This window comes from Mycobacterium europaeum, from assembly GCF_002102155.1.
Taxonomy (GTDB): Bacteria; Actinomycetota; Actinomycetes; order Mycobacteriales; family Mycobacteriaceae; genus Mycobacterium; species Mycobacterium europaeum.
The window spans coordinates 228004-340807 of the sequence record NZ_LQOU01000051.1; the positions used below are offsets into that span (position 1 = coordinate 228004).

The 112804-nt window shown below is 67.6% G+C and carries 112 protein-coding genes, 1 tRNA gene and 2 pseudogenes (2 of these 115 running past the window's edge); 58 read left to right on the forward strand and 57 right to left on the reverse strand.

Translation table 11 applies throughout. From position 1 onward, the window contains the following. Nucleotides 1-368: the end of a CAF17-like 4Fe-4S cluster assembly/insertion protein YgfZ gene (gene ygfZ, locus AWC03_RS23015; protein ID WP_085242992.1), read on the forward strand. Its footprint begins 715 nt before the window's first position; the window shows 368 of its 1083 coding nt (coding positions 716-1083); the start codon falls outside the window, past its left edge; its stop codon occupies nt 366-368. A 144-nt stretch (nt 369-512) separates the two neighbouring features. Then, nucleotides 513-692: a DUF3073 domain-containing protein gene (locus AWC03_RS23020; RefSeq protein ID WP_085242993.1), complete on the forward strand. Its 180-nt coding sequence runs from the start codon at nt 513-515 to the stop codon at nt 690-692. Nucleotides 693-754: 62 nt separating this feature from the next. Here the strand turns inward: AWC03_RS23020 and purM are convergent, their stop codons facing one another. The 3 genes from purM to AWC03_RS23035 all read right to left on the reverse strand — a co-directional run bounded on the left by purM (nt 755) and on the right by AWC03_RS23035 (nt 3975). Continuing rightward, on the reverse strand, nt 755-1849 hold the full coding sequence (purM, locus tag AWC03_RS23025) for a phosphoribosylformylglycinamidine cyclo-ligase (protein ID WP_085242994.1): 1095 nt from the start codon (nt 1847-1849) through the stop codon (nt 755-757). Nucleotides 1850-1920: 71 nt separating this feature from the next. After that, the gene (gene purF, locus AWC03_RS23030) at nt 1921-3447 is read right to left on the reverse strand and encodes an amidophosphoribosyltransferase (protein WP_085242995.1); all 1527 of its coding nucleotides are present in this window, start codon (nt 3445-3447) and stop codon (nt 1921-1923) included. A gap of 138 nt (nt 3448-3585) precedes the next feature. Continuing rightward, nucleotides 3586-3975: a sterol carrier family protein gene (locus tag AWC03_RS23035; RefSeq protein WP_085242996.1), complete on the reverse strand. Its 390-nt coding sequence runs from the start codon at nt 3973-3975 to the stop codon at nt 3586-3588. 19 nt (nt 3976-3994) lie between these two features. Between AWC03_RS23035 and AWC03_RS23040 the strand changes: the two genes are divergently transcribed. Further along, nucleotides 3995-5209, forward strand: a complete 1215-nt coding sequence (locus AWC03_RS23040) for an MCE family protein (protein ID WP_085242997.1) — start codon at nt 3995-3997, stop codon at nt 5207-5209. On the opposite strand, the gene AWC03_RS23045 is transcribed toward AWC03_RS23040, so the two are convergent. From AWC03_RS23045 to AWC03_RS23055, 3 genes are read right to left on the reverse strand one after another with little or no spacing between them, the layout of a single operon-like run. Continuing rightward, the gene (locus AWC03_RS23045; protein ID WP_142278488.1) at nt 5191-5829 is read right to left on the reverse strand and encodes an Rv0804 family intramembrane glutamic endopeptidase; all 639 of its coding nucleotides are present in this window, start codon (nt 5827-5829) and stop codon (nt 5191-5193) included. The two genes, AWC03_RS23040 and AWC03_RS23045, sit on opposite strands and share 19 nt — an antisense overlap. A 19-nt stretch (nt 5830-5848) precedes the next feature. Next, nucleotides 5849-8146, reverse strand: a complete 2298-nt coding sequence (gene purL, locus AWC03_RS23050) for a phosphoribosylformylglycinamidine synthase subunit PurL (RefSeq protein ID WP_085242998.1) — start codon at nt 8144-8146, stop codon at nt 5849-5851. 18 nt (nt 8147-8164) lie between these two features. Then, nucleotides 8165-8953: an MmyB family transcriptional regulator gene (locus AWC03_RS23055; protein ID WP_085242999.1), complete on the reverse strand. Its 789-nt coding sequence runs from the start codon at nt 8951-8953 to the stop codon at nt 8165-8167. A 125-nt stretch (nt 8954-9078) separates the two neighbouring features. On the opposite strand from AWC03_RS23055, the gene AWC03_RS23060 reads away from it, so the two are divergent. Continuing rightward, nucleotides 9079-9474, forward strand: a complete 396-nt coding sequence (locus tag AWC03_RS23060; protein WP_085243000.1) for a nuclear transport factor 2 family protein — start codon at nt 9079-9081, stop codon at nt 9472-9474. Between the two features lie 8 nt (nt 9475-9482). On the opposite strand, the gene AWC03_RS23065 is transcribed toward AWC03_RS23060, so the two are convergent. Both AWC03_RS23065 and AWC03_RS23070 read right to left on the reverse strand, forming a co-directional pair. After that, the gene (locus tag AWC03_RS23065; protein WP_085243001.1) at nt 9483-9830 is read right to left on the reverse strand and encodes a VOC family protein; all 348 of its coding nucleotides are present in this window, start codon (nt 9828-9830) and stop codon (nt 9483-9485) included. 14 nt (nt 9831-9844) lie between these two features. Further along, the gene (locus AWC03_RS23070) at nt 9845-11101 is read right to left on the reverse strand and encodes a M18 family aminopeptidase (protein ID WP_167542632.1); all 1257 of its coding nucleotides are present in this window, start codon (nt 11099-11101) and stop codon (nt 9845-9847) included. A gap of 109 nt (nt 11102-11210) precedes the next feature. On the opposite strand from AWC03_RS23070, the gene AWC03_RS23075 reads away from it, so the two are divergent. From AWC03_RS23075 to AWC03_RS23085, 3 genes are all read left to right on the forward strand, one after another. Next, a complete protein-coding gene (locus tag AWC03_RS23075) occupies nt 11211-12221 on the forward strand; it encodes a Dyp-type peroxidase (RefSeq protein ID WP_085243003.1) in 1011 nt (336 codons plus the stop codon). Continuing rightward, nucleotides 12218-13015, forward strand: a complete 798-nt coding sequence (locus tag AWC03_RS23080) for a family 1 encapsulin nanocompartment shell protein (protein ID WP_085243004.1) — start codon at nt 12218-12220, stop codon at nt 13013-13015. The genes AWC03_RS23075 and AWC03_RS23080 overlap by 4 nt, the downstream gene beginning before the upstream one ends. Before the next feature lie 67 nt (nt 13016-13082). Further along, nucleotides 13083-13823 (forward strand): SDR family NAD(P)-dependent oxidoreductase, encoded by a 741-nt coding sequence (locus AWC03_RS23085; RefSeq protein ID WP_085243005.1) that lies wholly within the window; start codon nt 13083-13085, stop codon nt 13821-13823. Between the two features lie 14 nt (nt 13824-13837). Here AWC03_RS23085 and AWC03_RS23090 read toward each other — a convergent pair whose 3' ends face one another. Continuing rightward, nucleotides 13838-15541, reverse strand: a complete 1704-nt coding sequence (locus AWC03_RS23090; protein ID WP_085243006.1) for an MOSC and FAD-binding oxidoreductase domain-containing protein — start codon at nt 15539-15541, stop codon at nt 13838-13840. Nucleotides 15542-15744: 203 nt separating this feature from the next. Here AWC03_RS23090 and AWC03_RS23095 point away from each other — a divergent pair, with 203 nt between their 5' ends. The 10 genes from AWC03_RS23095 to AWC03_RS23135 all read left to right on the forward strand — a co-directional run bounded on the left by AWC03_RS23095 (nt 15745) and on the right by AWC03_RS23135 (nt 24557). Continuing rightward, nucleotides 15745-16617, forward strand: coding sequence for an alpha/beta fold hydrolase (locus AWC03_RS23095; protein ID WP_085243007.1), 873 nt, complete (start codon nt 15745-15747; stop codon nt 16615-16617). A gap of 79 nt (nt 16618-16696) precedes the next feature. Then, nucleotides 16697-18058, forward strand: coding sequence for a TetR/AcrR family transcriptional regulator (locus tag AWC03_RS23100; RefSeq protein WP_085243008.1), 1362 nt, complete (start codon nt 16697-16699; stop codon nt 18056-18058). 213 nt (nt 18059-18271) lie between these two features. Then, nucleotides 18272-19246 (forward strand): zinc-binding dehydrogenase, encoded by a 975-nt coding sequence (locus AWC03_RS23105; protein WP_420845692.1) that lies wholly within the window; start codon nt 18272-18274, stop codon nt 19244-19246. 72 nt (nt 19247-19318) lie between these two features. Continuing rightward, on the forward strand, nt 19319-19519 hold the full coding sequence (locus AWC03_RS27150; RefSeq protein ID WP_142278490.1) for a hypothetical protein: 201 nt from the start codon (nt 19319-19321) through the stop codon (nt 19517-19519). A 2-nt stretch (nt 19520-19521) separates the two neighbouring features. Further along, entirely contained in the window at nt 19522-20214 is a 693-nt protein-coding gene (locus AWC03_RS23110) for a haloacid dehalogenase type II (protein WP_085243010.1), read from the forward strand. Between the two features lie 3 nt (nt 20215-20217). Next, nucleotides 20218-20673, forward strand: coding sequence for a cupin domain-containing protein (locus tag AWC03_RS23115; RefSeq protein ID WP_085243011.1), 456 nt, complete (start codon nt 20218-20220; stop codon nt 20671-20673). Nucleotides 20674-20678: 5 nt separating this feature from the next. Continuing rightward, the gene (locus AWC03_RS23120) at nt 20679-21512 is read left to right on the forward strand and encodes an Rv0792c family HTH-type transcriptional regulator (RefSeq protein WP_085243012.1); all 834 of its coding nucleotides are present in this window, start codon (nt 20679-20681) and stop codon (nt 21510-21512) included. A 110-nt stretch (nt 21513-21622) separates the two neighbouring features. Then, nucleotides 21623-22099 (forward strand): hypothetical protein, encoded by a 477-nt coding sequence (locus tag AWC03_RS23125; protein ID WP_085243013.1) that lies wholly within the window; start codon nt 21623-21625, stop codon nt 22097-22099. 134 nt (nt 22100-22233) lie between these two features. Then, entirely contained in the window at nt 22234-23049 is an 816-nt protein-coding gene (locus AWC03_RS23130) for a lysophospholipid acyltransferase family protein (protein ID WP_085243014.1), read from the forward strand. Between the two features lie 98 nt (nt 23050-23147). After that, the gene (locus AWC03_RS23135) at nt 23148-24557 is read left to right on the forward strand and encodes a WS/DGAT/MGAT family O-acyltransferase (protein ID WP_208859297.1); all 1410 of its coding nucleotides are present in this window, start codon (nt 23148-23150) and stop codon (nt 24555-24557) included. Here the strand turns inward: AWC03_RS23135 and purQ are convergent. From purQ to AWC03_RS23150, 3 genes are read right to left on the reverse strand one after another with little or no spacing between them, the layout of a single operon-like run. Next, complete coding sequence (purQ, locus tag AWC03_RS23140) at nt 24524-25198, reverse strand: phosphoribosylformylglycinamidine synthase subunit PurQ (protein ID WP_085243016.1); 675 nt, start codon at nt 25196-25198, stop codon at nt 24524-24526. The two genes, AWC03_RS23135 and purQ, sit on opposite strands and share 34 nt — an antisense overlap. Beyond that, the gene (purS, locus tag AWC03_RS23145; RefSeq protein WP_085243017.1) at nt 25195-25434 is read right to left on the reverse strand and encodes a phosphoribosylformylglycinamidine synthase subunit PurS; all 240 of its coding nucleotides are present in this window, start codon (nt 25432-25434) and stop codon (nt 25195-25197) included. Before purS ends, purQ begins: the two co-directional genes overlap by 4 nt. 60 nt (nt 25435-25494) lie before the next feature. Further along, complete coding sequence (locus AWC03_RS23150) at nt 25495-26229, reverse strand: ATPase (protein ID WP_090418511.1); 735 nt, start codon at nt 26227-26229, stop codon at nt 25495-25497. Between AWC03_RS23150 and AWC03_RS23155 the strand changes: the two genes are divergently transcribed. After that, on the forward strand, nt 26206-26844 hold the full coding sequence (locus tag AWC03_RS23155; protein WP_085243019.1) for an MBL fold metallo-hydrolase: 639 nt from the start codon (nt 26206-26208) through the stop codon (nt 26842-26844). The two genes, AWC03_RS23150 and AWC03_RS23155, sit on opposite strands and share 24 nt — an antisense overlap. A gap of 70 nt (nt 26845-26914) precedes the next feature. Here AWC03_RS23155 and AWC03_RS23160 read toward each other — a convergent pair whose 3' ends face one another. After that, nucleotides 26915-28582, reverse strand: a complete 1668-nt coding sequence (locus AWC03_RS23160) for an FAD-binding dehydrogenase (RefSeq protein ID WP_085243020.1) — start codon at nt 28580-28582, stop codon at nt 26915-26917. A 48-nt stretch (nt 28583-28630) separates the two neighbouring features. After that, nucleotides 28631-29335, reverse strand: coding sequence for a DUF2334 domain-containing protein (locus tag AWC03_RS23165; protein WP_085243021.1), 705 nt, complete (start codon nt 29333-29335; stop codon nt 28631-28633). Between the two features lie 146 nt (nt 29336-29481). Here AWC03_RS23165 and AWC03_RS23170 point away from each other — a divergent pair, with 146 nt between their 5' ends. Next, on the forward strand, nt 29482-31101 hold the full coding sequence (locus tag AWC03_RS23170; RefSeq protein WP_244275074.1) for a DHA2 family efflux MFS transporter permease subunit: 1620 nt from the start codon (nt 29482-29484) through the stop codon (nt 31099-31101). A 154-nt stretch (nt 31102-31255) separates the two neighbouring features. Next, nucleotides 31256-32875, forward strand: coding sequence for a DHA2 family efflux MFS transporter permease subunit (locus AWC03_RS23175; RefSeq protein WP_085243023.1), 1620 nt, complete (start codon nt 31256-31258; stop codon nt 32873-32875). A gap of 34 nt (nt 32876-32909) precedes the next feature. Here the strand turns inward: AWC03_RS23175 and AWC03_RS23180 are convergent, their stop codons facing one another. Continuing rightward, nucleotides 32910-35063 (reverse strand): S9 family peptidase, encoded by a 2154-nt coding sequence (locus AWC03_RS23180; protein WP_085243024.1) that lies wholly within the window; start codon nt 35061-35063, stop codon nt 32910-32912. After that, nucleotides 35060-35947, reverse strand: a complete 888-nt coding sequence (locus tag AWC03_RS23185; protein ID WP_085243025.1) for a phosphoribosylaminoimidazolesuccinocarboxamide synthase — start codon at nt 35945-35947, stop codon at nt 35060-35062. The genes AWC03_RS23180 and AWC03_RS23185 overlap by 4 nt, the downstream gene beginning before the upstream one ends. A 64-nt stretch (nt 35948-36011) precedes the next feature. On the opposite strand from AWC03_RS23185, the gene AWC03_RS23190 reads away from it, so the two are divergent. Then, complete coding sequence (locus AWC03_RS23190) at nt 36012-36632, forward strand: hypothetical protein (RefSeq protein ID WP_085243026.1); 621 nt, start codon at nt 36012-36014, stop codon at nt 36630-36632. Here AWC03_RS23190 and AWC03_RS23195 read toward each other — a convergent pair. The 3 genes from AWC03_RS23195 to purB are packed head-to-tail and all read right to left on the reverse strand — an operon-like array spanning nt 36597 to nt 40275. Then, nucleotides 36597-37616 (reverse strand): tellurite resistance/C4-dicarboxylate transporter family protein, encoded by a 1020-nt coding sequence (locus AWC03_RS23195; protein WP_085243027.1) that lies wholly within the window; start codon nt 37614-37616, stop codon nt 36597-36599. The two genes, AWC03_RS23190 and AWC03_RS23195, sit on opposite strands and share 36 nt — an antisense overlap. Next, nucleotides 37613-38860: a cytochrome P450 gene (locus AWC03_RS23200; RefSeq protein WP_085243028.1), complete on the reverse strand. Its 1248-nt coding sequence runs from the start codon at nt 38858-38860 to the stop codon at nt 37613-37615. The genes AWC03_RS23195 and AWC03_RS23200 overlap by 4 nt, the downstream gene beginning before the upstream one ends. Next, nucleotides 38857-40275 (reverse strand): adenylosuccinate lyase, encoded by a 1419-nt coding sequence (gene purB, locus AWC03_RS23205; RefSeq protein WP_085243029.1) that lies wholly within the window; start codon nt 40273-40275, stop codon nt 38857-38859. The genes AWC03_RS23200 and purB overlap by 4 nt, the downstream gene beginning before the upstream one ends. A 40-nt stretch (nt 40276-40315) precedes the next feature. Between purB and AWC03_RS23210 the strand changes: the two are divergent. After that, nucleotides 40316-41064 (forward strand): annotated as a pseudogene (locus tag AWC03_RS23210) (DUF429 domain-containing protein). On the opposite strand, the gene AWC03_RS23215 reads toward AWC03_RS23210, so the two are convergent. Beyond that, nucleotides 40998-41660: a TetR/AcrR family transcriptional regulator gene (locus AWC03_RS23215; RefSeq protein WP_085243030.1), complete on the reverse strand. Its 663-nt coding sequence runs from the start codon at nt 41658-41660 to the stop codon at nt 40998-41000. The pseudogene AWC03_RS23210 and the gene AWC03_RS23215 overlap by 67 nt on opposite strands. A gap of 73 nt (nt 41661-41733) precedes the next feature. Here AWC03_RS23215 and AWC03_RS23220 point away from each other — a divergent pair, with 73 nt between their 5' ends. Together AWC03_RS23220 and AWC03_RS23225 are read left to right on the forward strand one after the other, a co-directional pair. Then, entirely contained in the window at nt 41734-42651 is a 918-nt protein-coding gene (locus tag AWC03_RS23220; RefSeq protein ID WP_085243031.1) for an alpha/beta hydrolase-fold protein, read from the forward strand. 171 nt (nt 42652-42822) lie between these two features. Continuing rightward, nucleotides 42823-44406 (forward strand): gamma-glutamyltransferase family protein, encoded by a 1584-nt coding sequence (locus AWC03_RS23225; protein ID WP_085243032.1) that lies wholly within the window; start codon nt 42823-42825, stop codon nt 44404-44406. On the opposite strand, the gene purD is transcribed toward AWC03_RS23225, so the two are convergent. From purD to AWC03_RS23250, 5 genes are read right to left on the reverse strand one after another with little or no spacing between them, the layout of a single operon-like run. Beyond that, complete coding sequence (gene purD, locus AWC03_RS23230; protein ID WP_085243033.1) at nt 44403-45671, reverse strand: phosphoribosylamine--glycine ligase; 1269 nt, start codon at nt 45669-45671, stop codon at nt 44403-44405. The genes AWC03_RS23225 and purD overlap by 4 nt on opposite strands. A 55-nt stretch (nt 45672-45726) precedes the next feature. Next, nucleotides 45727-46161 carry a carboxymuconolactone decarboxylase family protein gene (locus tag AWC03_RS23235; RefSeq protein WP_085243034.1) on the reverse strand — a complete coding sequence of 145 codons (435 nt, stop codon included), beginning with the start codon at nt 46159-46161 and terminating at the stop codon, nt 45727-45729. Next, complete coding sequence (locus tag AWC03_RS23240) at nt 46161-47018, reverse strand: NAD(P)-dependent oxidoreductase (protein ID WP_085243035.1); 858 nt, start codon at nt 47016-47018, stop codon at nt 46161-46163. Before AWC03_RS23240 ends, AWC03_RS23235 begins: the two co-directional genes overlap by 1 nt. Next, a complete protein-coding gene (locus AWC03_RS23245; RefSeq protein ID WP_085243036.1) occupies nt 47015-47764 on the reverse strand; it encodes an SDR family oxidoreductase in 750 nt (249 codons plus the stop codon). Before AWC03_RS23245 ends, AWC03_RS23240 begins: the two co-directional genes overlap by 4 nt. 13 nt (nt 47765-47777) lie before the next feature. Beyond that, complete coding sequence (locus tag AWC03_RS23250) at nt 47778-49247, reverse strand: aldehyde dehydrogenase (protein ID WP_085243037.1); 1470 nt, start codon at nt 49245-49247, stop codon at nt 47778-47780. A 223-nt stretch (nt 49248-49470) separates the two neighbouring features. On the opposite strand from AWC03_RS23250, the gene AWC03_RS23255 reads away from it, so the two are divergent. The 10 genes from AWC03_RS23255 (at nt 49471) to AWC03_RS23300 (ending at nt 58594) form a co-directional block, all read left to right on the forward strand. Continuing rightward, entirely contained in the window at nt 49471-50109 is a 639-nt protein-coding gene (locus tag AWC03_RS23255) for a TetR/AcrR family transcriptional regulator (RefSeq protein WP_085243038.1), read from the forward strand. Beyond that, nucleotides 50106-51323 carry a cytochrome P450 gene (locus AWC03_RS23260; RefSeq protein ID WP_085243039.1) on the forward strand — a complete coding sequence of 406 codons (1218 nt, stop codon included), beginning with the start codon at nt 50106-50108 and terminating at the stop codon, nt 51321-51323. The genes AWC03_RS23255 and AWC03_RS23260 overlap by 4 nt, the downstream gene beginning before the upstream one ends. Continuing rightward, a complete protein-coding gene (locus tag AWC03_RS23265) occupies nt 51324-52148 on the forward strand; it encodes an SDR family oxidoreductase (protein WP_085243040.1) in 825 nt (274 codons plus the stop codon). A gap of 80 nt (nt 52149-52228) precedes the next feature. Beyond that, entirely contained in the window at nt 52229-53584 is a 1356-nt protein-coding gene (locus tag AWC03_RS23270) for a cytochrome P450 (protein WP_085243041.1), read from the forward strand. Nucleotides 53585-53587: 3 nt separating this feature from the next. Further along, the gene (locus AWC03_RS23275; protein ID WP_085243042.1) at nt 53588-53797 is read left to right on the forward strand and encodes a ferredoxin; all 210 of its coding nucleotides are present in this window, start codon (nt 53588-53590) and stop codon (nt 53795-53797) included. Next, complete coding sequence (locus AWC03_RS23280; protein WP_085243043.1) at nt 53797-54336, forward strand: nuclear transport factor 2-like protein; 540 nt, start codon at nt 53797-53799, stop codon at nt 54334-54336. Before AWC03_RS23275 ends, AWC03_RS23280 begins: the two co-directional genes overlap by 1 nt. A gap of 157 nt (nt 54337-54493) precedes the next feature. Beyond that, the gene (locus tag AWC03_RS23285; RefSeq protein WP_085243044.1) at nt 54494-55621 is read left to right on the forward strand and encodes an NDMA-dependent alcohol dehydrogenase; all 1128 of its coding nucleotides are present in this window, start codon (nt 54494-54496) and stop codon (nt 55619-55621) included. Between the two features lie 19 nt (nt 55622-55640). After that, nucleotides 55641-57695 (forward strand): oxidoreductase, encoded by a 2055-nt coding sequence (locus tag AWC03_RS23290; RefSeq protein ID WP_085243045.1) that lies wholly within the window; start codon nt 55641-55643, stop codon nt 57693-57695. A 16-nt stretch (nt 57696-57711) separates the two neighbouring features. Continuing rightward, nucleotides 57712-58140 carry a ketosteroid isomerase family protein gene (locus AWC03_RS23295; protein WP_085243046.1) on the forward strand — a complete coding sequence of 143 codons (429 nt, stop codon included), beginning with the start codon at nt 57712-57714 and terminating at the stop codon, nt 58138-58140. A 49-nt stretch (nt 58141-58189) separates the two neighbouring features. Next, nucleotides 58190-58594 (forward strand): HIT family protein, encoded by a 405-nt coding sequence (locus tag AWC03_RS23300; RefSeq protein ID WP_085243047.1) that lies wholly within the window; start codon nt 58190-58192, stop codon nt 58592-58594. Here the strand turns inward: AWC03_RS23300 and AWC03_RS23305 are convergent. Beyond that, complete coding sequence (locus AWC03_RS23305) at nt 58582-60024, reverse strand: sensor histidine kinase (RefSeq protein WP_085243048.1); 1443 nt, start codon at nt 60022-60024, stop codon at nt 58582-58584. The genes AWC03_RS23300 and AWC03_RS23305 overlap by 13 nt on opposite strands. A 38-nt stretch (nt 60025-60062) precedes the next feature. Further along, entirely contained in the window at nt 60063-60782 is a 720-nt protein-coding gene (phoP, locus tag AWC03_RS23310) for a two-component system response regulator PhoP (RefSeq protein WP_067947794.1), read from the reverse strand. Nucleotides 60783-60938: 156 nt separating this feature from the next. On the opposite strand from phoP, the gene AWC03_RS23315 reads away from it, so the two are divergent. Further along, complete coding sequence (locus AWC03_RS23315) at nt 60939-61655, forward strand: hypothetical protein (protein ID WP_085243049.1); 717 nt, start codon at nt 60939-60941, stop codon at nt 61653-61655. Nucleotides 61656-61683: 28 nt separating this feature from the next. Continuing rightward, nucleotides 61684-61755: transfer RNA gene (locus AWC03_RS23320), tRNA-Thr, on the forward strand. Between the two features lie 44 nt (nt 61756-61799). Here the strand turns inward: AWC03_RS23320 and AWC03_RS23325 are convergent. After that, a complete protein-coding gene (locus AWC03_RS23325; RefSeq protein WP_085243050.1) occupies nt 61800-62600 on the reverse strand; it encodes a DUF732 domain-containing protein in 801 nt (266 codons plus the stop codon). A 343-nt stretch (nt 62601-62943) separates the two neighbouring features. On the opposite strand from AWC03_RS23325, the gene AWC03_RS23330 reads away from it, so the two are divergent. Continuing rightward, nucleotides 62944-63147: a cold-shock protein gene (locus AWC03_RS23330; RefSeq protein ID WP_007166408.1), complete on the forward strand. Its 204-nt coding sequence runs from the start codon at nt 62944-62946 to the stop codon at nt 63145-63147. 965 nt (nt 63148-64112) lie between these two features. Next, nucleotides 64113-65039 (forward strand): lytic transglycosylase domain-containing protein, encoded by a 927-nt coding sequence (locus AWC03_RS23335; protein WP_085243134.1) that lies wholly within the window; start codon nt 64113-64115, stop codon nt 65037-65039. A 69-nt stretch (nt 65040-65108) separates the two neighbouring features. Here AWC03_RS23335 and AWC03_RS23340 read toward each other — a convergent pair whose 3' ends face one another. The 6 genes from AWC03_RS23340 to AWC03_RS23365 form a co-directional block, all read right to left on the reverse strand. Continuing rightward, on the reverse strand, nt 65109-65885 hold the full coding sequence (locus AWC03_RS23340) for an enoyl-CoA hydratase (RefSeq protein WP_085243051.1): 777 nt from the start codon (nt 65883-65885) through the stop codon (nt 65109-65111). A 7-nt stretch (nt 65886-65892) separates the two neighbouring features. After that, nucleotides 65893-66132: a hypothetical protein gene (locus tag AWC03_RS23345; protein WP_085243052.1), complete on the reverse strand. Its 240-nt coding sequence runs from the start codon at nt 66130-66132 to the stop codon at nt 65893-65895. A 63-nt stretch (nt 66133-66195) separates the two neighbouring features. Beyond that, the gene (locus AWC03_RS23350) at nt 66196-66990 is read right to left on the reverse strand and encodes an MAP_0585 family protein (protein ID WP_211279279.1); all 795 of its coding nucleotides are present in this window, start codon (nt 66988-66990) and stop codon (nt 66196-66198) included. A gap of 40 nt (nt 66991-67030) precedes the next feature. Continuing rightward, nucleotides 67031-67495 carry a lipoprotein LpqH gene (locus AWC03_RS23355; RefSeq protein WP_085243054.1) on the reverse strand — a complete coding sequence of 155 codons (465 nt, stop codon included), beginning with the start codon at nt 67493-67495 and terminating at the stop codon, nt 67031-67033. A gap of 142 nt (nt 67496-67637) precedes the next feature. Next, entirely contained in the window at nt 67638-68285 is a 648-nt protein-coding gene (locus tag AWC03_RS23360) for a chymotrypsin family serine protease (RefSeq protein ID WP_085243055.1), read from the reverse strand. 171 nt (nt 68286-68456) lie between these two features. After that, the gene (locus AWC03_RS23365) at nt 68457-69323 is read right to left on the reverse strand and encodes an alpha/beta fold hydrolase (RefSeq protein ID WP_208859374.1); all 867 of its coding nucleotides are present in this window, start codon (nt 69321-69323) and stop codon (nt 68457-68459) included. A gap of 62 nt (nt 69324-69385) precedes the next feature. On the opposite strand from AWC03_RS23365, the gene AWC03_RS23370 reads away from it, so the two are divergent. After that, nucleotides 69386-70870 carry an amidase gene (locus AWC03_RS23370; protein ID WP_085243056.1) on the forward strand — a complete coding sequence of 495 codons (1485 nt, stop codon included), beginning with the start codon at nt 69386-69388 and terminating at the stop codon, nt 70868-70870. Here AWC03_RS23370 and AWC03_RS28245 read toward each other — a convergent pair whose 3' ends face one another. After that, on the reverse strand, nt 70871-71050 hold the full coding sequence (locus tag AWC03_RS28245) for a hypothetical protein (RefSeq protein ID WP_085243057.1): 180 nt from the start codon (nt 71048-71050) through the stop codon (nt 70871-70873). Nucleotides 71051-71247: 197 nt separating this feature from the next. After that, nucleotides 71248-72396 (reverse strand): TDT family transporter, encoded by a 1149-nt coding sequence (locus AWC03_RS23380; protein ID WP_085243058.1) that lies wholly within the window; start codon nt 72394-72396, stop codon nt 71248-71250. 62 nt (nt 72397-72458) lie between these two features. On the opposite strand from AWC03_RS23380, the gene AWC03_RS23385 reads away from it, so the two are divergent. Together AWC03_RS23385 and AWC03_RS23390 are read left to right on the forward strand one after the other, a co-directional pair. Beyond that, a complete protein-coding gene (locus tag AWC03_RS23385; protein ID WP_085243059.1) occupies nt 72459-72731 on the forward strand; it encodes a hypothetical protein in 273 nt (90 codons plus the stop codon). 277 nt (nt 72732-73008) lie between these two features. Then, nucleotides 73009-74562: an LCP family protein gene (locus tag AWC03_RS23390; protein WP_142278491.1), complete on the forward strand. Its 1554-nt coding sequence runs from the start codon at nt 73009-73011 to the stop codon at nt 74560-74562. A 90-nt stretch (nt 74563-74652) separates the two neighbouring features. Here AWC03_RS23390 and AWC03_RS23395 read toward each other — a convergent pair whose 3' ends face one another. Further along, entirely contained in the window at nt 74653-75444 is a 792-nt protein-coding gene (locus AWC03_RS23395) for an SDR family NAD(P)-dependent oxidoreductase (RefSeq protein WP_085243061.1), read from the reverse strand. A 992-nt stretch (nt 75445-76436) separates the two neighbouring features. On the opposite strand from AWC03_RS23395, the gene AWC03_RS23400 reads away from it, so the two are divergent. From AWC03_RS23400 to AWC03_RS23430, 7 genes and pseudogenes are all read left to right on the forward strand, one after another. Next, a complete protein-coding gene (locus AWC03_RS23400) occupies nt 76437-77753 on the forward strand; it encodes a multidrug effflux MFS transporter (protein WP_249025959.1) in 1317 nt (438 codons plus the stop codon). A gap of 378 nt (nt 77754-78131) precedes the next feature. Next, nucleotides 78132-79265 carry a 2-deoxy-scyllo-inosose synthase gene (locus AWC03_RS23405; RefSeq protein ID WP_158089998.1) on the forward strand — a complete coding sequence of 378 codons (1134 nt, stop codon included), beginning with the start codon at nt 78132-78134 and terminating at the stop codon, nt 79263-79265. A 44-nt stretch (nt 79266-79309) separates the two neighbouring features. Beyond that, nucleotides 79310-80062, forward strand: coding sequence for a cupin domain-containing protein (locus AWC03_RS23410; protein WP_085243063.1), 753 nt, complete (start codon nt 79310-79312; stop codon nt 80060-80062). Continuing rightward, a complete protein-coding gene (locus tag AWC03_RS23415; RefSeq protein WP_085243064.1) occupies nt 80059-80862 on the forward strand; it encodes an SDR family NAD(P)-dependent oxidoreductase in 804 nt (267 codons plus the stop codon). The genes AWC03_RS23410 and AWC03_RS23415 overlap by 4 nt, the downstream gene beginning before the upstream one ends. Beyond that, nucleotides 80862-81455, forward strand: coding sequence for a cupin domain-containing protein (locus AWC03_RS23420; protein WP_085243065.1), 594 nt, complete (start codon nt 80862-80864; stop codon nt 81453-81455). The genes AWC03_RS23415 and AWC03_RS23420 overlap by 1 nt, the downstream gene beginning before the upstream one ends. A gap of 105 nt (nt 81456-81560) precedes the next feature. Next, nucleotides 81561-82595, forward strand: a complete 1035-nt coding sequence (locus AWC03_RS23425; protein ID WP_085243137.1) for a quinone oxidoreductase family protein — start codon at nt 81561-81563, stop codon at nt 82593-82595. A 135-nt stretch (nt 82596-82730) separates the two neighbouring features. After that, a pseudogene (locus tag AWC03_RS23430) lies at nt 82731-82886 on the forward strand (NAD(P)-dependent oxidoreductase); the annotation flags it as partial. Here AWC03_RS23430 and AWC03_RS23435 read toward each other — a convergent pair. The 3 genes from AWC03_RS23435 to AWC03_RS27665 form a co-directional block, all read right to left on the reverse strand. Next, the gene (locus AWC03_RS23435; RefSeq protein WP_085243067.1) at nt 82869-83699 is read right to left on the reverse strand and encodes an SDR family oxidoreductase; all 831 of its coding nucleotides are present in this window, start codon (nt 83697-83699) and stop codon (nt 82869-82871) included. The pseudogene AWC03_RS23430 and the gene AWC03_RS23435 overlap by 18 nt on opposite strands. Before the next feature lie 204 nt (nt 83700-83903). Continuing rightward, on the reverse strand, nt 83904-84827 hold the full coding sequence (locus AWC03_RS23440) for an enoyl-CoA hydratase (protein WP_085243068.1): 924 nt from the start codon (nt 84825-84827) through the stop codon (nt 83904-83906). 82 nt (nt 84828-84909) lie between these two features. Beyond that, nucleotides 84910-85755 carry a DivIVA domain-containing protein gene (locus tag AWC03_RS27665; RefSeq protein WP_208859375.1) on the reverse strand — a complete coding sequence of 282 codons (846 nt, stop codon included), beginning with the start codon at nt 85753-85755 and terminating at the stop codon, nt 84910-84912. A gap of 248 nt (nt 85756-86003) precedes the next feature. Here AWC03_RS27665 and AWC03_RS27155 point away from each other — a divergent pair, with 248 nt between their 5' ends. From AWC03_RS27155 to AWC03_RS23455, 3 genes are all read left to right on the forward strand, one after another. Next, complete coding sequence (locus AWC03_RS27155) at nt 86004-86168, forward strand: hypothetical protein (RefSeq protein ID WP_007166428.1); 165 nt, start codon at nt 86004-86006, stop codon at nt 86166-86168. Then, on the forward strand, nt 86169-87650 hold the full coding sequence (locus AWC03_RS23450) for an alpha,alpha-trehalose-phosphate synthase (UDP-forming) (RefSeq protein WP_085243069.1): 1482 nt from the start codon (nt 86169-86171) through the stop codon (nt 87648-87650). Nucleotides 87651-87720: 70 nt separating this feature from the next. Beyond that, nucleotides 87721-88299 (forward strand): hypothetical protein, encoded by a 579-nt coding sequence (locus tag AWC03_RS23455; RefSeq protein ID WP_085243070.1) that lies wholly within the window; start codon nt 87721-87723, stop codon nt 88297-88299. A 6-nt stretch (nt 88300-88305) separates the two neighbouring features. On the opposite strand, the gene AWC03_RS23460 is transcribed toward AWC03_RS23455, so the two are convergent. The 12 genes from AWC03_RS23460 to AWC03_RS23515 form a co-directional block, all read right to left on the reverse strand. Then, complete coding sequence (locus tag AWC03_RS23460) at nt 88306-88797, reverse strand: mammalian cell entry protein (RefSeq protein ID WP_085243071.1); 492 nt, start codon at nt 88795-88797, stop codon at nt 88306-88308. Beyond that, nucleotides 88797-89486 carry a mammalian cell entry protein gene (locus tag AWC03_RS23465; RefSeq protein ID WP_085243072.1) on the reverse strand — a complete coding sequence of 230 codons (690 nt, stop codon included), beginning with the start codon at nt 89484-89486 and terminating at the stop codon, nt 88797-88799. Before AWC03_RS23465 ends, AWC03_RS23460 begins: the two co-directional genes overlap by 1 nt. Then, complete coding sequence (locus tag AWC03_RS23470; RefSeq protein ID WP_085243073.1) at nt 89486-91210, reverse strand: virulence factor Mce family protein; 1725 nt, start codon at nt 91208-91210, stop codon at nt 89486-89488. Before AWC03_RS23470 ends, AWC03_RS23465 begins: the two co-directional genes overlap by 1 nt. Before the next feature lie 13 nt (nt 91211-91223). After that, on the reverse strand, nt 91224-92378 hold the full coding sequence (locus tag AWC03_RS23475) for an MCE family protein (RefSeq protein ID WP_085243074.1): 1155 nt from the start codon (nt 92376-92378) through the stop codon (nt 91224-91226). Then, complete coding sequence (locus AWC03_RS23480; protein ID WP_085243075.1) at nt 92378-93808, reverse strand: virulence factor Mce family protein; 1431 nt, start codon at nt 93806-93808, stop codon at nt 92378-92380. The genes AWC03_RS23475 and AWC03_RS23480 overlap by 1 nt, the downstream gene beginning before the upstream one ends. Next, on the reverse strand, nt 93805-94869 hold the full coding sequence (locus tag AWC03_RS23485) for a virulence factor Mce family protein (protein WP_085243076.1): 1065 nt from the start codon (nt 94867-94869) through the stop codon (nt 93805-93807). The genes AWC03_RS23480 and AWC03_RS23485 overlap by 4 nt, the downstream gene beginning before the upstream one ends. Continuing rightward, nucleotides 94859-95911, reverse strand: coding sequence for a virulence factor Mce family protein (locus tag AWC03_RS23490; protein WP_085243077.1), 1053 nt, complete (start codon nt 95909-95911; stop codon nt 94859-94861). The genes AWC03_RS23485 and AWC03_RS23490 overlap by 11 nt, the downstream gene beginning before the upstream one ends. Beyond that, the gene (locus AWC03_RS23495) at nt 95911-97113 is read right to left on the reverse strand and encodes an MCE family protein (RefSeq protein WP_085243078.1); all 1203 of its coding nucleotides are present in this window, start codon (nt 97111-97113) and stop codon (nt 95911-95913) included. The genes AWC03_RS23490 and AWC03_RS23495 overlap by 1 nt, the downstream gene beginning before the upstream one ends. A gap of 18 nt (nt 97114-97131) precedes the next feature. Then, nucleotides 97132-97974, reverse strand: coding sequence for an MlaE family ABC transporter permease (locus AWC03_RS23500; protein ID WP_085243079.1), 843 nt, complete (start codon nt 97972-97974; stop codon nt 97132-97134). A 7-nt stretch (nt 97975-97981) separates the two neighbouring features. Continuing rightward, a complete protein-coding gene (locus AWC03_RS23505; RefSeq protein WP_085243080.1) occupies nt 97982-98746 on the reverse strand; it encodes an MlaE family ABC transporter permease in 765 nt (254 codons plus the stop codon). A 236-nt stretch (nt 98747-98982) separates the two neighbouring features. After that, nucleotides 98983-99897 (reverse strand): 3-oxoacyl-ACP reductase, encoded by a 915-nt coding sequence (locus tag AWC03_RS23510; RefSeq protein WP_085243081.1) that lies wholly within the window; start codon nt 99895-99897, stop codon nt 98983-98985. 44 nt (nt 99898-99941) lie between these two features. Next, nucleotides 99942-100133 carry a ferredoxin gene (locus AWC03_RS23515; RefSeq protein WP_007166442.1) on the reverse strand — a complete coding sequence of 64 codons (192 nt, stop codon included), beginning with the start codon at nt 100131-100133 and terminating at the stop codon, nt 99942-99944. A gap of 202 nt (nt 100134-100335) precedes the next feature. Here AWC03_RS23515 and AWC03_RS23520 point away from each other — a divergent pair, with 202 nt between their 5' ends. The 5 genes from AWC03_RS23520 (at nt 100336) to AWC03_RS23540 (ending at nt 105255) form a co-directional block, all read left to right on the forward strand. After that, entirely contained in the window at nt 100336-101517 is a 1182-nt protein-coding gene (locus tag AWC03_RS23520) for an acyl-CoA dehydrogenase (RefSeq protein WP_085243082.1), read from the forward strand. Nucleotides 101518-101546: 29 nt separating this feature from the next. After that, nucleotides 101547-102644: an acyl-CoA dehydrogenase family protein gene (locus AWC03_RS23525; RefSeq protein WP_085243083.1), complete on the forward strand. Its 1098-nt coding sequence runs from the start codon at nt 101547-101549 to the stop codon at nt 102642-102644. A gap of 14 nt (nt 102645-102658) precedes the next feature. Next, complete coding sequence (fadD17, locus tag AWC03_RS23530; protein ID WP_142278498.1) at nt 102659-104164, forward strand: long-chain-fatty-acid--CoA ligase FadD17; 1506 nt, start codon at nt 102659-102661, stop codon at nt 104162-104164. Nucleotides 104165-104218: 54 nt separating this feature from the next. Next, entirely contained in the window at nt 104219-104431 is a 213-nt protein-coding gene (locus AWC03_RS23535) for a hypothetical protein (protein ID WP_085243085.1), read from the forward strand. Between the two features lie 110 nt (nt 104432-104541). Next, nucleotides 104542-105255, forward strand: coding sequence for a serine hydrolase (locus AWC03_RS23540; protein ID WP_085243086.1), 714 nt, complete (start codon nt 104542-104544; stop codon nt 105253-105255). Here the strand turns inward: AWC03_RS23540 and AWC03_RS23545 are convergent. From AWC03_RS23545 to AWC03_RS23560, 4 genes are read right to left on the reverse strand one after another with little or no spacing between them, the layout of a single operon-like run. Continuing rightward, nucleotides 105241-106791, reverse strand: coding sequence for an acetolactate synthase large subunit (locus AWC03_RS23545; RefSeq protein ID WP_085243087.1), 1551 nt, complete (start codon nt 106789-106791; stop codon nt 105241-105243). The genes AWC03_RS23540 and AWC03_RS23545 overlap by 15 nt on opposite strands. Further along, nucleotides 106788-107612: an amidohydrolase family protein gene (locus AWC03_RS23550; RefSeq protein WP_085243088.1), complete on the reverse strand. Its 825-nt coding sequence runs from the start codon at nt 107610-107612 to the stop codon at nt 106788-106790. Before AWC03_RS23550 ends, AWC03_RS23545 begins: the two co-directional genes overlap by 4 nt. Nucleotides 107613-107635: 23 nt before the next feature. Next, nucleotides 107636-108403 (reverse strand): fructosamine kinase family protein, encoded by a 768-nt coding sequence (locus AWC03_RS23555; RefSeq protein WP_085243089.1) that lies wholly within the window; start codon nt 108401-108403, stop codon nt 107636-107638. Beyond that, a complete protein-coding gene (locus AWC03_RS23560; protein WP_085243090.1) occupies nt 108400-110040 on the reverse strand; it encodes an acyl-CoA synthetase in 1641 nt (546 codons plus the stop codon). Before AWC03_RS23560 ends, AWC03_RS23555 begins: the two co-directional genes overlap by 4 nt. Before the next feature lie 34 nt (nt 110041-110074). Between AWC03_RS23560 and AWC03_RS23565 the strand changes: the two genes are divergently transcribed. Continuing rightward, nucleotides 110075-110917, forward strand: a complete 843-nt coding sequence (locus AWC03_RS23565) for a crotonase/enoyl-CoA hydratase family protein (RefSeq protein WP_090418608.1) — start codon at nt 110075-110077, stop codon at nt 110915-110917. A gap of 101 nt (nt 110918-111018) precedes the next feature. Continuing rightward, nucleotides 111019-111858, forward strand: a complete 840-nt coding sequence (locus AWC03_RS23570) for a hypothetical protein (RefSeq protein ID WP_085243092.1) — start codon at nt 111019-111021, stop codon at nt 111856-111858. Nucleotides 111859-111921: 63 nt separating this feature from the next. Here AWC03_RS23570 and AWC03_RS23575 read toward each other — a convergent pair whose 3' ends face one another. Beyond that, nucleotides 111922-112804: the 3' portion of a cytochrome P450 gene (locus tag AWC03_RS23575; protein WP_169716547.1), read on the reverse strand. It continues 308 nt past the right edge of the window; the window shows 883 of its 1191 coding nt (coding positions 309-1191); its start codon lies off the right edge, out of view — the gene reads right to left on this strand; its stop codon occupies nt 111922-111924.

Genomic DNA, 112804 nt, shown 5'->3' on the forward strand with positions numbered 1-112804 from the left:
CCGCGGTTCACCTGGACAAGGGCTGTTACCGGGGGCAGGAGACGGTCGCCCGCGTGCACAACCTCGGTAAACCGCCCCGGATGCTTGTGCTGTTGCACCTCGACGGCTCAGTGGAGCGGCCGTCGACGGGTGACCCGGTGCTCGCCGGCGGTCGCGCCATCGGCCGCCTCGGCACCGTGGTGGATCACGTGGACCTCGGGCCCGTGGCCCTGGCGCTGGTGAAGCGCGGGGTGCCGGCCGGCACCGAGCTGGCGACCGGTCCGCAGGGCGCGGTGGCTGCGGTGATCGACGCCGATTCGTTGCCGCCGACGGAACAGATCGGTGCGGGACGGCTGGCCGTTGAACGGCTGCGGGGCGGTGCGAGATAATCGTCGATGACGTCCGCCACAGCGGCAGGGGGCACCGACGCCCGACCGCAAGGCACGGTAAACTGTCGGCAGGACAATAACGACACCAGGAGATCGGAGCCGCCTGATTCGGGCCGCTCCGTTATTGCGCGAGGGGGTTCCCCCATGGGCCGCGGCCGGGCTAAGGCAAAGCAGACCAAGGTTGCTCGAGAACTCAAATACAGTTCTCCGCAGACCGACTTTCAGCGGCTTCAGCGCGAACTGTCGGGCGGTGAGGAAACCGCCGAGCTGGAGGACGATGGCGCCGGCGACTCCTGGGAAGACAGCGACGACTGGCGCCGCTGACACTCACCGCGCCAATGCCGGCGCAATCCGCCTTGCGCCGGGGCTGACCCGGCTTCGGCCGTTTAAAACCTCGGGTGCTGTCCGACGAGCTTTGCCAGCGGGCCTTCTTTACCGCCCTTGCACACAGTCCCCAACACCCAGCAGTCCAAGTGGCGGGCCGTCAAGATGGCCAGGGCACGGTCGGTGTCCTCGGGCGCGACCACGGCGACCATGCCCACGCCCATGTTGAACGTCTTCTCCATCTCCTCCCGCGTCACCCGACCACGCTGGGCGATCATGGCGAACACGGGTGCGGGCGTCCAGGTCCCCCGGTCGATCTCGGCGACCAGGCCGTGCGGGATGACGCGTTGCAGGTTGCCGGCCAGCCCACCTCCGGTGACATGGCAGAACGTGCGGACATGGGTCTCGGCGGCCAGCGCCAGGCAGTCTTTGGCGTAGATCCGCGTCGGCTCCAACAGCTCTTCGCCCAGAGTCCGACCGAACTCCTCGACGTAGCCGGCCAGGTTCATCCGGTCGATCTCGAGTAGCACCGCGCGGGCCAGCGAGTAGCCATTGGAATGCAGGCCGGAGGATCCCATCGCGATGATCGTGTCGCCGGGTTTGACGCGATCGGGTCCCAGCACGTCGTCGGCCTCGACGACGCCGACGCCCGTAGCCGAGATGTCGTAGTGGTCGGGTTCCATCAGACCCGGGTGCTCGGCGGTTTCGCCGCCGAGCAGCGCGCAGCCGGCACGCACGCATCCCTCGGCGATGCCCGCCACGATCGCGCTGAGGCGTTCCGGTACCGTCCGGCCCACCGCGATGTAGTCCTGCAGAAACAGCGGCTCGGCGCCGCAGACCACGAGGTCGTCGACCACCATCGCGACCAGGTCCAGCCCGACGGTGTCGTGCTTGTCCATCGCCTGGGCCACCGCCAGCTTGGTTCCCACGCCGTCGGTGGACGCCGCCAGCAGGGGTTCGCGGTAGTCGTTGCGCAAAGCGAACAACCCGGCGAACCCGCCCAGGCCGCCCCGCACCTCGGGTCTGGTGGCCTTCGTCGCCAGCGGCTTGAACATCTCCACGGCGCGGTCGCCGGCCTCGATGTCCACCCCGGCCGATGCGTAGGTGATGCCGTGGCTGCCCGGGTTGCGTCCGGGGCTTTTTCCGGGATCCGTCATCGCGATAAAGGCTACCGGGCGCCGCCGACCGCCGTGATCAAACGTGGTGGAAGCGGCGCACCGGACGTCCGTCAGTGGACGATCGGGACTTCGTCGGGAGCCAGATCGTCGAGCCCGGCTCCGCGCGCGGCGTTGACGAGCATGTGCTCGATGACGTTCTTGCCCAGGGCCGTCTCCTCGGGCAGCTCGATCGGATACCGGCCGTCGAAGCAGGCGGTGCACAGCCGCGACGCGGGTTGTTCGGACGCCGCGACCAGGCCCCGCAACGAGATGTAGCCAAGGGAGTCGGCGCCGATGGCGTGCCGCACCGCTTCGAGCATTTCCTCTTTGTCCTGCACGGCATTTGCGATCAGCTCGGCCGGCGACGGGAAGTCGATGCCGTAGAAGCACGGCCATTTCACGGGCGGCGACGCGATCCGCACGTGGACTTCGACGGCCCCGGCCTCGCGCAGCATGCGCAGCAGCGCACGCTGGGTGTTCCCGCGCACGATCGAGTCGTCGACGACGATGAGCCGCTTGCCGCGGATCACCTCGCGAAGTGGGTTGAGCTTCAGCCGGATACCGAGCTGGCGGATGGTCTGGGACGGCTGGATGAAGGTCCGCCCGACGTAGGCGTTCTTCATCAGACCCTGCCCGTACGGAATGCCGGACTCCTGCGCGTATCCGACCGCGGCGGGGGTGCCCGACTCCGGGACGCCGATCACCAGGTCGGCTTCGACCGGACATTCGCGGGCCAGCCGGCGGCCGATCTCGACCCGGGTGGCGTGCACGGACCGGCCGGCCAGTGTGCTGTCCGGGCGCGCCAGGTAGACGTACTCGAAGACGCAGCCCTTGGGGGTGGGGCTGGCGAAGCGCGTGGAGCGCACCCCGTCGGCGTCGATCGCCAGCAGTTCGCCGGGCTCGATGTCGCGGACGAACGACGCGCCGACGATGTCGAGGGCCGCCGTCTCGGAGGCCACCACCCAGCCGCGGTCCAGCCGGCCGAGTGAAAGGGGCCGCACGCCGTGCGGATCGCGGCACGCATACAGCGTGTTCTCGTCCATGAAGGTCAGGCAGAACGCGCCCCGCACCGTGGGCAGCAGGTCCAGCGCGGCCTGCTCGAGGGTGGAATCCGCCGCGCCGTGCGCGAGCAGCGCGCCCAGGATGTCCGAGTCCGTCGTCGCGGGGGCGGGGCAGCGCCGGGCGATCAGACCCGCGTCGCGGGCACGGGCGGCCAGCTCGGCGGTGTTGACCAGATTTCCGTTGTGCCCCAGGGCGACGCCGGTGCCGGCGGCGGTGTTGCGGAACACCGGCTGTGCGTTCTCCCAGGTGGTGTCGCCGGTGGTGGAGTAGCGGCAATGGCCGATGGCCACGTGGCCCGGCATCGCCGCCAGCGTCTGCTCGTCGAACACCTGGCTGACCAAGCCCAGGTCTTTGAAGACGAGCACCTGTGACCCATCGGCGACGGCGATGCCCGCGGCTTCCTGCCCGCGATGCTGCAGCGCGTACAGGCCGTAATAGGTGAGCTTTGCGACGTCCTCGCCCGGGGCCCAGACCCCAAATACGCCACACTCTTCACGTGGGGAGTTCAGGTCCTGCTCGGGTTCCTGGATGGTCACAATTGGGGGGCTCCCTGGGGAACGGTTGGTGACGTAACGGAGTCTACGGGTCCGACGCCCGCGACCGCGAATTAACAGCGCGTGTTGAGCGGCGAAAATTCCCGCCTCCGACTGTAAAGCTGCAGCTCACGGTTATATTCAGCTGAGGTCGGACAGGGGCAGACAGTGTTGGATCTCACCGGCCCGAGAGCCGGAGAGGCTCAGCGCGCCGGTGTCCTTCGCCCGCTGGAAGGACAACTGCCCGGTCGCCAGCAGCAACCACGTCCGCGGATCGGTCTCCACCACGTTGGGCGGCGTGCCACGGGTGTGCCTGGGCCCGGCGATGCACTGCACCGCGACGAAGGGCGGAATCCGCACCTCGACGCTGGCACCGGGTGCAACAGCGGCCAGGGTGCGGGCGGTGAGCCGGACGGCGGTGCCGAGGCTCTCGCGGTCGGGGGCCGGCCGGGATTCGTCGCGAAGCCAGTCCGCGACGTCCAACACGGCCTGCCGAGTCTTCGCCGGATCGGCCTTTTGGCGGGCGGCCATACCCTAGGGTCTCAAACTCATGGAGCGTCGGCGCGTGCGGCGCGGGCCACCGTACAAGTCCGTCGGGCTCGTGACGGTGGTCATCATGGGGCTGGTCGGGTCGCTGCTGTACCTGCAGTTCCGGGGTGACCTCACGCCGACGACGAAGCTCACCATGGTGGCCGACCGGGCCGGCTTGATCCTGGACCCCGGCTCGAAGGTCACCTACAACGGGGTCCAGATCGGCCGGGTGGCCGGCATTTCCGAGATCACCCGTGGCGGCAAGCCGGCCGCCAAGCTGGTGCTCGACATCACCCCCAGGTATCTCAACCGGATCCCGGCCAACGTGGCGGCCAGCATCAAGGCGACCACGGTGTTCGGCAATAAGTACGTCGCGCTGAGCCCGCCGCCCCGCCCCGCGCCGCAACCGATCACACCGGCGACGGTGATCGAGGCGACGTCGGTGACCACCGAGTTCAACACCGTGTTCGAGACGCTCGTCTCGATCGCGGAGAAGGTGGACCCGGTCAAGTTGAACCTGACGCTCGGCGCGGCCGCGCAAGCCCTGACCGGATTGGGCGCGAGGTTCGGCGCCTCTGTGGTCAACGGCAACACGATCCTCGACGACGTGAACCCGCGGATGGGCGAAATCCGCAGCGACGTCGCGCGGTTGGCCGCCCTCGGCGAGGCCTACGCCAACGCCTCACCGGACCTGTGGGCCGCGCTCGACGACGCGGTGACCGCGGCACGCACGCTCGACCGTCAGCACGTCGATCTGGATGCGGCGTTGCTCGCCGCGGCCGGGCTCGGCGGCACGGGCGCGGACGTCTTCGGCCGCGGCGGACCCTACCTCGCGCGGGGGGCCGACGATTTGCTCACCTCCAGCCGGCTGCTCGACGAGTACAGCCCGGAGATCTTCTGCACCATACGCAATTTCGCCGAGGTCGGTCCCAGGATCCACAACGCCCTCGGCGACAACGGCTACTCCCTGGGCGCGCACGCCGCGGGCGCGATCGCCGGGGCGCCGAATCCGTATATCTGGCCGGAGAACCTGCCCCGCACCAACGCCAGGGGCGGTCCCGGCGGCCGGCCGGGCTGCTGGCAGACGATCACCCGGCAGCTGTGGCCGGCGCCGTTTCTGGTCATGGATACCGGCGCAAGCATGGCTCCCTACAACCACTTCGAGCTCGGCTCGCCACTTTTCCTCGAGCACGTGTGGGGCCGCCAGGTGGGCGACTACACCATCAATCCCTGACGCCACCGCACGCTCAGTGCGGCGATCGCGCCGGCCTCGTTGATGGCCAGGTGCACCAGCATGGGCGCGGCGAGGCTGCCGGAGCGGTCGGCCAGCCAAGCGAACAGCCACCCCGCGGCGCCCGTCACCAGCACGGTGCCCAGCACCGGGTCCCCCGTCACCCGCGCGTCGGCGATATGGGAGAGCCCAAAGGTCGCCGCCTGCATCAGTTTTCCACCCGCTGCGCCGCAGGCGCCGGAAGCGGCGGTGGCCAGCGCCGCACGGAACGCGGCCTCCTCGGCCCAGACGGTCCCGACGGGGATCTGCAGCAGCAGCCAGCCGGGCGTTGAGCCGGGTGCCGCACGGCCGGCCATGGACGACCGCACCATCGGCACCGTCGTCGTCGCGGCGATCACCGTCGCCGCCGCCGCGCCGGTCGCCGATCCCAGCCGCAGCCCCGACCACAGCCGCGGCGGAGATAGCCCCAGCGGTGCGCGCGTCACAAGCACCAGCAACCCGGCAGCACCGGCCTGTAGCGTCGTCCGCCAAGCCGTGGGCAGTCGCGGGCCGACGAAGCTCCAGCCGACCAGGGCGGCGGCCAACAAGAAGGCACGGGCCCAACGAAAGCCGCTGTCACTCATCAGGATTGTTCGCTACTGCTCATCCGAACAGGCGAGGCAGCACCGCCTCGGACGTCTCACGCAGTTCGGCCAGCGACACGGTGAACAGGCCCTGAACTTCGATGGCGTCGGAGGCCTCATCGACGACGCCGATGCGCACCGCGGGCAGTCCGCGCGCCTCGCACATCGCCCTGAACCGGCTCTCCTCGGTGCGCGGCACCGCCACCAAGACTCGGCCGGCCGACTCGGAGAACAACGCCACGAACGGGTCGGTGCCCTCGGGAAGTACGATGCGGCAACCGGTTTCGCCCGCCAGCGCCGCCTCCACGATGGCCTGCGCGAGGCCGCCCTCCGACAGGTCGTGCGCCGCGGACACCAGCCCGTCGCGAGACGCCGCGCTCAACACCTCGGCGAGCAGCTTTTCGCGTGCCAGATCGACCGCGGGCGGCAACCCACCCAGATGGTCGGCCGTCACCTGCGCCCAGATGGAACCGTCGAAGTCGTCGCGGGTCTCCCCCAACAGCATCAGGGTCTCGCCGGGTTCGCCGCCCAGGCCGGTGGGGATGCGCCGGGCGACGTCATCGAGCACGCCGAGGACGCCGACCACCGGCGTGGGCAGGATTGCCGCAGAGCCGGTCTGGTTGTAGAAGCTGACGTTGCCTCCGGTCACCGGAATACCAAGCGCCGCACACCCATCGGCCAATCCCCGCACCGCCTGCGAGAATTGCCACATCACCCCGGGATCTTCCGGGGAGCCGAAATTGAGGCAATTGGTGACCGCGACCGGGGTGGCGCCGGTGACGGCGACATTGCGGTAGGCCTCGGCCAGCGCGAGTTGCGCCCCGGCGTAGGGATCGAGCAGTGTGTAGCGCCCCGACGCGTCTGTCGACAGCGCGATGCCGCGGCCGGTGGTCTCGTCGACCCGGAGCACCCCGCCGTCGGCGTGCTCGGCGAGCACGGTGTTGCCGCGCACGTACCGGTCGTATTGTTCGGTGATGAAGGCACGGCTGCACAGGTGCGGGCTACCCACCAGCGCAAGCAAAGTCGCACGCAACTCGTCCCCGGTCGCCGGCCGCGGGAGGCGTGTTGAGCGGTCGGCGTTGAGCGCGTCCTGCGATTCGGGTCGCGCGACCGGCCGCTGGTAGACCGGGCCCTCGTGCGCCACGGTGCGCGGCGGCACGTCGACGACCGTCTCGCCGCGCCAGGTGATCCGCAACCGGTCACCGTCGGTGACCTCGCCGATAACCGTGGCCAGCACCTCCCATTTGCGGCACACCGCCAAGAAGGCTTCGACGTTCTCCGGGGCGACTACGGCGCACATGCGCTCCTGCGACTCGCTGCAGAGCACCTCGGCGGGCGTCATGTCCTTGGCGCGCAGCGGGACGGTGTCCAGCTCGATCGCCATACCCCCGTCGCCCGCCGACGCTAGTTCCGATGTGGCGCAGGACAATCCGGCCCCACCCAGATCCTGAATGCCGATTACCAGGCCGGCGGCGTAGAGCTCGAGGCAGCATTCGATGAGCACCTTCTCCATGAAGGGGTCGCCCACTTGCACCGACGGCAGCTTCTTGCGGGATCCCTCGCTGTCGAACGTGTCCGACGCCAGCACCGACACCCCGCCGATGCCGTCCAGTCCGGTGCGCGCGCCGAAGAGGATGATCTTGTTTCCGGCGCCCGAGGCGAACGCCAGATGCAGGTCCTCCTGGCGTAACACGCCCACGCACAACGCGTTCACCAACGGGTTGCCGGCGTAGCACGCATCGAAGACCGTCTCGCCGCCGATGTTGGGCAGCCCCAGCGAGTTGCCGTAGCCGCCGATGCCGCGGACCACCCCGTCGACCACCCGGCGGGTGTCGGGGGCGTCGGCGGCGCCGAACCGAAGCTGGTCCATCACCGCGACCGGCCGGGCCCCCATGGCCATGATGTCGCGGACGATCCCGCCGACGCCGGTCGCCGCGCCCTGGTAGGGCTCGACGTAGGACGGGTGATTGTGGGACTCGACTTTGAAGGTGACGGCCCAGCCGTCGCCGATGTCCACCACGCCGGCGTTTTCGCCGATGCCGGCCAGCATGCCCGCACGCATGTCGTCGGTGGTGGTTTCACCGAAGTAGCGCAGGTGAACCTTCGACGACTTGTACGAACAGTGTTCGCTCCACATCACCGAGTACATCGCCAGCTCGGTGTCGGTGGGCCTGCGGCCCAGGATGTCGCGGATCCGCTGGTACTCGTCGTCTTTGAGCCCCAGCTCGGCGAACGGCTGCGGCTCGTCGGGGCTGGCGGCGGCGTGCTCGACGGTGTCGATGGTGTGGGTATGCGAGCTCGTCCCGGAGACAGTCACCTGAACAGTGTAAGAGCGCTACCGGCCGCGCAGCAGGCTGGCGCTGGCGGCGTCGGCCGGATAGAACAGCTCGACCGCGAGCTCGGCGAGCGTGACGTCGAGCGGGGTCCCAAACGTCGTCAGCGTGGTGAACATCGACAGCCGTTGCCCGCCGCCGGCATCGAGCTCGAACGGAACGAGCAGTGCGGCGTTGTCGTGCGGCGAGCTCCATGCCTTGGCGGCCGCTTCAACTCCCGGATAGCCGCGCACCTCGTCGTCGAGCGCCTGCAATCCCGGGTCGCCGGTGAGCGCGATCGTGCGCCGCAACTGTTGCAGCAGGTAGCCCGCCCATTCGGGAAAATTCAGGGTCCGCCCGGCGAGGCCGTCGGGGTGCAGCGACAACCGGTAGACGTTGGTCGGCGGGCCGAGCAGATCGTCGGGCAGGCCGGCGGTAAGCGCCGACGCCGCGGCGTTGGCGCCCACGATGTTCCAGCAGCGGTCGATCACGATGCCCGGATAGGGATCGTGGGCATCGAGGAGGCGCTGCACCGCGTCACGGGCCGGGGACAGCGCGGCATCCTCCAGCGAACGCGACGGGTAGCGCGGCGCGAACCCGGCCGCGAGCAGCAGCGTGTTGCGCTCCCGCAGCGGAACGTCGAGACCCTCGGCGAGGGCGAGCACCATCTCCGGGCTGGGGCGCGAGCGGCCCGTCTCGACAAAGCTCAGATGACGCGCCGACACGCCCACACTCAGCGACAGGTCGAGCTGACTCACCCGTCGACGCTCGCGCCATTCGCGCAACAGGACACCTACCGCCGCGTGGTTCACGAAGCCACGTTAACCACGGCCGCGGACCCGTAGCGATGACCTCGGAGGTAATTGTGCCGCCGCACACCGCCGCGACACGCTTGGCGCAACGCGCTCGATCGGAGCGCCCGACCCAAGGAGAACCGATGACCGACGTCCAATCCGCCCCGAAATTCAGCGCCGAGGTATTCGCCGCGTATTGGGCCGCGCCCAGCATGTCGCGCGGCTTCGAGATCCTGGCCAACGACATCGTGGGCTATTGGCCGGGCGACCCCGAGCCGGTCCGCGGTATCGAACCCTACACGGCGAAGATCGCCGAGATACTGGACGCCGCACCGGATTTGAAGCTCGAGGTGGTGGACAGCGCCACCGTGCCCGGCGCCGCCGAGGGCGAGGAGCTGGTGTTCGTGCACTATGTGGGTCGGGGCACCGGTCCCGACGGGCCGTTCCAGATCCGGGGGCTCGACCGGGTTCGCACCCGCGGCGGGATCGTCGTGGAGAACGTCATCCGCTACGACCCGCTCTTCCTCGCCCGCGGCTGAGCGGCGAGCTACTGCCCCACGACGCAGAAGACGTTGCCCTCGGGGTCGGCCAGCACCACCCAGCGGAAGTTGTCGCCGAATCTGTGCCGGCCGACCTCGCTGGCCCCGGCAGCCGTCAGCCGCGCCGCCTCGCCATCGACGTCGGTGGCGCTGAAGTCGAGGTGCACGCGGTTCTTCCCGGGGGTGGGGTCGGACACCTTCTGGAATCCGAGCTTGGGTCCCTCCGGCAGGGTCACCGCGGTGAACTCGTCGGCGAGCAACTCCTGCGTCGTACCGCCGAACTGCTCGGCCCACCAGCCAGCCAGCCCCGCGGGAGCGCTGCAGTCGAAGGTGACCATTTCTACGTTGAGCGTCATGGCCGGATCGTAAGTCAGCGGGGCGACAGAAAAGCTTGCAGCGCCGCCGAATAGGCGGCCACATCGTGCGCGCCCATCAATTCCCGCGCGGAGTGCATCGCCAGTTGCGCGGCACCGACGTCGACGGTGGGAATCCCGGTCCGGGCCGAGGCCAGCGGCCCGATCGTCGACCCGCACGGCAGGTCGGCGCGATGCTCGTAGCGCTGCAGGGCGACGCCGGCCTGCTCACAGGCCAGGGCGAAGGCCGCGGCCGTGCGTCCGTCGGTGGCGTACCGCAGATTGGGGTGCACCTTGAGCACCGGGCCGGCGTTGACCTCGATGAGGTGGCCGGGCTCGTGGCGCTCTGGATAGTTGGGGTGGGTGGCGTGCGCCATGTCGGCCGAGGCCAGCAACGAGTCGGGCAGTCGGCGCAGGAAGTCTTCCCGAGTGCCGCCGGCCGCCAGCACGATCCGCTCCAAGAGGGTGCCCAGCAGGTCGGACTGGGCCCCGTGATCGGAGGACGAACCGACCTCTTCGTGGTCGAAGAGCACCAGCACGGGCAGGAAACCCCGCGGCTCGGCGGTCAACAGCGCTTCCATGCCGGCATAGCAGCTGGTCAGGTTGTCCAGCCGAGGCGCGCTGAGCAGGTCGGCGTCGGCGCCCACCACCGTCGACGGGGTCAGATCGTGGGTCATCAGGTCGGCGCCCAGCACGGCGGCGGGCGACACCCCGGCGCGTTCGGCGACGAAGTCGACGAACGACCTCGTTTCCGCGCCGGCGCCCCACACCGCGTTGAGGTGTCGCTGCGGATCCAGCGTCAGCGATTTACGGTCCTCGGCCAGGTGGATGGCCAGTTGCGGTACGCGCAGGATCGGCTCGTCGATCCGGACCAGCCGGTGCTCGATCCCGCCGCCGTCATGCACCGACAGCCGTCCACTCAGGCCGAGGTCGCGGTCCAGCCACGAGTTGAGCCATGCTCCCCCGTACGGCTCGAGGGCCACCACTCGCCATCCGGCCACCAGCCGATCCGGATGCTGCTTGACCCGCAGGTTCGGGCTGTCGGTGTGTGCGCCGACGATCCGGAACGGGCCGTCGGCCCCAGCGGAGTGCCAGGCGACCAACGAGGCTGCCCGCACGGTGAAGTAGCGACCCGGTTCGTCCGGCCAGCGCTCGGCCTCGCGCAGCTCGGTGTAACCCGCGGCGGCCAGCCGCGCGGCCACCGTCGCGCAGGCGTGAAACGGCGATGGAGAACCGTCGATGAAATCGCAGAGGCCTGCGGCGCTGGCCGGCATGTTCAACATCATGGCTGTCGGCGACAGCCGTCGCCACGCTGGGCCCGATTGCGCGGCTCCTCACTCGCGCACTTCCTGCGCTCGCCGTCGCCACGCTAGGGTCGGCAGAGTGCCCGCCGTCCAGCCGCAGCCGATCCTCGAGCCGTTGACACCCGCGGCGGTCTTTCTGGTCGTGACCATCGACGACGGCGGAGAAGCCACGGTTCATGACGCGCTGCCCGACATCTCCGGTCTGGTGCGCGCGATCGGCTTTCGCGAGCCGCCGAAGCGGTTGTCGGCGATCACCTCCATCGGCTCGCGGGCCTGGGATCGGCTGTTCTCCGGGCCGCGTCCCGCCGAGCTGCACCCGTTCGTCGAACTCAACGGCCCGCGGCACACCGCCCCGGCGACGCCCGGGGATCTGTTGTTCCACATCCGGGCCGAAAGCTTGGACGTGTGTTTCGAACTGGCCGACCGCATCCTGAGGTCGATGTCCGGTGCCGTCACCGTGGTCGACGAAGTGCACGGATTCCGCTACTTCGACAACCGCGACCTGTTGGGCTTCGTCGACGGCACCGAGAACCCCGGCGGCCAGCTCGCCGTCAGCGCGACCGCCATCGGGCCAGAGGATCCCGAATTCGAGGGCTCGTGCTACGTGCACGTGCAGAAGTACCTGCACGAAATGGATTCGTGGAATTCGCTTTCCGTCAGCGAGCAGGAGCTGGTGATCGGCCGTACCAAGCTGGAGAACCTGGAACTCGGCGAGGACGAAAAGCCGGCCAACTCCCACATCGCCCTCAACGTCATCACCGACGACGACGGCACCGAGCTGAAGATCGTGCGGCACAACATGCCGTTCGGCGAACTCGGCAAGGGCGAGTACGGCACCTATTTCATCGGCTATTCCCGCACGCCGCAGGTCACCGAACAGATGCTGCGCAACATGTTCCTCGGGGATCCGCCCGGCAACACCGACCACATCCTCGAATTCTCCACCGCGATCACCGGTGGCCTGTTCTTCTCGCCCACTGTCGATTTCCTCGACGATCCACCGCCATTGCCCGCACCGCCCGTGGCGGAAACATCCGCCGCCCAGGACGGCTCACTCTCGATCGGCAGCCTGAAAGGAACCACTTCATGAACAACCTCTACCGCGACCTGGCACCGGTCACCGAAGCCGCCTGGGAAGAAATCGAATTGGAGGCGACCCGAACGTTCAAACGCCATGTCGCCGGACGCCGCGTGGTCGATGTCAGCGGGCCCGGCGGCCCGGCCACGGCGGCGGTCAGCACCGGTCGGCTGCTCGACGTGGCGTCACCCTCCGACGGCGTGGAGGCCCATCTGCGGGCGAGTAAACCCCTTGTCCGGCTTCGGGTTCCGTTCACCCTGTCGCGCTACGAGATCGACAACGTCGAACGCGGCGCGCAAGACTCCGACTGGGATCCGGTCAAGGCCGCCGCCAAGAAGCTGGCATTCGTCGAAGATCGCGCCATCTTCGAGGGCTACCCCGCCGCGTCGATCGAGGGCATCCGCGCCGCCAGCTCGAACAAGCCGCTGACCTTGCCGGCGGACCCGCGCGAGATTCCGGATGTCATCACCCAGGCGATCTCCGAACTGCGGTTGGCCGGAGTCGACGGCCCCTACTCGGTGCTGCTGTCCGCGGACGTCTACACGAAGGTCAGCGAGACCACCGAACACGGATATCCGATCCTCGAACACATCGACCGGCTGGTTCCCGGGGACATCATCTGGGCGCCGGCGATCGACGGTGCTTTCGTGCTGACCACCCGCGGTGGTGACTTCGATCTGCAGCTGGGAACCGACGTGTCGATCGGCTACACCAGCCACGACGCGGACACCGTGCGGCTGTATCTGCAGGAGACGCTGACCTTCCTGTGCTACACCGCGGAGGCCGCCGTCCCGCTGGGCTCCTAGGAATAAACGGCCGCGGCCCGCTGCTGACGGGAAGGCAAATGAACTTCTTTCCCGGAGGCAGGGTGCGATGGCAACGACAATGGCCGGCTCCACCGCGTTGGTGACCGGAGCCACATCAGGGATCGGCCGAGCGATCGCGCTGCAACTCGCCGAACGTGGCGTCGAGGTGGTCGTACACGGCCGTAGCGCCGAACGCGGCGAGAAGACGGTTCGGGAGATCGAAAGCGCCGGCGGCAGAGCGCGATTCGTTGCCGCCGACCTCACCGACAGCCAAGACGTGCGCCGGTTGGCGGCCGAGGCGGGACCGGTTGACATACTGGTCAACAACGCCGGTATCTACCAATTCGGAGCCACCGTGGACACCGATGACGCAACGTTCGACGACCACGTGAACGTGAACTTGCGCGCCCCGTACATCTTGGTCCAGCAACTGGTGCCGGCAATGATCGAGCGCGGCGGTGGCACCGTGGTCAACGTGAGCACCGTCGCAGCATCGGCACCGGCGAGCGGCGCGGGCATCTACGGCGCGACCAAGGCCGGCCTGGAGCTATTGACCCGCGTGTGGGCAGATGAGTTCGGTCGGTCGGGGGTACGGGTGAACGCGATCGCGCCGGGGCCAACCGACACTCCCGGCGTAGCGGTTACACCTGGTGTGTTGGACGCCGTGGCGGCCGGCACCGCGATCGGCCGACCCGCCGAGCCGAGCGAAATCGCCGGCGTGGTCGTGTTCCTCAGCTCCCCCGACGCCAGCTATGTCAACGGCGCCGTCGTGCCGGTGAGCGGCGGTCAACGCGCGATCGCCGCCTGAAGCAACGGTTTCCGCTACAGGTCGAGCACCAGCTCGGTCTCTGGGGCCGCCGAGCAGATAAGCACAGTCCCCGGCTCGGGAGCCTCCAAGGGCTGCTGCACATATGTGGCGTTGCCGGCAACGATGCCGGTCACGCACACGTGACAGACTCCGCTTCGGCAGGAGTATCGGGTGGGCACGTCGCATGCTTCTGCCAAGTCGAGAATGCTTCCGCAGACGGACGACCAGCCGACCGTCAGGCCGCTGCGTGCGAACGTGATTGCCGGCCCCGCCCCCGGAGGGCCCGCCGGGGGATGCGGTGGCTGACGAGGGGTACCGTCGACGATCCCGGGGTTGATCGGCGGCAGGGCGCCGAATAGTTCGCTATGGATCCGCGCAGGGTCCAGCCCGCCAGCGGCCAGCGCGTCGCGCATGTCGCTCATGAATTGGGTTGGGCCGCAAAGGTACGCCGTCGCGTCGACCGGGATACCCAGTGCCGCGATGGACTGCCGGTCCAGCCGTCCCTGGGTCTGCGTGTAGAACACCAACTGCCGCGCATGCGGCAGCGACCCGATCAAGCTGGCGACCTCGGCTGCGAACGCGTGTGTTTCAGGACTGCGGGCGGTGTGCAGCCACCAGACTTCGCGGGCGCTCTGGGCCGCTGACAGCACGTGCAGCATCGCCAAAACGGGTGTGATGCCGATTCCCGCCGACATCAACAGCACCGGACCGTCGTCGTCGGCCAGGTAGAAATCACCCCGTGGGGCCGCGGCCTCAACGACCGAGCCCGGCTCGAGGTGCTCGTGCAACCATCGGCTCACCAGGCCGTGCTCTTCGCGTTTGACGCTGATGCGGAAATACCCTGCCGCGGGGTCGCCCGAGAGGGAGTAACTGCGCAGCGGCGCCGGCATGCCCGCGCCGGGGATCCGCACCGGCAGGTATTGCCCGGGAAGCGGCGACGGCAGGACGGCGTGGTCGTCAGCCTCCAGCCAGATGGACATCACCTGTGAACTCTCCTGGCGTATTTCGCTGACGCGCAAGGAGCGGAATCCATCCCACGCCGGTTGCGCGGCCGTGATCTCTGCCGCGGGTTCCCGCTGCGCCTCCAACATGTCCCGGAAGGACTGCCGCCAGCCGGGGCTGAGCGCGGCGACATCGACGACCTTACGGAGTTGGTCGCGGTCACGGTCCGGCAGATACAACAGCGCGTCGACGTCGGCGACGCTCAGTTCGTGGCGACCACGGCGGGTACGCACGATCTCGTCACCGGCGCTGACCTGCCCCTCGACGATGACGCGAAAGTAGAATCCCGGGCGGTGTTGGGAGACAAGCAGCTTCGGCATCTTTGGCTCGTTCAGCCGCATTCCGACTCGGAAGCAGGTAACACGGGGCTGGGTAACTTCGAATTCGGCTTCACCGATCCGATAGCGGTCACCGATGCACACATCGTCGTCGGGCAAGCCGGCGATCGTGAAGTTCTCCCCGAAGTGGCCAGGCACTAGGTCGTCGCGACGCAGGTATTTCTTCCAAAAGTCGTATGACTCTGTCTGGTACACCATGACCGCACGATGCTCACCCCCGTGACCGGCGAGATCACCCTGGCCGTCGCCATCGACATTGAGGCGGCGCACCATGACCGGCCCCTGAACCGGAGCTTTCCAGACACCGGTGTAGACCGTCTTGCCCCGCCATTCCACGTTTGTGGGCAGACCGACGTTTACCGAAACCAGCTTGCCCACCGTGTCACCTCCGGGCCCCCGTAACTGGGCTGGCTGACCCAGAATATGCCGCGCCGGGCCATTGGGCAACCCAGACGGGCTGTTGCGCCAAGCTCGTGTTGATGCATACTGGGCTAAGCATCCCAAAAATCAAAACCGTGGATGCGGTAGCGTCCGCCAACCGCCACCTTGAGTTGCGGGCCGGAGCCATGAGGAGGAATGTCATGCCGGCTGTCCATCATCGATACGCCACCGTCGACGGTCACCAGCTCTTCTTCCGGGAATCGGGTGACCCCAGCGCTCCCGCGCTCGTGCTGTTGCACGGCTTTCCGACCAGCTCCTACATGTTCCGGCATCTGCTGCCGGCGCTCGCGGACCGCTATCACGTCATCGCACCGGACCACCTGGGCTTCGGGCTTTCCGACGCGCCGTCCGTGCAACAGTTCGACTACACCTTCGATGCGCTGACCGACCTGACCGGCGGCCTGCTCCGCACGCTCGGCATCGACAGATACGCCATGTACGTCCAGGATTACGGCGCACCGATCGGATGGCGACTTGCTCTGCGCGACCCCTCGGCGATCACGGCCATCATCAGCCAGAACGGTAATGGCTACGACGCGGGATTCGTCGACGACTTCTGGAAGGTCGTGCGCGCTTACCAACGCGAACGGACGCCCGAGACCGAGGCCGCGGTACGGCAGTTCCTCACACTGGACGCCACCCGGTGGCAGTACGTCACCGGCGTTCCCGACGAGACCCTGCTCGACCCCGAATCCTGGCATCACGACTACGCGCTCATATCGCGTCCGGGCAACGACCTGGTGCAACTGAAGCTGTTGCGGGACTACGCGACCAACGCGCCGCTGTATCCGCGGCTGCACGAGTACTTTCGCGCCAGCCAGGTGCCCCTGCTCGCGGTGTGGGGTCGCGGCGACGAGATATTCGGCCCGGCCGGCGCCGAGGCGTTCGCCGACGACCTCCCGGATGCCGAGATCCGACTGCTCGACGGCGGGCACTTCCTGCTGGAGTCCGCGCTGGACGAGGTCGCCGAATTGATCCGCCGCTTCCTGGCCAGGGTTGACATGACCGCTTGACCGGGACCGCCGGCGCCTCCGGCGCTTCATTGGGTTGGATATCCCATAGTTTGGGGCGCCCGCGAGTTAGCCTGACGCGATGGCCCATCCCGATGTTCAGGACGAACAACGGTTGACCGCCAAGGGGCGTGCCACCCGGGATCGCATCGTGGACGCGGCCGCCCAACTGATCGTCACCGAGGGCCTGTCCGCTTTGAACATGGAGAATGTACGCAGGGCGGCGTCGGTCAGCGGTTCGCAGCTCACCCATTATTTCGCCGACAAGAACGCCCTCATTCGCGCGGTCATCCGGCGGCAGATCGGCGTGGTTCTCGACTTTCACCGGCAGCCCAAGCTCGGTGGTCTGGCTTCGTTCGCCGACTTCGAGCGGTGGATCGACCTCAATATGCGGTACCTCAGGCGCATCGGATATTTCGGCACGCCCACCTACCACGCCCTCGCCGCCCAGCTGGCGAAGTCCGACGATGCGATACGACAGGCGTTGGCGGCCGGCTATTGGCAGTGGGTCGACCTGCTCGACGCGACGATCCAGCGAATGAAAGATGACGGCGTCGTGGTCGCTGAGGCCGACTCGCGCGCGCTGGCGATCGTGATCGTCGCCGCCCATCAGGGCGGTGGCACCTTGGCCTTCACCTACCGCGCGGAATGGCCGCACGCCGACGCGGTCCGCTTCGCAATCAACCACCTGCGCCGCTTCGCCACCGATCCCGGCGAGCGGGTCGCCCGGCCCGCCCGGCGTCCTCGGCGCATAAGCAAGGTGCACGACCAAAGTGACGACAGCCCAACGCGTTTCACCCGCAAGGGACAGGCGACACGCGCGCGCATCGTCGAGGTCGCCGCGCGCCTGATGTTCGAGCGCGGCGTCGCCGGCACCAGCATCGAGCAGGTGCGCCAAGCGGCCGGGGTCGGCGGCTCGCAGATCGCGCATTACTTCCAGGACAAGCGCGAGCTGACTCGTCAGGTGATCGCCGCCCGCCGCGAAGACGTACGGGCCTTCCACACTCGGCCACCGCTGGGCGACCTGGACACCCTCGACGCCCTGCAGAAGTGGGCCGACGCCTGCATCGCCGACATCGACGCCGTATACCGCTTAGGAGGTTGCGTCTACGGCTCATTGGCGGGGGAATTGATCGACGCCGACGACGAATTACACCAGGAGCTCTCCGCCGGCTATGACCAGTGGATCGAGCTCTTTGAGACGGGCCTTGCGGCCATGCGTCGGCGCGGCGAGCTGCGCCCCGACACCGATCCGCGCCACCTGGCGGTATCGCTGGTCGTCGCGCACCAGGGCGGTGCGATGTTGACATATGCCACCGGGAATCCGGAACCGTTGCGGGCCGCAGTCAACGCCGCCGTCGACTACGTGCACGCCTTCACGACACCCGCCCGCAAAGGACGATCCACTCCGGCGCGACGCCGCGGCCGGTCCCGAGCCAAGTGACGTCACACCATCCCACTGGACAGATTGGGATAGGTAGCCCATAATAAATGGGTTAGCTAGCCCATTATGGACGAAGCCCCTCTGGCGTCGTTCCGCACATCCAGATATGGATGCCCACTGGGCATTTGGGAGGAGCGGCAAGTGTCGACCATCGAAGCGCCCCAGCTACCCACCGCGCCTGCGGTCGTGCGCGAGCACCCCGGCGGCGAAACCATGCGGGCCATCATCCTCGAGGGATTCGGCGGCCTGGACAGGCTCGTCTACGCAGACATTCCGAAGCCGCTACCCAGGCACGGCGAAGTGGTTATCGAAGTCAAGGCGTTCGGCCTCAATCACGCCGAGCTGCACATGCGTCGGGGGGAATGGGCCGAAGCCGCGGAAGTCAGCGGCATCGAATGCGTCGGCGTCGTCGACTCGTGTCCGGGCGGTGAATTCCCGGTGGGCGCCAGGGTGGCGGCGTTGATGGGCGGTCTGGGCCGCACCATCAACGGCAGCTATGCGCAGTACACGCGTGTGCGCGCCTCCAACGTCGCCCTCATCGAATCCGAGCTGTCCTGGTCGGATTTGGCGGCGCTGCCCGAAACCTACGCGGTCGCTTGGACGTGCCTCTTCCGCAACCTCGACCTGACGGCCGGGCAAACCCTGGTACTGCGCGGCGCGACCTCATCACTCGGGCAGGCCGCGCTCAAGCTGGCCGTCGCCGCCGGCGCGCGCGTCATCGCCACCACACGAAGCCATGGCCGGTTCTCCAAGCTGGAAGAGCTCGGCGCCTCCCGCGCCGAATTGGAACGGCGCGACCTGGCGGACCATCTCCCCGAGTCGAAGCGGGTGGACGCCGTCCTGGACCTGGTCGGCAACAGCACCATCTTGGACTCCCTGGACATGCTGCGCCGCGGCGGGACGGCCTGCCTGGCCGGATGGCTGGGCGGACTCGATCCCATCGGGGATTTCAACCCGCTGTTACGCATGGCAAGCGGTGTCAACTGGAACTTCTTCGGCAGCTTCGTCTTTGGGGCTCCTGGCTTTCCGCTGTCGGACGTGCCGCTGCAAGCCATCGCGCGGCAGGTCGCGGAGGGCACGCTGGAGGCCAAACCGTCTCGCGTCTTCTCTTTCGATCAGGTACGTGAGGCACACCGCGTGATGGAAGCGGGAGAGGCCGGAGGGAAGATGGTCGTCGTGATGCAGTGAGCAGTACCGTCGGGTTGACACAAGGGGTCCGCCGAAGGCGCAATCCTGCGGGCTGGGATCTGAGGGGGCGTAGTGGCCGTGCGGGAAACGGGCCCGGAGCGGGTAGCAGCGTTCTCCGACGGCGTGTTCGCGGTGATCATCACGGTCGGCGTCTTCACGATGGCCGGGGTCGCCGCGCTGTGGTGGCCGTTGCTCGGGATGGCGTTGATTTGCCGGTGTTTGATCGGGTACTTACGGCCCGAAGTTCCCACACTGAAGAAAATTGAGGCCTAGCCGTGCATCCGCCGTCCGTCCTGGTGTTCGACGTCAATGAGACGCTGGTCGACATCGATTCACTCGCACCGGTTTTCATCGAATTATTCGGTGACGAGCGGGTGCTTCGCGAGTGGTTCGCCCAGCTGGTCATGTACTCGATGTCCGCGACATTGGCGGACCGTTACATGAAGTTCTCCACACTCGCGCAGGGCGTGCTGCGCATGGTCGGCGACATTCACCACGTTCACGTCTCCGACGATGACCTGCACCGGCTGACGGTGGGCCTGCTCACCATGCCGGCGCACCCGGATGTGACGGAAGGGCTGGCCAGGCTGCGTGACAACGGTTTTCGGCTGGTTACCCTCACCAATTCACCGCCCAACCCGGACGGGCCGACGGCGCTGCAGAGTGCTGGGCTGGCCGATTTCTTCGAACACCAACTGAGCGTCGACGCCTGCCGCGCCTTCAAGCCGGCACCCGCCGTGTACCGATACGTGTGCGAAACGCTCGGGGTGGCACCGGCCGACTGCATGATGGTTGCCGCGCACGTGTGGGACACGCTCGGCGCCCAAAACGTCGGCTTCAGCGCGGCGCTCATCGCGCGCCCAGGCAATCCACCGCTGCCGGTCGAGGGGCTGCCCCAGCCGGACCTGGTGGTGGCTGACATGCATGAGCTCACCCAGGAACTCCTCAAGAAACGGCGCCATAATTGACGGATGGCGACCACCGACGGATTCCACCCGGACTTCGACGAGACAACAACCGAAGCCACCGGCAACCGGGTGCACCACATCAAGGCGTCCGACCTCAGCTCCGACACCGCGCAATCGGAGGGGCTTCGTCGCTTCGCCGCGCTCAGCGGCACGTCCGTCGGCGCCGAAAAGCTCTGGATGGGTGAGACACACGCGATGCCGTCGGCCGTTTCCTCCAACCACCATCACGGCGACTCGGAAACCGCCATCTACGTGCGCAGCGGCCACCCGGAATTCGTCTTTCACGACGGCGCCCAAGAGGTGCGGATCTCGACCTCACCCGGTGACTACGTCTTCATCCCGCCGTATCTGCCGCACCGCGAGGAGAACCCCGACCCGAACGCGCCGGCGGAGGTCGTCATCGCGCGCAGCACGCAGGAGGCGGTCGTGGTGAACCTGCCGGCGCTCTACCCGCTCTGACCCCGATGACCAGCCGGTCGCTCGACCTCGAGTCCGCCGATCTCCGAGTCCGGCGTGGCAGCGTACCCGCGAGCACCCAACTCGCCGAAGCGCTCAAGGCCGCGATCATCAAGCAGCGCCTGCCCCGCGGCGGACGCCTGCCGAGCGAGCGTGAGCTGATCGAGCGCTCCGGCCTGAGCCGGGTGACCGTGCGCGCGGCGGTCGGACTGCTCGAGCGGCAGGGCTGGCTGCTGAGGCGCCAGGGTCTGGGGACCTTCGTGACCAACCCGGTGAGACAGGAATTGGGTTCCGGCGTGCGCACGATCACCGAAGTCTTGGCGAGTTCGGGGATCACCCCGCACGTCGACGTTCTGTCGCATCGCGTCGAGGAACCCCCACAACGGGTCGCCGACACGCTGGGTTTGCCCAAAGTTCTATGCATCCAGCGACGTTTCCGGGACGGAGACGCACCTCTGGCGCTGATGATCGCCTATCTGCCGCCGGGGCTGGGACGGGCCGTTGAGCCACTGCTGGCGAGCGTGTCGGACGCGCAACCCGAGCGGGCGATGGAAAGCACGTACACGGTGTGGGAGCGGCGACTGGGCACCCCCATCGCCCGGGCCACCTATGAGATCCATGCGGCGGGGGCCTCGGTCGAGGTAGCCGCCGCGTTGAACCTGCCGTTGGGCTCGCCCGTGCTCGTGCTCGAACGGATCAGCTATGGCAATGACGACAAGCCGCTCGAAGTCGTGGAGTTTCACTACCGCCCGGAGCGCTACCGGTTCTCGGTGACGCTGCCGCGGACCATGCCCGGGTCCGGCGCCGGGATCGTGCAGCGGCGACCGAACACCCGATCTTGATCGCGGGGCCGACCGGCTCCGGCCGCGCTCAGCAAATTCTCAACAGTTTCTTCGGGGGCTCATGGCTTGCCCCCCAGCATTCGCAAAGCCACTGGGCGCAACATGATTTCATGGCGACCGAGCTCATGTGCGCGAACCTGATCGAACGCTACCTGCGCACCCGGGGGCGGCGATACTTCCGCGGCCACCACGACGGCGACTACTTCTTCGTCACCAACGCGCGCATGTGCACCTCAGGGCGCCTGCACGTCCATCTCGAGATCTCGCCCGCGCATGGGGATGTGCTGATCGTTCGCGTGACTCCCGCCTGCTTCTTTCCCGCCACCGAGCGCCCCTGGCTGGTGCACTTCTCGGACACGTGGAACCGCGACGAGCACGAAGTCACCGCCATCGTGCACGGCTCGTGCGACCCGCAGCGGATCGGCGTGGTGGCGCGCAGGTCGCACTGGATCCGGCGGAATACGTCGTTCGAGGAATTCGCGGCCTTCGTCGACCGCACCATCGCCGACGCGACCGACCTGTTCGACGCCCTGAGCCCGGCCGCCCAGCCGTCGACGGCGCACCCGCTGCTGCGCGACGCCGGCTGACCTGGGCCGAACTCCCCATCGACGGATATGGCATTCTCTTCTCAGAAGAAGGGGATATGCCGCGCGGGGAGGTTTGAGAGCTGAGTCACACCGGCAATCAATAGCCAGCGGCAGGAACACGACGGCGGGGAGCCATGACGAGCAGCGGTGTCGGGGTAGCGGACGACCACGAGACGACCAAGTGGGACCCGGCTTTCACCGAACAGGTCAGTAAGACACTCGGACCGGTCATCAAGCGGTGGTACCGGGCCGAGGTGCGCAGCATCAGCAACATCCCGTCGTCCGGTGGAGCCCTGGTGGTGTCCAACCATTCGGGCGGCATGCTGACACCGGACGTGTTGATCTTCTCCCCGGCGTTCTACGAACAGTTCGGCTACGACCGCCCCGTTTACACGTTGGGCCATTACGGCCTGTTCATCGGGCCCCTGGACGGCTGGCTGCGCCGCCTCGGGGTCATCGAGGCCAGCCGTGAGAATGCCGCGGCGGCCCTGCATTCGGGAGCCGTGGTACTGGTCTTCCCCGGCGGCGACTACGACTCGTACCGGCCCACCTTCAGCGCCAACACCATCGACTTCAACGGCCGCACCGGCTACGTGCGGACCGCCATCGAAGCCGGGGTGCCGATCGTGCCCGCCGTGTCGATCGGCGGCCAGGAGACCCAGCTCTTCTTGACCCGCGGCAACTGGCTGGCACGCAAGCTCGGGCTGACCAAGGCGCGCATGGATATCTTGCCGGTGAGCTTCGGGTTCCCCTTCGGCCTCAGCGTGATCTTCCCGCCGAACCTGCCGCTACCCGCCAAGATCGTGACCGAGGTGCTCGAACCGATCGACGTCGCCGCCCGGTTCGGCGCGGACCCCGACATCGACGAGGTCGACAGGCATGTGCGCGGGGTCATGGAGTCAGCGCTCAAGCGACTGGCCAGTGAGCGCCGGCTGCCCGTCCTCGGCTGACCGACGGCGACCGATGACTTGGGTACCGATGCCATGGGAATACCGCTGCAGCACGACCTGATTCGTCATCTTGTGGCTTCGGCACAGCGAGGTGGCGGGTGAAAAGACTCAATGGCATGGACGCGATGCTGCTCTACAGCGAGACACCCAACCTGCACACGCACACCTTGAAAGTGGCGGTCATCGAGCCCTCCGACCCCGAGTTCGGTTTCGAGGCGTTCCGCGGCCATGTGCGCCGCCGCCTGCACCTGCTGGAGCCGTTGCGCTACAAGCTCGTCGACATTCCCTGGCAGCTCCATCACCCGATGTGGCAGGAGGACTGCGAGGTCGACCTCGACGATCACCTGCGCCGGGTGCGAGTGCCCGCGCCGGGCGGCCGGCGAGAACTCGACGCCGTCATCGGCGAGGTGGCCTCCACTCCGCTGGACCGCAGCCGCCCGCTGTGGGAGTTCCACTTCGCCGAGGGCCTGGCCGGCGGCCGGTTCGCGTTGATCGGCAAGATCCACCACGCGCTGGCCGACGGCGTCGCCTCGGTCAACCTGCTGGCCCGCGCGATGGATCTGAAAGACGCACCGACCGGCGAGCGTGACAACGACGAGGCGGGCGCCACCGCCTCGACCGCTGACCTACTGCGCGCCGCCGCGCGCGATCACGCCCGGCAGATCGCCGAACTGCCGGGATTGGTCAGGGACGCCGCTGTGGGGCTCACGCGGGTTCGCCGCCGGTCCAAACAACGCGGTGACCATCCGGATCTGGCCGATGCCTTCGATGCACCAACGACCTTTTTGAACCACGTCGTGTCGCCCCGGCGGCGGTTCGCCAGCGCGAGGCTGCCGCTGGCCGACGCCAAGGCGGCGGCCGCGGCGCTGGGCATCACCGTCAACGACCTCATACTGGCGACGACCGCCGGCGCCCTGCGCACGCTGCTGTTGGCCTATGACGGCGCGGCCGACCGGCCCCTCATCGCGTCGGTGCCGACGGCCACCGACAGGTCGGACCGCATCACGGGCAACGAGATCAGCGGTCTGATGATCTCGCTGCCGGTACACGTCGCCGCTCCCGCCGAGCGGGCGCGGCTGGTGGCCTTGGCGACGCGAATCGCCAAGGAAGACCACGAAATTCTCGGACCGCAGCTGTACGGCCGGCTGATGGCGTACCTCCCGACGGCCGTTGCCCCGGCCGCGTTCCGGTGGCTGGGGCGGCGCGACGCCCCGAACAAGCTGATGAACGTAGCGGTCTCCAGCGTGGTGGGCCCGCGCGAACGCGGCCACTTCGGCGGCGCGGCGGTCAGCGAGATCTACTCGACCGGCGTGTTGTCGCCGGGCGCCCCGGTCAACATCACCGTGTGGAGCTACGTCGACCAGCTCGGCGTCGCCGTCCTCACCGATGACCGCACGTTCAACGACCCGCACGAAGCGACGGACGCGATCAGCGCATCATTCGCCGAATTACGCTCGGTCGCAGGGACTTCCGTTCAGACCGCAAGCACCGCGTCCAGCACCGAATAGAACAGGCCCAAGCCGTCGTCGGAGGGGCCCGTCAGCGCTTCGATGGCGTGCTCGGGATGCGGCATCAGCCCGACGACGCGGCCGTTGGCAGAGCTGACCCCGGCGATGTCATGCAGCGAGCCGTTGGGGTTGTCGAGGTAGCGGAACACCACCCGGCCCTCCCCTTCCAGTTCGTCGAGCACATCGTCGGGGGCCACGTAGCGGCCCTCGCCGGACTTCAGCGGCACCAGCAGCTCAGCGGCCCACTCGAAACGCGACGTCCAGGCCGTCGAGATCGAGGCCACCCGCAGCCACACGTCGCGGCAGACGAAGTGCAGTCCGACGTTGCGGGTCAGCGCCCCGGGCAGCAGCCCGGCCTCGCAAAGCACCTGAAAGCCGTTGCAAATCCCCAACACTGGCATGCCGCGCTGCGCGGCGGCCACCACCTCGCCCATCACCGGTGCGAACCTGGCGATCGCCCCGGCACGCAGGTAGTCGCCGTACGAGAAGCCGCCGGGCACCACCACGGCGTCGACGCCTTTGAGGTCGGCGTCGGCGTGCCAGAGGCTGACCGCTTCGGCGCCGACATGGCGCGCGGCCCGGGCGGCGTCGACATCATCGAGGGTCCCGGGGAAGGTGATGATGCCGATTCGCGCGGTCACGGGGTCTCCCGGCTGATCGTCCAGTCTTCGATCACGGTGTTGGCCAACAACGTCTCCGCTATGTCGGCGAGCACAGAATCGTCGACCGTGTCGTCGACTTCGAGCTCGAACCTCTTGCCCTGCCTGACATCTGAGATCCCGGGATGACCGAGCCGGGCCAGCGCGCCGACGATCGCCTGACCCTGCGGGTCGAGAATCTCCGCTTTGGGCATCACATGAACGACTACCCGGCCCACCGGCGCTCCTCCTCAGGTTTGTTTCCGCGCCAACTCTACCGGCGAAAGCGCAGCTCGCCGCTACGGGCACGAGGCAATGTAGGCCTCGCACAGCGGGGCGGTCATGGCGTTCAGCACCGGGTCGTCGGCCATTGACGGCCACGGGACCTGCGGCGGCCCCGACGACCAGAGGGTGAGTTCGCTGATCGTGCTGCTGGCCGGGTGGGCGATCAGATAGGTGTGCATGACAACCGGTCCGCTGATCACCGCGGCCATCCGGTTGGTTTCGTCGCTGGTGATCGACGGTGATTGCGCCGGCACCCGCTGCTGGCAGGAGCGCAGCGCGGCGACGGCGTTGCTGAACACCGACGCCGCGATAGCGCCGCCGCTGGCCGTGTCGCCGCGCCAGTGCAGGATCTGAGCCTGCAGCTGCCACTGCCCGTCCGGGTGGGTCACTGTGGCGCGTGCCGCGACCGCCGAGTCACGCGGATCCCGGGATACCGGGGGCGTGGCACACAGCTCCTCGAACCGGAATCGGGGGCCGGGCGTCGCCCCGGTCACCTGCGCCGCGACCCCCGCCAGCGCGGGCCAGCCGTAGACGGGGTCCAGCGGCACGGCGCGCCGCTGGACCCACGCGGAATCGGGAATCTGGTCACACACGGGCGGGCACGCCTGGGGCTCGGCATGGGCGGGCACTACGACAATGAAAGCCACCGCGAGGCCGCCGACCACGATCATGGTCGCCAGGATTACCCGCATCGGCATCACCCCCGTCAGGGCACAATCGTAGTCATGCAACTGACGCATTTCGGTCATTCCTGTCTACTTGCGGAATTCGACCACACTCGCGTGCTCTTCGATCCTGGAACCTTCGCGCACGGTTTCGAGGGCATAACGGGGTTATCGGCCATTCTCATCACCCACCAGCACCCCGACCACGTCGACGGCACCCGCCTGCCGGCGCTGCTCGAGGGCAACCCGGACGCCGCGCTGTACGCCGACCCGCAAACCACCGCCCAGCTGGGCACGCCGTGCCAGGCGGTGCACGTCGGCGACGAGCTACGGATCGGTGAGTTGACAGTGCGGGCCGTCGGCGGTAAGCACGCCGTCATTCACCCGGAAATCCCTGTGATAGAGAATATTTCATTTCTCGTCGGCGACGGCGATCACCGCGCCCGGCTGATGCACCCGGGTGACGCGCTGTTCGTTCCCGATGAGCCGGTGGACGTATTGGCGACACCCGCGGCCGCCCCGTGGATGAAGATCTCCGAAGCCGTCGACTACCTACGCGCGGTGGCGCCGGCGCGCGCGGTGCCCATCCACCAAGGCATCATCGCCCCGGATGCGCGGGGCATCTACTACGGCCGGCTGACCGAGATGACCACCACCGACTTCCAGGTGTTGCCCGAGGAAAACGCGGTCGTCTTCTAGCGCGAGCAGACGCAAAATTGCACGATCTCTGCCCGATCAGTGCGATTTTGCGTCTGCTCGCCCAGTCAAGTTAGGCGATGTCGTCGGCGACGCCGCGGCCGGCGGCGCGTCCCGAGAAGATGCAGCCACCGAGAAACGTGCCTTCCAGGGCGCGGTAACCGTGGACGCCGCCCCCACCGAAACCGGCCACCTCTCCGGCGGCGTACAGCCCATTCAGGGGTGTGCCGTCAGCCGTCAGCACGCGGGCGTCCAGATCGGTCTCTATGCCGCCCAACGTCTTTCGCGTCAGAATGTGCAACTTGACCGCGATCATCGGCCCGGCCTTCGGATCGGTCAGCCGGTGCGGGGCCACCACCCGTCCCAAGCGGTCGCCCAGGTAGCTGCGCGCGGCGCGGATCGCGGTGATCTGGCCGTCCTTGCTGAACTTGTTGGCCACCTCGCGGTCGCGGGCGGTGACCTCGGCCTCGACCGTCGCATAGTCCAGCGGTGCGACGCCGGGCAGCTTGTTCATCGCGGTCACCAACTCCCGCAACGTGGTTGCGCTGACGAAGTCCGCCCCCCGGTCGACGAATGCCTGCACCGGCCCGGGCGGCCCGGAACGCGCCCGGTTACGCAGTAGCTCGAGCAGGCTCTGCCCCGTCAGATCGGGATTCTGCTCCTGCCCCGAAAGGGCGAATTCCTTCTCGATGATCTTGGCGTTCAATACAAACCAAGTGTAGTCATACCCGGACTTGGTGATGTATTCCAGCGTGCCGAGGGTGTCGAATCCGGGGTAAAGCGGTACCGGCAACCGCTTGCCGGCCGCGTCGAGCCACAGCGACGACGGCCCCGGGATGATCCGGATCCCGTGCAGCGGCCAGATCGGGTCGTAGTTGGTGATGCCCTCGGTGTAATGCCACATCCGGTCAGGGTTGATCACCCGCGCACCGGCCCGTTCGGAAATGCCGATCATCCTGCCGTCCACGTGAGCCGGCACCCCGCTGAGCAACTGCTCGGGTATCCGGCCCATCCGCTTCGGCCAGTTCTGGCGTACCAACTCGTGGTTCCCGCCGATGCCGCCGCTGGTGACGATCACCGCGGCCGCACGGAACTCGAATTGCCCCAAGACTTTTCGCGACGACGCCACGCCCCGCGGCGCAGCAGAAGGCTCCAGTACCGTGCCCCGAACGCCGGTCACCGCGCCGCCTTCGACGATCAACTCGTCGACTTGGTGACGGTGCGCGAAGCGCACGGTCGACCGGTCCCGCAGCTGGCGGGCGAACGCCTCGACCAGAGCAGGCCCGGTCCCCCAGGTGATGTGGAAGCGGGGCACCGAATTGCCATGGCCCTGAGCGTCGTAGCCGCCGCGTTCGGCCCAGCCCACCAGCGGAAAAATCTTGACGCCGCGGTCACGTAGCCACCGGCGTTTCTCACCCGCTGCGAAATCGACGTAGGCGTGCGCCCATTGGCGTGGCCAGTAATCCTCGGGGCGGTCGAACGCCGCCGTGCCGAGCCAGTCCTGCAGGGCGAGTTCGTGGCTGTCGCGAATCCCCAGCCGGCGCTGCTCGGGGCTGTCGACGAAGAACAGGCCACCGAACGACCAGAAGGCCTGCCCACCGAGGTTGGCACTGCTCTCCTGGTCGACGATCAACACTCGCAGGCCCCGGTCCATCATCTCGCACGCGGCCACCAGGCCTGCGAGTCCCGCGCCGACGACGATGGCGTCGGCACCAAACGCGCCGGCCGAAGAATCGCTCATGTCGGACCAGGGTAGTGCCCGCGGCGGGCCAGCCGAGGGGACGCTTGCTCAGGCCGCGTCGAGAATCGCTTTGTCGCGCCGCCAGCGGTAGACCGTCGGTTCGCAGCCGTGCATCAACGACAGGTCGACCGCGTCCACCATCGCCTGCAGCGGGCCCGGTTTGCGCAGGTGACGAGCGGCGACGGCAACCCGTACCACGCCGCCGCGGCGGGCGATCCGCTCCGCGGACAGCACCACCATCCGGCACCACCACGGTTCGGTGAGGAAGCCTTCGCCGATGCCGAGCACGCGGGAGCGCACGGTGGCGTGCCGAACCAGGTCCGTGATGCCGTGCAGGTCCGCCAGCATCCGAAAACCGTTGTCCGGTAACGCCTTGACGACTCCCGGGGACACCACCCAGCCGGGCGCGGCGAACAGACGGGTGCGTAAACCGAGATGCTCGAGCACCCGGTCGGCGGCCATCAGCCGCAGGTTGGCCTCGTGGGCCCGAAGAATGGCGAATTCACCGCGGCGCTTCTTGGTCGCCGCATCGTCATAGCCGTGCAGCACGATGGCGTCGCCGCCGGACCGCCGGGTATTCAGCCATTCGACGGTGTCGGGGTCGCGGTCGAGTCGATAGTCACCACTGAGCCGGGGCGCCACCAACAGCGACACCGGCACGTTGCGGGCATCCATTTGCGCGCAGAACGCCTCGACGTCGGGCAGGGTGCGTTCCCCAATCCCCGAGACCGAGACGATCAATTTTCCAGCCACACCCGCAGTTTGACGAGCTCAGGTGTCGGAATGGTGAAGGACACGCAGACGGCAGACGTATATCGAGACCGCGCTTCCGCAGGTGCCGCCCCATCCGCGGCTGGTGGCCAGGGCCAGCGGGGGGCGGTGGGGTCAATCGGTTCGATATGCTAAGCAACGCCATGGATCAGGCCCCGTACGCAGCGGCCGACACCCCGCTACCTTACGTCCCCGCCCCACAACCGGGCGCGGGCGAGCGGGACTACCCGGACAAGCTGGACGCCGGCCTGTTGCGGATTTCCGCCGTCTGCATCCTGGCCACCGTGATGGCGATCGTGGACGTCACCGTCGTCAGCGTCGCGCAGCGCACCTTCATCGACCAATTCGCGTCCTCACAGGCCGTTGTCGCCTGGACGATGGCCGGCTACACGCTGGCGTTGGCGACCGTAATCCCGATCACCGGGTGGGCGGCCGACCGGTTCGGCACCAAGCGGCTTTTCATCGGCTCCGTGCTGGCCTTCACGCTGGGCTCGCTGCTGTGCGCGGTAGCCGCAAATATCCTGCAGCTCATCGTCTTTCGGGTGGCTCAAGGCGTCGGTGGCGGCATGCTGCTGCCCCTGAGTTTCATGATCTTGACCCGCGAAGCGGGGCCACGACGGCTCGGGCGCCTGATGTCGATCCTGAGCATCCCGATGTTGCTCGCCCCGATCGGTGGCCCGATTCTGGGCGGCTGGCTGATCGACACCTCCAGCTGGCGATGGATCTTCCTGATCAACCTGCCGATCGGGCTCCTGACCATCGTGCTCGCGGCGATCATCTTTCCCAGGGACCACGCGGCGCGCTCGGAAACCTTCGACCTCGTCGGTGTGCTGCTGCTCTCACCCGGCCTGGCCATATTCCTGTTCGCGGTCTCATCGATCCCGCATTGCGGCACCGTAGCCGACCGCCACGTGGCGATACCGGCGGCCATCGGCCTGGCGCTGGTCGCCGCGTTCGTCGTGCATGCGTGGCGCCGCGCCGATCACCCCCTCATCGATCTGCGGTTGTTTCGCAACCCGGTGCTCACCCACGCCAACGTGACGATGCTGGTATTCGCCACCGCGTTCTTCGGTGCCGGCCTCCTGCTGCCCAGCTACTTCCAGCAGGTGCTGCACCAAACCCCGATGCAGGCGGGTCTGCGCATGATTCCTCAGGGACTCGGCGCCATGCTGACCATGCGGCTGACCGGGCCGTTGGTGGACCGGCAGGGGCCCGGCAAGATCGTGCTGGTCGGCATCGCGCTGATCACGGCCGGCCTGGGCACCTTCGCCGTCGGCGTCGCCAGGCAGGCCGACTACCTGCCCACTTTGCTCATCGGCCTGGCAATCATGGGCCTCGGCATGGGGTGCACCATGATGCCGCTGTCCGTCGCGTCCGTGCAGGCGCTGGCCCCGCATCAGATCGCCCGGGGCACGACGCTGATGAGCGTCAGTCACCAGGTCGGCGGATCGATGGGCACCGCGCTGATGTCGATGATCCTGACCAATGAGTTCAACCGAAGTGAAAACATCGCCGCCTCGAACAAGCTGGCGGCGTTGCGGCAGCAGGCAGCGGTCAGCGGGGTCCCGGTTGACCAGTCGGCAATACCGCGGCAGGCGCTGAGCACCGGTTTTTGGCCCAACGTGGTGCATGACCTGTCCCATGCCTATTCGGCGGTATTTGTGATCGCGGTGGTTTTGGTGGTGTCGACGATCATTCCGGCGTCGTTTCTGCCGAAAAAGCCGGCGAGCCAAACAGTGGGTGAATAGCCGCATCCGCTCGAGCGGTGTCGAGGCGCGCACAGCGCTGGATCTGCAGCGACATCGTTGACGGTCCGACCACCGGTCACCCGCCTGGCCAGCAAAAAAAGCGCCGGTGGGGCCAAACGTCTGAAAGCCTCCGCGGGCGGGTATGGGAGTCGATATGCTCGGGGACACGATGCAGAAGGCCTATTCCGCCCCTTCCGACGCCGCGGGCGAGCCCGCTTCAACCGCGCGACCGGACACGGACCGACACGAGTCTCCAGACAAACTGGACGCTGCGCTGCTCCGCATCGCCGGCGTGTGCGGGCTGGCCTGCATCATGGCGATCCTGGACAACACCGTCGTACTCGTCGCACAGCCCACCTTCCTCGCGCAATTCGGCTCCACCCAGGCCATCGTCTCCTGGACGATCGCCGGCTACATGCTCGCCTTTGCGACGGTGATCCCGATAACGGGTTGGGCGGCCGACCGCTTCGGCACCAAACGGCTTTTCATGGGTTCGGTCCTGCTGTTCACGCTGGGCTCGCTGCTATGCGCGTTATCACCAAATATCTTGACGCTCATCATCTTTCGGGTGTTGCAGGGTGTCGGTGGGGGCATGCTTTTGCCGCTGAGTTTTGTGATCTTGACTCGCGAGGCCGGGCCGAAGCGCGTCGGCCGGCTCATGGCGATCGGTGGCCTCCCGATTCTGCTCGGCCCCATCGGTGGCCCGATTCTGGGCGGCTGGCTGATCGACACTTACGGCTGGAAATGGATCTTTTTGGTCAACCTGCCGGTCGGCCTCGCGGCGTTCGCGCTCGCAGCAATCATGTTCGCCAAAGATCGCTCGGCCCCCTCGGAGGCATTCGACTTCGTCGGCGTTCTCCTGCTGTCGCCCGGCGTGGCCGCCTTCCTGATCGGCGTGTCGTCCATCCCGGGGCGGGGCACGGTGGCCGACCGCTACGTTTTGGTACCGGCGCTCCTCGGGCTCGCCTTGATCACCGCGTTCGTCTGGCATGCCTGGTACCGCGCGGATCATCCGCTGATCGACCTGAGGCTTTTCCGAAACAGCGTGGTCACCGAGGTCAACGTGACGTTGCTGGTGTTCGCCGTCGCCTTCGTCGGTGCCGGGCTATTGGTCCCCAGCTATTTCCAGGTCGTGCACCACGAAACCCCGATGCAGGCCGGCCTGCACATGGTGCCGGTAGGGGTCGGTGCCCTGGTGACGATGCCGCTCGGCGGGGCCTACGTAGACCGACGGGGGCCGGGCAAGATCGTGGTGGTCGGCTTGGCGCTGATGGCCGCGGGCCTCGGCGTATTCACCTTCGGAGTGGCCAAGCAGACCGCATACCAACCGACCCTGCTGGCCGGGTTGACGATCATGGGCCTGGGCATAGGCTTCACCACGACGCCGCTCAACGCGGTGCTCATGCAGTCGCTGGCGCCGCATCAGATCGCCCGCGGGACGACGCTGATGAGCGTCAACCAACAGATCGGCGGCTCGGTCGGGGCGGCGCTGATGGCGGTGATCCTGACCAATCAGTTCAACCACAACGCATACATCGCCAGCGCAAACACGCTGGCGGCTCTGCAAGGCGACGCCGCCAGGCGCGGGCAGGCGGTCGACCCGTCCGCCATTCCGAGGCAAACGGCCAGCCCGGATTTCGCGAGCAACCTCATGACCAGCCTGTCGCACGCTTACACGGTGGTGTTCGTGCTGGCTGTGGTGCTGGTCGCGTTGACGATCATTCCGGCGTGGTTCTTGCCGAAGAAGGTGCCGAGCCACGTAGCCGGCGAGTGACCTTGCCGTCGCCGTCGAAGCAAGATCGTCGCTTTCAGCCGCCGCCGTCGCGCTGGCCGGAGGCGACAGCTAGCAGCCAGGCGTACTGGAATGCGGTTTCCTGCCACGCCTTGTAGCGACCGCTGACTCCGCCGTGCCCGGCATTCATCTGGGTCTTGAGCAGGACCGGGCTGCCGCTGCCGTTGGCGTGGCGCAACGCCGCCACCCACTTGGCGGGCTCGACGTAGTAGACCCGGGTGTCGTTCAGCGAAGTCATCGCCAGAATGGCCGGATACCGCTTGCTCTCGACATTCTCGTAGGGCGAATAGGACTTCATGTAGAAGTAGACGTCCTTGTCCTGCAACGGGTTTCCCCATTCGTCCCACTCGGTGACCGTCAGCGGCAACGAGGGATCCAGGATGGTCGTCAGTGGGTCGACGAACGGGACTTGCGCGAGGATCCCGGCGAAGAGCTCCGGCGCCAGGTTGGCGATCGCCCCCATCAGCAGGCCGCCCGCGCTGCCGCCCAACGCCACCAGTTGCCGGGGCCGCGTGACTCCCGTGTCGACCAAGTGCCTTGCCACCGCGACGAAGTCGGTGAAGGTGTTCTTCTTCTCCAGTAGCTTGCCGTGCTCGTACCACGGCCGGCCCATCTCACCGCCGCCGCGGACATGGGCGATGGCGAACACCATGCCGCGGTCCAGCAGCGACAACCGGGCGATGGAAAAGCTGGGATCGGTGCATATCTCGTAGGCGCCGTATCCGTAAAGCAAGGCCGGCGCCGGGGATTCGATACCGGCGCGGTGCACGATGGACACCGGGATTCGGGTGCCGTCTTCGGCAAGTGCCCAGTCCCGCCGCTCCACGTAGTCCTCGGTGCGGTAACCACCGAGGACCGGTTGCTCGCGGAGCAACGTGCGTTCACCGGTGGCGAAGTCGATGTCGTACACCCGCGCCGGGACGACCAGCGACCCCGCCCTGATCCGCAGCTTGGGCGCATCCCAGCTCGGGTTGCCGGCGGCACCGGCGCACATCAACTCGGAGTCGAAGGCGATCTCCTCGGGCCGACCGTACTGCCCCTCGGGTTCGATGCCCCACACCTGGAGCCGGGGCAACGCCTCCCGCCGGTAGCTGACGACCAGATGGCCGGCGAAAGCATCCACCCCGTCGAGCCGCACGTCGTCGCGGTGCGGGATCAGCGTTCGCTGCCGGGTCGGGTCACTGACCGGCGCCTCGGCCAGCGTGAAGTTCACCGCGTCGTGGTTGTGCAGGATCAGAAACGTGTCCTGCCCGCCGACCACCGCATGTTCGACTGCGTACTCGACGCCGTCGCGCCGCGGCAGCACCACGGTGAACTGTGCATGCGGGTCGGCGGCATCGGCGTACCGGTACTCGGAGGTGATCGACGAGCCCGATGCGATGAAGATGTAGGCCTCGCTGCGGGTGAGCCCCACGCCAAGCCAGAACCGTTCGTCGGCCTCGTGGTACACCAGCTCCGACGGCTCGCCGGAGCCCACGCGGTAGCGCCAGACCTTGTCGGGGCGGTGGGCCGCATCCAGAGTCAGGTAATAAACGGTGCGGTTGTCGGCCGCCCAGGTCGCCCCCGCCCCGATGTCGGGGATCTCGTCGCGGTACAGCTCGCCGGTGCGCAGGTCCTTGAACCGCAGCGTATAGCGTTCGTCGCCGACGACGTCGACCGAATACGCCAGCAGGTTCCCGTCCAGGCTGACGGTGGCGGCGCCGAGCGCGAAGAACTCGTGGCCCTGCGCCTCGGCGTTCGAGTCGAGCAGGATCTGCTCGCCGGGAATCTCGGTGTCCTCATCGAGGATCGGCGGATCCCAGTCGTCGGGATCGCTTATCGGGCAACGACACTGGACCCGGTACTGCTTTCCTTCGAAGGTTCGGGCGTAATACCACCAGTCGCGCTGCCGCGTCGGCACCGACAGGTCGGTCTCCTTGGTACGCGCCTTGATCTCGTCGAAGATCTTCTGCCGCAACGGTTCGAGATCGGCCGTCATCTGGTCGACGTAGTCGTTTTCCGCCTCCAGGTAGGCGATGACTTCGGGGTTGGACTTGTCCCGCAGCCATTCGTAGGGGTCGATGAAGACGTCTCCGTGATGCTCGCGTCTGGTGTCCTGCCGCTTGGCGGCCGGTGGTACGGGGGGAACGTCCCGCTCGCTGGTCGCTGCGTCGGCGCGCGTTTCCGTCATGCGCCGATCCAGTCAGCGAAACTCAGCCCGGAAATACGTTCGTAGGCATCGATATAGCGGCCCCGGGTGGCATTGATGATGTGGTCGGGCAGCGGTGGCGGCGGCTGTGAGCCGTGGCGGTCCCAGCCGGACTCGGGACTCGTGAGCCAGTTACGGACGAACTGTTTGTCGAAACTCGTCTGCACCACCCCCACCCGGTAATCCTCGGCCGGCCAGTACCGCGAGGAGTCGGGCGTGAAGATCTCGTCGGCGAGCAGCAGGTTGCCGTCGCGATCGGTGCCGAATTCGAACTTGGTGTCTGCGATGATGATTCCCTTCGTCAGGGCGTGGTCGGCGGCCTGAACGTAGGTCTGCAGCGTGCGGTCGCGCAGTTGGTTGGCGCGCACCCCGCCCACCAACTCGATCACCCTGTCGAACGAGATGTTCTCGTCGTGGTCCCCCAGCGCGGCTTTCGTGGCCGGGGTGAACAGAGGTTCGGAGAACTTGCTGGCTTCCACCAGGCCCGGCGGCAGGTCGATGCCGCACACCTTTCCGGTCGCCTGGTAGTCGAGCAATCCCGACCCGGTGAGGTAACCCCGCGCGACACACTCCACCGGAAGCATGTCCAGCCGCCGCACCACCAGCCCACGGCCCAGCACCTCGTCAGGGATGCGTGGGTCGTCCGGCGGACCGGCCAGATGGTTGGGTGCGTCGACCAGACCGAAGAAGAAGACGCTCATCGCGGTCAGGATGCGGCCTTTGTCCGGGATGGTGCTGTCGAGAATGTAGTCGTACGCCGAGATCCGGTCGGTCGCGACCAGCAGCAGATGTTCGTCGTCGACGCGATAGATCTCGCGCACCTTGCCGCTGGCCAGGTGCTGGTAATCGGACAGTGCAGGGCGCATCGGGTCAGCCTATCGGGCGCCTCGGGCGGGCACATGCGTCGGGAGCTGTGCTGGGATCGGGACTATGACACCGCGGTTTCTGCCCTATTCCACCCGCCCCGGTCGACTGATGGCCCAGCTGCTCAGCGACGTCGCCGTCATCATGTGGACGGCGTTGTGGCTGCTCGTCGGGCTGGCGGTGTACGACGCCGTGTCGACGATCGCCGAGGCCGGCCGACAGGTCGAGAGTGGGGCGCACGGCATCGCCGGGAACCTGGCGTCGGCGGGCCACGGCGCCCAGCAGATCCCGGTCGTCGGGGACGCGGTCAGCAAGCCGTTGAACTCCGCGAGCCAGGCAGCGCTGGACCTCGCCGGCGCGGGCCACGACCTGGACTCCACCGCAAGCTGGCTGGCGATCCTGCTCGCGATGGCCGTCGTCGCGGTCCCGATCCTCATGGCGGATGTGCCGTGGCTCTTGCTGCGGCTGCGGTTCTTTCGACGCAAGTTGACGGTGAGCGCCCTGGCAGCGTCCCCGGCCGGGGAGCAGCTGCTGGCCCTGCGGGCGTTGACCAACCGGCCGCCGGGGCAGCTCGCCGCGGTCAGCGCGGACCCGGTCGGCGGGTGGCGCCGCGAAGACCCACTCACCATCCGCGCCCTGGCGGCGCTCGAATTACGGGCGGCCGGCATCTCGATTCGCGGAATGTAGCTGCGCGCGGCCGAAGACCAGCAGACCGGCCACGACGACGACCAGCCAGGCCGCCAACGCATCCCAGAAGAACACCAGCGAAACCGTCAGCAACGACCGGTGGCCGAGCTCGGCCGCCATGGCATAACTGGCCGCGGAATACATGCCGAGCGGAAAGACGAAAGCCCACCACACGCCGGCGAACCGCAGCATGTTGGGACGGCGGCTGATGCGGCGCAGGCCGAGGTAGATCAGCGGCGGTATCCACAGGGTCGCCGCCAACCACGTCACGACGGTGCCAGTGCGCACCGGCCCGGCCAGCCACGCCGGAGCCAGCGCATGAATGCTGTCCCCGGCCAGCGTCGCAATCGCCATGCCGCCCATCAGGATCCAGCTGTCCGGCTCCAACCCCTCCCGGTACCGCCGCTCGCTGACGACCCGCCAGAGGATCAGCCAGGTCGTCAGCGCGTAGATGAGGAGGGCCGAAACCCACACCGCCACGGCCGGGGCCAGCCACCAGCGATGGCCGGTGTGATACGCCGCCCGGGCGATCACGATCGCCAGCCCGGAGGTCCCCACGCTGCCCAGTTCCCACGCCCCGTGGGCGTGAGAACGCAGCGTGGCCCACCGGCGCGACACCACGTTCCGCGAACTCAGCCCGATCAGCACCAGCCACGAGCACAGCGCAACCGCGCCGAGCGCCCGCAACGCCCACACGTTGGACTGCAGCCGGGTGTCGATCACCGCGCAGGCGGCGACGAAGGTGAACAACCGAAGGGTGACATCGGGATCCGTCAGATCCCAGCGCGACCTGCGACGGCCGCCCAGGGTCGTCGCGACCACCAGAACCACCAGGAAGACCAGGCCGGCGGTCGCGACGACGCCCAGCGTGTCACTGATGCGGCCGTAGCCGTGGTCGCGGGCGGCGATCGACAGGATCCCGGTTGCCATCACAGCGGCGAAGACGTCCGGTGCCGGCTCGACATCGGCGCGCCCGACCCTCACGGGTCCTCGAAGAGTTCCACCACCAGGTGCCGGATGCCGGTATGCCGGTTACTGCGAGCCCATTCGACCGGCCGCACCACCCGCACGGCCCCGAACCGCGAAAACAGCTCCTCGTAGAGCACCCGCAGTTCCAGCCGGGCCAGGTTGGCGCCCAGGCAATAGTGCACGCCTTGGCCAAATCCCAGGTGCGGGTTCGGCTTTCGGGTGATGTCGAATTCACCGGCGCGCTCGAATACGGCGGCGTCGCGATTCGCCGAGCCCTCCCAGATCTGAACCTTCTGCCCCGCCTCGACGCACTGACCGCCGAGCGTCACCTCGCGGGTGGCGGTGCGGCGCTTGGACGGTGACGGCGACGTCCACCGCACGATCTCCTCGACGGCGGTCGGCAGCGCGTCGAGATCCGCACGCAGCGCCCGCAGTTGATCTGGACGCTGGGCCAGCGCCAGCAGACCACCGGCAACCGCGTTGCGCGTCGTCTCGGCGCCGGCGCTGAAGAGCAGGCTGAAGAACAGGTACAGCTCGAGATCCGACAGCGACGGCGCATCCGCATCGTCGACCATCGCGTTCGCGACAACCGACAGCATGTCCTCGGTCGGCTCCGCCCGCTTCGATGCGATCAACTGCCGGCCGTAGTCGTACATCCGCGACCCGGCCTCTTCGACCGACAACTGAGAAAGCGCTGCCTTGCGCGAACCGCCGAAGTCGAACTGCGGCTCGATGGCTTCGAACAGCCAATGCCGTTCGGACTCGGGCACTCCCAGCAGGATGCAGATCATCTGCATCGGCAGCTCCGCGGCGATGTCGACCAGAAAGTCGAACGGTTCACCGGGCACCACGGCATCCAACAGCCGGCGAGCCCGCACCCGCAGGTCGTCTTCGACCAGCCGGATCATTCGCGGCGTCAGCCCCGAGCTGACGAGTCGCCGGATCTGTGAGTGGCGCGGGTCGTCCATCATGTTGAGCACCTGGCCGGCAATGGCCAGGTCCTGCAACAGCGTGCCGCCGTACGGCCGCCCGCCGCCGGTGACCGACGAGAAGGTCGCCGGATCCTTCAGCACCTCAAGCGTTTCCGCATAGGTGGCGACCGACCAAAAGCCTTCGCCGTCGGGCGTGTTCTCCGTTGGCTCGTGCCAGTAGACGGGGGCCTCGCGCCGGTGGATGGCGAACAGCTCATGCGGGAAACCGTTGGCGAAATTGTCGAGATCGGTGAAGTCGATCCCCGCGAGCGCGCCGGCGAGAGTCACAGGATCGCGCCCGGCGCGTACTTGGCGGCGTCCGGATAGCGGCTCACCAATGCGTCCACCAACGCGGCCACCTCGTCCACCTGGTCACCGGCGGCACCGATGAACGCCTCCTTGTCGGCGAGCGCCGCATCCAACGCCGCCCGGTCCAGTGGCAGCCGCTCGTCGGCGGCCAACCGCTCCAGCAGGTCGGGCTCGGCGCCGCGCTCGCGCATGGCCAGGGCCGCGGCGACCGCGTGTTCGCGGATCACATGGTGCGCGGCCTCGCGCCCCATGCCGGCGCGGACCGCGGCGATGAGCACCTTGGTGGTGGCCAGGAACGGCAGGTAGCGATCCAGTTCGCGGGCGATCACCGCGGGGTAGGCGCCGAACTCGTCGAGGACGGTCAGGAACGTCTCGATCTGACCGTCGATGGCAAAGAAGCTGTCCGGCAACGCAACCCGGCGCACCACAGAACAGAACACATCACCCTCGTTCCACTGCGCGCCCGCCAGCTCGGCGGCCATCGAGGCGTAACCGCGCAGCACCACCTGCAACCCGTTCACCCGTTCGCAGCTGCGGGTGTTCATCTTGTGCGGCATCGCCGAGGAGCCGACCTGGCCCGGGGCGAATCCCTCGGTGACGAGCTCGTGCCCGGCCATCAGCCGAATGGTGTGGGCCATCGACGACGGGCCGGCACCGAGCTGCACCAGAGCGGAGAGCACGTCGTGGTCGAGCGAACGCGGATACACCTGTCCGACGCTGGTCAAAACGGTTGCGAAGCCGAGGAATTCGGCCACGCGAGACTCGAGTTCGGCCAGCTTGGCCGGGTTGCCGTCCAGCAGGTCCAGCATGTCTTGGGCGGTGCCCATCGGGCCCTTGATGCCGCGCAGGGGGTAGCGGTCGATCAGCTCGCGCAGCCGGGTCAGCGCGATCAGCGTCTCTTGCGCGGCGGACGCGAACCGCTTGCCCAACGTGGTGGCCTGCGCGGCGACGTTGTGGCTGCGCCCGGCCATCACCAGGTCGCGGTAGGCCACCGCACGCTCGGCGAGCCGCGCCGCCACCGCGATCCCATGGGAGAAGACCACTTCCAGGGATCGCCGGATCTGCAGCTGCTCCACGTTTTCGGTCAGGTCGCGGCTGGTCATGCCCTTGTGCACGTGCTCGTGACCGGCCAGCGCGTTGAACTCTTCGATGCGGGCCTTGACGTCGTGGCGCAGCGCCCGCTCCCGCTCCGCGATCGAGGACAAATCGACGTCCTCGAGTACCCGCTCGTAGTCGGCGATGGCGCCCTGCGGAACGTCCACCCCGAGTTCCGCCTGCGCCCGCAGCACCGCGACCCACAGCCGGCGCTCCGCGACGACCTTGGCCTCCGGCGACCAGATCGCGACCATCTCCGCGCTGGCGTACCGGGCGGCCAGGACATTCGGAATGCTCACAGACATAGAGCTTACGATCCGCCGCCCTACCCTAGGCAGGATGTACTTCGCCGGCGTCGATCTGGCCTGGGCCGGGCGCAACCCCACCGGGGTCGCGGTCGTCGACTCGCGGGGACTCCTCGTGCACGTCGGCGCGGCCGGCGACGACGCCGAGGTGCTCGCCGCGTTGTCCCCCTATGTGCTGCGGGGGGATTGCCTGGTCGCCTTCGACGCGCCGCTGGTGGTGACCAACCCGACGGGCCAGCGTCCCGCCGAGGCGGCGCTCAACCGCGACTTTCGCAGGTTCGAGGCGGCGCACACCCGGCCAACACGGCGAAACCGGAGTTCGCCGACGGGCCGCGTGCGGCGCGCCTGGCACACGCGATGGGGCTCGACCTGGACCCGCGGTCATCGGCCCCGCGCCGTGCCATCGAGGTCTACCCCCATCCGGCGACCGTGGTGTTCTTCCGGCTGGCGCGAACGCTCAAGTACAAGGCCAAGCCCGGCCGGGGAATCGACCAGCTCAAAGCGGAGCTGCTCGTGTTGATGGACGGCATCGAAAAGCTCGCGCACGCTGCGGTGCCCTTGCACGTGGCGGGCCACGAAGATTGGGTTCGGCTCCGCCACCGCGTGACCACCGCCCAGCGCAAATCCGAGCTGCGCCGCGCCGAGGATCCGGTCGATGCCGTCGTCTGTGCCTACGTGGCGTTGTTCGCGCAACGCTGCCCGGCGGACGTGACCATCTACGGCGACTTCGCCACCGGATGCATCGTGACGCCGTCGTTGCCGGCCGACCGCACCGGCCGCTGATCGATGGGCGCGAGCACCTCGATCAGATCGATCACCGTGCCCAACGCCACCGCGCGCGGATCGCGGCCCTCCACCAATGCCGACACCACGCAACCGTCAATCGCACAGATCAGCGTGCACACCAACTCGATGTGCACCGTGCGGCCCGATCGCTCGATGGCCTCGGCCACCGCCTCGGCGCGCTGGCGCAGGCTGCGACGCATGGTCTCGCGCAACGCGGGCAGCCGGGTGCATGCGATGTGTCGCTCGTAGCGTGAGATCAACTGGTCGCTGAGGCCCGGGCTGGACACGTCTCCGACGAGCAGGTCGACCAACACCTCGGCGATGGTTTCGGGTCCGCGACGACGCCGGGACAGGGCAGACACCCGTGACCGCAGCTGCGCCACCTCGATCATCGCGATGTGTTCGACGGCGCGCGCGATCAAATCGTCAAGGGACGAGAAGTAATACGTGGTCGACGCCAGCGGCAGGCCGGCCCGCCGAGCGACCGCGCGGTGACCCACCGCCTCGAATCCGCCTTCGGCGAGCAACTCGGCCGCGGCGCTCACCAGCGCATACCGCCGACGCTCTCCCTTGGGAGTGACTGCTGACGTCACGAGTAGCCATCGTGCCAGTCAAAGTGGTACTGCATTGCCATTTCCGCCAAACGGCCAGCCAGACCACCGTGGCATGATGGCCGGCATGCCCGACTTGAGCCGCCGCGCCCTGCTGGGCCTCGGTGCCGGCGCCGCCGCCGGCGCAGTGGGCACGTATGGGCTGGACATCCTGTTCAAGCCCCGGCCATCTCAAGCACTGCCGCTGTCACCGGCCGGCACCGAGGCGCCGCTCGCGCCGCCGCCGAGCGCGCCTCGCGAGCCCGCTCCGCCGGGACAACCCGCGCCCACCATGGTGACCGGTTCCTTCGTCTCGGCGGCGCGCGGCGGGATCAACACCAACTGGGCCATCGCACGCCCGCCCGGCCAGACCAAGGCGCTGCGGCCGGTGATCGCGCTGCACGGCAAGGGCAGTGACGCCGCCACGGTGATGGCCGGCGGCGTGGAACAGGGTCTGGCGCAGGCCGTCAGCGCGGGGCTGCCGCCGTTTGCGGTGGTCGCCGTCGACGGCGGCGGCAGCTATTGGCACAAGCGGGCTTCCGGCGAGGACAGCGGGGCCATGGTGCTCGACGAGCTCATTCCGATGCTCGGCGGCCAGAACCTGGACACCTCGCGGGTGGCGTTTCTGGGTTGGTCGATGGGCGGGTACGGCGCGTTGCTGCTCGGCGGCCGGCTGGGTCCGGCACGCACCGCGGCGATCTGCGCGGTCAGTCCCGCACTGTGGCTCTCCCCCGGCGCGGCGGCGCCGGGCGCGTTCGACGGGCCCGACGACTTCGCCGCGAACTCGGTGTTCGGCATGCCCGCGCTGGCGTCGATCCCGATCCGGGTGGACTGTGGCGACAGCGACCCGTTCTACGCCGCGACCAAGCAGTTCATCGCGCAACTGCCCCATCCGCCCGCGGGCGGGTTCTCGCCCGGAGGACACAACGGAGAGTTCTGGAGCTCGCAGCTGCCGGCCGAGCTGACCTGGATGGCGCCGCTACTGACGGCCTAGGAGCGTGTTGCGTCGAGCCCGCGTCACACGAGTCACTCCAACACCATGACCCTGGCACCGTGCGGCGCTCGGATTTGATAGCGCGGGCGATATCAGATCCGGCGGCAACACAATGCCTTTCGCCGGGCTTCCGCCTTGGGTGCAGTCGAAGGCTCGTGCGACGATCGCAGGGTGACCGCACCATTCGACTGGAACTTCCCCTACGCCTGGCCGCGGACGCCGATCTTGGCGGAAAACGTTGTGTGCACGTCACAACCGCTGGCCGCCCAAGCGGGCCTTCGAATGCTCGCCGACGGTGGCAGCGCGGTCGATGCGGCCATCGCCACCGCCATCGCCCTGACGGTCGTCGAGCCGGTGTCCAACGGCATCGGCTCGGACGCCTTCGCCATCGTCTGGGATGGTCGGCAACTGCACGGGCTGAACGCTTCTGGCCGCTCGCCCGCCGCCTGGACACCGGAATACTTCGGCGGCAGAGCCGTTCCCGCGCTCGGCTGGAACGCGGTGACCGTGCCCGGCGCGGTGTCGGCATGGACCGAACTGCACGCCAAGTTCGGCAAGCTCCCGTTCGACGCACTCTTCGAGCCCGCAATCCGCTACGCCCGCAACGGCTTCCTGGTATCGCCGACCGTCGCGGACCAATGGAAGGCACAGGTACCGCTGTTCGAGAAGCAACCCGGATTCGCAGCGGCGTTCATGCCCGACGGGCGGGCACCGAAACCCGGTGAGCGGTTCCGCTTCTCCGACCAGGGCGCCACGCTCGAGAAGATCGCCGCGACCAATGGGGAGGCGTTCTACCGCGGGGAGCTGGCCGCCCAACTGGAGGCGCACGCAGCGGCCAACGACGGCGCGATGCGGGCCGGCGACCTCGCCGCTCACCGCGCCGACTGGGTGGGCACCATCAGCGGCACCTACCGCGGCTACACCGTGCACGAGATCCCGCCCAACGGCCACGGGATCGTGGCCCTGATCGCCCTGGGTATCCTGGAGCACTTCGACATGGCTTCGCTGGCAGCCGATTCCGCCGACAGCGTGCACCTTCAGATCGAGGCGGTGAAGCTGGCCTTCGCCGACGCGCAGGCCTACGTCGCCGACATCGAGCACATGCCGCTGGACCCACAACGCCTGCTCGACGCCGACTACCTGAGGCAGCGCGCGGCCCTGATCGATCGGGCGCGGGCGAAGCCGGCGTCGGCGGGCACGCCGAGCGGGGGAACCGTGTACCTGACCGCCGCCGACGCCGCAGGGATGATGGTGTCGATGATCCAGTCGAACTACATGGGGTTCGGATCGGGCGTCGTGGTGCCCGGCACCGGCATATCACTGCAGAACCGCGGCACGAATTTCGTTGCGGCCGAAGGACACCCGAACCGGGTGGGGCCCGCCAAGCGCCCCTACCACACCATCATCCCCGGCTTCGTCACCAAAGACGGCGCCCCGGTGATGAGCTTCGGCGTGATGGGCGGAACGATGCAACCTCAGGGCCACACCCAGGTGATGGTGCGCATCGCCGACCACGGGCAGAACCCCCAGGCCGCTTGTGACGGCCCGCGCTTCCGCTGGGTGCAGGGCCTGCAGGTCGCCTGCGAGAAAGGCTTCCCACCCGCGACGCTCGACGAGCTTCGCCGCCGCGGGCACGACCTGGTTGCGGTGGACGACTACAACCAGTTCGGCAGCTGCCAGGCGATCTGGCGGCTCGATGCCGGCTACTGTGCGGCGAGCGATCCGCGTCGCGACGGCCAGGCCGCGGGGTGCTAAACGCTGATCTTGCCCTCGGCGGCCAGGAGCGCGATGTCACCGCGAAAGTGGCCGCCGGGCAATCGGATCGACCTCATCAGGTCATACGCCTGTGCCCGGGCCGCGGCGAGGTCGGCGCCGGTGCCCACCACCGAGAGCACCCGGCCGCCCGATGACACCACCTCGCCGTCCTCGCGCCGCGCCGTACCGGCGTGCAACACCCCCTCGGCTTCCGAGCCGGCGATCACGTCCCCGACCCGGGGGCGGCCGGGATAATTCTCCGCGGCCAACACCACCGTGACGGCCGCGCCCGCGCGCCAACGCAGGTCTTCGAAGTCGGCGAGCCTGCCGGTACCCGCCGCGTGCAGCAGCTGCCCGAGCGGCGATTCCAGCAGGGCCAGCACCGCCTGGGTCTCCGGATCGCCGAACCGGCAGTTGAATTCGACGACGGCCGGCCCGTCGGGGGTGATCGCCAGTCCGACGTACAACAAGCCGCAGAACGGGCTGCCCCGCCGAACCATCTCGGCCGCAACGGGTTCGACGATGTTGCCGACGATGTCCCGGTACACGTCGTCGGGAAGCCAGGGAACCGGCGCGTAGGCACCCATGCCCCCGGTGTTGGGCCCGGTGTCGCCCTCGCCGACTCGTTTGAAGTCCTGCGCGGGCAACAACGGCACCACGGTCTCGCCGTCGACCACGCAGAACAGTGATACCTCGGGACCGTCCAGGTACGACTCCAGCAGCACCGGGTGGCCCGCCTCGAGCAGTGCGGCGGCATGCGCGCGGGCGACGCCGCGATCCGCGGTCACCACCACGCCCTTGCCGGCGGCCAGCCGGTCGTCCTTCACCACCCAGGCCGGGTCGCCCGCCGGAGGCCCGAACCGGTCCAGGGCCGCATCCAAATTGGCGGGATTGTCGACGGTTTCGCTGGCCGCGGTACGCACGCCCGCCGCGGCCATCACCTCCTTGGCGAACGCCTTCGACCCCTCGATCCGGGCGGCATCCTTGCTCGGCCCGAAGCAGACGATGCCGGCGGCGCGCAACGCGTCGGCCACACCCAGCACCAGCGGCACTTCGGGACCGATGACCACCAGGTCCGCCCGGACGTCACGGGCCAGGGCGACGACGTCGTCGCCCGAACTGATGTCGACGTCGTGCTGCTCGGCCACCCGGGCGGTGCCCGCATTGCCGGGAGCGACGAATAGTCCCGTGACCTGCGGGTCTTTCCGAAGCGCCAGCAGCAGCGCATGTTCACGGGCGCCCGAACCGATTACCAGGACTCGCACGACACGTCAGACTAGCCCGGGAAAACGCCGCGCGCCCACGGCACCCGTATTCGGATCAGTCCTTGTCGCCGGAATGCATCTTCAGGGCGGCGTCCACGTTGGCCTTCTTGTCCTCGGCGGCGCCCTTGGCCGCGGCCTTCCTGCGCTTGGCGACGACGGCGTCGACGGCGCCGTTGAGCGCCGAACCCAGCGGGAACCCGAGATAGTGGGTGAGGAAGACGGCCATCTCCTTCAGCTCGGTCTCGGTGAGCTCCCCGTTGAGCAGCGCGGCGTTGATCTGGATCTCGGCCAGGTCGCGGTTCCCGACCGCGGTCACCGCCGTCAGCGTCATGATGCGCTTGTCGCGCATCGACAAACCCGGCCGCGTCCAGATGCTGCCGAACAGGTGGTCGACGGTCAGGTCGAAGTACGCGTCGCCCTCGATGTTGGGCATCTCCCAGCCGTACACCTCGTTCATCTTCTCGAGGCCCTTGCGGCGAATTTCGTCCATCACGCCTCTTTCTCTTTGTGCGGAACCCCGAGGCCGGCCGCCAGCCCCTCGTAGGCCAACCGGGCCAACGGCAGGTCCACCGACACGGCCTCACCCAGCGCCAGCGCCAGACTCAGGTCCTTCTCCCCCAGACCGCGGGTGTGCATGAAGGGCTGGTACAGGAAGTGTTCTGGCGGAAGGTCGTTCATGTCGTCGCGGACCATGATGGCTCCCGGCCCGCCGGTGAGGGCGTCGGTGTGACGCACCACCCGGCCCAGCGCCTGCAGATCCAGTCCCGCCGCCTCGGCCAGTTTCATGGCCTCGCACGCTGCCACATAGGACGTGAAAGTCAACATGTTGCGGGCCAACTTCATTCGGGTGCCGGCACCGGGCTCACCGGCGTGGATGACGACGGCCGCCCAGTGTTTGAACGCCGGCTTGATCCGCTCGTACACCTCGCGATCGGCCCCCACCATGGTGGCGAGCTCACCCTTGGCGGCGGCGGCCGCGCCGCCGCTGACCGGTGCGTCCACGATATGGATGCCCCGTGGTTTCAGATGGCCGGCCAGCTCCGCGGCCGTGGTGTCGCTGATGGTCGAGTGGATCGCGATGACCGTGCCGGGCTTGGCGTGGGCCGCCAATTCGCCGACGACCTCGCGCACCTGGGCGTCGTCCAAGACGGTGACGTGGATGATGTCCGCGGCGGCGACGTCGGCGACGCTGTCTGCCAAGCCGGCGCCCTTCTCGGCCAGGGGGGTCATCGCCTCTGGCCGGATGTCGTAAACCGTTACCCCGCCTGGCCATTCGGTCATCCTCGTGGCCATCGGCGCCCCCATGTTGCCCAGGCCGATGTAGCCGAGCTTCGCGTGCTCAGTCATGACCGGATGATCTGCCCGCCGTCGACGTTGAAAATCTGCCCGGTGATCCACGACGCCTCGTCGGACAGCAAGAACAGGCACATGCCCACCAGGTCCTCGGGAGTTCCCATGCGCGACAGGGGCAAACCCTTGACGATGTCGGCGACCATCTCCTGCGGCGTGGTGGTCCGGTTGGCCTCGGTGTCGATGGGCCCGGGCGCGATCGCGTTGATCCGAATGTTCTGGCCACCCAGCTCGCGGGAGAGCTGTTGGGTCAGCCCGTTGATGCCGACCTTGGCCAGGCCGTAGTAGTTCGAGTACAACCACGCGGCCGTGGACGACTGGTTGACGATCGCCCCGCCGCCGCGCTTGGCCATCTTCTTGTAGACCGCCCGCGTGCACCACAGCGCACCGTCGAGGTTCACGCTCATGAACTTCTTGTAGTACTCGGGGTCGATGGTGAGCAGGAAGTCCAGCTTCATGCCCCCGAAGATCGCCGCGTTGTTGACCAGATAGTCGATGCCGCCGAATTCGGCCAGCGTGCGGTCGGCCATCGCCTTGGCCGACGCCGGGTCGGACACGTCGACCGGAACGGCCAGGGCGGTGCCACCGTCGGCGACGATCTGCTTGGCCACTCCCTCGGCCGCCTCGACCTTGATGTCGGCCACGACGACCGCGGCGCCCTCCCGGGCCAGCGCCTCCGCGTAGGCCTGGCCGATGCCGCCGCCGGAGCCGGTGACGATGGCGACTTTGTTCTCGAATCGCATGCTTCAAACCCCTCTAGTTGACCGCTGTCGCAATCGTCTTGATTTCCAGGTACTCCTCGAAACCGGCCAGGCCCATCTCCCGGCCGTTTCCGGACTGCTTGTAACCGCCGAACGGGGCGTCGGCCGAATACCACACGCCGCCATTGACGTTGATCGTGCCCGCGCGGACCCGCGCGGCGACGCTCGCCGCCCTGTCCGGGTCCGCCCCGAACACCGTGCCCGACAGCCCGTACGGCGAGTCGTTGGCGATGCGCACGGCGTCGTCGTCGCCGTCGTGCGGGATCACCGTCAGGACCGGGCCGAAGATCTCCTCGCGCGCGCAGCGGGCATCGTTGCCAAGGCCGGCGATCACGGTCGGCTCGATGAAGAAGCCGACGTCACGGTCGGCCGGCCGCCCGCCTCCGCACGCGAATGTCCCGCCATCGGCGCGGGCCGAGTCCAGATAGCCCTGAATCCGATCGCGCTGGCGCGCCGAAATCACCGGCCCGCAGATGGTTCCGGGGTCGGTGGGGTCCCCGGCCTTGATGCCCCCCACGGTGGCGGCCGCGATGGCGACGGCCTCGTCGTAGCGTGCCCGCGGTACCACCAGCCGGGTGGTGATCGCGCAGCCCTGCCCGGCATGCATGCAGACCGAGAATCCGGCCACGCCCACGGCACCGCTCAAGTCGGCGTCGTCGAGGACGATGAACGCCGACTTGCCGCCCAGTTCGAGGAAGACCTTTTTGATGGTCGCCGCGCCGTCGGCCATCACGCTGCGGCCGGTGGCCGTCGACCCGGTGAACGAAATCATGTCCACTCGTGGATCTTTGGCCAACAGCGCACCCACGCTGTGATCGCTGGAGGTGACGATGTTGACGACGCCGGGCGGAAAATCGGTGTGCTCGGCGATGAGTTCCCCCAGCACGGCGGCACACCAGGGGGTGTCGGGGGCGGGCTTGAGGACGACGGTGTTACCGGCGGCCAGTGCGGGCCCGATCTTGGCGAGGTTGATCTGGTGGGGGAAGTTCCACGGCGTGATGGCGCCGACGACGCCCACGGCCTCACGGGCGATGGTGCGGCGGGTGGGGATCCCCATCGGTGACGCCAGGCCGAGATCCTGGCTGTAAACGTAGGATTCGGCGGTGTCCGCCGCGAACGCCAGATCGCTGACCGGGATTTCGAGCTGGGCGATGCTGGTGAGCATCCGGGGCGCACCGACTTCGGCGATGGTCAGGTCGCGAAGCTCTTCGAGGTGCTGCTGCATCGCCTGCTGCAGCTGGCGCACGCATCGCACCCGCAGCTCGGTGTTGCGTGACCAGTCCGTCTCGTCGAAAGCGCGGCGCGCGGCGTCGATGGCGCGGCCCATGTCGTCGGCGTCGGCGTCGGCCGCGACCCCGAGCACTTCCTCGGTCGCCGGGTTGATCGTCGGGAAGGTGCCGGCGCTGCCGGGCGACATCTTGCCGTCGATGAAGAGTGCGCTCACGCCGTCGGCCAGCAAGGCCATCTCCCGCTCCCGTCTGTGCGGACCAAATCGAATACCCGAATTCCAACGGACATTTCAGTGGACAGTTGTCCGATATTCTCCGGTGGAACCATAGCCGCCGGGCCGTCGGCGGTGCAAGGGCCGATCTCGCCGACTGCGGTATGGACTCGCAAAACACGACATTAACCGGCATGTTTACTGATCGGGCTTGCTTCGGTCCGAGTCAGTCCGATAGCTTGGACATGTGTCCAGCGATGCACTGGTGGCGATCACGTCGCAGGCCGAGCTCCAGACCGGTCGCCCAGCGCGCAACCGCCGCCAGGAGGAGACCTTCCGCAAGGTGCTCGCCGCCGGCATCGAGACGCTGCGCGAGAAGTCTTACGCCGACCTGACGGTGCGCGCGGTGGCGGCCCGCGCGAAAGTCGCCCCGGCCACCGCCTACACCTACTTCTCGTCGAAGAACCACCTGATCGCCGAGGTCTACCTGGACCTGGTACGGCAGGTCCCCTACTTCACCGACGTCAACGACCCGATGCCCAACCGGGTGGAACAGGTGTTGCGGCACCTGGCCCTGGTGGTCGCCGACGAGCCCGAGGTCAGCGCCGCGTGTACGACGGCGTTGCTCAGCGGCGGCGCCGAGCCCGCGGTGGCCGCCGCGCGGGACCGGATCGGCGCGGAGATCCACCGCCGCATCACCTCGGCCATGGGCCCCGACGCCGACCCCACGGCCGTATCCGCGCTGGAGATGTCCTTCTTCGGCGCGCTGGTGCAGGCCGGCAGCGGCGAATTCACCTACCGCGAGATCGCCGATCGGCTGGCCTACGTGGTGCGGCTGATCCTCACCGGCGCGGGCGAGACAAGCCAGGAGAAAAGCACCGAATGACCGTTCACGTTGGCGACCACGAGTTGGTCCTCGATCCCTACGACTACGACTTCCACGAAGATCCGTACCCGTACTACAAGCGGCTGCGCGACGAGGCCCCGCTGTATCGCAACGAGGACCTCAAGTTCTGGGCGCTGTCGCGGCACCAAGACGTGCTGCAGGGGTTCCGCAACAGCACGACGCTGTCCAACAAGTACGGCGTCTCGCTGGATCCGGCATCGCGCGGGCCGCACGCGTCCAAAACCATGTCGTTTCTGGCGATGGACGATCCCGCGCATCTGCGGCTGCGGACCCTGGTGTCAAAAGGATTCACCCCCAGGCGGATTCGCGAGCTCGAGCCGCGCGTGACGGAGATCGCCACGCAGCACCTGGACACCATGCTGGAGCAGGCCAAGGGTGGCACCGTCGACTACGTCGACGAGTTCGCCGGGAAGCTGCCCATGGACGTCATCAGCGAGTTGATGGGCGTCCCCGAGCCGGACCGCGCCCAGGTCCGGGCCTGGGCCGACGGGGTGATGCACCGCGAGGAGGGCGTCACCGACGTGCCGCCGGAGGCTGTCGAGGCCTCCATCAACCTGATCGTCTACTACCAGGGGATGGTGGCCGAACGGCGCAAGCAGCTGACCGACGATCTGACCTCGGCCCTGCTGGAGGCCGAGATCGACGGCGACCGGCTCACCGACGAGGAAGTCCTCGGGTTCATGTTCCTGATGGTGATCGCCGGTAACGAGACCACCACCAAACTCCTTGCCAATGCCGCGTTTTGGGGTCACAGGAATCCCGGCCAACTGACGCCGGTCTACTCGGACCTGTCGCGGGTGCCGCTGTGGGTCGAAGAGACCCTGCGCTACGACACGTCCAGCCAGATCCTCGCCCGCACCGTGTCCGGGGAGCTCACCCTCTACGACACCACGATTCCCGAGGGCGACGTCCTGCTGCTGTTGCCCGGTTCGGGCCACCGCGACGAGCGGGTGTTCGACAACCCCGACGACTTTGTGATCGGTCGCGAAATCGGCCCCAAGCTCTTGAGTTTCGGTAGTGGCGCACACTTCTGCCTGGGCGCACATCTGGCCCGGATGGAAGCCCGGGTGGCGCTCACCGAGTTGTTCAAGCGAATCCGCGGATATGAGGTGGACGAGGCCAACGCCGTCCGCGTCCACTCGAGCAATGTCCGCGGATTCGCTCACCTACCCATGACCGTGGAGGTCCGCTGAATGCCCCGCTTTGACCCCCTGCCCGAACGCCGGCCGGTGATCGTGGCCGGCGCCTCCTCCGGCATCGGAGAGGCCACGGCCATCGAACTCGCGGCGCACGGCTTCCCGGTCGCCCTCGGCGCCCGCCGGGTCGAGAAACTCAACGACATCGTCGGCAAGATCAACGCCGAAGGCGGCGAGGCGGTCGGGTTCCACCTGGACGTCACCGACCCTAATTCGGTGAAATCCTTTGTCGCGCAATCGGTCGACGCGCTCGGCGATATCGAGGTCCTGGTCGCCGGCGCGGGCGACACCTACTTCGGCAAGCTCGCCGAGATCACCACCGACGAGTTCGAGTCGCAGCTGCAGATCCACCTGGTCGGCGCCAACCGGCTGGCCGCCGCGGTGCTGCCCGGCATGCTGGAGCGTCAGCGTGGTGATTTGATCTTCGTCGGCTCCGATGTCGCCCTGCGTCAGCGGCCACACATGGGGGCCTACGGCGCGGCCAAGGCCGCTCTGGTTGCGATGGTCACCAACTTCCAGATGGAGCTCGAGGGCACCGGTGTGCGGGCCTCGATCGTGCATCCCGGCCCGACGAAGACGTCGATGGGCTGGAGCCTGCCGGCCGAGAAGATCGGCCCCGCGCTCGAGGACTGGGCCAAGTGGGGCCAGGCCCGCCACGACTACTTCCTGCGCGCGGCGGATCTGGCGCGCGCCATCACGTTCGTCGCGGAGACCCCGCGCGGTGGCTTCATCGCAAACATGGAGCTTCAGCCCGAAGCGCCGTTGGCCGACAAGAAAGATCGCCAGAAGCTCGCACTCGGCGAAGAGGAAATGCCTTCATGACTTCGCGATACGACGATGCGGCGCACGGTTACGCGCGGCGAGGCGGGGGCACCTCCCGCTCGGCGGGGGAGAGTGAGCACATGACCACAGCGATCGTGCCGCGGGTTTCCGGCGGCGAGGAAGAGCACGGCCACCTGGAGGAGTTCCGCACCGACCCAATCGGTTTGATGCAGCGCGTCCGGGACGAGTGCGGAGATGTCGGCTGGTTCCAGCTGGTCGACAAGCACGTCATCCTGCTGTCGGGGGCGCAGGCCAACGAGTTCTTCTTCCGGTCCGCCGACGAGGATCTGGACCAGGCCGAGGCGTACCCGTTCATGACGCCGATCTTCGGCAAGGGCGTGGTGTTCGACGCCAGCCCCGAGCGTCGCAAGGAGATGCTGCACAACTCGGCGCTGCGGGGCGAACAGATGAAGGGCCACGCCGCCACCATCGAGGGCGAAGTCAAGAAGATGATCGCCAACTGGGGCGACGAGGGCGAGATCGAGCTCCTCGACTTCTTCGCCGAGCTGACCATTTACACCTCGACGGCCTGCCTGATCGGGCTGAAGTTCCGCGAGCAGCTCGACCACCGGTTCGCCGAGTACTACCACATGCTGGAGCGGGGCACCGACCCGTTGTGCTACGTCGATCCCTACCTGCCGATCGAGAGCTTCCGGCTGCGGGACGAGGCGCGTGTCAAGCTCGTCGCGCTGGTGCAGGAGATCATGGACCAGCGGCTGGCCAACCCGCCGAAGGACAAGGCCGATCGCGACATGCTCGACGTGCTGGTCTCGATCAAGGACGAGGACGGCAATCCGCGTTTCTCCGCCGACGAGGTCACCGGGATGTTCATCTCGCTGATGTTCGCCGGGCACCACACCAGCTCCGGGACGTCGGCGTGGACGCTGATCGAGTTGATTCGCCATCCCGATGTCTACGCCGAGGTGCTGGCCGAGCTCGAGGAGCTGTACGCCGACGGTCAGGAGGTGAGTTTCCATGCGCTGCGGTCGATTCCGAAGCTGGACAACGTGGTCAAGGAGACGCTGCGGCTGCACCCCCCGCTGATCATCTTGATGCGGGTCGCCAAGGGCGAGTTCGAGGTCGAGGGCTTCCCGATTCACGCCGGCGACTTCGTCGCGGCCTCCCCGGCGATCTCGAATCGGATTCCCGAGGACTTCCCCGACCCGGATGCCTTCAAGCCGGATCGCTACAACAAGCCCGAGCAGGCCGACATCGTCAACCGGTGGACCTGGATTCCGTTCGGCGCGGGACGGCATCGCTGCGTCGGCGCTGCGTTCGCCCAGATGCAGATCAAGGCCATCTTCTCGGTTTTATTGCGCGAGTACGACTTCGAAATGGCCCAGCCGGCAGACAGCTATCACAACGACCACTCCAAGATGGTCGTCCAGCTCGCGCGGCCGGCGCGGGTGCGCTACCGCAAGCGGAAGGCCGGATAGGCCATGGGGTTTCGAATCGAAGTGGATCTGGATTTGTGCCAGGGCCACGCCATGTGCGAACTGGAGGCGCCCGACTACTTCCGGGTGCCCAAGCGGGGCAAGGTCGAGATCCTCGACCCCGAACCGTCCGGAGACGCCCGCGACGAAGTCGAGCGCGCGGTCGATGTGTGCCCAACGCATGCACTGTTCATCAAAGAGAAAGAAGACCAATGATGGCGTCACGGGAAGAACTCGAGGCATGGGTCGACCGCTGGCTGCAGGCCAACAGGGACTGCGAGAAGGCCGGTGACTGGCGGCCGTTGGCCGACTTCTACGCCCCCGACGCCACCTACGGCTGGAACATCGGCCCCAAGGAAGACGTGATGTGCGTCGGCGTCGACGAAATCCGCGACATCGCGCTCGGGCTGGAGATGGAGGGCCTGGAGAACTGGGTGTACGAGTACCAGAAGGTGCTCATCGACGAGAAGCAGGGCGAGATCGTCGGCTTCTGGAAGCAGATCGTCAACAAGTCCGACGGCACCCAGGATGAGATCTACGGCATCGGCGGCAGCTGGTTCCGCCTCAACGCCGACAACCTCATCGAGTGGCAACGGGACTTCTTCGACTTCGGTCACGTCGCGAAGATGTTCGCGAACCTCATCGAGTCGGGCGACCTGAGTGCCGGCATGCAGAAGCGGATCGAGCGCAGCATCGCCGGCGAGAAGCTACCCGGCTACTACCCGCTCGGCCAGGCACCGGTGCCGATTTGGTAGCGGCGCCCGAGGGCCGGGGACCAACCAAGCATTTGATTCGTTCCACGCGCTATGCTGACGCGACAAGGGTGCCTGTGGCGCCCGTCACCAAGTTGTCCGGCGTGAAGGGGCCGGGCAGCTCTGATCGATTCAAAGGCGAAATGGGGTCAGGACCATCGTGAAGACAAAAGGCGCACTGATCTGGGAGTTCAACCAGCCGTGGTCCATCGAGGAAATCGAGATCGGCGACCCGCAAGCACACGAGGTCAAGATCCAGATGGAAGCGGCGGGCATGTGCCACTCCGATCATCACCTCGTCACCGGCGGAATCCCGATGGCAGGATTCCCGGTGCTCGGCGGGCATGAGGGCGCCGGCATCGTCACCGAGGTCGGTCCGGGCGTCGAGGACATCGCCCCGGGCGATCACGTGGTGCTGTCCTTCATTCCGTCCTGCGGGCAGTGCCCGACGTGTCAGGCCGGCATGCGCAACCTGTGCGACCTGGGGGCCGGCCTGCTCGGCGGTGCCGCGGTCTCCGACGGCACGTTCCGCATCCAGGCCCGCGGACAGAACGTCTTCCCCATGACGCTGCTGGGCACCTTCTCGCCGTACATGGTGGTGCACCGCAGCTCGGTGGTGAAGATCGATCCGTCGGTCCCGTTCGAGGTAGCCGCCCTGGTCGGCTGCGGCGTGACCACCGGCTACGGCTCGGCGGTCCGCACCGCCGACATCCGGCCGGGCCAGGACGTCGCCATCGTCGGCGTCGGCGGGGTCGGAATGGCAGCGCTGCAGGGCGCCGTCACCGCCGGCGCGCGCTACATCTTCGCGATCGACCCGGTCGAATGGAAGCGGGATCAGGCGCTGAAATTCGGTGCCACCCACGTCTACCCGGACATCGACGCGGCGCTGATGGGCATCATGGAGGTCACCTACGGCCTGATGGCGCACAAGGTCGTGGTCACGGTCGGCGAACTGCACGGCGCCGACGTCGACAACTACCTCAACATCACCCAAAAGGGCGGCACCTGCGTGCTGACCGCCATCGGTAGCCTGCTGGACACCAACGTCAATCTCAACCTGGCGATGCTCACCCTGATGCAGAAGAACCTGCAGGGCACCATCTTCGGCGGCGGCAACCCGCAGTACGACATCCCGCAGCTGCTGTCGATGTACAAGGCCGGCAAGCTGAACCTGGACGACATGGTCACCACCCAGTACCGCCTGGAGCAGATCAACGAGGGCTACCAGGACATGCTGGACGGCAAGAACATTCGCGGCGTCATCCGGTACACGGACGCCGACCGGTAAGCCACCCGCTGGGTCCCGAATGACGGGGTTCGGGCACCTGCTGGCGCCGGGACGGATCGGCGCCATGAGGGTGCGCAACCGCGTGGTCATGTCTCCGATGGAGACGATGTACGGCACGCCGGACGGCCTGCCGTCGCAACGCACCCGCGACTACTTCGCCGCACGCGCCAGGGGCGGTGTCGGCCTGATCACGCTCGGCGCCACCGGGATCGACCACCACCACCCCGAGACGCCCGGGGGCCTGCACCTGGCCAACGACGAGGCCGTCGACGCGCATCGGGCACTGGTGGACGTGGTCCACCAGCACGGCGCCAAGATCCAGCCCCAACTCGTGCACGCGGGGCCCGACGGCCTGGGGCCCGAGATGTTCGGTGTCCCGTCGCTGGGTCCGTCGGTGATCCCGTCCTACCTCACCGGGCGCCCGTCGGTCGAGATCAGCAAGCAGCAGTTGTGCGAGGTGTTCGACTTGTTCAGGACCGCGGCGCGGCGTGCGGTCGAGGCCGGGTACGACGGCATCGAGTTGCACGCCGCGCACGGTTACATGCTGCTGGGCTCGTTCCTTGCCCCGCAACGCAATCGCCGCACCGACGACTATCGCGGCGATTCGGCGCGGGGGCGGGCGCGAGTGGTGCTCGACGCGCTCGCCGCGATCCGCTCCGAGATCGGCGACACCCTGCCGATCACGCTGCGCATCTCCGGTTACGAACGGGTCGCCGGTGGACGGCCCATTTTCGAGACCGCCCAGCTGGCACCGGAATTCGTGGCCGCGGGCGTCGACGCGTTCCACGTCAGCGGCGGGGTGATCGATCGGCTGGTGACCGGGATGGTCAACGGCGCCGACGACGGCGACGAGCTCAACGTCGGCGCCGCGGCGGCGATCAAGCAGGTGGTCGACGTGCCGGTGATCGTCGTCGGCCGCATCCACGACCCGGTGAGGGCCGAGCGCATCCTGGCCGACGGGCGGGCCGACTTCATCGCGATGGGGCGCCCCCTGCTGGCCGACCCCGAACTGCCGAGCAAGCTCCGCAACGGTCAGGTGCGCCGGATCCGCCGGTGCATCTCCTGTGAGAACTGCATCGACGCAATGGAACAGCGTTTCTCCGTCGACTGCGCCGTCAATCCCCGCACCGGCAAAGAGCGCGAACTGTCCGCGGCTCCCGCCGCACGGGCCAAGCGCGTGGTGGTGATCGGTGGCGGACCCGCGGGGCTGGAGGCCGCCCGGGTAGCCGCCGAACGCGGCCACCGCGTGACCCTGTTCGAGCGCAGCGCCGCACTGGGCGGGGCCCTGCGCTGGGCATCCGTCCTGCACCCGGAGAATGAACCGTTCCTGCACTACCTGCGCGACGAGATCAACCGAAGTGGCACGGACGTCGTTCTCGGACAGGATGTTTCGGCCCAAGACATCGTCCAATCCGCACCGGACGCGGTAGTGGTCGCCACCGGCGGCCGGGTCGCCGTGCCGCGGTTCCCCGGCTCCGACCTATCGCACGTGCACACCGGGCCCGGGCTACGCGAATTGCTCGGCGGGCGAGCCGAATCCGGCGGCCAGGCCTGGCAGCGCCTGGGGGCGGCCGCGCTGGGCGGCTGGCGGCAGCGGCTGGTGCGGCCCACCGCGATCCGGCTGGCCAGCCGCGCCTGGATGCCGCTGGGGCGCCGAGTTGTCATCGTCGGCGGCGACCTGGTCGCCCTGGAGCTGGCCGAATTCCTGGCGAACCGGGGCCGGCTGGTGTCGGTACTCGAATCGGGCAAGAACCTCGCGCCCGAGGTGGGCAACAAACGCAAGACCGAGCACATGGACCGACTCGACCGGTTGGGCGTCACTGTGCACGTCCGGGCGAGCGTGCAGCGGATCACCACCGAGGCGGTGCTGTTCACCCCCGCCGGTGGCACCGTACGAGAGTTGCCGGCCGACAACGTCGTGCTGGCCGGCGCGGTCGAACCCGACACCACGTTGTTCGACGCGCTGGTCGCCGCCCTGCCCGACGCGCAGGTGCATGCCGCCGGCGACTGCACAGGACTGGGGCTGATCCGCAAGGCCACCGAGGAAGGCGCGCGCGCCGCGTGCGCAATCTAGTGACAGGAGAACGCAAATGACCCAAACCGAAGAATCGCAGGTGACGCCGGCGCTGGCCGCCTCGCGGGCCTCGTGGCGGTGCGTGCAAGCGCACGACCGGGAGGGCTGGCTGGCCCTGATGGCCGACGACGTCGTCATCGAGGACCCGATCGGCAAATCCGTGACCAACCCTGATGGCACCGGGGTCCGCGGCAAGGAGGCCGTCGGCGCGTTCTTCGACACCAACATCGCGGCCAATCAGCTGTCCATCACCTGCGAGGAGACCTTCCCGTCGAGTTCGCCGCGTGAGATCGCCCACATCCTGGTGCTCAACAGCAAGTTCGAGGGCGGCTTCACCAGCTCGGTCCGCGGCGTGTTCACCTACGCGGTCGACGATGCCGGGCTCATCACCAACATGCGCGGGTACTGGAACCTCGACCTCATGCAGTTCGGCAAGGAGGAGTGAGGGGCCCGCTGCCCGAGGCTCGTCGGGCAGCCGCCCCTATGCTGGGGCCATGGCGTCGATCTTCACCAAGATCATCAACCGTGAACTTCCCGGCCGCTTCGTCTACGAGGACGACGACATCGTCGCGTTCTTGACGATCGAGCCCATGACCCAGGGACACACCCTGGTCGTGCCGCGGGCCGAAATCGATCAGTGGCAGGACATCGACGGCGCGACGTTCGCCCGGATCATGGCGGTGAGTCAGCTCATCGGTAAGGCCGTGTGCAAGGCCTTCAAGACCGAGCGTGCGGGGGTGATCATCGCCGGCCTGGAGGTGCCCCACCTGCACGTGCACGTGTTTCCCACCCGCCGCCTCAGCGACTTCGGCTTCGCCAACGTCGACCGCAACCCGTCACCGGAATCACTGGACGAGGCGCAGGCCAAGATCAAGGCGGCCCTGGCTCAGTTGACGTGAACCGGCTCCTGCGCCGGCACCTCGCTGAAGCGCGGCAGCGTGACGCGGAAACAGCAGCCCTCGCCGGGTGCGGTCGTCACCGTGACGGCGCCGCCGTGCGCCCGCGCCAGCGAGTCGACGATTGACAGCCCCAACCCCGTACCGCCGCTGGCGCGCGCCCGCGACGAGTCGGTGCGATAGAACCGTTCGAACACCCGCGACGCGTCCTGCTCGGTCATGCCGGGTCCCTTGTCGGCCACCTCGAGCACCGCGTCGTCGCCGGCGGTGCCGACCCGCAAGGTGACGTCGGCGTTGGTCGGGGTGTGCTGCAAGGCATTGGCGATGAGGTTGCTCAGCACCTGCCGGATCCGCGGTTCGTCACCGAGCACCTCCGGGGTGCCCGGGCCGTCCAACACCTCCATGGCGATGTTGCGTTTGGGATCCATCGCCTGCGCGTCGTGCACGGCGTCGCTGGCCAGCGCCAGCAGGTCGATCCGGTTGTGTTCGAGCGGCCGTTGCACATCGAGGCGGGCCAACAACAGCAGGTCGTCGACCAGCAGCCCCATCCGGCTGGCTTCGCTCTCGATGCGCGACAACAGCATGGACACGTCGCGCGCGGCGCCCTGGCGATACAGCTCCGCGAAGCCCCGGATGGTCGTCAGCGGGGTGCGCAGCTCGTGGCTGGCGTCGGTGATGAACCGCCGCATCCGCTCCTCGGAACCGCGCGCCTTCTCCGCTGATGACTCCGAGGACGCCAGGGCTTCCTGGATCTGTGCGAGCATTCCGTTGAGGGCGAGCGACAGCCGGCCCACCTCGGTGCGCGGATCACGTTGCGGGACACGGCGATCCAGCTGGCCGGCAGCGATCGCCGCCGCGGTCTGTTCGACCTCGGACAGCGGCCGCAGGCTGCGCTGGACCACCGCGAAGCCGGCGATGCCGACCACGACGAGCACCGCCACCCCGATGCCGATCTGCAACCACACCAGGGAGCTGACCGTGTGCTGGACGTCGGACAGGTCGATCGCGACGGTCGTCAGGCCGTGCGGGCCGCGCACGGACACCGCGCGCCACTGGATGTCCGACCCGTTGACCGACGGCAACGTCGTCGGGTTCGGGCCCACGTCGTTGTTCGGCGGCAACGCCGGTTCGGAGTTGCGGTCGTTGATGGCGGTGAACGGGGTGCCGCTGCTGCTGATTCCGCGCACGTAGAACTTGGACGGCGGGCGGCCCGGATCGGGGCCCTCGTAGGGAGGCGGCGACTGCTTGCGCGGGGCCTGCGCCCAGCCGCGCGACGCGTCGAGCAGCGTCTGATCGATCCGGGAGACCAGGCTGTGCCGCAGGATCGACGTGACCGCGACGCCCGACACGGCCAGGCCGCACGCCACCAGCACCAGCGTGGCGGCGACCAGCCCCACCCGGAGCGGCAATCCACGTCGATACTGCTTGGCCATCGGGGGCGACGCTTCGCTATCGCTGACCGGCCGCGGGGTCAGCGCGGTTCCCGTAAGACATAGCCCACCCCGCGCAACGTATGCAGCAGCCGCTTCTCCCCGGTGTCGATCTTGCGCCGCAGGTACGACACGTAGGACTCGACGACATTGACGTCACCTCCGAAGTCGTACCGCCACACATGGTCGAGGATCTTGGGCTTGCTGAGCACAGTGCCGGCATTGATCACAAAGTAACGCAGCAGCGTGAACTCGGTGGGCGATAAGGAGACCGGCTCACCGGCCTTCCACACCTCGTGGGTCTCCTCGTCGAGTTCGATGTCGGCGAAGGTCAGGCGGGCGCTGCGGGGCTCCGCTCCGCCCTTGCCCGCGCGCCGCAGGATGACGCGCAGCCGGGCAACCACCTCTTCGAGGCTGAACGGCTTGGTCACGTAGTCGTCGCCGCCCAGGGTCAGGCCGGCGATCTTGTCCTGCAGGGAGTCACGGGCGGTCAGGAACAGCGCCGGGGCGTCGATACCGTCGGCGCGCAGGCGCCGCAGCACGCCGAACCCGTCCATGCCGGGCATCATCACGTCCAGGATGACCGCGTCGGGGCGGGCCTCCCGCGCCCGGTCCAGGGCTTGGGCACCGTTGGTCGCGGTGTAGACCTCGAACCCCTGGAACTTGAGGCTCACCGAGAGCAGCTCGACGATGTTGGCCTCGTCGTCGACCACAAGGACGCGAGCCTCCGGTTTGGTTTCGCTTGGGGTTGCCGTGGTCATCAGGTTCTTCTGCCCCTTGTTGTACGTTAGCTATGTAAAGATTGTGCGGTTCCTGAAAGCTCAGTGCCAACACTCTGATAGTAGTCTGCCAGGAATCGCGGCGGCGGCGTGGACCTGCGCAGCTTGACGTGGTCGCGTCGCGAATAAACTCGTGGGATGAATCTCGCCGTACGGATCGTCTCGGCCGCGACCGCCCCGGCGCGCGTGGGGCTCGCGGCCGCGGACGCCAGCCTGACCGTCGCCAGCGCGGCGGTGGGCGTGGCGAAGCGGGCTCTGGGTGACGGCGGTACCGCCGGAACGACGGCCATGACGTCCATGCTCGGAATCGACGACGCGATCGTTCGCGCCAACCGGCTGGCCCGGCTGCTCGACGACGACGCGCCACTCGGGCGGGCGGTGGCGCCGGATGGACCGATCGACCGGCTGCTGCGCCCGGGCGGCGTGGTCGACATGCTGACCTCGGATGGCGGTCTGCTGGACCGCCTGACCGCCGAGGGCGGCGGCCTGCACCGCACGCTGCAGCCCGGCGGGCTGGCCGATCAGCTTGTCTCAGAGGACGGGTTGATCGAGCGGCTGCTGGCCGAGGATGGGCTGGCCGATCGGCTGCTGGCCGACGGTGGCCTGGTCGACAAGCTGACGGCGAGAAACGGGCCGCTGGATCAGCTCGCCGACGTCGCCGACACCCTGGCGCGGCTGACGCCGGGGATGGAGGCGCTGGAGCCGGCGATCGCCACGCTGCAGGATGCCGTCGTCGCGCTGACCATGGTGGTCAACCCGCTGAGCAACATCGCCGACCGCATCCCGCTGCCGGGCCGGCGCCGTCCGTCGTCGCGGGCGGTGCGCTCAACGCGCATGATCGACACCGGCGAGTGACCGATTAGGCTAAACCCCGCTTGACCCCGCCTCCTTAGCTCAGTGGTAGAGCACTCGCCTTGTAAGCGAGCGGTCGTCAGTTCAATCCTGACAGGGGGCTCCGAGTTTCGGTGCCCCCCGCCGGCCCAGCGGGCCGACCCCGGATCACGGATGGCCCGGGATACCGTCCAAGCTGCCCTGGATGCCTTGCAGGTCGCCCTGAATGCCGTCCAGCTGCCGTTGGATGGCCTGCAGGTCAGAGAGGGTGTTCTGATAGGCGGGCTGCATCTGGTCCGCGGCGGTGGGCTGAGATTGAGGGCAATACGAGACAATGGCCCCCGCCGTCACTTGCGCGCTTTGATCGGCGTCCCAGACCGATGACCGCTGCACGAATTGAACCGCGTCCGCGAAATTGGGTCGGCGCGCCAGGAAGTCGCAGACCGCGTGGCCTTGGGCCATCACGTAGTCCTGGCTGGGAACCGGTATGCCCTGATGCTTCAACGCGGTGATGAACGCTGTGTCGGCAATGTCAACGCGCGGAGCGGGCGCTTTCGGTGCCATGCGAGGGGACGGCGGCCCGGCCGAGGGCGCGGTTTCGGTCGGCGCTTCGGTCCGCTGCGCCGATGGATCCTGGCGGTGGACGGTGAACACCACCACGACCAGCGCGGCGGCGACGGCTACCAGAGACAGCGGCATCGCCGCGGACAGACCCCGGCGGAGCAGCGGGCGCTTGGCCCGGCGTGCCCCGCGACCGGTTCTGCCGCCCGGCGACCGGTTGTCGGCGCGAACCCCGGCTTCGGGCGCCTCCACCGAGTTGCTGAAAGACACCCCGGTGTTGTGGGCCAGGAGCTCGTCGAGCAGTTCGTCGACCTCCTGCGATGACAGTCGACCGCCCCGCTCGCGTACCGAGCGGCGGCGCGCAGCGATGCGCCGCAACTCTGCGTCGATGGTCTCGCGGTCGCGCATATCAACAAGTTTGCGACTGCCCCGGCGCCGCCACAAGCCTCGGGGCAGAGGCGGTGGTCGGGTGCGGGCCCGCCGGCCATCGACTGACGCGGGACGGTGTCATACCCATGCGAGGCGGCACCCTGGTCTCGGCGCCGATAGCGACGACGCGGCGGCCCCCGATTCATCGGATCGGGCTGTTCACCACGGATTCGAGGATTCCTGACCCGATTGATCGACGACGGGCCCGAGACCGCATGAAAAGTGTTGCGTTCCAATCGGTTAGCATTCGCGGACAGCGCATGTGCTACCGTAACCCGGGGATGCCCGTCGGCATCCGTTCACAATGAGAGAAGTTGAAGGTATGACACAGGGAACTGTGAAATGGTTTAACAGCGAAAAAGGCTTCGGTTTTATCGCTCCGGACGGCGGCGCAGCGGATGTGTTCGTCCACTACTCGGAAATCCAGGGCAACGGCTACCGATCGCTCGAGGAGAACCAGCGAGTCGAGTTCAATGTCGAGCAGGGAGCCAAGGGCCCGCAGGCAGTCGGAGTAACTGCCGTCTAAAGCGAGTTCAACCCTATGTGGGCTGGTGGGAGGCTTCCCGCCAGCCCACAGTGCGTTGAGGCGTGTACATTGGTGGCAGCGGTCGTGTTCCGCCTTTCCCCAGCAACTTTCTCGCGGAGGGGCGCATCTACGAATCGATCGCTCTTCGCTCCACCACCTCCGTTTGGGCCGAAGCCAAACCAATTTGAGGAACCCATTCCATGACATCGTCCGACTTGTTCTCGCATCGCTACGAGCCCGAGGTCGTTTCACGGCCCGCTGGCGATGGGGAACCGGTACAACTTCCGGCCTTCTCCGACCGCCCCAACAGCGATCCCGGCACCGCGATGCCATCGTAGGCGGTTTGCCCGGGACCCGACGCCGCTCGCCCGGTCCGCCTAGCGGGAAAATCCCTATCGCCTACTGATCCGGCGGCGGAACAGGATCGGGCGGCGGGCCGTCCGGCGGGGGCGGCACAGGAGCCGGCGACCGATGCGTGCAGTCGGGCACGAACATCAACACGCCCCCGACCATGGTCCAGCCAATCGCGCACCCGGGCGGCAACAAGGGCGGGGTCTGCTGCCCTGCGATCAACACCGTCAGCGCCGCGGCAAGAATCGCCGGACGCGTCAGGCGGGGGACGAACTTCGCAGCAGCCCGGCCCGGAGGGCGACGGACGCGGGACCGTCTCGCCGACGGTTCGGCCGTGGCGTCAGGCATATGACTTTTCCGCTCTGCCGGGAAGCTGATTTCCCAGTCTGAAATGCGCCGGTGTACGCCGCAACTCGAAGGAATCCCCCCACTTCCGCGTGGTCCGGCGTCGCCGCTCCGCCGTCGAGGGATGTTCCTCGTCGACGCCCCGCCCCGAGCGGCCGTTGATGTGGGACCGCTCGATGCGGAAGACTTGTCACGGCAAATCGATGGAAGTGATCACAGTGAGCCGTGACCGCGTCGCGAACACCCGGACAGTGCGGCACGCCGCGCCGATGTTGCTCGGCGTGGCCATGGTCGCACTCGTCGGCTGTTCGGCGCCGACGGCGAAGCCCACCGCAACGGCGGTAACCGCTGTGCCGGCATCGACCGCGGTCGCCACCCCGCTGGCGTCGAGGACCGTGCCCGCCGCACCAACCCCGCCCCTCGGCGCACAACCCCAGTTGGCGACCGATCCGGGGCAGCTGGCCGACGACCTGGTCGCCGACGAGCGGGCACTGCGTGACCCGTCGACGGCGGAGCCGGCATTGGTGGCGGCGGCGCATCGCGAGCAGGCCGCGTACCGGGCCATCGGGAGACACCCGGAATGGGACTCCATCACCCGGCCGCGCATCCCACCGGAACTGGTCGACGTCTACGACCGCAACCTCGACGCGCGGCGCCAGCTTCAGGCGATGACGCCCGCAAAAGACACGCTTCCCGCCTGGCGGATCGAGCCTCCGGTTCCCGCCGACGAGTTGATCAACGACTTCCACACCGCGGAGGCGGAGACCGGCGTCGGCTGGAACTACCTGGCCGCCATCAATTTCGTCGAGACCCGCTTCGGCAGCATCAACGGCGTCAGCACGGCCGGCGCGCAAGGGCCCATGCAGTTCTTGCCGTCGACCTTCGCCACCTACGGTCAGGGTGGCGACATCAACTCGCCCCGCGACAGCATCATGGCGGCGGCCCGCTTCCTCGCCGCCAACGGCTTCGCCAACGACCCCGCTCGCGCCATCTACGGCTACAACCACGCGCACCAATACGTCGATGCGGTAGACCAATACGCCGCATTGATCGCAGCCGATCCGGCCGCTTTTCCCACCTACTACCGGTGGGACGTCTATTACGTCACCACCGCGGGCGACGTTCTGCTCCCCGTGGGCTACGCAGCGCCGGCCCCGATCCCCGTCGCGGACTACCTGGCCACCCACCCGCAGTGATTGTCACGGTCAGGCCAGGAAAGCAAGCACGGCAACGGATTTCAGGGCCAATGTCCCAAGTGAGGCGCGCTACCCTCGGTTCTTGCGCGCGAGGAACGCCCGCATGTGCTCTTGGGGCTCCCCGGTCAGGAACGCCAGTCCGAACTGCTCGATGCTGTCCTCGATCGCCGCGGGGACCGTCATGTCGAACCACTTGTTGAGCAAGCGCTTCTGTTGACGGACCGCGTGCGGGCCGAATCCCGCGAGCTTCCCGGCGAGTTCGGCGATGCGAGAGTCAAGCGCGTCGGGGGCGACCACCTGGTGCACCAGGCCCCAGGTGACGGCCGTGCCGGCGTCGATCGTTTCGCCGGTCAGCAGGAGCCAGGCCGCGTGCGACGCCCCGATCAGCGCCGGCATCAAGGCCGAATGGATCACCGAGGGAATGCCGACCGCCACTTCGGGCATGCCGAACTTGGCTCCGGATTCGGCGATCCGAAGATCGCAGCACATCGCGACCTCGAGCCCACCGCCGAGGCAGTACCCGGCGAGCCGGGCGATGACCGGGACGGGGCATTGACGGATCGCCTCACAGAGGCCCGCGAGCCGACGGATGAACACCTCGGCGCTGAAGCGGTCCAGGGCGACCATCTCATGGATATCGGCGCCCCCGATGAAGGCGGCGTCCCCCGCCCCGCGCAGCACGACCACCCGAACGTCATCGCCATGGCCGACGGTGTGGAATGCCTGCGTCAACTCCTCGATGGCGGGCGTGCCGACGATGTTGAGCGGCTTGGAGTTGGTCAGCTCGATGGTGAGCACGCCGCCGTCGCGACCGACTTGAGTGAACGGCCTTCCCGTGGTGTTCATGTGGCCCTCACAGGTACTTCAGGGCGATGTCTTGCAGATGGGTGCACATCGCTTGGCCGGTCGCCTTCTCCAGCTTGATTCCCAACTCGCCGGCGAGATTGACGAACCCCATCAACAGCATGATTTCGCCGTCGGGTTCGTTGGTGACGTTTTCAACGAGCCGGTTCCACGCGAATTCATTGCCGCTGTCCGACGTCCATGCCGTCATGACCTCGATGGCCCGGCGAACGTTTTCTCGCACATCCATTCCCGGAGCCTGCCATGACGACCCGCGCGCCGCCCGACGCGGTGATCGGCTCAGCCCGGGCCGTCAGTACAGCGGAACCCAGACCCCCATGTACCAGAAGCCCCAACCGCCGAACTGCCAGTTGAAGACCGGGATGGCGGTGTAGGTGTCGTACTGGAACGGCCCGAAATCCGCCTGCGCGACGGCGAGGTCACGCGGCGGCCCGGACCACGGACGGTTCCAGCCGCCCGGCGGCGGCGGACCGTCCCAGCCGCCCGGAGGCGGCGCGCCCACCCAGTGTGGCGGCGGGTGGCCCGGCGCCGGACCGTCATTCCAGCCGTAGCCTCGCGGTGGCGGCGGTGGCGGCGCGCCGTGGTCCACCGCGCTGAAGCCGGCCCGCGCATCGCCGGGCCCACCCACTTGGGCGTTGCCGCTCGCATAGGTGCCCCGCGGGACGTAGGGCTGGTGCGGAGGCTGGGTGCTCGGCGGGTTGAGGGCCTGGCTGCCCTGCGACGGCGGTGCGTTGTGCTCGCTCGCCGGCGCGTTGGATTGCCCACCCTGCGGGTTCTGTCCGTGCTGGTCGGGCGCGTTGTTCGGCTGCTCGTTCGGGCCGCCCTGCTGCGGGTTCTGCCCATGCCCCCCTTGGGGCGGATTGTTCTGCCCACCCGGCGCACCGCCGGGTCCGCTCTGCTCACCGCCCGGCCCGCTCTGCGGGCCGCCGGCGCCGCCGGGGTTACCCCCGCCACCGCCGCCGCCGTGGCAGTTCGGGCACGGCGGCGGCGGGTCGAGCGGGGCCGCGAAGGCCGAATTCGCGGTCAAGGTGACCGCGGAGATGCTCAGGCCGGCCGCAACCGCCGCCGCGCTGACGACACGTTTCATAGACATGACTGCGTCCCCTCTCGGGTGTCGATCGCCTGCGCTACGGGCAGGTGGCGTCCAACTCGAACGACTTGGTCACCTGCTGCGGTTGCTGCGGATTGCTCATGTCGAGACCCGTCGCTGTGCCCTTGATTGCATAGGTTTTCCCGTTCACGGCGGCTCCGGCGTTGCCGCCCTGATTGGGAGCGGCGTCGGAGAAGCCGAGTGTGATGCCGTTGACGCTGCCGAGTCCGACCGAGTGCACGATGGGTGGGTTCGCGTTGCCGACCACCGCGCCGACACCGGCCGTGGGATCACCGATGCCGATGTTGGTGTTGTCGCCGGACTGGATGCACGTGACCTGGCCGCTGACGTTCTGCGCCTGACCGTCCACGATGACCTGCGGACCGGCCGCCGATGGGGACGAGGACGAGGATCCGGTGTTGGGCTCGTTTCTCGAACAGCCGGCGCAGGCCGCGGCCACTACGGCCACGCCCGCCGCGCCGAAGACGATCCCACGCTTCACTGCTGCTCTCCTTCGTGTCGCTGGTGTCGCACGGCCAACTGCACTGGCCGGGCCGCGCCGATCCAGCACGGACGCCCAGATGCCGCGAGCGCGGTTACCCGCTGCCCGTGGGACACAAACCCGGTGTCGCGACGGCCGCGTATCACGGCAGGACGCGCAACCCCCACTTGCCCAGTAGCGGATCGACGAGTACGAAGTCGGTGGTGTTGTCGTCACCGTCGGGCGAAGACATCAACAAACCCACCGCACTCACGCTGCCGTCGTCGTTCTTCACGAAACCAGGGCTGCCGCTGTCCCCATTCAGGCTGAACACACTGGCCGTGACAATGCCACCTTCCACATGCTTGACGACACCACAGGTCTCGCCGGTGACCGCACCGATCTTGCAGAACGGCGCACCCTCGCGAATCTGGTCGCTGTGCAACACATCCCGAACCACATACCGTCCGCCGACATCACCTATCGGCGCGCCGACACCCGGGTCGAGGCGGATGATCGCCGCGTCGCGTATCTCGCCCTCCTGCTCGCTGGCGCTGATCCGCCCGAGCGGTAACGCATTCCCGTACGTCCACAACGAACCGTCGTGGGCGTCGCAGTGGCCGCTGGTCATCAGGTAATAGCTGCCGTCGATACCCTGTGCCGCGAAACCCGCTGTGCACGAGTTGTTTTCATCCTCGACCTTCATACCCGGCGCCACGCCCGCATCCGCCCATACGGGGTTCGCCAACGCCGTCGCGGCGACGACCACAGCACCGACCAGGCCCAACCCTCGCAACCACCGCATGGCCACGCCACCTCTCTTGATGTGTCGGGCAGCATGCTAACAGCGTCAACGGGTTGCGGCCGCCCGGGTGTTCAGGACGGATCCGCCAGCCACCCAAGCGAATTGACATGAACGCCAAATCAGTGGCATTCCCTCTGCCCGACAACCAGTTTCGCTTCGATGACGACGAGCCGGCGATCAGCCGACGACGTGCCGGGCGAGGAAGCCCAGCACGGCGTCGGCAAAGATGTCGTTGCGATCACCGGCGACCATGTGCCCGGCACCGCGCACGTCGGTGAATTCGACCTGCGGGAACCGCGCCAGGAATTCGTCCGCACGTTCCTGGCTGACGAGGTCACTCACCTGTCCCCGGATCAACAGCATCGGCACGCCGTCACGCAGGATCGCGTCGACGGCCGCGTGCATGCGATCGGGGTCGGTGACCTCGAACGGGGGAAACGCGGCGGTTCCGCTGATGAACTGGGGATCCCAGTGCCAGTACCAGCGATCGCCGCGGCGGCGCAGATTCGTGGTCAGGCCGTCCAGGTCGGTGGGCCGCGGCCGATGCGGGTTGTACTCGGCGATCGCGTCAGCGACCTCGTCGAGTGAAGCGAACCCCGATTCCACCCGCTCGGACATGAAGGCGTGGATCCGATTCGCCCCGGATTGATCCATGTTCGGCACGATGTCGACCAGCACGACCGCGCTGGCGATGCCCGGGCAGAGCTCACCGGCGAGCAGCATCGACGTGAAGCCGCCCAAGGAGGCGCCGACCAGCACCGGTTGCGGGGGCAGCGTCCCCAGCACTTCCCGGACGTCACCGGCGAAGCTGACGACGCGGTAGTCGCCCTCGTCGGACCAGTCGGATTCCCCGTGGCCGCGCAGGTCGACGGTCACGGCCTGCCAGCCGCGCTGCGCGACGGCGGCCGCGGCCCTGCCCCAGGAGCGACGCGTCTGCCCGCCACCGTGCAGGAACACCACGGCCCGCGCTTGCGGATCCCCCAACCGGTCGGCGACGATGCGTACGCCACCGGTCCCCTGGATCGAAAACGGCTCCACTGCCATGGGCATCAGGTGATACTAAGCCGCTTCAATACGATGCAGCGGGGCGTCCCGAGGAGAAACCCATGCGGCTTGACGAGTACATGTCCATGGACGCGACCGCGTTGGCCGAACTGGTCGAGCGCAAGCAGGTCACGGCGTCCGAACTTCTCGCACTGGCCCGGCAGCGGGCGGACGCCGTCAATCCGCGGTTGAACGCGATCGTCCGCCACCTGGGCGAAGTCGCGGACAGGCGGGCCGCCGACGCGGCCCTGTCCGGGCCGTTCGCCGGCGTGCCCTTCGTGATCAAAGACCTCGCCCAGGAGTATCGCGGCTTCCCGACGTCGAGCGGTTCCCGGTCGCTGGCCAACGACGTGTCCGACGAACACGCGCTGGTGACGCAGCGGTTCCTGGATGCGGGGCTGGTGATCTTCGCCATGACCAACACCCCCGAGTTCGGGGCCAAGGGGGTGACGGAATCGGATTACTGGGGGCCGGCGCGCAACCCCTGGAACACCCAGCACACCCCCGGCGGCTCATCGGGCGGTTCGGGAGCGGCGGTTGCGTCCGGGATCGTGCCGGCCGCGGGGGCCAACGACGGCGGCGGATCGATCCGCATCCCGGCCGCCTGCAACGGGCTCGTCGGCCTCAAGCTCAGCCGGGGGCTTTCGCCGTATGGGCCGCAGACCGGCGAGCCGATGTTCGGGATGGTGACCCAGGGCGTCGTCTCGCGCACCGTCCGCGACAGCGCCGCGCTCTGCGACGCGATCGTCGGCCGCGATGCGCACGCCGCCTACGAAGTCGCCCTTCCGCAAGGCGCGTTCGCCGAACACATCAAGCGTCGTCCGGGCACGCTGAGGATCGGGTACTCGTGGTCCTCGGCGATCAACCCGCAGCCCGACCGGGAAGCCGTCGCCGCGGTCGAACGGGCGGTGTCGCTCCTGAGCGATCTGGGACACCGGCTCGAGGAGGTTCGGCCGCCGTACGACGACGCCGCCCTGGCGCGCGACTTTCTCATCATCTGGTTCGCCCAGCTCTACCAGCACGTCGCCGACGCCAGACAACGCACCGGCGCCGGCGACCGCGATTTCGAGGCCGACACCTTGGCCGTGAGTGAACTCGCCCGGTCCACCGGAGTGCTGGCACCGATCTTCGCGTTGGAGAACCGCAACAACCACATCAGATCCCTGGCGGCCTTCCACGAGAGTTTCGACTGCTTGCTGACCCCCACCCTGGCCACGCCGCCGCTTCGGGTCGGCGCGACGGCCACGCCCCGACCACTCCAACGGGCGGCCCGCATCGCCAGCAAGGTGCGCGCGGGAAAACTCCTGGCGCTCAGCGGCATTCTCGACCAATTGGTCCGCGAAAGCCTGGGATGGGTGCCGTACACGCAGCTCGCCAACATCACCGGACGCCCCGCGATCAGCGTCCCCCTGCACTGGACCGACGCCGGGCTTCCCCTCGGCGTCCAATTCGTCGGGCGGCTGGGCGCCGACGGCGACCTCCTGCAGCTGGCGGCCCAACTCGAGGAAGCCGCCCCGTGGGCCCACCGGTACCCGGCGCCCGCGTGACTACCGTGACGCGTCCCGTTTGCCTTCCGGCGGGTGGTCGCCCCGCCAGAGCCGCGAAAACCGTCGGGCGACATCGCCGAGCCGATTCCCGGCCCATTGAGAAGCCTTGATCCTGCCGAGAGCCTGTTTTCCCTCCGCGGCATAGTCGTTGACCGTTTCGTCGCCTTCCTCAGCACGCATCCTCAACCTCCGATGTCTTCCGCCGGTGTGAGCCGTTCGGGTGTCTGGGCCGGCCTCAGCCGCTCGGGCGTCTCAGTGGGGGGTGCCCCGCTGCGGCGAATCGGTGGTGTCCATCGCTCAGCCCTCCGATCGGCTCCCGGGTTGCCTACCCGCCTGCCCCGGGAGCCGAAACGCGGACGAAGCCGGACCGCCGCCGCTCAGGACACCGGCTCCTTGCTGGCTTTGACCGGCGCGGTGCTCGGCGGCAGCTTGAGCAGATTGCCGCGCAGGCTCCCCCGCGCAGTCCGCACAGCCACCAGCAACCAGGTGAACAACAGCCCCGTGTACGCGATGGCCGCAGCCGCCCGGAACGCGGGCAGATGCGTATGGCCGGCGAGCTGGGAGGTGCCGGTGACGAACGTCCCCACCGGGAAGGTCAGGCTCCACCACGTCAGCGCGAACGGCATGCCGCGCCGCAGCGTACGCCCGGTGAGCGCGGTGGCCAGCGCGATCCACAACACCGCGAAACCCCACACCGGAACTCCGTACAGGATCGCGAAGGCGTTCATCTCCTCGGCCAGGTCGCGGTCGACGGCCAGTGCCGCGGTAGCACCCAAGAGCCCTGCAGCGGTGATGGATTGGCCGAGCGGGCCCAGAACGATCCACAGTGTCGGCACGCGCGCCGAGCCCGACGTGCCGTACAGGGTCAGGCGCGCCCAGATCATGGCGACGATGTTCAGGGAAGCCAGCAACGACAGGCCGAACATCGCATAGCAGCCCAAGAGCATGGTTTCGCGTCCGGTGCCTACCGCCATGTGCGGCAGCAGCAGCGCACCCATGGCCGCGCTCACCATGGGTGGAACCACCGGCATCAGCCAGCCCCCGAAGGCCGCGTCGGGCTCCACGTTGTGCTGGGTGAACATCAAGAACGGAATGCTGACCGCGGTGAACAGGCCGCCCAGCGTTCCCGCCGTCCACAGCACCCAATCCAGGTCGACGGCGAGGCGCTCGCCGATGAGGTCCCTGCCGACCAGCACCGCTCCCCCGCCGACGGTCATCAGCGCCATCGGCGCGGCGCCGTAGAAGTGCGCCATCTGCGGATTGCGCGCGTGGGTGCGCGCCACCGTCGGGTGCCGCAGCCAGTGCCCCCCGACGAGCACGATCAGTACCACCAGCAGGGCGGCGGCGATCACCCACACCACCTGGGCGAATGCGCGCAGCCCCACTGCGTGCACGGGCAGGGACGCGCCGGCGCTGGCCACGATCCCGGTGCCCATCACCGAGGCGAACCAGTTGGGCCCGATGTTTCCCAGTACCTCGACCCGGGTCTGCGGCGACGCTGCACCGTCGGGGCTTGCAATGGCCATAGCTGGAAAACCTACTGCGCCGCGCCGAATCGGGCGCGTCTGCCGCTTAGACTCCAACGGTGATGCATCCGGCGCCAACGGCCAGGAGGGCGGTCAGCAGGGTTCGGCTGATGGTCGGGATCGCCGTGGTGGTGGCCCTCGCCGTTCTCGCCGTACCCATCAAGCAACGCTGCGGGGCGCCGGGCTTGTCATGCGCGACGGCGGTGGACCCCCAGGGCAATATTCACTACTACTACGAGGTCGAGCCGCTCGGTGTTTACCTCGCCGAGATCGCGACCGGCTCGAACATCGCCGTTTTCTACGAGTCGGGCCAGGACCTCGTGAAGGCCCCGTAGTCTCATCTCGGCTCGATAACAAGTTCGATTCGGTCCCGCCGGTCATGTGACATTAGCGAAACCCCGGCGCGATGGCCAGGACGGAACACGCTGGTCAGACCGAAATTGCCGCTGCGATGGACGGCCCGGCGGCCCCCGCGGAGCGCGCCTGGCAACCGTCCTCGATTGGGGCCTTCACAGCAAGCTAACGCATACTTGACACCATGCTTGAAGCGACATCGCCGCAAACCGCCGCCGCGGTGCCCGGCGATGCGCTGGGTCCGGACAGAGGTTTGTGATGGCCCGCTCTGGCGGTGCTCACCACCGTCATCGAGCCGTCCGACAGCCCTCCCGATTCCGCAAGGGGCTGACGCGCACCCTGGGCGCGCTGGTCTCCGTTGCGGCAATCGGCCTGACCGGGGCGGGGTACTACGTCGCTCACGGCGCGCTGGGCGGCATCACCGTTTCGAACGCCCTGCAGCCCGACGACCCGCGATCCAGCGGCGACAACATGAACATCCTGCTGATCGGGCTGGACTCCCGCAAAGACCAGGAGGGCAACGACCTGCCCTGGTCGATCTTGAAGCATCTGCACGCGGGCGATTCCGACGACGGCGGCTACAACACCAACACCTTGATCCTCGTGCACGTCGGGGCCGACGACAAAGTCGTCGCCTTCTCGATCCCGCGCGACGACTGGGTGGCCTTCAACGGGGTGCCGGGATACAACCACATCAAGATCAAGGAGGCGTACGGCCTGACCAAGCAGTACGTCGCGCAAAAGCTCGCCAACCAGGGCACCAGCAGCCAGAAGGAACTCGAGACCAAGGGCCGCGAAGCCGGCCGCGCGGCGACGCTGCGCGCGGTGCGCAGCCTGACCGGCGTCCCCATCGACTACTTCGCCGAGGTCAACCTGGCCGGCTTCTACGATCTGGCCCAAAGCCTGGGCGGGGTGGAGGTCTGTCTCAACCATCCCGTCTACGACTCCTACTCGGGCGCCGACTTTCCGGCCGGGCGACAGACCTTGGATGCCTCCCAGGCCCTGTCCTTTGTCCGGCAACGCCACGGCCTGGAGAACGGGGACCTGGACCGCACCCACCGGCAGCAGGCGTTCATTTCGTCGGTCATGCAGGAACTGCAGGCCGCGGGGACGTTCACGAATCTGGACAAGCTCAAGAGCCTGATGGCCGTGGCACGTAAGGACGTGGTGCTCTCAGCCGGTTGGGACGAGGAGATGATCCAGCGGCTGGGTTCGCTGGCCTCCGGCGGCCACGTGGAGTTCCGGACGCTGCCGGTGGTGCGCTACGACAACATCGACGGTCAGGACGTCAACATCGTCGATCCGGCGGCGATCAAGGCCGAGGTGGCCGCGGCCATCGGCGCCTCGCCGCCGACCACAACGCCCGCCACCACCGCCGCCAAGCCGAGCCCGTCGACCGTCGTCGATGTGATCAATGCCGGCAGCACCAGTGGACTCGCGACGGAGGTGTCGCGCGCCCTGCAGAACCACGGCTACACGACGGGCCAGACCCGCGACCGCAGTTCGGGCGAGCCGACGGAGAGCACGGTCGCCTACGGTGCCGGTGCGGAAACCGACGCCGCGAACGTGGCCAAGCTGCTCGGCCTCGACGCGCCCAGCCATCCCGACCCCACCGTTCAGCCCGGCCACATCAGGGTGACCGTGGATACCAATTTCACGGTGTCGATGGTTGACGACAGCACGGACGACACCGCGAGCACGACGACGTCGACCAAGGCCAAGACTTACTACTACAACGGCACCACCACGACCTATCCGACGCCCGATCAGGGGAAGCCGATCGACGGCGACGGCGTTCCGTGCGTTAACTAGCGGCGCAGCCGGGCGCTGCGGGTCGCCGACATCGAGTCTCGGCGATCGCAAGCGCGGCGCAGCCGGGCGCTGCGGGTCGCCGACATCGAGTTAAGCGTGCGTCCCGCCGTCGATGCGGATTTCGGTTCCGGTGATGAACGCGCCGTCCTCGGACACCAGCATGGCGATCACCCCGGCCACCACGGACGGATCGGCCATCCCGGTCCCGCTGGACTCGACCGTGGTCGGCAGAATCGGCATCAACCTCGAAAACAGCGCCCAGTCAGCGTCTTTCGGGATGTATCCGCCGGTTGCGTCGGTGATCCCGGACTTGATGCTCCCGGGCGCCACGCACACCGCGCGCAGGCCGGCGCGGGCGTACTCGAGCGCCAGCGAATGCGTGAACGCCTGGATCCCGCCCTTGCTGGCGGCGTACGCCGCCATATACGGGTGAGCGAACGAGGCGGAAGTCGAGCTGAAGTTCACGATCGCACTGCGCGAATTCGCCAATAGCGCCGGAAGTGCTTCCCGCACAACCAGAAACGTGCCGGTCAGGTTGACGCCGACGATCTTGTTCCACAATTCCAGGGTGGTCTGGTGGGTGTGCGCGGCGCGCAGGATGCCGGCGGCGTTGACCAACGAATCCAACCCGCCGAGCGTTTCGACGGCCCGCGCCACCCCCTCGACCACCGAATCCTCGTTGCCCACGTCCATCGGCATGGTGGTCAGGCGAGCGGCGGTCGCGGCCTCGTCCGCGCGGGCCCGCGTGGCGTCCAGGCCGGCCTCCGCGACATCGGAGGCCACCACGGTGGCGCCCTCATCCAGTAGGCGCAGCGCGGTGGCCTGGCCGATTCCCGACGCGGCGCCCGTCACCAGGATCCGCTTGCCCTTGAGTCGCTCCATTGCCGCTCCCGTGCTTGTCCGTCACTAGCCGTGCCCATCATCGCAAGGTGTGGCCCGAATGGGGCCCGAATCAAGGCAAAGTGGATGCACGGACATCGGGCCGCGGAGGTGCTCCTGGTGCCGGGCGCCGATGGCATCACGTGGGCGCTCTCGTACGGCATGGGCCTCCTACTGCTTGAGCAAGCGTGACGCGGACCAACTCAACTCCCTCACCCGCAAGGCCATGGATGACCGCGAAGGGTTGATCGGTCTTCCATCCTGATCTGGCGACTGAGGTTTCCGACGAAAAGTGGACAGGGAGGTTATCCGGCTTGGGTGGCCGCGTCGAGAGATTGTTCGTAGGCCATAGGACTGAGCATTCCGATCACCGGATGGCGTCTTTGTCTGTTGCCGAATGTCGTCCTCTTATCAACTGCTGCAACGTGTTCCGCATCAATGACGAATGTGTGATGGTGGCCAAGCAGTGCGGTGCGCCGGCGAGGATCAACGCGAGCCCAGGCAGGCGCACTCGGGTTCTTTGCACAGCCACCGGCTAATTCGTCGGTAATGTTGGTGCACTTGGCTGTACGTGGCAAAGCGCCGCGCACCGTCCGCGCCGCTCTTCGATGATTGAGGCGCGATCGAGACACCCACCGTTGACTCGGCTGTGGTTCAAGCCCCGCTTCGGGTGGTTGACCGAAACGCGTTTGTAAAACACCGGGCCTTGCCTGGTGGTCCGCGAACGGATACTGTGCGTATCACACTGATACTTCTCGTATCAGCGGTGATGGCTTCGTATCAATGCAGGGGATGCATCTCCAGTGGGTATCTCCGATCCAGTCGCAGCGAACCAGATCGGACGAGGTAGCGATGGACGGCAACTCGGGAATCCCGGTGATCGGCGGCGTGAGCCAAGTCCCACCGGATCCCGTATCCCTCCTTCTCGGTCTGGATCGGCCGACGTTCGGCGTCCATCCGGGTCCGGCCCGGTACTAGGCCCGGAGAAGCTGGTGTTGGCTGATCAAACCGCAAAACCGCAGGCTCGGACCGGGAGCAGACTGGATAAGACCTTCGATATCGACTCGCGCAGCGACGCGGGGCCTCGGGCCCCCTTGCGCGCCCGATTGCTCGTCATGCTCGGCGCGCTGTCGGCGTTTGGACCGGTGACAACCGACGTGTACCTGCCCAGCCTGCCCCAGGCCGCCGCCGCGTTGCACACCACCCCGGCCGGGATACAGTCCTCGCTGACCGCCTGCCTATTCGGGCTGGCGGCAGGCCAATTGATCGCCGGGCCGCTGAGCGACAGCTGGGGCCGCCGCAGGCCCCTGCTGGCCGCCATGGCGGTGTTCGTCCTGGCGTCGGCGCTGTGCGCGAGCGCGCCCAACATCGTTACCCTCGACCTGTTCCGGCTGCTGCAAGGCTGCGCCGGCGCGGCCGGGATCGCAATCTGTTTCGCCATAGTCCGCGACCTCTACTCGGGCCGCGCCGCCGCCCGGGCCTACTCGATCCTAATGGCCGTCAATGCCATTGCCCCGGTCATCTCGCCGACCGTCGGCGCCCAGCTGCTGCGGATCACCAACTGGCGCGGCGTATTCCTCGCCCTCGCCGGACTCGGCCTGATCTTCGTCGGCTGCGCCTACGCCTGGGTCGACGAAACCCTGCCGGTCGCGCGCCGCGCACGCGGCGGATTCGCCGTCAGAGCGGACGCGCTGCGACGACTGATCGCCGACCCTGGTTTCACCGGCTACGCGCTGGCAGGTGGTTTCACGTTCACGACGATGTTCGCCTATATCTCGGCGTCCCCGTTCATCTTCGAGGGCCTGTTTCAGATGTCGGCGCAACAGTTCGCGCTGTTCTTCGCGCTCAACGCCGCCGGGGTTCTACTTGCCAACGCCGTCAACGCCCGCCTCTTGCAACATTTCTCCCCGCGCACGCTGCTGGATCTGGGCCTCGTCGGCGTCGCCGGCGGAGCGGCAGCCGTATTCCTGGTGATCGTCACCACCCACCACAATCCCTACCTCTGGGCACTGGTGGTGCCTCTGTTCGTCATGGTCGCCAGCACCGGTCTGACAATGCCCAACGCTGCAGCCCTTGCCCTCGACCAGCACCCGGACACAGCCGGAACTGCCGCTGCGGCCCTCGGCATGATCCAGTTCGCTCTCGGCGCGATCGCGGCCCCGATAACCGGACTCGACCGGCACAGCGCTATTCCGCTCGCAGCGACGGTGCTTGCCGCAGGCGCTTTCGCAGTCTTCGCTCGCATCATGGCGCCGCGAAAACAGCTGGACACCAAACCATCTGCCGCCGTCGCGACGGGAAACGCAGGATGAGTACAAAGTCGTTAGTCAACGGCGGTGACCCTAGAGGGCCCCAGATAGCGATCGCCGCCCTCAGTCGGCCGCGCCCTTGAAAAAGGGCTAACCGTCACCTCCGCAGCAGGATTCGATGTCATCGCGCTTTGCGGGCCTGGCCTGTTGGCGCTTCCTTAAGTCGCAAAACTGTTGCAGGCGCTTTTCGCTGGCCTTGGACTGTAGAGCGCCAATTGGTTACACGCGTCGACCCGCTTATACAGAAACGTCATGGGACGTTCACCCGTTAGCACGCCGCGTCCGATACATTACGTATCACTGCGATACATTGTGTATCGCTCCGGCACGGCGCAGATGCCTTGACGGTGGGGGGAAAGGAATCCGATGAGTACAGCGGGCATGTCGGTCATTGCGTGCGAGCGCGAGGTCCAGTTTGGCGACTTTCGCTATCCGTTCCACGTTCATTCGGGTGATCAATCATGGGCTGAATTCGCGAGTCGCATGGTCGAACTCGACGCCGACCGGTTCATTGTCATCACCGATGACGGGGTGCCTTCGGCGATTGTGCATGCGGTGGAAAACTGCCTTGTCGGCGTCGGCCCGACCGGAGTGTTCACGGCACCGAACACGGAGAAGGCCAAGAACATCGAGACTTTGGACCGACTGGCCGAGGAGGTCATCGGCAGCGGAGTCACCCGCAACTCGGTGGTCGTCGCCCTCGGCGGCGGACTGGCGGGCAATGTCGCAGGTCTGTTGGCGGCGCTGATTTTTCGCGGAATTCGGTTGGTGCACTTGCCGACTACCTTGCTCGGGATGTCGGACTCGGTGCTGTCATTGAAGCAAGCGGTCAATTCGCGCATAGGCAAGAATCACCTCGGAACCTTTCATGCCCCGGTATTGGTGTGGAACCACCTGGACTTCCTTGCGACGCTCCCGCCGGAAGAGATCCAGGCCGCGCTCTGCGAGATGATCAAGAATGTCTTGGGAATCTGCCCGGACCGGTACGACGAGATCGCCGCGAAGCTGCGGCCCGACGCGGTGTACGCATCGGAGACGATCGCCGAGTTCATCGATCTGTGCGTGACGGCCAAGGCCACTGTGATGCGAAACGACCACCGGGAGAAGCGGGAAGCGTTGGTGCTCGAGTACGGGCATACCGTCGGCCATGCGGCCGAGCTGCTCACGGGGGGGACACTGCGGCACGGCCATGCGATCGGTGTCGGCATGCTGGTCGCCGCACGTGTTTCGCGTCTGCTCGGTTTCCTGGACGAGGCCGATGAAGCGGCACATCGAGTTCTGTTGGAGCGCAACGGCGCTCCCGTTGAACTGCCGTCACAGCTTACGGTCGACGAGATCATCTCCGCCGTCCGTCGCGACAACAAGCGCGGATACGTCCCGTCCCGTCCGGGAATGGCCGACATGGTCATCCTGGAGGGACTCGGTCGCCCGCACTGGGTCGACGACAACATCATCACCCAGGTGGACGAGGACATTCTGCGCTGCGCCATCGGCAGTTACCTGCCGGGATCCTAGCCACAGGTTGCGACGGACGCGGCGCTGACGAAAGTGCAGCCATCATGACAGCGTTATCAACGGCTTACTCTGGATACGGGCCGATCATCAACGACACCAGTGGTCTGGCCACCACAATCCGGCAAATCGGTGGAACGGGCACCGCCCGATGGAAGCAACTCGCGTACGGCGCACACCTGCAGGGCGAGTGGAACACCGTCGAACATGTCACGCTGCTGCCCGGGGCAGGCGTCGGCGAGCACGTCCACCTGCGCACCGAGGAGATCTACTACGTCCTGTCCGGCGTGGCCACCATGCAGGTTAACGGCCGAACGCACCAGGTGCGCGCAGGCGATCTGATCACCACTCCGATCGGCGGCAGGCACTCCATCAAGAACACCGGTGAAGAAGACATGGTCTTCTTTGTCGCCGAGGTTTTCCCCGGTGAAGGCCCGTCCGCGGATCCGATGTTCATTCCCATTGCGGATCGGATGCGCACGGTGGATGGATTCCGCGATTCGCCGCAGCCTGTCCACCTGTCCCGCGTTATGTTGACGGAGATATTCACCGGGCCCTGGCGGGCTTTCAGCGAGGTTCGTCTCGAGCCTCAGGCCCGCCTCGGGGACTATTCATTGCCCGAGTGCGCCGAGGTGATCTTTGTCCTGGACGGAAGCGCCGCGATCACTGTCGAGGACGAGACCTACGACGGCGGTCCGGGGCTCTGTGTGGGGTTGCCCGCCGGGGCAACACGGCGCATCATCAACGTCTCCGGCCAAGATGAGCTGCGGCTGATCTCGACCGAGGTGGCGGTGGCATGAAACTCGGACTCGAAGGCCGCGTCGTCGTCGTGACGGGCGCGGCGAGCGGGATCGGGCGGGCCACCGCACTGGAATTCGCCAAGGAGGGCGCCCGGCTGGCGCTCGTCGATGTGGCGAAGGACGAGCTGGAGAACACTGCCGAACAGGTCTGCGCGCTGAACGCGGAGGTGTCCACCGCCGCCGCCGATCTGTCCACTGCCTGGGGTGTCGTCGACGGGCTGGAGATGGCGTTGCGTCCCTATGACGCCACAGCCGACGTTCTGGTGAACAACGTCGGGCAATGCTTCGCGCGGACGTTTGACGAACTCACCGATGACGACTGGGCGGCGACGTTGCAGATCAATCTCTTCTCGGCGATCCGCGCGATTCGGTATGTGCTACCCGGGATGCGGTTGCGTGGTAGCGGCAGCATTGTCAACAACTCGTCGGACCTGGCTCGTCAACCGGAGGCCGCACCAATGGATTACCAGGTCTCCAAGGTCGGCCTGCTGTCGGTGACCAAGTCGTTGGCGCTGACCGAGGGGCCAAGCGTGCGAATCAATGCGGTGGCGCCGGGACCGGTGTGGACACCGCTGTGGACTCGCCCCGGCGGGTTCGCCGACACGCTCGGCACGCTGCACGGCCGGGACGCCAAGGCCGCGGTGGAACACGAACTGTCCCAGCGCCAGATCCCCGCAGGGCGGATGGGCACGCCCGACGAAGTCGCGAGGGTGATCGCGTTCATGGCCTCCGAGGCCGCGTCATTCATCACTGGGACGGTCTGGGGTGTGGATGGTGGCAGCATCCGTGGTTTGCTGTGATGCGCCATCCTGAAACGCGCGTCGCGACGCCGCCGGAGGCGGGCGAGCAACCCGGCTCGGTGCCAACGACTTTGCGCGACACCGTCGCGTTCCTGCCCCCGGGCGCGGGCAAGGCCATCCGCACCGGGTCGATGTCGGTGGTGTACAAGGTGTCCGCCGAGTGGACCGGCGGTGCATACACCATGCACGAGCAGCCGGTCGGGCCGAAAGTGATGGTGGCCCCACACACCCACGCTGCGCAGGATCAAGTCAGCTACGTGGTGGAAGGTGAGATGGGCTTCCTTGTCGGCGAGGAGGAGTTCGTCGCCCCGACCGGCAGCTGCATTTTTCGTCCACGCGGTGTCCGGCACGCATTATGGAACGCTACCGACAAGCCCGCGCGGATGATCGAAATCACCAATCCCGGTGGGCAATTCGAGTGCTACTTCCTCCGATTCGGCGAACTCACCGAGGCGGGGGAGACCAGTCAAGAGGTGATACACGCCCTGGGTGCACGCTACGGGATCAGCTACGACCTCGACAAAGCCGAGGATCTGGCACAGCGGTACGGTGTGAGCTCCACCGGCAGTTGGTGGGCAGGCTCGCGGGCTTAGCAGCGGCCGGCTTTCCGCGCCGTCGGAAAGAATGCCGGCAGATGCTTTCGGGTGTTGTCCTAGCACTGTCCGGCTTTGCCAAACAGCTCACAGAGGGACGTGATCATGCGGGCGCTGCGCTTCGATCGTTTCGGTGACCCCGCCGTTCTTCGGGTCGTGGATGTGCCGGACCCGGTGCGAACGACGCAGGAAGCGGTGATCCGCGTTCGCGCGGCGTCGGTGAACCCTTCCGACGTCAAGAACGTGGCCGGGGCGATGGAAGGCACGGCGCTGCCGCGCGTCCCCGGGCGGGACTTCGCCGGGGTGGTGATCGACGGGCCGCCCGACTGGCAGGGGGTTGCGGTGTGGGGCACCGGCGGAGATGTCGGGTTCACCCGCGACGGCTCGCATGCCGAACTGATGTCGGTACCCGTGGGTGCGCTGGTGCGCAAACCCGAAAAGTTGAGCTTCGAGGAGGCCGCTGCGGTTGGGGTGAACTTCGTGACCGCCTGGCTGGGAGCAGTAGAGTCCGCGCAGCTGCTGGACGGCGAAACCATCGCGGTGTTCGGCGTTACCGGCGGGGTCGGCGGCGCGGTCGCGCAGATCGCTCACGCGCTGGGAGCCCGGGTGATCGGCGTGAGCCGGCGCGTTCCCAGCCCGGATAGCCCCGCTGCAGCCGTCATCGACGAGTTCGTCGCTTTCGATCCCGCCGCTGACGTCGGCGCCGACATCAAGCGGCTGACCGGCGGCACGGGCGTCGACGTCGTCTATGACGCCGTGGGCGGAGTGACCACGGCGGCCGCTTTGGCCTCGCTGGGCCGTCGCGGCCGGCTGGTGGCAATCAGCGCCGTCGGGGCCCGCACGGTAAACATCGACCTCATTGACCTGTACCGCAATGAAACCCGCATCCTCGGGTCAGACAGCCGCAAGCTCGACGTGACTGAGTCCGCGCGGCTCCTGCAACAGATCAGCCCCTACTTCGAATCGGGAAAGTTTCGGCCACTGCCCATCGCAGCGAGCTACCCGCTTGACGGAGGGGTTGCGGCGTATCAAGCCGTCGCCGACCACATCGCCGGCCGCGTCGTGATCATCCCTGAGCCCGTGGAGATCAAACGATCCAATTATCAACAAGTGCAACACAATGTCGATCAAGGTGACTGAACAAACCATCACCGAGGCGGTCCAGTGGACCAACGCCGCCGCGGTGTTTATCGGGTGACAGCCGGGATGGCCCGCGGCCTACTCGGTAGCCGAATCCGACGTCAGGTTTTGCAGCCGTTGTCTGCGCTGTTCGACGCCGCTGCCGAAGAACTGCAGTCACCACCGGTGGCACGCCTGCTGCGCGACCGCTTCCTCACCCTGGTGGCCACCGGCGGTGGGCAGCTGGACTGGTCGGCGCTCGCCACGCTCGCCGACTGGGACGCCGGCTTGGCGTCAGACCACTCCGCGTAGCCCGTCGCCGCCGAACGCCGGCTCCAGCATGGCGGAGTAGTCGGGGCCGCGCCGCAGCATCATCCCACCGTCGACATTGATGACCTGACCGGTGATGTAGGAGGCGGCGTCGCTGAGCAGGAACAGCGCCAGATTGGCGACGTCCTCGACCTCTCCCGGCCGGGGCAGCGGCGTGCACTCGCTGTAGTCCCCGCTCACCTCCGGCAGGGCGAACACCGGCGCGACCAGATCGGTGCGGATCAGGCCCGGCCGGATGCTGTTGACCCGCACCCAGGAGGGGCCGAGCTCGTCGGCGGCCAACTGCATCATGTGGTCGACGGCCGACTTGCTGACCCCGTAGGCACCGAACCACCGGTGGGTGTTGCTGGCGGCGATAGACGAGATGCCGACGAACGATCCGCCGCCGCCCCGGACCAGCTCGCGCGCGACGTGCTTGAGCACATACATGGTCCCGTTGACGTTCAGGTCGACGGTGCGCCGCCAGCCTTCCGAGTCAATCTGGGTGATCGGTCCGATCGTCTCGGAGCCACCCGCGCAATGCACCGCCCCGTGGAGTTGACCATGCCAGGCCGTCGCGGCTTCCACCGCGCGGGCGGCCTCCTCCTCGTTGGTGACGTCGGTCGGCTCGTAGCGAATGGAGCCGCCGCCCCCGAGCGCCTCGATCTCGCTGACCGCGCCCGCCAACCGGTCGGGATTGCGGCCCACGATCATGACCGAGGCACCGGCCGCGACCAGCCCGGCGGCCACGCCCTTGCCGATTCCGCTGCCACCGCCGGTAACCAGGTATGTCCGGTTTTCGAAAGAAAGCTGCACGCCCGAGCCCCTAACGCCGAAACTGAAACGGGTTCTAGCATAGGCCAGCTGTCAGACCTGCCACGTCGGCCTCAGACTTGGCGGGGCGTTCGAGCGTGCGCTGCCGGCTTCGAGCGTGCGCTCAGGGCCGGGAAAACGGCGAAATCGCAGCCGGACGCACACGGGAAGCCGTGGTTTCACACGCGACGGAAGTGCCCGCGGAGCCTACGGCGTATCGCGGCGGGCCACCTGTGTGGGCTTGGCGTTGCGCCAGTCTTCGACGTCGGGCGGCAGGCCGACCGCGTACCTGTTCTCGTTGTGGGCCGCCCAGTGCGCGTGCCCCAGCTCGTGGATGTGGAACGCGTGCCGCAACGCCTCGGTGAACCCCATTGCGTCGGAAGCGGCGTTGACGGAGTCCTTGACGAGCAGCGCCGCCATCGTGGGCCGGTCGGCGATGCGCCGCGCGAATTCCAGTGTCTTGTCCGCCAACTCGTCGAGCGGGAACACCTTGGAGACCATGCCCAGCCGATAGGCCTCGTCGGCGTCGAGCGAATCTCCGGTCAGCAGCAGCTCTTTGGCTTTACGTGGACCGAATTCCCAAGGGTGGGCGTAGTATTCGACGCCCGGCATGCCCAGGCGCACCGCGACCACGTCGCTGAACTTGGCATTGTCGGCGGCCACGATCAGATCGCACGCCCAGATCAGCATCAGACCCGCGGAGATCGCGTTGCCCTGTACCTGGGCGATGGTGATCTTGCGCAAATCCCGCCAGCGGCAGGTGTTCTGGAAAAAGTAGTGCCACTCCTGCAGGTAGAGCTTCTCCACGATCGGATCCCGGGTCCCACCGTTGATGCGGAAGCTCGGAAGCTGGCTGCGCTCGGCGATCGCCAGCTCCGAACCCAGGTCGTGACCGGCGGAGAAGTTGCGGCCGCGCGCCGCCAGGATCACCACGCGCACGGTGTCGTCGGCCTCGGCGCGCAGAAACGCCTCGTCGAGCTGGATCAGCAGGCCGCGGCTTTGTGCATTGTGGGCGTCGGGCCGGTTGAGCCATATCCGCGCGATGCGGCCCTCGTCGAGGGTTTCGTAGCTCACCAACTCTTCGGCGTCGGCGTCGCCCGTCTGCGCACCGGCTTGCTCTGACACTGTCATTCGGCCCACCTCACTCGTTGTCAGGTCCGCGTGTTTACACATTACGGCCAGTGTGTAAGTGGGTCACCGCTGGGTGGGCGGCCTACGGACGATCGAGGGCGGCCGCGAGGGAAGCGGCCGCCGCCTTGAGCAGACGCAGCGTGCGGTTCAGCTCGGCGTTCTCTGCCTTCAGCCGCTCGAGTTCGAGTTGGGGGTTGGCGGGTAACCGGGGACCGTCGTGCTCGAGTGGGGCCCTCCGGGTCCGCTCATGGACGGTCTCGGTCACGGTGTTGCCGAGCTGATCGGTGACGGCCCGGATGGCCATCCTCTCCATGTCGTGCCGCCCGTTCACCGAGGCGACCGCGCGCATCTCATCGATGCGGGCCGACCCGTTGGTCGCGGCGGACTTCGGCGGCTGCGCGTGGCGATACGCTCGCGGCGCCTGGCCTGCGGCGGCGTCCACCGCGACGGGAGAGACGGTGGCCTGTTGCTGCTGTACCCGCAAGCGCAGTTCGGCTTCCCGCCGCCCCAGCTCGTCCGCCCACTGTGCCAGCTCGGCCTCCCGCTCGGCGACCTGCGCCTCCCGGTGCCGGATCTGGGCCAGTTGTTGGGGCAACGGGTTTGTCCGCTTGGCGAGCCCGGCCGCCCGCTGGTCGAGCCGCGCCTCCTGGTCGCGCACCCGGCTCTCCCGGTCGCGCACTTCGTGTTCGTACTGGACGAGGGCCGCCTCGCGCTCGGAGAGCTCGGCTTCCCGGCTGTCCAATGCGCCATCGCGTTTGCGGAGCTCGGCGCAGCGGTTGCGTAGCTCGCCTTCCTTCTGCAGGTGCCGGATGAGCTCTTCCTCGACCAGGTCGATGAAGATGTCGACCTCTTGCTCGTTGTAACCACGCTTGCCGATGCGCGGACGCGAGAATGCGACGTTGTGGACGTCAGCGGGGGTGAGGACCATTCTGTTTCCGAAGTCGTAGACGTCGCTGGTCACGATGAAGCCGGGGCGGTTTCCCAGGAGGATATGGCAGTTGTTCTACATGTGCGTTATTGGCGGCTGAACAGGGGACAACTCGTGAGCTACGCGCGGATGTGACCAGCGCGGCGCCAGGAGTGTCGCCCAGCGCGAGTGCGGGGCGGACGAGGCCGGCGAGTTCGAACATCAAGTCCTCACCCACCTGCCCATCCCGCATCACCTACAGTTAAGTCATGGCTACCAAATCTGACCCTGGCGAGATCGGCGACGTCGAACCAGTCGCTGACAGCACCGCGAGCCAGGCCAGGCGGGTCGTCGCCGCGTACGCGACCGACGCCGACGAGTGCCGCGTGTTCCTGTCCATGCTCGGCATTGGGCCCGCAAAACTCGACGCGTAAATGACCCCCGGGGACGGGCACGACTCGAAGATGCCGACCTTCGGCAACTCCGACTTCGTGGTGGTCGCCAACCGGCTTCCCGTAGACCAGGAGCGGCTGCCCGACGGCACCAAGGCGTGGAAGCGCAGCCCGGGCGGCCTGGTGACGGCGCTGGAGCCGCTGCTACGCCGCAGGCGTGGCGCATGGGTCGGGTGGGCCGGCATCGCCGAGGAAGAGGCGGACTTCGACGACGAACCGATCGTCCAGGAGGACCTGGAGCTCCGACCGGTGCGGCTCAGCGCCGACGACATCGCTCAGTACTACGAGGGATTCTCGAACGCCACGCTGTGGCCGCTGTACCACGACGTCATCGTCAAGCCGATCTACCACCGCCAATGGTGGGAACGCTATGTCGACGTCAACCGGCGCTTTGCGGAAGCCACCTCCCGCGCCGCCGCCCAGGGCGCGACCGTGTGGGTGCAGGATTATCAACTGCAGCTGGTTCCCAAGATGCTGCGTGAGCTGCGGCCCGACCTGACCATCGGGTTCTTCCTGCACATCCCGTTCCCGCCGGTCGAGTTGTTCATGCAGCTCCCCTGGCGCACCGAGATCATCGAGGGCCTGCTCGGCGCCGACCTGGTGGGCTTCCATCTGTCCGGGGGTGCGCAGAACTTCCTGTTCCTGTCCCGGCGACTGATCGGCGTCAACACGTCCCGTGGATCGGTCGGGGTGCGCTCGCGATACGGCGAGGTCGACCTCGGGTCGCGCGTCGTCCGCGTGGGCGCCTTCCCCATCTCCATCGACTCCTCCTCGCTCGACCAGGCCGCCCGCGACCGCGACATCAGGCGGCGCGCCCGGGAGATCCGGGCCGAGTTGGGCAACCCCCGCAAGCTGCTGCTCGGCGTCGACCGGCTCGACTACACCAAGGGCATCGACGTGCGGCTGAAGGCATTCTCGGAGCTGCTCGCGGAGGGGCGCGCGAAGCGCGACGACACCGTGCTGGTCCAGCTGGCGACGCCGAGCCGCGAACGGGTGGAGAGCTACCAGATTCTGCGCGACGACATCGAGCGCCAGGTGGGACACATCAACGGCGAATACGCCGAGGTCGGTCATCCGGTGGTGCACTACTTGCACCGTCCGGTCCCCCGCAACGAATTGATCGCCTTCTTCGTGGCCGCCGACGTCATGCTGGTCACCCCGCTGCGCGACGGCATGAACCTGGTGGCCAAGGAGTACGTTGCCTGCCGCAGCGACCTCGGGGGCGCGCTGGTGCTGTCCGAATTCACCGGCGCCGCCGACGAACTCCGGCAGGCCTATCTGGTCAACCCGCACGACCTCGACGGCGTGAAGGACGCGATCGAGGCGGCGCTCAACCAGCCCGTCGAGGAGGGCCGGCGCCGGATGCGATCGATGCGTCGCCAAGTCCTGGCGCACGACGTCGACCGCTGGGCGCGGTCATTCCTCGACGCGTTGGCGGAGCCGCGTCCCGACGATGCCAAGTAGGCCGCGAGAACCCATGGTGTTGCCGCGTAATCGCTGTGATACTCAATGCATCGGTCAAGGGAGGGGTCAGATGAAGCTCCGTCGCGGGCTGGCCGCTGGCGCCGGCATCTTCTGCGCGGTCGCCACCGGGATTGCGCTGGAATCCGGCGACCCGGCGCGCGCGGTGGGACCGCCGCCGGACGGCACCTACAACTTCAACGAGGCGGGTGTCTCCGGGGTGACCTGGACGATCTCCGCGTTGTGCGATCAGCCGTCCGGGACCCGGAACATGAACGACTATTCCGACCCGATCGTCTTCGCGATGAACTGCGCCCTGAACATCGTGAGTTCAACGGCCGAAAAGATCACTCCCGCGGACAAGTTGCAGAACTTCAGCGGCAGGGCCCGGATGTCCAGCATGCTGTGGACCTTCAAAGTCGAGAAATCCGACGGAGTTTCGTGTCCCGGCGGCGGTACCGCGCCGTCCACCGACACGTACGCCTTCAGTGACGAGAACATGAGCGGCACCCACACCACGCTGCACGGCGCCGTCTGTGGTCTGCAGCCGGAGATGAAGAAGCAGCCGTTCTCGCTCCAGATGACCGGGCCCCCGCCCAGCCCGATCGAACGTTACCCGTTGTACTGCAACGGCATTGCGATGTGCTACTAGGACTTGCTAGATCGGCGTGATGTAGGCGATCAGCCATTGCTTGCCGATCTTTTTGAAGTCCACCCGCAACCGGCTGCCGTCGTAGAGCGGCTGGCGTGATTTGTCGGTCACGGTCCGGTTCATGTACACCATCAGCGATGCCGAATCCCGCTTGGCGGACATGACTCCCACGCCGACCACGCTGGCCTGGACGACCACCTCGCGTTTCTTGGCCTCCGGAATGATCTGCGCGTTGGCGCTTTTGCGGAACTCCTGGCGATAGTCGGGGGTCAGCAACGGATAAGCATCGCTGAGGCTGCGCTCCACCGTCTGATAGTCGTAGGCGAAGACCTCGGGAATCTCCTTGGTGGCCAAGCCCGGCAGCACCGCCCGCGCCGACTCCTCGCCGCGCGTCTGTACCCGCCCCCAGTAGAACCACCCGGCCGCCGCGGACAGCCCGACGAACCCCACGACCAGGAGGCAGCCCGCGACGACGGACAGCCAGCGCCGCCACCGCATCAATTGCCCCCGTTGGGATACTTCAGGTCATAACCCGTCATCCGGCCCTGCTCGTCCTCGTGCACGATCACCCGCAGGCGATAGGGCATGGAAGGCTTGTTCACGCCGTCGATGTCGGCGACGGTGACGCGCACCGAAACCAGCACGGAGGCGTTGTCGGTCACGTTGTCGATGCCCTCCAGGGCGGCGCCGTTGACGACGGCCTCCGATGTCGCGTTGGTCGAGCGGAAGATGCCCTTGAGGTTCTCGATGTTGTTGTTGGCGCCCAGCATTCCGCGCAGCGGCCCGCTGGTGCCGTTGAAGAAGCGGTTCACGCTCTCGTCGATGTTGTCCTGCTTGTAACTGAACATGTTGACCACAGTCTGCGTGGCCGTGTCGACGAAACGCTGTTCGCGCGCCTGTTGAGCATTGGCGTGCCCCTGCTGCACGACCAGCAGGGTCACGCAACCGGCCAGCGCGCCGACGGCCAACAGCCCGGCCGCGAACGAGATCCATGCCACCAGGGCGCGGTGCGGCCGCCGCCGCGGTGGTGGCTTGACCGACTTGAGTGCCTTGACCGGCTGGGCGGGCCGCGCCGGCGCGGCGTCGAGCTGGACCGTGGCGGCCTGGGGCGCGTCGACTTTCGCGGGACCGGCAGCGCGGGAGGCCCGCCGGCGAACTCGCGGATTGTTGGTCGGCTCGTCTGCCACTACATCGGCCTCGGATCAAGCATCAGGTCCACCCAATTCTCGGCGCTCGACGCGCCGCTCGCACCGGCCGCGAAAATACCAGTGCCTCCGGCCGGGTCCTTGAACGCGCCGGTCTTCTCGTCGTAGGTGGCGTATGCCGGTCCGCTGGCCTGAGGCTGACCGCCGGGCGGCGGCCCCCAGGGCTTCTCCGGTCCCGGACCGGGCGGCGGGGGGTTGATCCCTTCCGGTGGGGCCGGCGGCGGCAGCCATTTGGGGTACGGCAACTGCGGCGGCACGGGCGGAACCCCGGGCGGCTGCCACGAGGTGAACGGTGGTGGCGGCCCGTTGTCGTTGGGCGGTGGCGGGTCGTAGGCCGGCTGCTTGTTGGGCAATGGCCCGGGTCCCGGCACCACCCCGGGCGGGGGCGGCCCGACGATCGGTGTGCCCGGGTCGGGTTCGGCGCCCGGCGGGATGTAGGGGAACTTGTTGGGCGGCAACACATTGAGCCCGTTGGTCACCGGGGTGTCGTAGGGCACCGGCGGACCGCGCCACGGGTTGCGGCCGATGGGCACATAGCCCTTGGGGTCACGGCAGAGCTGCACGGTCGGTGCCCGCTTGCCGGGAAACTCCTGGCACGGGTAGTTGCGCGCGCCGCGCACGGTGCTCGGATCGTTCTGGGCGACCTTGCAGTACATGTCCCTCGGCAGCTCGCGCACCGTCTCGTCGGCGGGTGTGCGCATCAACGGGGGCGGGAGGAAGCCGACGGCGCACGGCGGCGGGTCGTTCAGGTCGAGCTTGAAGTCCAGCTTGGCGCCCTCGTCCTGCGGTGCACCGCCGGCGGCGGTGGTGATCGCGGCGAACAGCGCCGGCAGCACCACCAGCAGTTGCTCGATCGACTTGTGGTAGATCACCCCGACCCGGCCCAGGTTGGCCAGGCTGGCCGCCAGCGCCGGGAAGGAGGGCCGAATACCGGAGAACGCGGTGCTGGCCTCGTCGGTCGCTCCGGGGGCAATAGCCAGCGTCGAACGCAGCTGCGGGTCGGCCTGGCGCACCTCCGAGGTGAACCGCGCCAGCCCGTCGGACAGCGACTTGATGTCGGCGCCGGCGCGAATCTGTGCTTGCAGGAAGGGGCCGGCCTGGTCGATCAGCTGCGAGGCCTGCGGGTAGTTCGCGTTGGCCTCGTCCACCAGCAACCGGGCGGACTCGAACAGCCGGGCCAGTTCGGGGCCCGACCCGTTGGTCGCGATGAACGTCTCGTGCAGCAGCTCGCGCAGCCGGGTGTCGCCCAGGCTGTTGGTCAGCGCCTCCGCCCGCTTCAGCAGGTCGGCGACATCCCGGCCGATCCGGGTGTTCTGCCGTTCGATCCGAAACCCGTTGCGCAACTTGGTTGAGGCCGGCGTGCTCGGAGGCACCAGGTCGATGTACTGCTCCCCCACCGCCGACACACTCTTGACGGTCGCCGTGACGTTCGACGGTATGGGCGTTCCGCTGTTCAGTCGCATCGCGGCGGTGACGCCGCTGGGGTTGAGTCCGACCGATTCGACCCGACCGACGGCGACGCCGCGATAGGTGACGTTGGCGTTTTTGTACAGGCCGCCGCCGGCGACGAAGTCGGCGGTCCCGGCGTAGGTTCCAAGGCCGAACGTGGCGGGCAGTCGCAGGTAGAAGATTGCCATCACGGTCAAGGTGACGGCGGTGATCACCGCGAAGATCCAGAGTTGGATCTTGGTGAGTCTGTCGTGCATCTGCGTCGGCCCCCTACTGTCCTGAAGCCGTGCCGGGCGGGATCTTGAACGGGTCGGCCGCCTGTCCGGACAGGTTGGCCAATTCGCCTACCAAAAAGTCGGGCGGATTGAGGATCTCGTTCATGTGGGCCATGTTCGGGTCGAAATACGCCGTGGTGAAGAACGTTTCGCCGATCCGGCGCAACGTCAGGTCGAACGTCGTGAACACGTTGAGATAGTCGCCGCGCACCGCGTTCTTGATGCCGAAGTTGGGGAAGGGGAATGTCAGCAACAGCTGCAGCGAGGTGACGAAGTTCTTCCGGTTGTCGTTCAGCGCCTTGGCGGCCGCGTACAGGTCCTTGAGATCGGCGGCGAAGTCCACCTTGGTCTTTGCCAGCACGTTCGAGGTCACCGTTGCCAGTTTCTTCAGCGCGGCGAATGCCTCGACGATGTGGTCGCGGTTCTTGTTGAGCACGCGTATGGCGTCGGGCAGCGTGTCCAGCGCCCGCCCGAGGTTGTCCTTGTCGCGCGCCAGGCTCGCCGAGAATCGGTTCAGTCCGTCGAGCGCGTCGATGATGTCGTTGACCTGACGGTTGAGTCCCGCGGTCAGATCCGCCAGTCGGGGCAGCAGGTCGACGAACTGGTCCTGGCGGCCGGCGACGGCCTGATAGGTCTCGTCGGTGATCTCTTCCAGGGCACCGACATTGCCCTTGTTCACCACGACGCCGAGGGCCGAGAGCACCTCCTCGGTAGTGGGATAACGCCCGGTGTTGGACTCGGAGATCTTCGAACCGTCGGTCAGCCGGCCGACGGCGGGCTTGTCCTTGGGGCGTGCCAGGTCGATGTGCATCGAACCCAACAGCGACGTCTGGGCGACCGTCGCCGTCGCGTTGGTCGGCAGCACGACGTTCTTGTCCAACGCCAATTTCACCGTGGCATAGAACGATCCGTCGGAACGCTGCATCGCCTGGATGCCGGCGACGCTGCCGACGGTGACGTCGTCGACCATCACCGGAGAGTTCTGCGGCAGCGTCGCCACGTCGGGCAGGTCGACCGTGATCGAGTAGGCGCCGCCGCCGTGGCCGGCGGTACCGGGCATGGACAGCGAGTTCAAACCGCCGTATTGGCAGCCGGCCAGCAGCGCGCTACCCGCCGCTAAAGCGCCACCGCGCAACAACATCCGGTGCATCAGCCGCCCCCGTTCGCGGCCGGCGCCTGACTCGGCGGCGGCCCCGGTAGGGGTCCGAAGGCACTCCCCGCGGCGGGACCGGGCGCGGGCGCGGGCCCGGCATTCCCCAAGGCAGGCGCCGGCGCCTGGCCGGTCTGCGGTGCCGTCGGGACCAGCAACGCCTGCAGGTCAGCCGGGTCCTGCGCGGCCGGCGGCATCTTGGCGCCGTTGGCGGGGACCCAGGTCAGCTCGGGGACCGGGGTCGCCGACTTCGCTTGGGTTTCCGGGGTGTCGTAGATTATCTGGCCCTTGTAGGCCGTGATCGTGTTGAGCGGGTGGAACATGATCGGCGGATAGTTCACCGTAAGCCGCCGCAGCACCGGCCCCAGCCGCTCACGACACAGTTCCGCACGCCGGAAGTAGTCGGGCGCCCTCGGCCCGGCGGCCGTCTCGAAGGACCCACCGCAGATGAACTGCACGGGGTTGGCGAATTCCGGTATCGACAGCAGGCCGTTGAGCGTGCCCTGTGCCGGGTCGTAGATGTTGTAGAAGTTGGCGATGCCGGGGCCCGCCACGTGTAGCACCTGCTCGATGTTTTCGCTCTGGTCGCTCAGGGTCTTGGCGAAGTCGTTGAGGTTGTTGACCGTGTCGATGATCGTCGAGTTGTTCTCGTGCAGGAACCCGCGGACGTCGGAGAGCGCCTTGTTGAGCGTGCCCAGGGTGGTGTCGAGGTGGCGCGAACTGTCGGCGAGCACCTGGGACACCGAGGCGACGTTGCCGGCGAACTGCACGATCTGTTCGTTGCTGGCCGACAGCGCGTTGACGAGCACCTGAAGGTTTTTGACCGTGCCGAAGATGTCACTGCGTGAATCCCCCAGTCGCCCAGCGGCTTGCGAGAGTTCGCGCAACGCGTCATGGAACGACTCGCCGTTGCCGTTGAGTGTGTCCGCGGCCTGGTTGATCGCTCGGCCCAGGGGCCCCTGCATCGATCCCGTCGTGGGGCCGAGCTGGGTGGCCAGCTGGGTCAGGGACTCTTTGACCTCGTCCCACTCCACCGGCACACCGGTGCGACTCAGGCCGATGCTTGCGCCGTCGGGCATCACCGCCCCGCCGGTGTATGCCGGGGTCAACTGAATGAACCGCGCCGCCACCAGATTAGGCGACATGATGATGGCCTTGGCGTCCTTCGGGACCTTCACGTCCTTGGACACCGACATGGTGATCTTGACGTCGGAGGGCCGCGGTTCGATCGTGTCGACCCGACCCACCGGCACGCCGAGAATCCGGACCTGGTCACCCGGGTAGAGCCCGACGGCCGACGTGAAGTAACCGACGATGCTTCGCGTATTGCCGGTCGACGACAACACGTACACGCCGCCCACCAACACCGCGATGAGCGCGATGGCGGTGCTATAGCGCAGCCCCCGGCTGCCGGTGATCCGTTGCATCATGGCGACTTCGGCCTGATGATCCAGCGCTCCTGAATCAAACCGCGCAGGTAGTCGGCGAGGCTGGCCGGCATCTTGCCCGGCTGGTAGAAGAAGTCGAACATCGTCGCGATCAAGGGCGCGGGTATGACGCCGTAGACGTTGACGTTGAAGCCCGGTCCCGAACCCACGACCTCGCCCAGCTCGGTGGCGTAGGTGGGCAGCCGTTTGAGGGCCTCGGTGATGTAGTCGCGGCGCTCGTTGAGATTGCTCAGCACGTCGTTGAGCTTGCTCAGCGCCGGTCCGAACTCCTTGCGGTTGTCGGCGACGAAGCCGGAGATCTGTTGCGAGAGGCCCTGGATCCCGGAAATCAACCGCCCGAGGGCGGCACGGCGCTCGTCGAGCGCGGCAAACAACTCGTTGCCGTCGTCGACGAGCTTGTTGACTTGGTCGGCGCGCTGGGCGAGCACGCCCGTCACCGACTTCGCATGCGCCAGCAGGCTTTGCAGCGCCTCGTCGCGGCGGTTCAGGGTGCGCGACAGCGTCGTCACACCGTCCAGCGCGCCGCGCAGGTCGGGGGTTGCGTCGCGCAGCGTGTCGGTCAGGACGTTCAACGCCTGCTCGAACTGGGGCTTGTTCAGGTTGCTGGCGTTCTCGCCCAGGTCCTCGAGCGCACCCGCAAGCGTGTACGGCGTGGTCGTGCGGCTGAGCGGGATCGTGGTTCCCCTGCCGCTGCCGGCCGGCGTCACCGCGATGGAACGCTCGCCGAGGATGGTGTCGGTGCGGATCGCGGCCAGCGACTGGTCACCGACTGTGACGTGCCGGTCCACACTGAAGCTGATCTTGGCGGTGTCGCCGGCCAGGCCGACCGACGTCACCTTCCCGACCTTCAAACCGGAAACGTAAACGGCATTACCGGGATTGATGCCGCCCGCGTCGGAGAAGTAGGCGTCGTAGATCTTTCCCTGCGGCCAGAACGGTAGCGCCGCGTAGCCGAATGCGATGAGCACGACGCACACCACCAGCACCACCCCGAAGATGCCGGTGCGCAGCGGATCCCGCTCAGGCTTTGCGTTACTTGGCAAAAGCGCACCTCCCCTTGCTGGGATCCACCTGGCCACCGAGGGGCAGCAGGATGTCGCTGCCGGCGGGGCCGTTGATCTTGATCGTCACCGAGCAGAAGTAAATGTTGAAGAACGATCCGTAGGCACCGAGCGCGGCCAGCCGCAGATAGTCCTCGCCCAGCTGCTCGACGTCGTTGTTGACTTCGGCCTTGCGGTTGTCCAATTCGGTGGCCAGCGGCCGGGTGTTCTCCAGGATGCCCTGCAGTGGCCGGCGCGAATTCTTCAACAGCTCCGTCAAATCCGTCGTCGTCGAGGCCAGCGGCGGAATGGCGCCCGCGATGTCGTCCTTGTTCTTGGCCAGCCCGCTGATCAGTTGCTGCAGCTGGTCGACGCTGGCCGAGAATTGCGCGCTGCGCGCATCGACAGTCTTGAGCACCGTGTTGAGGTTGTTGATGACGTCACCGATGAGTTGGTCGCGCTGGCCCAGCGCCGAGGAGAACGCGCTGGTGTCGGCCAGCACGTTGGACAACGCACCGCCCTGCCCCTGCAGCAATTCGATGACGGCGCTGCTGATCGTGTTGACCTTGTCCGCGTCCAGCCCCTTGAGCACCGGCCGCAGGCCGCCCAGCAGCGCGTCGAGATCGAGCGCCGGCTGGGTGTGCTGGGCGTTGATCGTCGCGCCCGGCGGCAGCTTGCGCAGCTCTCCCGGGCCGGAGGTGATCTCCAGATACCGGTCACCGACCAGGTTTTCGTAGCGGATCACCGCGCGGGTGGAGGAATAGACGATGTAGCGCTTGTCGAGCCCGAACGTCACGTCGATGGTGTTGTCGGGGTTGAGCTTGACGCCGGACACCGCCCCCACCGGCACCCCGGCGATGCGGACCTTCTGGCCCGCCTTCAGCCGCGATACATCGGTAAACGTTGCGTGGTAGGTACTTTCGGGGCCGAACCGGAAGTCGCCGAAGACCACCACCAGCCCCGCCGACACGATCAGCATGGCCACCGCGAAGATGCTGACCTTGATCATCATCGAGCGGTGCGTCGGCATGCTCCCGGCGGCCATCAGAAGTCGTCCCGTTCCGCGAAGGCGCCGTGGAACAAGAATTGCAGCGTCGAAGGCGCGTCGAACTGCAGCTCGGTGAACGGCTCGTATGGGATGTTGGCGTTGTCGGTCACCAGGAACGGCGCGCGGTAGAAGGATCCGCCGGTCTGCTTGGTCGGGATATCGGGCAGGCCGCGACAGTTCGGGCCTCCGGAGGCGTTCACGATCGGCAGCGACTCCGGAAACGTGTAGGCCGGCGCGCCCAGCACGAAGCTCGAGGACGTGAACAGGCCCGCCTTGCGGACACCGAGCAGCGGGGCGAACTCCTTGATACCGCGCTCGATGCCGGCGAACAGGCAGCCCAATTCCGGCGAATAATCGGCGGCCACCTTCAGCGGGGCCCGCAACCGGTTGATGGCGTCGATGAAGTTCTGTTCGGCCGGCTCCAACGTGTCGTAGGCGTTGTTGGCCAGGCCGATGGTCGCCAACAGCGTGTCGTTGAGGTTGTTCTGCTGGTCCACGACGGTCTTGTTGATCGTCGGCAGGTTGTCGAAGACCGTGTTCAGGTTCGGGGCGGCGTCGGCATAGATGTTGGTGACGACCGCCGCCTTACGGAAATCCTCCTGCAGGGCAGGCAGTTTCGGGTTCGTTTGCTGGGTCAGCGTGTTCAGCCCAGACAGGATGCCGCCGAAGTCGTCGCCGTGACCGCGCAGCCCCTCGGACAGCGCGCTCAACGTGCCGTTGAGCTCGACGGGATCGATCTTGTGCAACAGGTCGATCAGCGACTGGAACAGGGTGTTGACCTCGAGCTGCACCGCCGAAGCCGCGACGTGGGCGTCCGGGCGCAGGGAGGTCGGCGAAGGGTTCTGCGGCGGAAGGAATTCCACCGCCTTGGCCCCGAAGATGGTGTTCCCCGCGATGTGCACCGTCGCGTTGGAGGGGATGAAGCGCATCTGATCGCTGTTGATGCCCAGCGTCAGTCGTGCCTGGTCACCGGAGTAGTCGATGCTCTCGACCTTGCCGATCTGGATGCCGCGGTATTTGACCTTGGCGCCCTGCTCCATCACCAGACCGGCCCGCGGAGCCGAGACCGTGACGGTGTCGATCGAGGCGAAAGCCGCTGTGTAGGAAAGGTAAGTCACGGCGGCGAACGCCACCAGCAGACCGGCCAGCACCGCGGCTGCCAACCGGACGGAGCTACGTCGCGAATCTGTATCTGCCATGTCCTTTAAGCGGCCCTGCTACCCGGAGAGGTTGAAGTTGCCGGACGCGCCGTAGACAGCGAGTGAGATGCACAAGGTGATGACGACCACGACGATCAGCGAGGTCCGCACGGCCTGACCGACCGCGATCCCGACGCCGACGGGGCCCCCGCTGGCGTTGTAGCCGTAATAGGTATGGACGAGCATCACCGCGATCGACATCGCGATGGCCTGCAGGAAGGACCACAGCAGGTCGGTCGGGATGAGGAACGTATTGAAGTAGTGGTCGTAGAGGCCTTTGGACTGACCGTTGATGTACACCGTGGTGAAGCGGGCGGCGAAGAAGGCGGCCAGCACCGACAGTGAGTACAGGGGGATGATCGCGATCAGGCCCGCGATCAGCCGCGTCGACACCAGGTAGGACACCGAGTGCACCGCCATGCACTCGACGGCGTCGATCTCCTCCGACACCCGCATGGCCCCGAGCTGGGCGGTGGCGCCGGCGCCGATGGTGGCGGCCAGGGCGATGCCCGCGATAACCGGCGCGATGATGCGGACGTTCAAGAACGCCGAGAGGAACCCGGTCAGGGCTTCGATGCCGATGTTGCCCAGCGACGAGTAGCCCTGTACGGCGACGACCCCGCCGGAAGCCAGCGTCAGGAAGGCCGCGACCCCGACGGTTCCGCCGATCATGACCAGCGCGCCCGAACCCATGGTCATTTCGGCGATCAGCCGGATGGTCTCCTTGCGGTACTGGGTCAGCGCGTTGGGGACGTGCCGCACGGTCTGCCCGTAGAACAGTGCCTGCTCGCCAAAGTCGTCCACGGGCTCCTGCAACCGGGAGGCGAGGTTGCGCAGCCGGTAGGTGACGTCGTAGCTCATCGAGTACTCACTTCGCCGAGATTCGCACGCCGATGGCGGTCATCACCACGTTGATGACGAACAGGCAGATGAACGCGTAGACCACGGTTTCGTTGACCGCGTTGCCGACGCCCTTGGGTCCACCCTTGACCGTCAGCCCGCGGTAGCAACCGACCAGCCCGGCCATGACGCCGAACAGTAGGGCCTTGACCTCGGCGAGCACCAACTCGCGCAGCCCGGTGAGGACGGTCAGCCCGTTGATGAAGGCACCCGGATTCACGCCCTGCAGGAAGACGGAGAACACATAGCCACCGGACAAGCCGATGGCGCACACCAAGCCATTGAGCAAGAGCGCGACCACGGTGGAAGCCAGGACGCGGGGAACCACCAGGCGGTGGACCGGGTCGATGCCGAGCACCCGCATCGCGTCGATCTCCTCGCGGATGGTCCGGGCACCCAGGTCGGCGCAGATCGCCGTGGCTCCGGCACCGGCCACGACGAGCACCGTCACCACCGGACCCAGCTGGGTGATGGTGCCGAATGCCGTTCCGGCGCCGGACAAGTCGGCGGCACCGATTTCGCGCAGCAGGATATTGAGGGTGAATGCCACCAGCACGGTGAAGGGGATCGAGACCAGCAGGGTCGGGACCAGCGACACCCGCGCGATCATCCAGGTCTGTTCCAGGAACTCGCTCAATTGGAACGGCCGGCGAAACGTCTGACGACCGGTGTCGAGCATCATTTCGAAGAACCCGCCGACGGCCCGGGCGGGAACAGCAAGTTGTTGCATCAACTCGATTACCCCCCTCGGCTGCTCGCGGCGAAGTCTATGTCAGGCCTTTGCGTCGTTTGCGGTCCCAGCAGGCTCGGTGTGAGCCGGATCATATTAACCCAGAAGAAGTTAACGGTGTCAATGAACGTCATTTCTTTATCCGAACCGTTAATTTGCCAGGTCAGACGCACTTGTCACGTGTCAAACTGAAACAGGTTATACCTGTCGATTCCCCCCCATTAAGTAACCTCACACGGTTATTGCTCCATCAGTCCGACCGCGGCAAAGTTCCGCTCCGGATCCCGCCCAGCAAAGTACTCGCGCAGCGTCGCGCTGAGTTCGGCAGGGTCCCAGGCCGGTCCGTCGGCGCTGAATTGGTGCTCCGCGGTCGGCGCCGAAACCAGTGTCACCCGCGGCCCGTAAACAATAAACACCTGCCCGTTGACTTCTGCGGCCGCAGGCGACGACAGGAACTTCACCAGGTTGACGACGTGCTCGGGCGACAGCGGGTCGACCCCGCCCGGCTCCACTTCCGGTGCGGCGCCGAACACGTCGGCCGTCATCGCGGTCCGGGCGCGGGGACAGATCGCGTTGGCGCACACGCCGTAGCGGCCGAGGGCCCGGGCGGCGGTCAGGGTGAGCGAAATGATCCCGGCCTTGGCGGCGCCGTAGTTGGCCTGGCCCACGGGGCCGACCAGCCCCGCCTCGGACGCGGTGTTGACCAGGCGGCCGAAGACGGTTCCCCCCGCTTCCTTGGCCTTCGAGCGCCAGTAGGTGGCCGCGTTGCGGGTGAGCAGGAAGTGGCCACGCAGATGCACCGCGATGACCAGATCCCATTCCTCGTCGGACATGTTGAACAGCATCCGGTCGCGGGTGATCCCCGCGTTGTTGACCACGATGTCCAGCCCACCCAGGCCGTCGGCCTGCGCGACCAACTCGTCGGCGGTGGCGCGTTCGCTGATGTCGCCGGCGACCGCGACGGCCTTCGAGCCGGCCGAGTTGATCTCGTCGATGACGTCGGAGGCATCCAGCGCGGCGGCGATGTCGTTGACGACGACGGTCGCCCCGGCCCGGGCCAGGCCAAGAGCCTCGGCCCGCCCCAGCCCGGCGGCGGCACCGGTCACCACCGCGACCTTCCCGGAGAGATCGGTCGCGTTCGTGCTGCTAGTCAATTTATGAATACCTCTAGTTTCTGGTGGCGCAGTTCAGGCTCGGGTTAGTCGCCGCGCAGCAGCGCCGCGCGCGGGCATTCGGCGATCGCCTGCTCGGCCAGGTGCTCCTGGTCGGCGGGAATCGGGTCGAGCTTAACGACGGCGTAGTCCTCGTCGTCCAGGTCGAAGATATCCGGCGCGATTCCCATGCACACGGCGTTGCCTTCACACCGGTCGTGGTCGACGATCACCCGCACAGCACCCTCCTTGCACCTGGCCTTCACCTGAGGACATGCCCCATCAGTATGTAGGACCACCATAGGTCCCGAATACCGCTGGGGAAACGGTCGCTGGAATCTCAGACTAGAACGTGTTACAACCGGGATGACGAATGGGTCATTGTCGGCCGAGTAACGTCGGCTAGTCGAGGCGTGTCACGTTAACAAAAGGACGGCTGGAATGCGCATCAGTTATACCCCTGAACAAGAGGAACTGCGTCGCGAACTGCGGTCGTACTTCACCACGCTCATGACGCCAGAGCGCCGGGAGGCGCTGACCTCCTCGGGCGACGGCGAGGTCGGGACCGGCACCGCGTACCGCGACACCGTCGCGCAGATGGGCAAGGACGGCTGGCTGACACTGAACTGGCCCAAGGAGTATGGCGGCCAGGACCGCTCCCCGATGGATTCGCTGATCTTCACCGATGAGGCGGCCGTCGCCGGTGTGCCGGTGCCGTTCCTGACCATCAACAGCGTCGCACCGACGATCATGGCATTCGGCACCGAGGAACAGAAGAAGTTCTTCCTGCCCAAGATCGCCGCCGGCGAACTGCACTTCTCCATCGGCTACTCCGAGCCGGGCGCCGGCACCGACCTGGCCAACCTGCGCACCACCGCCGTCCGCGACGGCGACGACTACGTGATCAATGGCCAGAAGATGTGGACCAGCCTGATCGCGTACGCCGACTGGGTCTGGCTCGCGGTGCGCACCAACCCCGAGGCCAAGAAGCACCGCGGCATCTCGATGCTGACCGTGCCGACGACCGCCGAAGGTTTCTCGTGGACGCCGGTGCACACCATGGCCGGTGTGGACACCAGCGCCACCTATTACTCCGACGTGCGGGTCCCGGTGACCAACCTGATCGGCGAGGAGAACGGCGGCTGGAAGCTGGTCACCAACCAGCTCAACCACGAACGCGTCGCCCTGGTGTCGGCGCAGCCGATCTTCCTCGCGCTGCAGGAGGTTCGCGAGTGGGCGCAGAACACCAAGGATTCCAGCGGCGCCCGGCTGATCGACTCGGAGTGGGTGCAGATCAACCTGGCCCGGGTGCACGCCAAGGCCGAGGTGCTCAAGCTGATCAACTGGGAGTTGGCGTCGTCGGACGGTGAATCGCTCAACCCGGCGGACGCGTCGGCGGCCAAGGTGTACGGCACCGAGTTGGCCACCGAGGCTTACCGGCTGCTGATGGAGGTGCTGGGGACCGCGGCCACGGTGCGCCAGAATTCGCCGGGGGCGCTGCTGCGCGGCCGGGTCGAGCGGATGCACCGCGCGTGCCTGATCCTCACCTTCGGCGGCGGCACCAACGAAGTGCAGCGCGACATCATCGGCATGGTCGCGCTGGGACTGCCCCGAAACCGCTGAGCCCCACCTCTTCTCTAAGGACGACATCGATGGACTTTTCGACAACCGAAGCGGCGAACGATCTCGGCGGTCTGGTCGACACGATCGTGAATTCGGTCTGCACGCCGGAGCACCAGCGTGAACTCGACAAGCTCGACCAACGGTTCGACCGCGACCTGTGGGGCAAGCTCATCGACGCCGGCATCCTGACCAGCGCCTCGGCCACCTCGGTGGGCGGCGACGGATTCGGGGTGCTCGAGCAGGTCGCCATCCTGGTGGCGCTGGGTCACCAGTTGGCGGCCGTGCCGTACCTGGAATCGGTGATGCTGGGCGCCGGAGCTTTGGCGCGGTTCGGCACCGAGGAGCTGCAACAGGATTGGGGTGCCCCGGCGGTCAGCGGCGAGAAGATCCTCGCCGTCGCGCTCCTGGGCGAGATGGGCGACGGCCCGGTGCAGGCCACCCGGGCCGGCGACGGCTACCGCCTCACCGGCACCCGCACCCAGGTCGGCTTCGGGCCGACGGCCGACGCCTTCCTCGTTCCGGCCGAGACCGATTCCGGCACCGCCGTTTTCGTGGTCGCCACCGGTGATCCCGGCGTTTCGGTGACCGCGCTGGCGACGACCGGCCTGGGCAGCGTCGGACACCTGGCGCTGGACGGCACCGAAGTGGACGGCACGCGCATGGTCGGTGGCCCCGAGGTCGTGGTCTGGCTCGACACCCTTGCGGCGCTGGGCCGCAGCGCCTTCCAGCTGGGCGTGCTGGAACGCGGGCTGCAACTCACCGCCGAATACGCCCGCGAGCGCGAGCAATTCGACCGCCCGATCGGCAGCTTCCAGGCCGTGTCGCAACGGCTGGCTGACGGCTACATCGACGTCAAGGGCTTGCGGCTCACGCTCACCCAGGCGGCCTGGAAGGTCTCCGAGGATGTTCCCGCCGACATCGACGTGGCCAGCGCCGCGTTCTGGGCCGCCGACGCCGGACACCGGGTGGCGCACACCATCGTGCACGTGCACGGCGGCGTCGGCGTCGACACCGACCACCCGGTGCACCGCTACTTCCTGGCCGCCAAAGAGGCCGAATTCGCGTTGGGCGGCGCCACCGGTCAGCTGCGCCGCATCGGCCGCGAGCTGGCCGAAACCCCCGCCTAGGCGCGGCATTGAACCTGCCTGCCGATCCGACGGTCACCAAACTGCTGGTCCCGCTGGCCGAGATCGACGACCGGGGTGTCTACTTCGAGGACTCCTACACCAGCTGGCGCGATCACCTGCGCCACGGTGCGGCGATCGCGGCGGCGCTGCGTGACCGCCTGAACCCGACCAAGCCGCCGCACGTCGGGGTGCTGTTGGAGAACACCCCGTTCTTCTCGGCGATGCTGACGGCGGCCGGCATGTCCGGGATCGTGCCGGTCGGACTCAACCCGGTGCGCCGTGGCGACGCGCTGGCCCGCGACATTGCCCACGCCGATTGCCAAGTGGTGCTGGCCGACTCCAATTCGGCCGCCGCTCTGGGCGACACGGCCCACGTGAACGTCGATTCCGCCGAGTGGGCCGACGAGGTGGCCGCGCATCGGCATGCCGAGCCACGTTTCCAATCCGCCACCGCCACCGACCTTTTCATGCTCATCTTCACGTCCGGGACCAGCGGCGAGCCGAAGGCGGTCAAGTGCAGCCACGGCAAGGTGGCGATCGCGGGGTTGACGATGACCCAGCGATTCGGCCTCGGACGCGACGACGTCTGCTATGTGTCGATGCCGCTGTTCCATTCCAACGCGGTGCTGGTCGGCTGGGCGGTTGCGGCGGCCTGCCAGGGCTCACTGGCGTTGCGGCACAAGTTCTCCGCCTCCAACTTCCTGCCGGATGTCCGCCGGTTCGGGGCCACCTACGCCAACTACGTCGGCAAGCCCCTGTCCTATGTGCTCGCCACACCAGAGCGGCCCGACGATGCGGACAACCCGCTGCGGGCGGTGTATGGCAACGAGGGCGTGCCCCGCGATGTCGAACGCTTCGCCCGCCGGTTCGGCTGCATCGTGCAGGACGGGTTCGGTTCCACCGAGGGTGGGGTGGCGATCGCCCGCACCCCCGACACCCCGGACGGGGCGTTGGGGCCGCTGCCCGAGGGGATCGAGATCGTCGACCCCGACACCGGCCGCCCCTGCCCGCCCGGCGTGGTGGGCGAGTTGGTGAACACGGCCGGGGCGGGCCGTTTCGAGGGTTATTACAACGACGAGGCCGCCGAGGCCGAGCGGATGGCCGGCGGGGTGTATCACACCGGCGACCTCGCCTACCGCGACGACGCCGGCTATGCGTACTTCGCAGGACGGCTGGGCGACTGGATGCGCGTCGACGGTGAAAACCTGGGCGCCGCACCGATCGAGCGGGTGCTGTTGCGCTACCCCGGCGTAACCGAGGTGGCCGTCTACGCGGTGCCGGATCCGGTGGTCGGCGACCAGGTGATGGCCGCGGTGGTCATGGCTCCGGGGGCGGAGTTCGATGCCGAGAAGTTCCGCGCCTTCCTCGGCGAGCAGCCCGACCTCGGGCCCAAGCAGTGGCCGTCGTACGTGCGGGTCAGTCCGGAGCTGCCGCGTACGGTGACCTTCAAGGTGCTCAAGCGTCAGTTGGCGGCGCAGGGCGTGGACTGCGACGATCACGTCGTGCGAATCCGGCGCTAGCCGGCGCCCGGACAGTCGGTTGGCCGCAAACGGGAAGGGAAAGGCCGGTGCCTGATGAACATCCGTAAGGTGATCGCCGGGTTCGCCCTGGTCGCGTCCCTGGGCCTCACCGCGTTCGGTGTTGGTGCCGGTTGCGCCGCGGGGGAGCCCGCGCCACCGCCCCCGCCCCTGCCTCCGCCGCCCCCGCTGGTATACGCGCCGCAGACACCGGAACCCCAGACCTGGGAGCCTCGCCCGCCGGAGGCGCCGCCTCTGCCGCCCGGCTAGCGGCGCGCCGTCACGCTCGTCGCGCCGCGCGTTAAGCCTGTCGACGATAATGCGACACGGCACAGACACGTCGGGACCGAAGGAGACGCGATGGGGGGTCCGATCAGCGCATGACTTCCCGGCCCCTGGAGACCGCGCTCGAAGCGAGCTTCGAACAGCTGTCCGTCGCGGTACCGGCCGATGTGGGCGTCGCGATCGCCCGACCCGATCGCACCTACTCACTCGGCCGATGGTGGTCCGGCGTCGCATGGTCGACCATCAAGGTGCCGCTGGCGATCGCCGCGCTGCGCAGCGATTGGCTGCGCGCCAAGGACCTCGCCGTCAAAGCCATCACGGAATCCGACAACCGCGCTTCCGAGCAGATGTGGGCGCACCTGGGCGATCCGGCGGAAGCGGCCCGGCGGGTGCAGCAGGTGATCGCCGAGGGCGGCGACACCGCCACCGTCGTCGAATCGCGTCGGCTGCGGCGTGGCTATACCGCGTTCGGCCAGACCCAGTGGACTCTGCAGCGGCAAGCCCGGTTCGCCGCCGAGCTGCCTTCCATCCCCGGTTCCGCCGACGTCATCGATCTGATGCAGGGGCTCACCCGCGGCCATCGCTGGGGGCTGGCCGCCAAAGGGTTTGCGGCCAAGGGCGGTTGGGGGCCCGGCATGCACGGTGACTACCTGGTGCGTCAGTTCGGGATCGTGCCCACGCCGTCGGGACAGTGGGGCGTGGCCCTGGCGGCCAAGGTCCACGACGGCGTGTTGGAGACCGGCGTCGACGTCCTCAACGCGATGTCGGAGTGGGTCCTCAGCCGGCTTCCCGGTCTAGCCCGTTATTGACGGCACCACGGCGTCGATGAGGTGCGGGCCCGGTTCGTTCAAGGCGTGACGCAGTGCGTCGGCGAGTTCCTCGGCGGTGGTGACCCGGCGGGCCGGTACTCCCATGCCCTCGCTGATCTTGACGAAATCCATGGCGGGGCGGGACAAGTCGAGTAGGTCGAGGGCCTTGGGCCCGGGCGCCGATCCCGCGCCCACCCGCGCCAGCTCGATCCGCAGGATGTCGTAGGCGCTGTTGTCGTAGATCACTGTGGTCACGTTGAGGTTCTCCCGCGCCTGAGTCCACAATCCCGAGATCGTGTACATCGCCGACCCGTCGGATTCCAGGCAGAGCACCGGGCGGTCGGGGGCGGCCACGGCGGCGCCCACGGCGGCCGGGATGCCGTACCCTATCGCCCCGCCGGTCAGGGTCAGCCAGTCGTGGGCCGGCGCCCCCGCCGTGGCCTGGGCCAGCAGCACACCGGAGGTGTTCGACTCGTCGACCACGATCGCCCGTTCCGGCAGCAGCGCCCCCACCACGTCGGCCGCCGACGCGGACGTCAAGGCCCCCGTCGGCAGCTGCGGCCGTGCGGCATCCGCCACGGGCGCAACCGTTCCCGGCGCCAACTCGTCGGCCACCGCGACGAGCGCCTCGGCGGCGCCGCTGTGCCCGGCGAGCAGATGCACCTCGCAGCCGGCCGGGACGAGGTCGCTGGGCATGTTCGGGTAGGCGAAGAACGACACCGGCGACTTGGCGCCCGCCAGCAGCAGATGCTTGGCGCCGTCCAGCTGGGCGGTGGCGGCCTCGGCGAAATAGGCCAGCCGCTCGACGGCGGGGACGCCCGCGCCCCGCTCCAGCCGCGTCGGGAACGTCTCGCACAGCACCCGGGCCCCGGTGGCCTGCGCGATCCGAACGGCGGCGGCAAGACCCGGACCGCGAGTCGCGTCACCGCCGATCATGAGCACCGCGGGTTCGCCCGAGCGCAGCACCTCGATCACCTCGAACGCCAACCGCGGCTCGGCCCCCGCGGGTTCCGCGGGCACGGTACCGGCGGGTTGCGCCCCGTCGGACCAGGACACGTCGGCGGGCAGGATCAGCGTCGCGATCTGCGAGCCCGCACGGCTGGCGGCGATCGCCTCGGCGGCGTCGGACGCGACGTCTGCGGTGTGTTCGGTGCGTCGCACCCACCCCGATACCGTACCGGCCAGCGCATCGATGTCCGATTCCAGTGGGGCGTCGTACTTCTTGTGATACGTGGCGTGGTCACCGACGACCACCACCATCGGCACCTGAGCGCGCCGGGCGTTGTGCAGGTTCGCCAGGCCGTTGCCCAGGCCGGGCCCCAGGTGGAGCAGCACCGCCGCCGGCCGCCCGGCGATCCGCGCGTAGCCGTCGGCCGCGCCGGTCGCGACACCCTCGAACAGGGCCAGCACGCCGCGCATCCGCGGGACGGTATCCAGTGCGGCCACGAAGTGCATCTCCGAGGTGCCCGGGTTGGCGAAGCACACGTCGACTCCGCCGTCGACCAGGGTGTTGATCAGGGCCTGGGCACCGTTCACGTGATTGCCTCCAGTTTGAAAACGCGTTCGGCGTTGGCGTGCAAGAAGTCTCGGCGGCCCTCGTCGGTCAGGCCGAGTTCGGCCAGCCCGGCCAGGGCGTGCGCGTGGGTCATCATCGGGTAGTTGGTGCCGAACAAGACTTTGCGCTGCCCGGTGCCGGTTTTCATGAACCGCACCAGCTCCGGTGGCAACCGCCGCAACGTGTAGGCGGACGTGTCGACGTAGACGTTGGGATGCTTGCGGGCGACGGCGACCATCTCCTCGGTCCAGGGATAACCGACGTGACCGCACACGATCGCCAACTCGGGGAAGTCGAGGGCGACCTGGTCGATGTAGGGAATCGGGCGGCCGGTCTCCGAGGGCCGCAGCGGGCCGGTGTGTCCCACCTGGGTGCAAAACGGCACGCCCAGCTCCACGCATTCGGCGAACAGCGGGTAGTAGCGGCGATCGGTGGGCGGCGCGTTCCACAACCACGGCACCACCCGCAGGCCCAGGAATCCCTCGCGAACGCGCCGGCGCAGTTCGCGAACCGCTTCCATCGGGCGATCGAGGTCGACCGTGGCCAGCCCGCCAAACCGCTTCGGATGCAGGGCGATCCACTCGGCGACCTCGTCGTTGGAGATCAGATCCTGGCCGGTGGGGCCGCGCCACGCGCTGAGCAGGCCGAAGCGGACGTCGGCGGCGTCCATCGTCGCGATGCTCGCCTCGATCGGCACGTCGGCGTCCGGGATGGAATCGCCGGTCCAGCGGCGCAGCGACGCCAGCATGTCGCTGCGCAGGAACCGCGCAGTCGGATGCTGCATCCACACATCGACCGTCATCGAGATCCAACAGTAGACGGGCGTTACGCGGCCAGTGCCGCGCGGGCGGCCGCCTGCGTCTGCTGCGCGTACCCGCCGCCGAACAGCACGACGTGCGCCAGCAGCGGGAAGAGTTGGTGCAACCCGATCCGATTGCGCCAACCCGGTTTCAGCGGCCGCACCCGCTGATACCCGTCGACGACGGCGTCGTAGTGCGGGCAGCCGAACAGCGCCAGCATCGCCAGGTCGGTCTCGCGGTGGCCGGCATGCGCGGCCGGGTCGATCAGCACCACCCCGTCGGGAGTCCACATCACGTTGCCGCTCCACAGATCGCCGTGCAGCCGCGCGGGCCCGTCATCGTCGTCGAAGTCGCCCGCCCGGCAACGCGCTACGACGGCATCGATCGCGTCGCGGGTGGCGGCGTCGAGCCGCTCCGCCGCGAGGTCGGCCATCGGAACCAGCCGCTCCTCGGCGTAGAACTCGCCCCAGCGGCCGTGCCGCCGCAGCGACATCGGCAGCGGCTGCGACAGCGGCCCGAAGAAACCGGGCCCCTCCCATCCGTCGGGCCCCGCGCCGAACGCCGGCGCTCCTGCGTCGTGGGTGACGGCGAGCCGACCGCCGAACGCGTGCGCCGCGTCGGGGGTCGGTGTCACCGAACCAAGCCGCCCCAGCGTCAGGCTCGTCGCGTCGACGGACACCACCCGCGCGCACGGCACGCCGCCGGCGACGCCGCCCAGCCATCGCAATCCGGCGGCTTCCCACGCGAAGTAACCGCTGGGCGCGCCGGGGTGCTGCTTGACGAAGTCGCTCAAGCGGTCGCGTGAGCGGCGTGCACGTCGTCGGCCGGTCGCGCCTCGGTCTGCTCCTTGGCCCAGCGGTAGTCCGGTTTGCCCGCCGGCGAGCGCTTCACCTCATCGACCAGCCAAAGGCTACGCGGCACTTTGTAACCCGCGATCTCGGAGCGCACGAAGCGGTCGAGCTCCGCCAGTGTCGGGCGCGCCCCGGGCCGGGGTGCGACGACGGCGGCGACGTGTTGCCCGTAGCGGGGGTCGGGCACGCCGACCACCAGGGCGTCGAAGACGTCGGGGTGGCCCTTGAGCGCCGCCTCGACCTCTTCGGGGTAGATCTTCTCGCCGCCGCTGTTGATCGACACCGAGCCGCGGCCCAGCATCGTCACGCTGCCGTCCTCCTCGACGAGGGCCCAGTCGCCCGGGATCGCGTAGCGCACCCCGTTGATGGTCTTGAACGTCTCGGCGGTCTTCTTCTCGTCCTTGTAGTAGCCGACCGGGATGTTGCCCTTCTTGGCGATGAAGCCGCGCACCCCGGAGCCGGGCTTGACCTCGTTGCCCTCCTCGTCGAGCACGACCGTGCGGTGGTCGATGGTCACGCGTGGGCCGCCACCGTGCGGCGCGTCCTTCGCGACGATGCTGGTGCCGCCGAAGCCGGTCTCCGAGGAGCCGATCGAGTCGGTGATGACCCGGTTGGGCAGCAACTCGAGCAGCTTCTCCTTGATGCTCGGCGAGAACAGCGCGGCCGTGCTGGCGAGCAGGAACAGCGAGGACAGGTCGTAGTCGTGGTCCGTGTCGAGCGCGTCGAGCAGCGGGCGCGCCATCGCGTCGCCGGTGAAGAACAGCAGGTTCACCTTGTGCTGGTGGATGGTGCGCCATACCTCTTCGGCGTTGAATTCCGGTGCCAGCACGGTGGTTTGGCCCGAAAAGATCGACATCCAGGTGGCCGACTGGGTGGCGCCGTGGATCATCGGCGGAATCGGGTAGCGGACCATCGGCGGGTTGGCGGCGGCGGCCTTGGCCAGGTCGTACTCGTCCTCGACGAATTGCCCTGTGGCGAAGTCGGTTCCGCCGAAGAGCACCCGGTAGATGTCCTCATGGCGCCACATCACGCCCTTCGGGAAGCCGGTGGTACCGCCCGTGTAGAGCAGGTAGATGTCGTCCTCGCTGCGGTCGCCGAAGTCGCGCTCGGGCGAGCCCTGCGCGATCGCCGAGTAGAACTCCACGCCGCCGTAGCGCTGGTAGTCGCTGTCGGAGCCGTCCTCGATGACCAGGATCGTCTTGACGTTGGGAGTGTCCGGCAGCACGTTGGCGACCCGGTCGGAGTACTGGCGTTCGTGGACCAGGGCGACCATGTCGGAGTTGTCGAACAGGTAGCGGAGCTCGCCCTCGACGTAGCGGTAGTTGACGTTCACCAGGATGGCGCCCGCCTTGACGATGCCGAGCATCGCGATGACGATCTCGATGCGGTTGCGGCAGTACAGCCCGACCTTGTCGTCCTTTTTCACCCCCTGGTCGATCAGGTAGTGAGCCAGGCGGTTGGCCTTCTCCTCCAGCTGGGCGTAGGTCAGCTTCTCGTCGCCGCAGATCAGGGCGACACGGTCCGGCACAGCGTCGATGGCGTGCTCTGCGAGATCGGCAATATTCAGGGCCACGGCCACCAAATTAGAACGTGTTACATTTCTTGACAAGCTCATGCCCATTGTCGTGCGAAAGGCGGTAGCCGTGGTGGAGGCGCCAGCAAACGAACAGACCGGACCCGACGCGCTGGTGGAACAGCGTGGTCACACGCTCATCGTCACGCTGAACCGGCCGCACGCCCGCAACGCCCTGAGCACCGAGATGATGGAAATCATGGTGCAGGCCTGGGACCGCGTCGACAACGACCCGGACATCCGCTGCTGCATCCTGACCGGCGCGGGTGGCTACTTCTGCGCCGGCATGGACCTCAAGGCAGCAACCAAGAAGCCGCCGGGCGAATCGTTCAAGGACGGCAGCTACGACCCGTCGCGCATCGATGCGCTGCTGAAGGGCCGCAGACTCACGAAACCCCTCATCGCGGCCGTCGAGGGACCCGCGATCGCCGGTGGCACCGAGATCCTGCAGGGCACCGACATCCGCGTCGCGGGCGAGAGCGCCAAGTTCGGCATCTCGGAGGCCAAGTGGAGCCTGTACCCGATGGGCGGGTCGGCCGTGCGGCTGGTGCGGCAGATCCCCTACACGGTCGCGTGTGACCTCCTGCTGACGGGGCGGCACATCACCGCCGCCGAGGCCAAGGAGATGGGGTTGATCGGGCATGTGGTGCCCGACGGGCAGGCGCTCGCCAAGGCGCTGGAGATCGCAGAGGTGATCACCAATAACGGACCTTTAGCCGTGCAGGCCATCCTGCGGGCGATCCGCGAGACCGAGGGCATGCACGAGAACGAAGCGTTCAAGATCGACACCCAGATCGGCATCAAGGTCTTCCTGTCCGACGACGCCAAGGAAGGCCCGCGGGCGTTCGCCGAGAAGCGCAAGCCCAACTTCCAGAACCGATAGCGTTTTGCGTCGAACGTGAACTGACGGCGAGATTTCGCCCAAATTTCGTCCCTGGCTTCACGCTCGGCGCGGCTGTCGGTGGCCTGAGACACACTGCCCGCGTGGAAGAACCGTTCATCGGCAGCGAAGCGCTCGCGGTGGGCGCTGTGACGCGGCATGCGCTGCGACGCAGGTTCGTCGCAATCCATCCGAACGTCTACGTCCCGCGCGACGAGGACTTGACCGCTGTGACGCGCGCTCGTGCCGCCTGGCTGTGGTCCCGGCGCCGCGGGGTCGTCGCGGGACATTCCGCATCGGCGCTCCACGGCGCCAAATGGGTGGATCACCGCGCGCCGGCGCAATTGCTCTACGAACACCGTCGCCCCCCGACCGGCATCCGCACCTGGTCGGACACCATCGCGCACGATGAGACTCAAGTGATCGCCGACGTGCTGACGACGAACCCGGCGCGCACAGCATTCGACCTGGCCTGTCGCAATCCAGTCGGGAGTGCTGTCGCTGCTATCGATGCCCTGGCTCGGGCAACCCGACTGAAGGTCGCCGATGCGGAATTGGTTGCGGAACGCTATAAAGGCCACCGGAACATCCGCCGAGCCAGGCGCGCGCTCGCACTTGTCGATGCCGGCGCGCAGTCACCCCGGGAGACCTGGCTGCGACTCATGGTCATCGCGGCCGGATACCCTCCGCCGCAGACCCAGATCCCCGTCTACGGCGGATATGGCGAGCTTGTCGCGGTTGTCGACCTCGGTTGGGAGGATCTCAAGATCGCCCTCGAGTACGAGGGTGACCACCATCGGACCGATCGTCGGCAACTGCGCAGGGATATCGAGCGCTATGAAGCCCTGGACACCATGGGTTGGATCACCATCCGCGTCACGGCCGACCACACGCGGGGCGGCATCCTGGCGCGACTGGCCGCGGCGTGGACTCGCCGAACGTGAACTCACGCACGCAATTTGGTCGATTCCTCGCCCTGTGTGCACGTTCGGCGGGGAGAAAACCCGTCACCCCAGCGGCGCGCTCGGCGTGAACGCCACCGGCATCTTCTCCAGGCCGGACACGAAGTTGGCCGGCCGCAGGGGCAGGTCGGCGTCCGACGCCAGCCGCATGTCGGGCAGCCGTTGCAGCAGACGCGTCTGCATGATCGACAGCTCCAGCCGGGCGAGCTGGTTGCCGAGGCAGAAGTGCGTCCCGAAGCCGAAGGCCAGGTGGTTGTTCGGGTAGCGCTCGATGTTGAAGCTTTCCGGGTCGTCGAAGACCTTCTCGTCGAAGTTCGCCGACTCGAACAGCAGGATCATCTTTTCGCCCTGGTGCAGCTGGGTGCCGTGGAATTCGGTGTCGGCCGTGATGGTGCGCGCCATGTTCTTCACCGGCGCGGTCCAGCGCAGCATCTCCTCGATCGCGTTGGGCAGCAGGCTCAGGTCGGCCGCCAGGCGCAGGTGCTGGTCGGGGTGCAGCAGAACTTGGCGCGTCCCGCCGGACAGCGTGTGGCGCGTCGTCTCGTCGCCGCCGATCAACAGCAGCAGGACCTCGGTGACGATCTGGTGATCCTCGAGCCGTGAGCCCTCGACCTCCGCGTGCACCAGGACGCTGACCAGGTCATCGGTCGGTTCGGACTTGCGGGCCTCGATCATCCCCATCATGTATTGGCTGTAGGCCGCGAAGGCATCCATGGTGACCTGGACGTCCGCTTCGGCCGCGGTGCTGCTCAATGCGCCGACCAGGTCGTCGGACCACTTGAGGAACATCGTGCGCTCTTCCGGCCGCACGCCGAGCATGTCGCCGATGACGGCCATCGGCAGTGGCGCCGCCAGGTCCCAGACGAAGTCGCACTCGCCGCGTTCGCACACCGCGTCGATCAGCGTGTCGCACAGCGAAACGATCTTG

Excerpts from the sequence above, each read along its gene's own strand:
- AWC03_RS23020 (WP_085242993.1), top strand. The coding sequence starts at position 513 with ATGGGCCGCGGCCGGGCTAAGGCAAAGCAGACCAAGGTTGCTCGAGAA.
- purM (WP_085242994.1), bottom strand. The coding sequence starts at position 1,849 with ATGACGGATCCCGGAAAAAGCCCCGGACGCAACCCGGGCAGCCACGGC.
- AWC03_RS23035 (WP_085242996.1), bottom strand. The coding sequence starts at position 3,975 with ATGGCCGCCCGCCAAAAGGCCGATCCGGCGAAGACTCGGCAGGCCGTG.
- AWC03_RS23040 (WP_085242997.1), top strand. The coding sequence starts at position 3,995 with ATGGAGCGTCGGCGCGTGCGGCGCGGGCCACCGTACAAGTCCGTCGGG.
- AWC03_RS23045 (WP_142278488.1), bottom strand. The coding sequence starts at position 5,829 with ATGAGTGACAGCGGCTTTCGTTGGGCCCGTGCCTTCTTGTTGGCCGCC.
- AWC03_RS23060 (WP_085243000.1), top strand. The coding sequence starts at position 9,079 with ATGACCGACGTCCAATCCGCCCCGAAATTCAGCGCCGAGGTATTCGCC.
- AWC03_RS23065 (WP_085243001.1), bottom strand. The coding sequence starts at position 9,830 with ATGACGCTCAACGTAGAAATGGTCACCTTCGACTGCAGCGCTCCCGCG.
- AWC03_RS23070 (WP_167542632.1), bottom strand. The coding sequence starts at position 11,101 with ATGCCGGCCAGCGCCGCAGGCCTCTGCGATTTCATCGACGGTTCTCCA.
- AWC03_RS23080 (WP_085243004.1), top strand. The coding sequence starts at position 12,218 with ATGAACAACCTCTACCGCGACCTGGCACCGGTCACCGAAGCCGCCTGG.
- AWC03_RS23085 (WP_085243005.1), top strand. The coding sequence starts at position 13,083 with ATGGCAACGACAATGGCCGGCTCCACCGCGTTGGTGACCGGAGCCACA.
- AWC03_RS23095 (WP_085243007.1), top strand. The coding sequence starts at position 15,745 with ATGCCGGCTGTCCATCATCGATACGCCACCGTCGACGGTCACCAGCTC.
- AWC03_RS23100 (WP_085243008.1), top strand. The coding sequence starts at position 16,697 with ATGGCCCATCCCGATGTTCAGGACGAACAACGGTTGACCGCCAAGGGG.
- AWC03_RS23105 (WP_420845692.1), top strand. The coding sequence starts at position 18,272 with ATGCGGGCCATCATCCTCGAGGGATTCGGCGGCCTGGACAGGCTCGTC.
- AWC03_RS23115 (WP_085243011.1), top strand. The coding sequence starts at position 20,218 with ATGGCGACCACCGACGGATTCCACCCGGACTTCGACGAGACAACAACC.
- AWC03_RS23120 (WP_085243012.1), top strand. The coding sequence starts at position 20,679 with ATGACCAGCCGGTCGCTCGACCTCGAGTCCGCCGATCTCCGAGTCCGG.
- AWC03_RS23125 (WP_085243013.1), top strand. The coding sequence starts at position 21,623 with ATGGCGACCGAGCTCATGTGCGCGAACCTGATCGAACGCTACCTGCGC.
- AWC03_RS23130 (WP_085243014.1), top strand. The coding sequence starts at position 22,234 with ATGACGAGCAGCGGTGTCGGGGTAGCGGACGACCACGAGACGACCAAG.
- AWC03_RS23155 (WP_085243019.1), top strand. The coding sequence starts at position 26,206 with ATGCAACTGACGCATTTCGGTCATTCCTGTCTACTTGCGGAATTCGAC.
- AWC03_RS23150 (WP_090418511.1), bottom strand. The coding sequence starts at position 26,229 with ATGACCGAAATGCGTCAGTTGCATGACTACGATTGTGCCCTGACGGGG.
- AWC03_RS23160 (WP_085243020.1), bottom strand. The coding sequence starts at position 28,582 with ATGAGCGATTCTTCGGCCGGCGCGTTTGGTGCCGACGCCATCGTCGTC.
- AWC03_RS23170 (WP_244275074.1), top strand. The coding sequence starts at position 29,482 with ATGCTAAGCAACGCCATGGATCAGGCCCCGTACGCAGCGGCCGACACC.
- AWC03_RS23175 (WP_085243023.1), top strand. The coding sequence starts at position 31,256 with ATGCTCGGGGACACGATGCAGAAGGCCTATTCCGCCCCTTCCGACGCC.
- AWC03_RS23180 (WP_085243024.1), bottom strand. The coding sequence starts at position 35,063 with ATGACGGAAACGCGCGCCGACGCAGCGACCAGCGAGCGGGACGTTCCC.
- AWC03_RS23185 (WP_085243025.1), bottom strand. The coding sequence starts at position 35,947 with ATGCGCCCTGCACTGTCCGATTACCAGCACCTGGCCAGCGGCAAGGTG.
- AWC03_RS23190 (WP_085243026.1), top strand. The coding sequence starts at position 36,012 with ATGACACCGCGGTTTCTGCCCTATTCCACCCGCCCCGGTCGACTGATG.
- AWC03_RS23220 (WP_085243031.1), top strand. The coding sequence starts at position 41,734 with ATGATGGCCGGCATGCCCGACTTGAGCCGCCGCGCCCTGCTGGGCCTC.
- AWC03_RS23235 (WP_085243034.1), bottom strand. The coding sequence starts at position 46,161 with ATGGACGAAATTCGCCGCAAGGGCCTCGAGAAGATGAACGAGGTGTAC.
- AWC03_RS23240 (WP_085243035.1), bottom strand. The coding sequence starts at position 47,018 with ATGACTGAGCACGCGAAGCTCGGCTACATCGGCCTGGGCAACATGGGG.
- AWC03_RS23245 (WP_085243036.1), bottom strand. The coding sequence starts at position 47,764 with ATGCGATTCGAGAACAAAGTCGCCATCGTCACCGGCTCCGGCGGCGGC.
- AWC03_RS23250 (WP_085243037.1), bottom strand. The coding sequence starts at position 49,247 with ATGGCCTTGCTGGCCGACGGCGTGAGCGCACTCTTCATCGACGGCAAG.
- AWC03_RS23260 (WP_085243039.1), top strand. The coding sequence starts at position 50,106 with ATGACCGTTCACGTTGGCGACCACGAGTTGGTCCTCGATCCCTACGAC.
- AWC03_RS23265 (WP_085243040.1), top strand. The coding sequence starts at position 51,324 with ATGCCCCGCTTTGACCCCCTGCCCGAACGCCGGCCGGTGATCGTGGCC.
- AWC03_RS23270 (WP_085243041.1), top strand. The coding sequence starts at position 52,229 with ATGACCACAGCGATCGTGCCGCGGGTTTCCGGCGGCGAGGAAGAGCAC.
- AWC03_RS23275 (WP_085243042.1), top strand. The coding sequence starts at position 53,588 with ATGGGGTTTCGAATCGAAGTGGATCTGGATTTGTGCCAGGGCCACGCC.
- AWC03_RS23280 (WP_085243043.1), top strand. The coding sequence starts at position 53,797 with ATGGCGTCACGGGAAGAACTCGAGGCATGGGTCGACCGCTGGCTGCAG.
- AWC03_RS23290 (WP_085243045.1), top strand. The coding sequence starts at position 55,641 with ATGACGGGGTTCGGGCACCTGCTGGCGCCGGGACGGATCGGCGCCATG.
- AWC03_RS23295 (WP_085243046.1), top strand. The coding sequence starts at position 57,712 with ATGACCCAAACCGAAGAATCGCAGGTGACGCCGGCGCTGGCCGCCTCG.
- AWC03_RS23300 (WP_085243047.1), top strand. The coding sequence starts at position 58,190 with ATGGCGTCGATCTTCACCAAGATCATCAACCGTGAACTTCCCGGCCGC.
- AWC03_RS23305 (WP_085243048.1), bottom strand. The coding sequence starts at position 60,024 with ATGGCCAAGCAGTATCGACGTGGATTGCCGCTCCGGGTGGGGCTGGTC.
- phoP (WP_067947794.1), bottom strand. The coding sequence starts at position 60,782 with ATGACCACGGCAACCCCAAGCGAAACCAAACCGGAGGCTCGCGTCCTT.
- AWC03_RS23315 (WP_085243049.1), top strand. The coding sequence starts at position 60,939 with ATGAATCTCGCCGTACGGATCGTCTCGGCCGCGACCGCCCCGGCGCGC.
- AWC03_RS23325 (WP_085243050.1), bottom strand. The coding sequence starts at position 62,600 with ATGCGCGACCGCGAGACCATCGACGCAGAGTTGCGGCGCATCGCTGCG.
- AWC03_RS23330 (WP_007166408.1), top strand. The coding sequence starts at position 62,944 with ATGACACAGGGAACTGTGAAATGGTTTAACAGCGAAAAAGGCTTCGGT.
- AWC03_RS23335 (WP_085243134.1), top strand. The coding sequence starts at position 64,113 with ATGTTGCTCGGCGTGGCCATGGTCGCACTCGTCGGCTGTTCGGCGCCG.
- AWC03_RS23340 (WP_085243051.1), bottom strand. The coding sequence starts at position 65,885 with ATGAACACCACGGGAAGGCCGTTCACTCAAGTCGGTCGCGACGGCGGC.
- AWC03_RS23345 (WP_085243052.1), bottom strand. The coding sequence starts at position 66,132 with ATGGATGTGCGAGAAAACGTTCGCCGGGCCATCGAGGTCATGACGGCA.
- AWC03_RS23350 (WP_211279279.1), bottom strand. The coding sequence starts at position 66,990 with ATGAAACGTGTCGTCAGCGCGGCGGCGGTTGCGGCCGGCCTGAGCATC.
- AWC03_RS23365 (WP_208859374.1), bottom strand. The coding sequence starts at position 69,323 with ATGGCAGTGGAGCCGTTTTCGATCCAGGGGACCGGTGGCGTACGCATC.
- AWC03_RS23370 (WP_085243056.1), top strand. The coding sequence starts at position 69,386 with ATGCGGCTTGACGAGTACATGTCCATGGACGCGACCGCGTTGGCCGAA.
- AWC03_RS28245 (WP_085243057.1), bottom strand. The coding sequence starts at position 71,050 with ATGCGTGCTGAGGAAGGCGACGAAACGGTCAACGACTATGCCGCGGAG.
- AWC03_RS23380 (WP_085243058.1), bottom strand. The coding sequence starts at position 72,396 with ATGGCCATTGCAAGCCCCGACGGTGCAGCGTCGCCGCAGACCCGGGTC.
- AWC03_RS23385 (WP_085243059.1), top strand. The coding sequence starts at position 72,459 with ATGCATCCGGCGCCAACGGCCAGGAGGGCGGTCAGCAGGGTTCGGCTG.
- AWC03_RS23390 (WP_142278491.1), top strand. The coding sequence starts at position 73,009 with ATGGCCCGCTCTGGCGGTGCTCACCACCGTCATCGAGCCGTCCGACAG.
- AWC03_RS23395 (WP_085243061.1), bottom strand. The coding sequence starts at position 75,444 with ATGGAGCGACTCAAGGGCAAGCGGATCCTGGTGACGGGCGCCGCGTCG.
- AWC03_RS23405 (WP_158089998.1), top strand. The coding sequence starts at position 78,132 with ATGTCGGTCATTGCGTGCGAGCGCGAGGTCCAGTTTGGCGACTTTCGC.
- AWC03_RS23410 (WP_085243063.1), top strand. The coding sequence starts at position 79,310 with ATGACAGCGTTATCAACGGCTTACTCTGGATACGGGCCGATCATCAAC.
- AWC03_RS23415 (WP_085243064.1), top strand. The coding sequence starts at position 80,059 with ATGAAACTCGGACTCGAAGGCCGCGTCGTCGTCGTGACGGGCGCGGCG.
- AWC03_RS23420 (WP_085243065.1), top strand. The coding sequence starts at position 80,862 with ATGCGCCATCCTGAAACGCGCGTCGCGACGCCGCCGGAGGCGGGCGAG.
- AWC03_RS23425 (WP_085243137.1), top strand. The coding sequence starts at position 81,561 with ATGCGGGCGCTGCGCTTCGATCGTTTCGGTGACCCCGCCGTTCTTCGG.
- AWC03_RS23440 (WP_085243068.1), bottom strand. The coding sequence starts at position 84,827 with ATGACAGTGTCAGAGCAAGCCGGTGCGCAGACGGGCGACGCCGACGCC.
- AWC03_RS27665 (WP_208859375.1), bottom strand. The coding sequence starts at position 85,755 with ATGGTCCTCACCCCCGCTGACGTCCACAACGTCGCATTCTCGCGTCCG.
- AWC03_RS27155 (WP_007166428.1), top strand. The coding sequence starts at position 86,004 with ATGGCTACCAAATCTGACCCTGGCGAGATCGGCGACGTCGAACCAGTC.
- AWC03_RS23450 (WP_085243069.1), top strand. The coding sequence starts at position 86,169 with ATGACCCCCGGGGACGGGCACGACTCGAAGATGCCGACCTTCGGCAAC.
- AWC03_RS23455 (WP_085243070.1), top strand. The coding sequence starts at position 87,721 with ATGAAGCTCCGTCGCGGGCTGGCCGCTGGCGCCGGCATCTTCTGCGCG.
- AWC03_RS23460 (WP_085243071.1), bottom strand. The coding sequence starts at position 88,797 with ATGCGGTGGCGGCGCTGGCTGTCCGTCGTCGCGGGCTGCCTCCTGGTC.
- AWC03_RS23470 (WP_085243073.1), bottom strand. The coding sequence starts at position 91,210 with ATGCACGACAGACTCACCAAGATCCAACTCTGGATCTTCGCGGTGATC.
- AWC03_RS23475 (WP_085243074.1), bottom strand. The coding sequence starts at position 92,378 with ATGCACCGGATGTTGTTGCGCGGTGGCGCTTTAGCGGCGGGTAGCGCG.
- AWC03_RS23480 (WP_085243075.1), bottom strand. The coding sequence starts at position 93,808 with ATGATGCAACGGATCACCGGCAGCCGGGGGCTGCGCTATAGCACCGCC.
- AWC03_RS23490 (WP_085243077.1), bottom strand. The coding sequence starts at position 95,911 with ATGGCCGCCGGGAGCATGCCGACGCACCGCTCGATGATGATCAAGGTC.
- AWC03_RS23495 (WP_085243078.1), bottom strand. The coding sequence starts at position 97,113 with ATGGCAGATACAGATTCGCGACGTAGCTCCGTCCGGTTGGCAGCCGCG.
- AWC03_RS23500 (WP_085243079.1), bottom strand. The coding sequence starts at position 97,974 with ATGAGCTACGACGTCACCTACCGGCTGCGCAACCTCGCCTCCCGGTTG.
- AWC03_RS23520 (WP_085243082.1), top strand. The coding sequence starts at position 100,336 with ATGCGCATCAGTTATACCCCTGAACAAGAGGAACTGCGTCGCGAACTG.
- AWC03_RS23525 (WP_085243083.1), top strand. The coding sequence starts at position 101,547 with ATGGACTTTTCGACAACCGAAGCGGCGAACGATCTCGGCGGTCTGGTC.
- AWC03_RS23535 (WP_085243085.1), top strand. The coding sequence starts at position 104,219 with ATGAACATCCGTAAGGTGATCGCCGGGTTCGCCCTGGTCGCGTCCCTG.
- AWC03_RS23540 (WP_085243086.1), top strand. The coding sequence starts at position 104,542 with ATGACTTCCCGGCCCCTGGAGACCGCGCTCGAAGCGAGCTTCGAACAG.
- AWC03_RS23550 (WP_085243088.1), bottom strand. The coding sequence starts at position 107,612 with ATGACGGTCGATGTGTGGATGCAGCATCCGACTGCGCGGTTCCTGCGC.
- AWC03_RS23565 (WP_090418608.1), top strand. The coding sequence starts at position 110,075 with ATGCCCATTGTCGTGCGAAAGGCGGTAGCCGTGGTGGAGGCGCCAGCA.